The following is a 112,860-nucleotide window of genomic DNA, read 5'->3' on the forward strand; positions in this document are numbered from 1 at the left end:
CGCGAACTCGTGGGCCATGGCCTGGTCGAAGACCGCCCCGGCGGGCGACGGGACGACGAGCGTGGGCCGCCGCGGCGCCGCAGGCGCCTCGGCCAGCACGGCTTCGAGTGCCTGGGCCCAGGGCTCGGCCTTCATCACCATGCCGGCCCCGCCGCCGTAGGGGGTGTCGTCCACCGTCCGGTGCCGGTCGGTGGTGAAGGAGCGGAGGTCGTGGACGCGCACGTCGAGCACGCCGTCCTGCCGCGCCTTGCCGATCAGCGACAGGTCGAGTGCGGCGAGGTACTCCGGGAAGATGGAGACGACGTCGATGCGCACTAGTCGCGGGCCTCGCCGGGGGCGACGTCGTCGCCGTCGTCGGGTGCCTGGTTGGAGCCGGGGGTGTTGAGGTCGAACAGTCCGGCCGGCGGCACGATGGCCACGAAGCCCGCCTCCGGGTCGACCTCCGGCACGATCTCGCCCACGAACGGTACGAGCGCCTCGTGCCCGTCGGCGAGCTCGACCACCAGGAGGTCCTGGACCGCCATCGTCCGCAGGCCCGTCACCTTGCCCACGCTCACGCCGTCCACCCGGGCATCGAGGCCCACGAGCTCGTGCTCGTACCAGGCATCGTCCTCGTCGTGGGCCTCGTCCGTGTCGATGAAGAGCTGGGCACCGCGCAGCGTCTCCGCCTGGTTGCGATCGGCGATCTGCTCGAAGCCGACGATCAGGATGTCCTTGTTCCACCGCGCCCGGACCACGGTCAGCTCGGTGACCGTCGCATCCTCCACGCGGAAGGTCTCGCCGGCCTCGAACCTGTCCTCGGGGGCGTCCGTGAAGAGCTGGACGGTGACCTCGCCCCGGATGCCGTGGGGCTTGCCGATCCGCGCTACGAGTACATCCATGGTGGTGCTCCTGCTGTCTGTCGGTGGTGCTACAGGTGGTACATGAGATCGGCCCCACCACCATGTCCTGGTGATGGGGCCGATCGGGGTCGTGCCGAGCTCTGGGAGGGGTCAGCCCCGGCGGCGGTCGGTGTCGACGACGTCGACGCGCACCGGCTCGCCGTTCGCGAGGGCGGCCACCACGGTGCGCAGCGCGCGGGCGGTACGCCCCTGACGGCCGATCACGCGGCCGAGGTCCTCCTGGTGCACGCGCACCTCGAGCGTCTCGCCGCGGCGGTTGTTCTTCGCGGAGACCCGGACATCGTCCGGGTTGTCGACGATGCCGCGTACGAGGTGCTCCAGAGCTTCGGCCAGCAACCTACTCCGCCTCGGTCGCTTCCGTGGCGGCGTCGTCGTTCTTCTTCGCCTTCGGCGTGATCGCCTCGGGGACGATGACGGAACCCTTCTCGGGCACCACGAACGACTCCTTGGGCGCCTTGGTCCTCAGGGTGCCTTCCTGGCCCTTGAGTCCCTTGAACTTCTGCCAGTCACCCGTGATCTTAAGCAGGACGGAGACCTGCTCGGTCGGCTGGGCGCCGACTCCGAGCCAGTACTGGGCACGCTCGGAGTTGATCTCGATGAACGAGGGCTCCTCGGTGGGGTTGTACTTGCCGATCTCTTCGAGGGCACGGCCGTCACGCTTGGAGCGTGCATCCATGACGACGACACGGTAGAACGGTGCGCGGATCTTGCCCATGCGCTTGAGGCGAATCTTTACGGCCACTTGTGTGGTCACTCCTTGTAAATGAAAAGGGGCGAACCCGTCGTCCTGCTCCCGTGGGGCGGGCCATTCGGAGGGTTCAGAGGACACGATTCGCGCACAGAGAGAGGGGCTGTACGGATCGAGTACGAATCCATTGTGCCAGATGGCCGTACTTTAGGCGATTCCGCCGGCCACGTGCTCGACGGCGACCCGCAGGCGGTTCCGCCAGGGGTCCTCGAAGCGCAGTTCGGCCCCCGTGTGGTGGTTCTCGATGCCCGCGGAGGCGAGCCGGTCCGCGAGGGCGGCGACCTCGTCGGCGGACGGTACGCGGATGAGGACCTCGCCCAGGCCGAGGGTGTCCTTCCGCGGTCCGGCGCCCCTGCTGTTCCAGACGTTCATCGCCATGTGGTGGTGGTACCCGCCGGCCGAGACGAAGAGGGCCTGGTCGTGCCAGCCCGCGGTGCGCTCGAAGCCCAGCACGTCGACGTAGAAGCGCCGGGCCGTGTCCACGTCGCCCACCTGCAGGTGCACGTGCCCCACCGTCGCGCTCCTCGACGCCGCGGAGGACACCGCAGCCTCGGTGAGGTGCCGGCCGATGTACTCGCGCGGCGGCAGGGGCAGGCTGTCCATCGTCACCTCGCGGTTGCCGCGTCCGTCCTCCGTCCAGGCCCAGGACTCGCGCGGGCGGTCGAAGTACAGCTCGATGCCATTGCCCTCGGGGTCGCTGAAGTAGAACGCCTCGCTGACCAGGTGGTCCGCACTGCCCACGTAGGCGCTCCGGGGGTGCCGTGCGGCCGACGCGACGGCAGCGGCGAGATCCGCACGATCGGCGAAGAGGAGGGCGGTGTGGAACAGGCCCGCTTCTCCGCGGGGAGGGAGACGGAGCTGTCCTGCTTCCTCGAGGCGGACCACCGCGCTCCCCCGCCGCCCGAGGACGACCGCGCCCTCTCCGTCGTCGAGCACCTCGAGACCGAGCGCGGTGGCGTAGTAGGTGGACATGAGCGCCAGATCGCCGACCTTCAGCATCAGCGGCCCCATGGCGGTATCGGCGGGTAGGAGATCCTGCGCGGACATGTTGCTCCTCGGAGTGCGGAAGTAGGACATCCGATACAACTTGTTGAAGCTTCAACTTATTCCCGGAGGCCAGAGCCGCGGCGCCGGTCCGGACGCGGTGGAACGCCCCCGCGGGGATGGGCACCCGGCGCGGCGGCCCGACGAGGGGCGGGAACATCCGGGGACGCTCCTGCCCGCGGGCGATCAGGCCGCGACGTCGAGACGGGCTGCCGCCAGGAACGCGCGGATCAGTGCCGCGCCCTCGGTGGTGTCGTGCGGCCGGTGACCGCCCGGCGCGATGCGGTGGATGGCGCCGGTGCCCGCGAGGTACTCGGCCACCTCCTCGTACAGCGGTTCCCACCCACCCGTAAGGACGAGCGTGGGCACGCCGGGCACGATCGTCAGGGGCGCCTCCCAGGGTGGGCTCTGGAGCCGGAGGCGGGCGGCATCACGCCGCGCGTCGTCGGTGGAGGGCACACGCGCCTCGGCATCGAAGGCGCGGCGGACGAAAGCCTGCAGGAAGTCGTCGTCGGACATGTCGGCACGCTCCGCGAACAGGGGCGCCATCACACCGATGTGCGCCGCCGTCGCCGGGAGGTCCGAGGTCAGGGACAGGCAGGCGGGTTCGATCAGCGTGAGCGTGCGCACGAGGTCGGGACGCTCGACGGCGAGCATCATAGCGGAGACGGCTCCCTGGGAGTGGGCGACGACGTGCCCCCCTCGCCCGAGGGCTTCCGCGAGGATGGCCTGGTCGCGGCCGTGGTCCGTCGGGAGCGGCTCGTCCGAGGCGGAGAAGCCGTGCCGGCGCACGTACAGGCAGTCGTAGTCCAGGGACAGGCCGTGCTGGCGGGGCCAGGCGGCAGCGCCGAAGGCCCCGCTGCCGTGGACGAACACCGCGCGCTCGAGGGTCATCGTCTCCTACCCGCGGTCCCGCAGGTCCCGCAGGTCCCGCAGGTCCCGACCGTCATCCGGAGCACCGGAACGCTACTTGCCGAGGAACTTGTCGAAGCCCTTGGGGAGGTTCATCGCCGACGGATCGAAGTCCGCCTGGCCGCCGAAGGCAGCACCGGTGGGAGCTGCCGTGCGGGCGGCCGCGCGACGCGCCTCCGCTTCCTGCAGCTCCTGCGCGGCCTTCGCCGGGTTGCCCGAGCGGGGCTTCTTCTTGCCCTTCGCCGCGACGGCCTTCTTGCGGGGACCGCCGAAACCTCCGGGCCCGGCCATCCCGGGCATCCCCGGGATGCCGCCGCCCGAGGCCATCTTCCTCATCATCTTCTGGGCCTGGCCGAAGCGCTCGAGCAGGCCGTTGACCTCGGAGACGTGCACGCCGGAACCACGGGCGATCCTCGCCCGGCGGGATCCGTTGATGATCTTCGGTGCCAGGCGCTCGTGCGGAGTCATCGAGCGGACGATGGCCTCGACGCGGTCGATCTCCCGCTCGTCGAAGTTCTCCAGCTGCTCGCGCATGTTGGCGGCACCCGGCATCATCATGAGCATCTTCTTCATGGAGCCCATGTTGCGGATCTGCTGCATCTGGGCGAGGAAGTCGTCGAGGGTGAAGTCCTCCTGGTCGGCGAACTTCTTCGCCATCCGGGCTGCCTCGTCCTTGTCCCAGGACTGCTCGGCCTGCTCGATCAGGGTGAGGATGTCGCCCATGTCGAGGATGCGCGAGGCCATCCGGTCGGGGTGGAACAGTTCGAAGTCGTTCAGTCCCTCACCCGTGGAGGCGAACATGACCGGCTTGCCCGTCACGGACGCGACCGAGAGGGCCGCACCGCCCCGGGCGTCGCCGTCAAGCTTGGTGAGGACGACGCCGGTGAAATCGACGCCCTCGTTGAAGGCGAGCGCGGTGTTGACGGCGTCCTGGCCGATCATCGCGTCGATGACGAACAGCACCTCGTCCGGGTTGATCGCGGCGCGGATGTCCGCGGCCTGCTGCATCAGTTCGGCGTCGACGCCCAGGCGGCCGGCGGTGTCCACGATGACGACGTCGTGCAGGCGGGCGCGCGCCTCGGCGATACCCTGGCGGGCGACGGCGACCGGATCGCCGGTCGCGGACTCGAACTCCGAGCTGACGCCGGGGTGCGGGGCGTACACGGGCACTCCCGCGCGTTCGCCGTTGACCTGGAGCTGCCGGACGGCGTTCGGGCGCTGGAGGTCGCAGGCGACGAGCAGCGGGCTGTGGCCCTGGCCCTTGAGCCACTTGGACAGCTTGCCGGCGAGCGTGGTCTTGCCCGCGCCCTGCAGGCCCGCGAGCATGATCACGGTCGGCGGGTTCTTCGCGAGCCGCAGGCGGCGCGTCTCGCCGCCGAGGATCCCGACGAGTTCCTCGTTGACGATCTTGACGACCTGCTGGCCCGGGTTCAGGGCCTGGGAGACCTCGAGGCCGAGGGCGCGTTCCTTGACGGCGGCCGTGAAGGCACGCACCACGGGGACCGCGACGTCGGCGTCGAGCAGGGCGCGCCTGATCTCGCGGACGGTCGCGTCGATGTCCGCCTCGGTGAGGCGGCCCTTGCCGCGGAGATTCTTGAAGGTCGCAGTCAGCCGGTCGGAGAGTGTATTGAACACGTGCCGTGCACTTCTTTCATCGGGAAGTAGAGAGACTCAACTCCCTAGGGTACCAACTGGGGGTGCGGGAAGGTTGACCAGGCGCGCTCCCGCCGGGCGGTAGGGACGACCCCGGCGCAACCGTGCGTGCATCCGCGGGGGCGGGACACCCACGGGGATAAGTGGCAAGGTGAGGAGGTGGATACTTCCTCTCTCGCAGAACACGACACCATTCCCGCCGAGGCCGAGACGCGCGTGAAGACGCTGCTGATCCTGGGCGCCTCGGGCGATCTGACGGGCCGGCTCCTGCTGCCGGGGCTCGCGCGGCTGATCCGCCTCGGCCGGGCCGACGGCCTGCAGCTCGTCGGAGCCGGATCCGACGACTGGTCGGACGAGCAGTGGCGTGAGCGCGTGGACGTGGCCTTCGCGGCCGCGCTGGAGAAGGCGGACGACCGCGGTCGCGCGGCGCTCGAGCAGGTACGCGACACCAGTTCCTACCACTTCATCGACGTCACCCAGAGCGGCCTCGCCGCGCTCGTCGCGACGCTCGAGGGCCCGGTCGCGATCTACTTCGCGCTGCCGCCGGCCGTCAGCCAGAAGGCCTGCAGCGCCCTGGGCCCGGACTCCCTGCCGAAGAGCACACGCCTCGTGATGGAGAAGCCGTTCGGTACGGACCAGGCCAGCGCGCACCGCCTCAACGGGAAGCTCTCCAGGCTGGTCCCCGAGCAGAACATCCACCGGGTGGACCATTTCCTCGGCAAGGCGACGGTCTTCAACATCCTCGGCCTGCGGTTCGCCAACCGCATCCTGGAACCGGTGTGGAACAACCTCCACATCGAGAAGGTGGAGGTCATCTTCGACGAGGACCTCGCGCTCGAGAACCGGGCACGCTACTACGACGGCGCGGGCGCCCTCCGCGACATGATCCAGAGCCACCTGCTCCACGTGATGGCGCTGCTGGCCCTCAATGCGCCCTCTACCCTGCACGAGCGGGACCTGCGCGACCACATCGGGTCCGTCCTCCGGGCGAGCTCCGTGGACCTGGACGCCCCGGGCAGCAGCCGGCGCGCGCGGTACGTAGCGGGCACGATCGGCGAGCGGCAGATCGTCGACTACACCGCCGAGCCCGGCGTCGACAGCGCCAAGGGCACCGAGACGCTCGCAGAGGTCACCGTGTCCATCAACAACGAGCGCTGGTCCGGCGTCCCGTTCGTCCTCCGCTCGGGCAAGGCGCTCGGCGCCAAGCGCAAGGAGGCCGTCATCACGTTCCGGCCTGTCAGCCACCTCCCCGTCGGGTTCACCGGCCAGGACGCGCCGACGAAGCTGCGCATCGGGTTCGGCCCGGACACGCTGCAGCTCGAACTGGACGTGAACGGTCCCGGCGACATCTTCGCGCTCGACCGTGCCACCCTCAGCGCCGACCTCAACGAGTCGGACCTGCTGCCCTACGGCGAGGTGCTCGACGGCGTGCTCGCGGGCGATCCGACCCTGTCCGTCCGCGGCGACACCGCGGAGGACTGCTGGCGGATCGTGGAACCCGTCCTCACGGCGTGGTCGCAGGACCGCGTACCCCTCGAGGAGTACGTGGCGGGATCGGTGGGCCCCGAGGCGTGGCCGTCGTCGCACGGCCGGGCCTGACCCGCCCCCGTACGAAGGAAGGGCCGCCATCCGGCGGCCCTTCCTTGCTGCACCGGGGTGCCGGCGCCCTGCTGTCCGAACCCTAGAGGGCCGCTTCTCCCCGCTCGCCGGTGCGGACGCGGACGGCCTCCTCGACCGGGATGACCCATACCTTGCCGTCGCCCGCGCGGCCGGTGTTGGCGGTGGACACCAGGACATCGACGATGTCGGTGACCCAGGCGTCCGCGACGAGCACCTCGACGCGCGCCTTCTGCAGGAGGTCGACGGTGTACTCCGCGCCGCGGTAGACCTCGGTGTGGCCGCGCTGGCGGCCGTAGCCGCTGGCCTGGCTGACCGTGAGGCCCTGGACGCCGTAGTTCTCCAGGGCTCCCCGGACGCCGTCGAGCTTGTCTGGTCGGACGATCGCTGTCACCAGTTTCATGAATGTATGCCCTCCGTGACGTTCTGCTGGGTGGTCTGTGGCTGTGCGGACTTCTGCTGCCCGAACATCTGGTCGGCGAAGGGGTGGAACGATCCTCCGACCCCGAGCCCGCCGAACTCGTAGGCGGTCTCGGCGTGCTCCGAGAGGTCGACGCCGGACACCTCGTTGTCAGGGCTGATGCGGAAGCCGATGGTCTTGTGGATGGCGAGGCCGATGATCGCGGTCATGACCGCGGACAGGGCGATCGCGATGGCTGCCGCGACGACCTGCGCGACGAGCTGGCTCGGGCCGGCGCCGTAGAACAGTCCGCCGCCCTCACCGTCGACCGGCATCATGATGAACCCGAGGGACAGCGTGCCGATGATCCCCGCGACTAGGTGGACGGCGACGACGTCGAGCGAGTCGTCGAAGCCGAGGCGGTACTTGATGCCGACGGCGAGGGCGCAGAGCGCCCCCGAGACGATGCCGAGTCCCACGGCGCCCACGGGGCTGACATTGGCGCAGGCCGGCGTGATGGCCACGAGGCCGGCCACGATGCCCGACGCGGCGCCGAGCGACGTCGGCCGTCCGTCACGGATGCGTTCCGTCACGAGCCAGCCGACCATCGCGGCAGCGGGTGCGGCCATGGTGTTGATCCAGATGAGGCCGGCCTCCTCGGCCGATCCCGCCGCGCCGCCGTTGAACCCGAACCACCCGAACCACAGGAGGGCGGCCCCGAGCATCACGAACGGGATGTTGTGCGGCCGCTGCGCGGGGTCCTTGCCGAAGCCCTGGCGCTTGCCGAGGATCAGGGCGAGGACGAGCGCTGCGACGCCGGCGCTGATGTGCACGACGGTGCCGCCCGCGAAGTCGATGGCCTCACCGACGGCGCCGCCCACTGCGCCGTCCGCGCTCAGGAGCCCGCCACCCCACACCATGAAGGCGAGCGGGCAGTACACGGCGGTGACCCAGATGGGGACGAAGAGCGTCCAGGCGCCGAACTTGGCGCGGTCGGCGATCGCACCGCTGATCAGCGCCACGGTGATGATCGCGAAGGTGGCGCCGTAGCCGGCCCCGATGAGGTCCTCGGTGCCGATGAGGTTCGTCAGGCCGAAGGAGGTGAACGGGTTGCCGAAGAGCTGCGCGACGCCGTCGCCGCCCGTCATGGAGTAGCCCCAGAGGACCCAGACGATCCCTACGAGGCCGACGGCGATGAAACTCATCATCATCATGTTGAGGGCGGCCTTGGCGCGGGTCATACCGCCGTAGAAGAAGGCTAGGCCGGGGGTCATGAGTAGTACGAGGGCGGCTGAGATCATCACCCAGACGTGACCTGCTGTCAGATCCATCGAACGCGGTCCTTCCGAAGTGGGCGGGAACTTCCCGCTCCTCCAGAATGCGATGGACGTATTTCCGGCTGCTGGGTGTCGCGTTGCGCGCAGGTTACAGAACTCTCACCGGCGTAAAAGGCACGTGACGTCGATGTTTCGCGCAGGTTTCGCTGCCCGGATGCCCGTCGGGCCGGCAGCTGTCAGGCCGTCGTCGGGGCCGTCGTCCGGGTCGGCGGCTCTGCCGGGACGGCGTCGAGGCCGGACCCGCCCGGACCTAGTTGAGCAGGGCGTCGACGAACCCCTCGGCGTCGAACGGGGCGAGATCGTCCGCGCCCTCGCCGAGACCGATCAGCTTCACCGGCACCCCGAGGCTGCGCTGGATGGCCACGACGATGCCGCCCTTCGCCGTCCCGTCCAGCTTGGTGAGCACGATCCCGGTGATGTTCACGACCTCGGCGAACACCCGGGCCTGCGAGAGCCCGTTCTGCCCGGTCGTCGCATCCAGCACCAGGAGGACCTCGTCCACCGTGCCCTGCTTCTCGATCACGCGCTTGACCTTGCCGAGCTCGTCCATGAGCCCCACCTTGTTCTGCAGGCGTCCCGCGGTGTCGATCAGCACGACGTCGACCTCCTGCTCGATGCCGGCCTTCACGGCTTCGAAGGCGACAGACGCGGGGTCGGCGCCGTCGACGTCGGACTTCACCGTCGGCACGCCGACGCGGGCACCCCAGGTGGCCAGCTGCTCGGCGGCGGCAGCACGGAAGGTGTCCGCCGCACCCAGGATGACGTCCTTGTCGTCGGCCACCAGCACGCGGGCGAGCTTGCCGACCGTCGTCGTCTTGCCGACACCGTTGACGCCGACCACCATGACGATGGCCGGACGGTCGGCGTGGCGGTGCGTCGCCAGGGAACGGTCCATCGACGGGTCGACCAGCTTGATGAGTTCGTCCCGGAGCATGTCCTTGACCTCGGCGGGGTTCCGGCTGCCCGCCACCTTCACGCGCTCGCGCAGGGCGTCGACGAGTTCCAGGGTCGGCTCCGTGCCGAGGTCGGCGAGGAGGAGTGTCTCCTCCACCTCGTCCCAGACGTCCTCGTCGATCCTGTCCCGGGACAGCAGGGCGAGCAGCCCCTTGCCGAGGGCGTTGTTGGACCGCACGAGACGGGCGCGGAGGCGGGCGAGCCTGCCCTGCACGGGGTCGACGGTGTCGAGCAGGGGCAGGGCGGGTGCGTCGTCCAGCCCGCTGAGGTCGTCGGGGACGAGCACTGTGGTGGGAAGGCCGTCCGGACGGTCCAGGACGTCGGTGGACGTCGCCCCGTGGGCGCCGCCCGCCCCCTGGTCATCGGGATCCCGCGGTGAGGAGTACAGCCCGGGTGGGGTGCGGCGGCCGCGGACGAGGAGGGCGGCGACCGACCCGATCACGGCGAGCGCGAGGATGACGAAGATGACAGGCAGGAGGATGTCGTTCACCGATCCACCTTCTCATACGGGCCGATTGAGCATCTCGCCCGCCGGGTGACAGAATTCGGGGACCATGGCCGGACTTCCTCGCGCGCGCATCCCCTTCTCCAGGACACCCTCGGGCCGGGCGGAGCGCGAGCGCATCCCCCGCGAGATCAGGGTGCTGATCGCGGCGGCGTTCGTCATCGCCATCGGGTTCGGCCTGGTGGCCCCGATCCTCCCGCAGTTCGCCCGCAGCTTCGACGTGGGGGTGACGGCGGCCTCGGTGATCGTCAGTGCGTTCGCGCTCACCCGCCTGCTGTTCGCGCCGGCGGGCGGATGGCTCGTGGAGAAGCTCGGCGAGCGCCCCGTCTACATCATCGGCCTGCTGATCGTCGCGCTGTCCACCGCGGCCTGCGCCTTCGCCGGCGACTACTGGCAGCTCCTCGTGTTCCGGGGTCTCGGCGGCATCGGCTCCACGATGTTCACGGTGTCGGCCATGGGGCTGATCGTGCGGCTCGCGCCGCCGTCGATCCGCGGCCGCGTCTCCGGTGCGTATGCGACGGCGTTCCTGCTCGGCAGTATCGGCGGGCCCATCCTCGGCGGGCTGCTCGCCGGGCTGGGGCTGCGCGTGCCGTTCCTCGTCTATGCAGGGGCTCTCCTGGTCGCGTCCGCCGTCGTCTTCTTCCAGCTCAAGAACACCTCGCTCGCGGACCGGCAGGCGGCCCGCGAGTCGGTTCCCCTGACCGTCCGCGAGGCGGTGAAGGACTCCGCGTACCGTGCGGCACTCGTGTCGAGCTTCGCCAACGGGTGGTCCTCCTTCGGTATCCGCATGGCCCTCGTGCCGCTCTTCGCCACCGCGGTGCTGGGCGCCGGACCGCAGATCGCCGGCATTTCGCTGGCGTTCTTCGCGGCCGGGACGGCGCTCGCTCTGACGGTCTCCGGGCGCCTCGCCGACACCGTCGGCAGGAGACCCCTCGTGATCACGGGCCTCCTGGTCAACGGGGCGGCGATGGCCGCGCTCGGCTTCTCGGGCAACGTCGCGGTGTTCCTCGCCGTCTGCGTCGTCGGCGGCGTGGGGACCGGGCTGCTGAACCCGGCCCAGCAGGCCGCCGTCGCGGACGTCATCGGCAACGGACGCAGCGGCGGGAAGGTCCTGGCGGGCTTCCAGATGAGCTCCGACCTGGGTGCGATCTTCGGTCCCCTGGTGGCCGGGGTCATCATCGACCGGCTCTGGGTGGGTTCCTACGACCTGGCCTTCGCGGTGACGGGCGCCCTCGCCGTCGCCGCCGCCGCGGTGTGGCTCGGCTCGCGGGAGACCCTGCCCGCGCAGGCCCGGACCACCGCACCCTAGCGGGCGGCCGGCTCCACGTCGGCCGTCAGCCGCTGGCTGATCACGGTGGACACGCCGTCGCCGCGCATCGTGACGCCGTACAGGGCGTCGGCGACCTCCATGGTGCGTTTCTGGTGGGTGATGATGATGAGCTGGCTCGACTCGCGGAGTTCCCGGAAGATCGTGATGAGGCGGCCCAGGTTCGTGTCGTCGAGGGCGGCCTCGACCTCGTCCATGACGTAGAACGGCGAGGGGCGTGCCTTGAAGATCGCCACGAGGAGGGCCACGGCCGTCAGCGACCGCTCCCCTCCGGAGAGCAGCGACAGGCGCTTGATCTTCTTGCCCGCGGGCCGCGCCTCGACCTCGATCCCGGTGGTGAGCATGTCCGAGGGATCGGTCAGGACGAGCCTGCCCTCGCCGCCCGGGAAGAGGGTCGCGAAGACGCGCTCGAACTGCTCGGCGGTGTCGCGGTACGCGGCGGTGAACACCTGCTCCACGCGTTCGTCCACGTCCCGGATGATGTCCAGGAGGTCCTTCCGCGTGGCTTTGAGGTCCGCGAGCTGCGTGCTGAGGAACTGGTGCCGCTCCTCGAGGGCCGCGAACTCCTCGAGCGCCAGCGGGTTCACCCTGCCGAGGGCCGCGAGGTCGCGTTCGGCCCTCCTGAGCCTCTTCTCCTGCTGCTCGCGCACGAACGGAACACCTTGGGGCACGGGGTTGCCGTCGTCGTCGACGGGGGCCCTCAGGGCGGCCCACTTGTCCTCCGATGCCGAGTCGGCGGGTACGGGGAGGTGCGGGCCGAACTCGCCGACGAGGTGGTCCGGCGTCAGGCCCAGTTCCTCGATGGAGCGGTTCTCCAGGGCTTCGATCCGGGCCCCCTGCTGGGCGCGGGCGAGTTCGTCGCGGTGCACGGAATCGGTCAGCCGCGCGAGTTCGACGGCGAGGTCGGCGGTCGACCGTCGCACCGCCTGCAACTCGCTGTCCTGCTCGTCGCGCCTGCGCTCTGCCGCATCGCGGTACTCGGCCGCGGCGGCCATCGAGCCGGCCGCAGCCCGTTCGGCCCGGCGTGCCGCCGTGGCGACGGCCACGGCCTTCCGGGCCTGCGCCGCGCGGATCCTCGCCTTCTCGGCGGCCTGCTCCCGTGCGCGGCGCTCGGCCTGGGCGGCTCGCTCGAGGGATGCCGCCCGGTTCGCGAGCGCGGAGAGCTGTTCCTCCCTGCTGCGGAGCGCCAGCCGCGCCTCGAGTTCGGACTGCCGCGCATCGGCGGCGGCACGCTGCAGGGCGTCCCGCTGTCCGGTGGACGGCTCGGCCTCGATCGGCTGGTCCTGCAGGTCCTTCAGGCGCAGGGCGGCCTCCTGCAGCTTCGACTCCTCCTGCACGAGGTTCGCCTCGGCGGCGCGCTCCAGGGCAGCGAGGCGCTCGGCCTCGCCGGAGGCCGAGCGGAGGCCCGCGTTCAGCCGGCCCAGTCTTTCGGCAACGGCCGCCATCCGGGCATCGGACTCGTGCAGGCGCTCGAGCGCCGCCTCCGTACGCTGCCGGGCGACCTGGAGGCGCGCCTCCGCTGCCGACAGCCGGAACCGGAGGCGCTCGGTCGCGGCGACGGCGGCGGCGAGGTGCGCCTCGGTCTGCTCGGCTGCGGCACGCAGCTCGAGGTATCCCGCCGCACCGGGCGTACCCCCGCGGACGATGTGCCGGGACAGGACGTCACCCTCCCGCGTGACGGCCGCCCCCGCGCTCCCCTGCTCCACCACGGCTGCGGCCTGGTCGAGGTCCGCGACGACGACGATGCCCGCCAGGAGGTCCTCGACGGCGGCGCGCAGGGCGGGCGGTACGGACACCACGGAGAGCGCGGTGACCGGCGCGTCGTCGTGCGCTCCCGGCACCTGCGACCCCGGCGCGGCCGCCCGGTCGGTCTCCTGCGCGCCGGGGGCTACGACGAGGGACACCTGGCCGGCGTCGTCCTGCTTGACGAGCTCCAGCGCCCGCACCGCCGCCGGAACGCTGGGGACGGTCACGGCGTCGGCGGAGTGCGCCAGGGCCGCGGCGACCGCCTTCTCGAAACCGGGCGTCACCTGGAGGAGCTGGGCGAGCGGGAACACGCCGTCGAGCCCTGCCGCGAGGAGCACACCCGAGCCGTCGCGCTGCTGCAGGCCCTCACGCTGCGCCTCGAGGCGGGCGGCGAGGGCCCCACGGGCGCGGTCGGCGCCGCGCTCCTCCTCGGCGAGTGCGGCACGTTCCCCGGTGGCCGCTTCGAGGGCGGCGGAGGCGGCCTCGTACTCGGCGTCGAGTCCCTCCTCCCCCTCCTCGGCTCCCGCGACCTGGCTCTCGAGGGCCGCGAAGTCGCGCTCGGCGGTCCGGCGTCGTTCCTCGGCCGCGGTGATCGACGCACGGAGGCGCCCGAGTTCGGCGACGACGGACTCGACGCGGGACCGCGCGGCTCCGACGGTGCCCGCGAGCCGCGCGTCGCCCTCCCGGCGGTCCGCGGCGGCCCGGAGCAGGCGCGCGAGCCGCGCATCCTCGGCCGCCGAGGCCTCCTCCGCGGCACGGCGGACGGCGAGGGTCTCCTCGAGGGCGTGCGTGAGCGACACGACCTCGTCCTGCAGTCCCGTGACCTCGGCGCGCACGCGCGCGGCCTGCCGGTCGAGGTGGTCGGGATCGCGCCCCGGGTCCGGTCCGGTGCCGCCCTGGCCGAGGAGATGCCCCCGGTCCTCGGCGCGGGCGGCGAGCGCGGCGAGGTTCTCCCGGGCGCTGGACAGCGAGTACCAGGTCTCCCGGGCGCTGTTGAGGGCGGGAACGGACGCCGCTGCGGCCTGCTCGAGCTGCGCCTGGCGTCCCTGGGCCGCGCCGAGCTCCGTCTCGACCTCTTCGCGGCGCGCCTGCAGCGCGGCCTCGGCGGCCGTGTCCCGGTCGAAGCCGGCCCGCAGGGTGACGAGTTCGTCCGCGAGCAGCCGCGACCGCGCGTCCCGGGCCGCGAACTGCACCTGCTGCGCACGGCGTGCCACCTCCGCCTGCTTCCCGAGGGGCGTCAGCTGTCGCCGCAGCTCGGCCGTGAGGTCGGAGAGCCGTGCCAGGTTGGCCTGCATGGCGTCGAGCTTCCGGACCGTCTTCTCCCGGCGGCGCCGGTGCTTCAGGATCCCGGCGGCCTCCTCGATGAACCCCCGGCGGTCCTCGGGCGTGGCGTGCAGCACCTTGTCGAGCTGGCCCTGGCCCACGATGACGTGCATCTCCCGCCCCAGGCCGGAGTCGGAGAGCAGCTCCTGGATGTCGAGGAGCCTGCAGCTCCTGCCGTTGATCGCGTACTCCGAGCCACCCGCCCTGAAGAGGGTGCGGCTGATGGTGACCTCGGTGTACTCGATCGGAAGGGCGCCGTCGCTGTTGTCGATGGTCAGGGACACGTGGGCGCGGCCCAGCGCCGCCCTGCCGGAGGGACCGGTCGTGCCGGCGAAGATGACGTCCTCCATCCTCCCGCCGCGGAGGGTCTTGGCCCCCTGCTCCCCCATCACCCAGGCGAGCGCGTCCACCACGTTCGATTTGCCGGAGCCGTTCGGTCCCACCACGGCGGTGACGCCGGGCTCGAAGTCGAAGGTGGTCGCCGAGGCGAAAGACTTGAACCCTCGCACGGTTAGACTCTTCAGATGCACGGTGTCAGGATCTCCAGGTGGTGTAGGACCTCCCTAATCTACTGGAACCCACCGACTTCGCCGGGTATCGCACCCGCTGCGGGGCCGGCGTCGGAGCGGCGCAGAGCGGCGCATCGGGCGGCAACGCCGCACGCGCCGCTGAATTCGACGTGACCGGCCGCTGCATTACGAAGTAGGCTTACCAAAGATTCAGCAGTTTTCAGAGCGTCCAGGCCGATCCATCCGTGGATCCACCACGGCCATCCACCGGCGCTGACACATGGACGAGGCAGGAAATTTGACCGGTAACGCGACGTTCCGACATGACAACACGGCCTTGCTCGCCGTCACGAGTGTGGAGGCGCCGGTAGTCGTCAGTTCCGCAGAGTTCGACGAACGGCTCGCCCCCAGCCTGAAGAGGCTCCGCCTCTCCAAGCGGCTCCTCGAACGCGTGGCAGGCGTCACGGAGCGGCGCTGGTGGTCCCCCGGGTCCGATTTCGACGACGCCGCCATCGAGGCCGGGGCGAAGGCGATGGCGGAGGCCGGCATCGAGCCGGGCGACGTGGGCCTGCTCATCAACACCTCGGTGACCCGGCGCAACCTCGAGCCGTCCGTCGCCGTGAAGATCCACCACTCGCTGGGACTCCCCTCGTCGGCCATGAACTTCGACCTCGCGAACGCGTGCCTCGGCTTCGTCAACGGCATGACCCTGGCCGCGAACATGATCGATTCCGGGCAGATCAAGTACGCCCTCATCGTGGCCGGCGAGGACGCACAGCGCACGCAGGAGGCCACGTTCCGCCGCCTCAACCGTGAGGACTCGACGCGCGAGGACTTCCTGGCGGAGTTCGCGACCCTGACCCTCGGCTCCGGTGCCGCCGCGGCGGTCATCGGCCCCGCCGACCTGCATCCAGGCTCCCATCGCATCCTCGGCGGGGTGTCCCGCGCCGGGACGCAGCATCACGAACTGTGCGTGGGCGGCATCGACGGCATGTACACGGACACGAAGGGACTGCTCGACGGCGGCCTGGAGCTCGTGGTCACCGCCTGGCACGAGGCGCAGGCCGACGGCTGGGCATGGGACGCGATGGACCGGTACGTCACGCACCAGGTCTCCAACTCCTACACCAACGCCATCATCAAGGCCGTGGATCTCGAGCGCGAACGCGTACCCATCACCTTCCCGCACTGGGGCAACGTGGGGCCGGCGTCCCTGCCGATGACCCTCGCCCAGGAGTCGCAGTCACTGGCCCCCGGGGACCGCGTGCTCTGCCTCGGCGTCGGCTCGGGCCTGAACACCTCGATGATGGAGATTGCGTGGTAGCACTCCCCGGCGTCGATCCCTCGTGGTCGGCGTACATCGACGTGCCCTCGACCAGTGGTGCGGACGCCCCCGGGAGCACGCATCGCTGGCACTACCTGGACAACGGCTCCGACATCGGCCCGGTCGACAGGCCAGGAGGCGGGTCCTACGACACCCCGGGCGGGGAGCCGTCCGTCCGGGGCACGCTGCTCTGCGTCCACGGGAATCCCACCTGGTCGTACCTGTGGCGGAGCTTCCTGGCAGCCGGACGTGAGGCCGGCTGGCGCGTGATCGCCGTGGACCAGCTGGACATGGGCTACTCCGACCGCACCGGCGTGTTCCGCCGCCTGGCCCACCGCATCACCGACCTCGAGGACTTCGTCGCCGCCGTCGGCATCACCGGTCCCGTCGTCACGGTCGGCCACGACTGGGGCGGCGTCGTCAGTCTCGGCTACGCCGACCGCAACCGCGACGACCTGGCCGGGGTCATCCTGACCAACACGGCGATCCACCAGGACCCGGCGCGTCCGATCCCCGCTCCCCTGCGGCTCGCCCTGGCACCGGGAGTGCACGGGCTCGGCACCCGGACCACGAGCGCCTTCCTGGACGTCACGCTCGCCCTCGCCCGGCCCGGACTGGACCGGGACGTCCGCCACGCCTTCCGCGCGCCGCACCGTTCCCCGGCGGACCGCCAGGGCATCGCCAACTTCGTCTCCGACATCCCGGCCGAGCCCTCCCACCCCAGCTACGCGGCCCTCACCGCGACGGCGGAGGGCATCCGCAGCCTCGACGTGCCCGTGCTCATGATGTGGGGACCGCACGACCCGATCTTCTCCGACACCTACCTCGAGGACCTCGCCGTCCGGCTGCCGCACGCCGACATCCACCGCTTCGAATCGGCGGGCCACCTCGTGCAGGAGGACGCCGCCGCGGCGTCGACCGCCATGGACTGGCTCGCCGCCCGTTCCGTCGGCGCAGGTGCACCGGCCGGGAACGGCCCGTCCCGGACAGCAGCTCCCTACGTGCCGCTCGGTCGACGGATCGGCGAGCTCGCGAACGGTCCGGAGGGATCGACGACGGCCGTCGCCGAGATGAGCGCCGCGGGTCCGCCGCGCACGCTGTCCTGGCGGGAACTCGATGACGACGTCGCCGCCGTCGCCGCGGGCCTGACCGCGCTCGGATACGGTCCCGGCAGCCGGGTCAGCCTCCTCGTCCCGCCCGGCGTCGACCTCACCGTCCTCATCTACGCCTGCCTGCGGATCGGCGCGGTGATCGTCGTCGCGGACGCCGGACTCGGTGCCCGCGGCCTGAGCCGTGCGGTCAGGGGATCCGCCCCCGACGTCGTCATCGGCGTCGAACGCGCCCTCCTCGCCGCCCGCGCCTTCGGATGGCCCGGCCGCCGCATCAGCTCCGCGCCCCTGTCGGCGGCGAGACGGAAGGCGCTGCGCGTGGAGGCGTCCCTGAACGACCTCCGCGCCGCCCGGCCGGGGACGGACTCCCCGAATCCCGACGCGGAGTCGGACGCGGCGATCCTGTTCACCTCCGGATCCACGGGGCCCGCCAAGGGCGTGGTGTACACGCACCGGCAGCTCTCCGCGATGCGCGACGCCGTCGAGCGGACCCTGGGACTGGGACCCGGTGCGGCGCTCGTCGCGGGATTCGCCCCCTTCGCCCTGCTCGGGCCCGCACTCGGAGCCACGTCGGTCACGCCGGCCATGGACGTGACGGCACCGCGTACCCTGACGGCGCGGGCCCTGGCCGACGCCGCCGACGCCATCGGCGCGACCGTCGTGTTCGCCTCCCCCGCGGCACTGCGCAACGTCCTGGCGACGTCGTCCGGCCTCGGCAGCACCGGGAAGCGCGCCCTCGCCCGGATCACCCTCATGCTCTCGGCCGGCGCACCCATCCCCGTCCCGCTCCTCGAAGCCGTACAGGACCTGGTCCCGGCCGCCACCCTCCACACGCCCTACGGCATGACGGAGTCCCTCCTCGTCGCGGACATCGACCTCGACGGCATCCGTGCCGCAGCGGCGTCGGGCGCGCAGGGCGCCGGGAACGGCGTCTGCGTCGGCCTGCCCGTGCACGGGACGCACGTGGCGGTGAGCCCGCTCGACGGCACCGGCGCGGCCACCGGCGAACCCGGGACGACGCCCGGCGTCACGGGCGAGATCCTCGTCGACGCCCCGCACGTGAAGGACCGCTACTTCAGGCTGTGGAGGACACAGCAGGACGCAGCGCGCACCCTGCCCTGGCACCGCACGGGGGACGTCGGCCACTTCGACGCCGAGGGCCGACTCTGGGTCGAGGGCAGACTGGGCCACGTCGTCACGTCCGCCGCCGGTGTGCTGACCCCCGTCGGACTCGAGCAGGCCCTGGAGACGGTCGACGGGGTGCGGCTCGCCGCGGTCGTGGGCGTGGGTCCCGCAGGGACGCAGGCCGTCGTCGCGGTGCTCGAGACGGAGGAGGCAGGACGCCGCCCGCGCCTCGCCGGGTCCTCGCTGGCCGCGGCCGCGCGGACCGCCGCACGGGCGCGCGGTGTCGACCTCGCTGCCGTGATCACCGTCCCGACGCTGCCCGTGGATGTCCGGCACAACGCGAAGATCGATCGTGCGCGCGTCGCCGCGTGGAGTGGCCGCTTCCTGTCCGGTGGGCGGACGGGCTCGCTGTGACGGTCCTCGTGACGGGCGCGAGCGGCATGCTCGGGCGCGCCGTCGCGCAGCACCTGGTCGCCGAGGGCCGCGACGTGCGGTGTTTCCAGCGACGCCCGTCCGGCGTCGCCGGGGCGCAGGACGTCCTCGGGTCGGTCGAGGACCAGGCCGCCGTCGCCGCAGCGGTGCGCGGGTGCGCCGCGGTGATCCACCTGGCCGCGAAGGTCTCCTTCACGGGAGCCGCCGCCGAGTTCGACAGCATCAACGTCGGCGGCACGAGGCGCCTCCTCGATGCGGCACAGGAGGCCGGCGTGACCGACGTCGTGCACGTCTCCTCACCATCGGTCGCCCATGACGGGACGTCCCTCGTCGGCGCTCCCGCCGGGCCCGCCGAGCCCGGGCACGCGCGCGGTGACTACGCGCGGACGAAGGCGGCGGCGGAACTGCTGGCGCTCGCCCGCTCGACCCCGGCGTTCCGCGTCGCGGCGGTCCGGCCGCACATCGTGTGGGGGCCGGGTGACACGCAGCTCGTCGAGCGGGTGATGGACCGCGCACGCCGCGGCCGCCTGCCGCTGCTCGACGGCGGGACCGCCCTCATCGACACGACCTACGTCGACAACGCGGCGTCCGCGATCGCGGCCTGCCTGCGCCGCATCGACGCGGCCCAGGGGCAGGCCCTCGTCATCACCAACGGCGAACCGCGGCCCATCGCGGAGCTGCTCGCGGGGATCTGCCGCGCCGGAGGGGTGGAGCCACCCGCGTGGTCGGTGCCGGGTGCCGTCGCACGCGGCGCGGGAGCGCTCATCGAGCGGGCCTGGCTCGCCTCGGGCCGCACCCAGGAACCTCCCATGACGCGCTTCCTCGCCGAGCAGCTCTCGACGGCGCACTGGTTCGACCAGCGGCGCACGCGCACGGTCCTCGACTGGGAGCCGTCCGTCGGTATCGACGAGGGCTTCGAGCGGCTCGCCCGCCATTACTCGCACCGGGCCTAGTCGTCCCCGTGTCCCGCCGGGGTCGCAGGGTCACGCCCGCCGGGCCTGGACCTCGAGGTAGTGAGGATTGTTCATCAGGCCGAGCACGTTGCCGAACGGGTCCACGACAGACGCCGTCCTGAACCCGCCGGTCCCCCGCTCCGTGACGGGCTCGTACACGGTGGCGCCCATGCCGAGCAGCCGGTCCAGCGTGGCGGCCAGATCGTCCACGTGCCAGAACATCACCGCTCCGCCCGGGGTGTTCGACGCACCGGACGGCGCGTACCTCCGGTCGATGAACCCGAGCTCGTCCTCGTCGTCACCCACCCGGAACTCGAGGTAGGCGGGAGGTTCGGGCGGCTGCGGGAAGGCGTAGTACGGTTCAATCCCCAGCAGGTCCGTGTACCAGGCGCGGGCTGCGGCGAGATCGTCCGCGTAGAAGCTGATGGTGGCGAATCCTCGAAACATCGGTGCTCCTTCGGGTAGGCGTGTCCCGCCGGAATGTACACCCGGAGAACGACGCAGAGAAGGGCGGGATGCTCGGCATCCCGCCCTTCTCTACGTTGTTCGTGCGACCTGCGGACAGCCCGGTCGGGCCGACCGTGGCCTACCGCGACTAGCGCGTGTAGTAGCCGTCGACCGCCATGACGTCGACCGAGTGCACCAGCGTGCCCTGCGAGGGGTTCAGGGCGCTGACCATCTGGCCGTCGCCGAGGTAGATACCGACGTGGCTGCCACCGTTCTGGCTCACCAGGTCACCCGGCTGGGGGTTGCTGGTGGGCGTCATGGAGGCGAACTGGGCCCAGGTGGTGCGGGGGATGCTGACGCCCTGCTGGGCGTAGGCCCACTGCACGAAGCCGGAGCAGTCCCAGGCGCCGAAGGCGGTCCCGCCGTAGACGTAGCCCGAGCCGACGCCCTGCATCGCCGTCGCCGCGATACCCGCGACCGGTCCGGAGGGAACCCGCGCGGTCGAGGCCGCGGACTGGGTGCTGATGCCGGTGGAGTTGCCGGCGAAGACGGCGGGAGCCGCGACAGGAGCCGCAGCGGGGGCCGCGACCGGAGCGGCGACGATGGACGCCGACTGCACGGAGTACTGCTGGGGTGCTGCGGAACCGCCGAGCGAGATCGACTGGCCCGGGTAGATGACCGAGCCGTAGCCGAAGCCGTTGGCGCTGAAGACGGCTTCGAGGCTGACACCGTGGGACGAGGCGATGCTGCCGAGCGTGTCGCCGGCCTGCACGGTGTAGGTTCCCGCGGCGGCAGTGCTGACCGCTGCAGACTGGGTGTCGACGCTGATCTCGCCTGCAGCGCTGGCCGGGAGGGCCGCGCCGAACAGGAGGCCGGAAGCGGTGACGACCACCGCGGCGGGCTTACCGGCTACCGACGCACTCGCGGTGACGGCGCGGGAGGCCGTGATGAAGGGGTTGGTGCGCGTGGGGACTGCCCGGTGGCGCGCGTTTGAGCTCTTGGACATGCTGATGCCTTTCCCAATGCCTGCGAAGTTAGCTGTCGGGTTCGGATGGGACATCCGGACACATACCTGTCGACCATCGCCCCCAAGCTGGTCAACGCGTGTCTTTACCCCAAGGACTCACAAGGAGTCCGCTACTGGTTCCCCCGCCCCTGTCGAATGGTTTGTGCGAACGGTCCATCCTCATCGACAGGGTTCGGCAGAAAGAGGATGGGCGCCCCTCCGTGCTGGAACGGACGCGGGTTCAACGGTACGCGGTGGGCCCCCGATTGTCACGTTTCGATCACGAGGCGAAGATCACGTCCCGTTCCGGAGGGTTACGGCCGCGCGTTCCGAGGTCTCGGCTGGCAGTGCGGGCACAGGTAGGAGGACCGGTTCATGAACGATTCCCGGCGGATCAGCGTCTCGCGGCCCTCGGAGGCGCAGCGGCGGCACGGCTGCCCGGCACGCCCGTACGCCTCCAGGTCCCGGGCGAAGTAGCCGGAGGCGCCGTTGACGTTGGCGTACAGGGCGTCGAAGCTCGTACCTCCGGCGGCGAGGGCCCGGGTCATGACGCCCACGGCCGACTCGATGATGCGGGAGGTGTCCGGACGGCGCAGCGTGTCCGTGGGCCGGGCGTAGTGGAGCCTCGCGGCCCACAGGGCTTCGTCCGCGTAGATGTTGCCGATGCCGGAGACGAGCCCCTGGTCGAGCAGGGCACGCTTGAGCCCGGTCCTCCGCGCCCTGATCCGCCGGTGGAAGGCATCGGGGCTGAAGGCGGGGTCGAGGAGGTCCCGTGCGATGTGGGCGGCCTGGTGCGGGATGAGCGGCAGGCCACCCTGCCCCTGCCCGCCCGGATGGCCGTCGGCGGTCGGCTCCAGGTCGGCGACGAACATGCCGCCGAAGATCCGCTGATCCACGAAGCGCAGTTCGGACGGCAACGGCACGCCGTCGCCGTCGAGAGCCGCGGAAAGCGTCAGGCGCACCTTGAGGTGCTTCTCCGTCGGCGCATCGGGCTCCTCGATCAGGAGTTGCCCGCTCATCCCGAGATGTGCCATCAGTGCCACGTGCGGGGGTCCGGCGGCGGCGTCGGGGTCCTCGAGGACCATCCAGAGGAACTTCCCCCGCCGCACCACGTCGGTCACGCGCGAGCCGGTGACGTTCCCCGCGAAGTCCTCGACCCCGTTCAGGTGCCGGCGGACCGACCTGGCGTCGCAGACCTCGACGGCCTCGACGCGACGCCCTGTCACCCAGCGGGCAAGGCCCCGCCGGACGACCTCCACCTCGGGGAGTTCGGGCACTCAGGATCCGTCGACGGTGCCGGAGGCAGGGCTGGACCCGGGGCCCGAGGCGGGGTCGCCGGCCCGCGTCGGGGAAGCGGCCCCGTCGGCGAGCAGCGTCCAGGACACGGCCGCTGCCGCCTGCTCGGCCTCCTTCTTCGACGGTCCGTTCCCGGAGCCGTACTCGATCCCGCCGATCAGCAGGCGTGCCGTGAAGGTGCGGGCGTGGTCGGGGCCGGTCCCCTCGACCTGGTAGTCGATGAGCCCGAGGCGCCGGCCCGCCGCCGTCTCCTGGATGCGGGTCTTCCAGTCGGTGCCCTCGCCGAGGACCGCGGAATCGCGGAGGAGGGGCCCGATGAGCCGCATCACCATGGCGCGCGCCGTCTCGATGCCATGGCTGAGGTACGCCGCGCCGATCACCGCTTCCATGGTGTCCGCGAGGATGGACGCCTTGTCCCGGCCGTTCGTCAGCTTCTCGCCCTGCCCCAGCAGGACGTAGCTGCCGAGGTCGAGCGAGCGCGCCACTCCCGCGAGTGCCTTGGTGCTGACGACGGCGGAACGGCGCTTCGCGAGCTCCCCCTCGGAGAGGCCGGGGTTGTCCCGGTACAGGGCGTCCGTCACGGAGAGGCCGAGCACGGAGTCACCGAGGAACTCGAGGCGCTCGTTGGTGGGGATCCCGCCCTTCTCGTAGGCGTAGGACCGGTGTGTCAGGGCAAGACGAAGCGTCCCGGTGTCGATATCGACACCGAGACGCTCCGTGAGTTCTTCAGTATTCTTCACAACCGCATCAGCTGATCAGCATCGGACGGATACCCGCCCGTGCGTAGCGCGGCGGGAGGGGTCCGATGTCAGACGTCGGCTACCTTGCGGCCCTTGTACTCGAGGAACAGCGGGGTGCCCGCCGAGTCGGTGACGACCTTCGCCTGGTGGGCGAGGCTGTAGGTCACGCGGCCGTTCTCGAGGGTCTTGACCAGCTTGGGGGCGGTTGCCTTCCACTGGGACCGGCGTGCGCGGGTATTCGCGCGGGACATCTTCCGTTTCGGGACAGCCACGGCTAACTCTCTTCTCTCTCGTCTGACTCTGACTTTGGTGCCGCATCGTTCTCAGCGGCGTTGCCCGCCAGCCCGGCGAGGGCTGACCAGCGAGGGTCCAAAATTTCATGGTGGTGGTCCGGATCGTCATTGAGCCGGGCTCCGCATTCGGAGCACAGACCCTTGCAGTCGTCCCGGCACACCGGCTGGAATGGCAGCGACGTAACCACTGCATCCCTCAGCACGGGTTCCAGTGCGACCGAATCGCTCTCCACCCTGTGCAGTTCTTCGTCCTCGCCCGACAGCGACTCCGAGTCGCTGTAGAAGAAGAGCTCCTGGACATCCACTTCGTGTTCGTACCGTAGTGGCTCCAGGCAACGGCCGCACTCGCCGGTTACCTCGACGTTCGCCGTTCCGGACACCAGGATCCCCTCGTGCACCGACTCGAACCGCAGATCGAGTTCCATCTCGGAACCCTCCTGCACACCGATCAGTGCGACGCCGAAATCCTTCGGTGCCGGTACATGTTCTTCGACTGTCCGCATGCTTCCCGGACTGCGTCCGAGATCCTTGACGCCGAACGTCAAGGGCGAACTGAGATCGCTTTTAATGGTGACTCCTGTAGAACATATGACCGACGTATCATCCTACCCTGCCGATCCGGGCAGGCCCAAAACGCGCGCTCCTCGGACGCACCCGGCTCAGCCCTCCGGCCGCAGCCGGGCGTGGACGGCGTCGGGAACGAACGCGCGGATGTCGCCGCCGAGCGCCGCGACCTCCTTGAGCAGTGTCGAGGAGACATGGGCGAAGTCCGTACCGGTGGGCAGGAAGACCGTCTCGATATCGGCGAGGTGCCGGTTCATGGTGGCCATCGGGAGTTCGTAGTCGAAGTCGAGGCTGGAGCGCAGTCCCTTCACGAGCGCCACCGCGCCGTGCTCCCGACAGAACTCCGCCACGAGGCCCGCCTCCATGGGTCGCACCGTGATGCCCGGCAGGTGCGCGAGGCTGTCGGTGCAGAATGCGAGGCGCTCGTCGATCCCGAACCGGTACGTCTTGGCGTAGTTCGTCGAGACCGCGACGATCACCTCGTCGAAGAGGCGGGTGGCGCGACGGATGACTTCGATGTGTCCGTTGTGGATGGGGTCGAAGGACCCGGGGCAGACGGCGCGGCTCATGCCCCCACGGTACCCAGTCGGGCGGGCAGGCGTCGTCCGTGGCGCGGCCGGCGGGAGCCGCGATACTGGTGTCATGACGACACACCCGCAGATCCCCGCCCCGACGAGCACGGCGCCGTGGACGAGGACGGCGCGCGGGGCGAACCTGCTCGGGAGCGACGGCCGGCTCGGGATCACCATCTTCGAGGAGGTGACGGCCCTCGCCCAGCAGCACGCGGCGATCAATCTCGGCCAGGGCTTCCCGGACGAGGACGGCCCGCGGGAGATCCTCGACGCCGCCCGCGCCGCCATCGCGGACGGCGCCAACCAGTACGCTCCCGGTCAGGGACTCGCCGTCCTGCGCCACGCCATCGCGGCCCACCAGGAGCGGTTCTACGGTCTGGCCGTGGATCCGCACACCGAGGTGATCGTCAGCACGGGCGCCACGGAGTCGATCGCCGCCGCCATCCTCGCGTTCGCCGGCCCCGGGGACGAGGTCCTGACCTTCGAGCCGTTCTACGACTCGTACGGCGCCGTGATCGGTCTGTCGGGGGCGACCCACACCACCGCCCCGCTCCGCGCCCCCCACTTCCAGCCGGAGGCCGCGGACCTCGAGGCGGCCTTCAGCGAGCGCACGAGGATCGTCGTCGTCAACAATCCCCACAACCCGACGGGCAGCGTCCTCGGCCGGCCGGCCCTCGAGCTCATCGTCCGGCTGGCGGAGCGCTTCGGCGCGATCATCGTGACGGACGAGGTGTACGAGCACCTGACCTTCGGGGTCCGGCACCTTCCCGTCGCCACCCTCCCGGGGGCCGCGGGACGCACCCTGACGATCTCCTCCGCGGGCAAGACCTTCTCCGTGACCGGCTGGAAGGTGGGGTGGCTCAGCGGCCCGGCGGACCTGGTGGCCCAGGTGCGCACGGTCAAGACCTTCCTGACGTACACCTCGGGCACACCCTTCCAGGGCGCCGTCACCCTGGGGCTCGGGCTGCCGGACGCATTCTTCTCCTCCGCCGCGGCCACCCTCGGGAAGAAGCGGGACCTCCTGGGCGAGGGTCTCCGCGCGGCCGGCTTCGACGTCTTCGAACCCGAGGGCACGTTCTTCACCATGGTCGACGCCGCTCCGCTGGGGATCGACGACGCGACAGACCTCGCGCGGCGACTGCCGGAGCTGATCGGCGTCGCCGCGATCCCCGTCGCCATGTTCTGCCACGAGGAAGGCGCGGAGCGCACGCGCTCGATGCTGCGCTTCGCATTCTGCAAAAAGTTCGACGTCATCGAGGAGGGCGCCCGGCGGCTCGGCACCCTGCGGGGGCGGCTGTGACCACCGCGCCGGACCCGGTGTCCGGAGCGGCCCCCGGGAACGAGGACGACGCCGAGGTCCCCACCCGCTGGCTGCCCGGGACCGGCGCGTACGCGGAGATCGACGAGGACGCCCATATCAAAGGGGCCCTGATCCTCAGCATCGGGGGCGCCCAGCAGTCCCACGTGGACCTGCGCCACCCCGAGCGTGTCTTCTACGAGTACCTGCAGCGCATCGCCCACGTGATCGACCTCGTCGGGGAGCCCGGCGCTCCCCTGCGGGTCCTGCATCTCGGCGCCGGGGCGCTGACCCTCGTGCGCTACGTCCAGGCCACGCGCCCCGGCTCGCCGCAGACCGCCGTCGACCTCGAGCGGAACCTGATCGACTTCGTCCTCGACGCGATGCCGCTACCGGACGGGACCTCCTGCGACATCGTCATCGGGGACGCGGCCGACGCCGTCCTGGAGCAGCCGGACGCCGCCTTCGACGTCGTCGTGCTCGACATCTTCGCCGGGGCCGACGCGCCCGTCCACCTCACCTCCCCCGACTTCGCCGCGCACCTCCTGCGGGTCTGCGCCGAGGACGGGGTGGTCCTGGTGAACGTCGGGGACGATCCGCCGCTCGCCTTCGCCCGAGCGCAGAGCAGACAACTCGCAGCGCTGGCCGCTGCGACCGCAGTGCTCACCGAGGCCGGGATGGTGGGCGGCTCACAGGCCGGGAACGTCGTCATCGCAGCGCGCCGCGTGCCCTGGCCGGGGACCTGGACCCGGGCGCTCCTGACTGCCGGGCCCCACCCGGCCGCCGTCCTCGCCGGCCCGGACCTCGCAGCCTTCCACGGGCCCGCGCCCCGATAGCGGGCGGGAGTCGCCGGATGCGCCGCCGCCGGCCCATCCGGGAGGACGACGCACGCGAAGTACGTGCACGCAGCCGGTCACCGGCGCGGCGGTACTCTGTGAGAGCAGCCCGTCGAGCCGGCGGGCTGCGAAGGCTGCGGGACACGACACGAAGGAGGCACAGGATGGCGACCGCCCTCCCCTGTCTCCGGTCCGTGGTCCTCGCCTCGCTGATCCTCTCGGTCTCGTCCGCGTCCCACGTCCTCGCCGCGGGGCACCTCCCCGCCCCGGGCGTCCTGCTCCTGATCGGTGTCCTGGTCCTGATCCCGCTGAGGCTGCTGACCCGGCATCCGCTCTCGTTCCGCTCAGGCCTCCTGGCGATGGGCGCGGGGCAGTTCCTGCTGCACACGGTGTTCGGGATGACGGCCGTTCCCGCCGTGTGCCGGAGCTCCTCGGCGATGCCCGGGCATCACGCCGCGTTCGAGCTCGCCTGCTCGCCGGCGGTCGAGGAGTCGATGGGCGGGGTGTCCGCCGGTCCGGCCATGCTCCTGCTGCACGCGGTGGCATCGATCCTCCTGGCGGTCGCGGTGTCCCGGAGCGAGCAGGCGCTCGCCCTCCTCCGCGCCTGGCTGCGGCCGCTTCTCACCCTCCCGGCCGTCGCCCTCCCCGCTCCTGCCCGCCGCCCGTCGGTACTGGGCGGGCCCCCGCCGGTCGCGCCGCTGCCCGTGCACGCCTCCGTGCCGAGCCTGCGCGGGCCGCCGATGGCCGCGCTGCCCGCCTGACCCGGACCCCGAAGGGACCCGGGGCATCGGCGGCGCTTCCCCCGACGACCCCACGCATCCCTGCTGCTCCGACACCTCCCGCTAGCGCGGCCCGGAGCGCACCCCCCGAAAGGCAGTCCCATGACCAACCCCTCCAGGCGTACCCTCACCACGAGCGCCGTCGCCCTGACCACCGCCGGGCTCATGGCTCTCGGCCTCGGTGCCGCCAGCGCCCACGTCACGGTCGCCCCCGCCTCCACCACGGAGAACGGGTACTCGCAGCTGACGTTCAGCGTGCCCAACGAGTCCGAGAGCGCCGGCACGAACAAGGTCGAGGTCCAGCTCCCGACCGAGCAGCCGTTCACCTCCGTCCGGGTCAAGCCGGTCGAGGGCTGGACAGCCGAAGTGGTGACCGGCGCGCTGCCCGAGCCCGTCACCACGGACGACGGCGCGACCCTCACCGAGGCGCCGCTGTCCGTCGTCTGGACCGCGGAGGCCGGCGCCGAGATCTCGCAGCAGGAGTACCAGACGTTCTCGATCTCCGTCGGCCGCCTGCCCGAGGCCGGGTCCACCGTGCTGCTCCCCGCCACGCAGTCCTACACCGACGGCGACGTCGTCGCGTGGGACCAGGAGGCCGTCGAGGGCGCCGAGGAGCCGGACAAGCCGGCACCGTCCTTCGTGACGACCGCCTCGGCCGAGGGCGAGGACGCGCACGGTGGCACGCACACGGCCGCCGAGACCGCGGAGGCGATCGACGCCGAGCAGGCGGCCTCCAGCACCGACAGTTCCGACGCGGGCTCGCCCTCGCCCGTCGCGTGGGCCGGACTCGTCGCCGGCCTGCTCGGGCTCGCCGCAGGCGTGGCGGCCCTCGCCAGGACGCGCCGCACGGCATAGCACCCATAGGGGTGCGGTGCAGGCCCGCGGGCCTGCACCGCACCCCGGGGCGGGCGCGAGCAGGTCAGGGGATCGCCGGCTCCAGGAACCAGAGGCGCGTCTCCCCGTACTTCTTGTCCGAGAACCGCTCGAGCCAGGCGGGCCAGGCGGGCTCCGGTGACCGCGCCGAGCGCTCGACGACGACGACCGCCCCCTCGGACAGCCTCGACTCGAGCGCCGCCAGCACGGCGAGCACGCCGTCCTCCCGCACGGTGTAGGGCGGATCCATGAGGACCAGGTCCCACATCACGTCCGGGGCGACACGCTCCAGGTAGGTCTCGACCCTGGTGCGGTGTACGCGCACCGCGGTCCACCCCAGTACGCGGTTCACGAGGTCGGCGTTGCGCTGGGCGACCGCTGCTGCCCGGTCGACCGATTCCACGAGGTCCACCGAGGCGGCGCCGCGGCTCGCGCTCTCGACACCAAGCGACCCGGAGCCCGCGTAGAGGTCGAGCACATGCGCACCCTGCACCACGTTGTAGGACTCGAGGCTCGAGAAGAGGGCCTCCTTCACGCGGTCGGTCGTGGGACGGGTGCCGTTCCCCTCGACGCTGGTGAGGGTCGAGCCGCCCGCGGCTCCGGCGATGATGCGCGTCATGCTCTCGACTCTATCGCCCGGCCGATGCCGCTCCGACCGCCCTCCTACAGCGGGTAGATGCTTGCGTCCTCGTGCCGGAAGCCCACGAACACCCGCATGCCCGGCGTGATGCCGAGAGCGACCACGTCGGCCGGGGACATATCGGCGGCCAGTCCCGCGGCGTGGACGCGGACGAGGTCGCCGCGGTGCTCGACGTCGTCGACCTCGGTCTCGATGCGGCTGGTGCCGGGTGGGGCCTCGGCGCTCCGCGACACGGTCACGCTGCCGGGACGCACCGTGAGGGCGAGCCGGCGGTCCGTCGGGAGCGGCCCCGCGGACGGCACCCGCAGCCCGTTGTCCGCAGCGAATCCCGCCCCCGGGCCTGCAGTCGATCCGGCCCGGGAGTCCGCCGGGCGTTCCGCCGTCGTCGCACGTCCGAGGACGAGGTTGAGGCCCGCGAGCCGGGCACCGAACGCGGTGACGGGCCGTGTGAGGACGTCGGCGGTGGCGCCGGACTCGACGATCCTCCCGCCATCGAGGATGAGGACGCGGTCGGCCAGCAGGAAGGCGTCGAGCGGGTCGTGGGTCACGATGACGGCCGAGCGCTCGACCAGCACGTCCCGGAGGAGCGCGCGGACAGACGGGGCGACGGCGACGTCGAGGGCCGCGAGCGGTTCGTCGAGCAGGAGCAGCGCAGGGTCGGCCGCAAGTGCGCGGGCGATGGCGACGCGCTGGGCCTGGCCGCCCGACAGCTCGGCGGGCCTACGGCGTGCGAGCTCCTCGACGCCGACGCGCCCGAGCCACTGCAGGGCCCTGCTCCGCGCCGCAGCCCGGTGCTCGCCCCGGCTCCGCGGCCCGAAGGCGACGTTCTCCAGGGCCGTGAGATGGGGGAACAGCAGCGCCTCCTGGGCAAGCAGTGACACCCCGCGGCGCCGGGGCTCGGTGAGTACGCGCCGGCCGGCGCCGGCGTCGAAGAGGATGGAACCGTCCAGTTCCGCCCTGCCGGAGGTGGGGGCGAGCAGCCCCGCGATGAGGTTGAGCAGCGTGGACTTCCCGGCCCCGTTGGGTCCGAGCACGGCGAGCGTCTCCCCGGGAGCGAGCTCGAACGAGACGTCAAACCCCCGTTCGGTGAGGGCGGCCGCGAAGGTGAGGCCCATCAGCGGAGCCCTCCGGTGCGGGCCGGGCCGGGCGCAGGTGCTCCGCCGGCGAGGGGCCGCACGCGGTGGGCGACGCCCACGACGGCGACCGCCACGACGACGAGGATGAGCGACAGCGCGACGGCCGCGTCAGGGTCGGTCTCCCGCTGCAGGTAGACCTCGAGCGGGAGGGTCCTCGTGGTGCCTTCGAGGCTCCCCGCGAAGGTGAGCGTCGCTCCGAACTCGCCCAGCGCGCGGGCGAAGGAGAGGACGGCGCCGGAGACGAGGGCGGGCAGGACCAGGGGCAGGGTGATGCGCCGCAGCACCGTCCAGCGACCGGCGCCGAGGGTCGCGCCGACGGCCTCGTACCGGGTCCCGACGGACCTCAGCGCGCCCTCGAGGCTGAGGACGAGGAACGGCAGGGCGACGAAGGCCTGCGACATCACGACCGCTGCCGTCGAGAAGGCGATGTCGATGCCCGCGGCGCTGAGGGTACTCCCGAGCAGGCCGCGCCGCCCGAAGGTGTACAGCAGGGCGATGCCGCCGACCACCGGCGGGAGGACCAGCGGGAGCAGCACGAGCGACCGCACGAGCCGTTGCCCGCGGAACGCCGTCCGGGCCAGGACCAGGGCCATGGGGACACCGAACAGAACGCACAGCGCCGTCGCCGAGAGCGAGGTCCGCAGGCTGAGCAGCAGGGCCGCCCGGGCGCTGTCCGAGGTGACGAGGGGGACGAAGCGCGGCCAGTCGACACGCAGGGCCAGGGCCACCACGGGCAGCACCACGAACAGCCCGCCCGCGACCGCGAGAGCCACCACCCAGCGCGGGAGCACCCCGGCGTTCATCGGCGTCCCGGCTCGGCGCCCGCGGCACGCGGGCCGCCTCCACGGTGACGGAACGGGTCAGGGCGCACCGAAACCCGCTGCCCGGAGCACGGCCTGCCCCTCCGTGCCCGTCACGAAGTCGACGAAGGCCTCGGCGGTCGCGGCATCGGCGCTGTCGGGGAGAGCGGCGATGGGGTAGGTGTTGACCACCCCGGCGGCCTCGGGGACGTCGATGCCGCGCACCGTGCCCGCCGCCGCCCGCACGTCCGTCCGGTAGACCAGCCCGGCGTCCGCCTCGCCCGAGGTGACCTTGCCGAGCACGTCGGCGACCGAGGACTCCTCACTGACCGGTTCCAGGTCCACCCCGGCCGCCTGCTCGACCGCCGCGGCGGCCGCCCCGCACGGGACCTGTCCGGCGCACACGACCGTCTTCACGCCGGGCGCCGCCGCGTCGGGGAGCGAGGTGATCCCGGCGGGGTTGTCCGGGGGGACCGCGAGCTGGAGCGTGTTGGTGGCGAAGTCGACCGGATCCCCCGTGAGCATGCCCGCGTCCCGGACCTTGCCCATGTTCTCCGCGTCCGCGGTGGCCAGGACGTCCGCGGGGGCACCCTCGATGATCTGGATGGCGAGATCCGACGAGCCCGCGAAGTTCAGGGCGACCTCGGCGTCGGGATGGGCCTCCTCGAACCGGGCGGCGAGATCCGTGAAGGACGCCGTGAGGGACGCTGCTGCGAAGACGGTGATGCTGCCGCCGATCGCCTCCCCGGCAGCACCGCCGACGGCGCCGTCTCCGGCGTCCGGCCCGCCGGCCCCGCACGCGCCGGCCAGGAACACGACGGCGGTGGCGAGCGCGAGGGCGGATCCCTGGTTCGACGGCACGGTCAGCCCTTCCCCGCCGGGGTCTCGATGATGACGGTGGTGGCCTTGACGACGGCGATCGCGACGGAGCCCTTCTCGAGGCCGAGGTCGCGGACGGCCTCGCTGCTCATGAGGGACACGATGCGGTGGGGACCGCACTGGAGCTCCACCTGCGCCATGACGGTGTCGACGATGATGTCCGTCACGATGCCCACGAACCGGTTGCGTGCGGACCGGCCGATGTCGGACGGATCGCCGGGCAGGACCGCGTTGCGCCGCGCGAGCTGCGCGAGCTCGAGGGCCTCGACGACGGCCTTCCCCGAGGCGTCACGGGTACTTGCGAGGACGCCGGCGTCGATCCACCGGCGGACGGTGTCATCGCTGACGGCGAGGAAACGCGCTGCATCGCCGATCCGTATCTGCGTCATGAACAGGATGTTATCTCCTCGGACGCGGAAGCGCAGGATCACCCCTTCTCGAGGAAGGCTTCCTTCTCGGGGTTGAGGTAGAGCTCGATGGCGAGCGCGAGCCCCGGGTACTCGGAGAGGTCCGGGTCGCCCGGGACGATGTCCTGCGCGTCGGCGCGTGCCTTCTCGATGACCTTGCCGTGCTGGGTGATCTTGAGGAAGCGCAGCGCCGAGCGGCCGCCGGACTGCGAGGCGCCGAGGATGTTCCCCTCGCGCCGGAGCTCGAGGTCCTTCTGGGACAGCTCGAACCCGTCCGTCGTGGCGGCGACGGCGGACAGCCGCTCGCGGCTCGGGTGCTCTGGCTCGAGCTTCGTCACGAGGAGGCAGGTCCCGGCGTGCCCGCCACGGCCGATGCGCCCGCGCAGCTGGTGGAGCTGGGAGATGCCGAAGCGGTCGGCGTCCATGATGACCATGAGCGTGGCGTTGGGGACGTCGACGCCCACCTCGATGACGGTCGTCGCGATCAGCAGCTGCACGCTGCCGTCGGCGAAGCGCGCCATGACCTCCGCCTTGTCGAGGGCGTCCATCCGCCCGTGCAGCATGCCGCTGGTCACTCCCTCGAGCTGCGGGACGGCCCCGAGCGACTCGAAGAGGCCCACGACGCTCGTCAGCTCCTGCTGTCCCCCGGCCTTCCGGTCCGCCGTCGGCTCACCGTAGAGCGCCTCCGGCGCGTCCTCCTCGGCCTTGCCGTCGTCGCCGATCTTGGGGCACACGACGTACACCTGCCGGCCGGCGTCGATCTCCTCGCGCGCCCGCGACCAGATCCGGTTGATCCACGCGGGGTGCTCGGTGAGGCCCACCTCGTGGGTGGCGATCGGCGACCGCCCGGCGGGCAGTTCGGACAGCGTCGAGGTCTCGAGGTCCCCGAACACGGTCATGGCGACCGTGCGCGGGATCGGCGTGGCCGTCATGACGAGGACGTGCGGAGAGGTGCGGGCCTTGGTGCGCAGGGAGTCGCGCTGCTCCACGCCGAAGCGGTGCTGCTCGTCGACGACGATCAGGCCGAGGTCGAAGAACTCCACGTTGTCGGACAGGAGGGCGTGGGTGCCGATGACGATGCCCGCGTCACCCGACGCCGCGTCGAGCAGCGACTTCTTGCGCTGCGCGGTCGACATGGAGCCGGTCAGCAGTACCACGCGCGTGCCGTCCAGGGCTCCGCCGAGCATCCCCCCCTCGGCCAGCGGACCGAGCGTCCGGGTGATCGACTGCAGGTGCTGGGCGGCGAGCACCTCGGTGGGTGCGAGCAGCGCGGCCTGGCCGCCGGCGTCGATGACCTGCAGCATGGCGCGCAGCGCCACCAGGGTCTTGCCCGAGCCGACCTCTCCCTGCAGCAGGCGGTTCATGGGGTGGTCCCGTGCGAGATCGTCGGCGAGCGTCCGCCCGACGTCGAGCTGTCCCTGCGTGAGCGTGAAAGGCAGCCGCGCGTCGAACTGGGCGAGGAGGCCGCCGTCGCGCGGAGGGCGCGCGGTCGCCTCCTCCCGGGCGGCGAGGGCACGACGGCGGGCGAGGGCCGCCTGCAGCACGAACGCCTCCTGGTAGCGCAGGCGGTGCTGCGCCCGGTACGCGTCCTCGACCTGCTGGGGCCGGTGCACGAGTTCGTAGGCGGTGGCGAGGCTCATGAGCTTGTCGCGCCGGACGATCGAGGCCGGTACCGGGTCGTCGAGGTCGGAGAGCTGCAGGGTGTCGAGGACGATGGCGACCGCCTTCGCGATCTTGTCGCTGTCGAGCTTCTCGACCGCCGGGTAGACCGGGATGGGCCGGTTCACGTCGTCGGGGTCGTCACCCTCGTCGAGCAGGGCGTAGCGCGGGTTCGTCAGCGACAGCTTCCCGCGGTACACGGTCACCTTGCCGGAGAACATCGCACGCACGCCGGGCCTGAGCTCCCGTGCCGCCCCGAAGCCGTTGAAGTAGGTCAGGTTCATCCCGCCGAGGCCGCCGTCGGCGTCGTCGGTGATGGTGACCTCGAGCAGCATCCCCTTGCGCGTGTGCATCTTGCGGGAGTTCGCCGAATGCACGCGGGCGATCAGCGTGACCTCCTCGTCCACGGGGACGTCGGCGATGGGCGTCAGCTCCCCCCGCTTGAGGTAGGTGCGCGGGAAATGGTTGAGCAGCTCGCCGACCGTGGTGATCCCGAAGTACTTGGCGAGGTGCTTGGCCACCGGCCCGAGGCGCTTCTCGAGCGGTGCATCCAGCTCCGAGGCGGTGGCCCGCGCCGTGTCAGGAGTCACCGGCTCGCGTCTCCTACCGGCGGGGCGGCGAGCAGGGTCACCGTGATGTTGACGGGGTCTCCGGCCTCGTGGATGAGGGCGAGCGCGGGCGCCGCGTCCGGCACGTGCACGTGCACACGCCAGCGATAGCCCTCCTCGACCGCGGTGACGGCGCTCATGATGACCGAGTCGCCGATCTCGTCGAGGTGGAGGCGCAGGGTGGCGGCGTCGAGGGGGCTGAGGTTGATGGTGCACATGACCTCCACGCCCTCCGCGTCGCCGCCGTTGTGGATGTGCGGTGCCTGGATGTCGTACCCGTGGAGGCCGTCGATCAGCTCGTCCTGCAGCTCCTCGCCGAGCGCGGCGGCCCTCAGCGCGTCGAGGATCAGGAGGAAGCCCACGCCGCCGGCGTCGACCACCTTCGCCTCCGTGAGCGGGCCGAGCTGGCTCTCGGTCCGGATGACGGCCCGCAGGGACTGCTGCACGGACGCCCGCAGCGTGAGGGCGAGCGCGGAGTTGCTGTCGTCCCCCGCGTGGCCGGAGGCGGCTTCGGCCGCGCCGCGTGCGCTGGCTTCGAGGACGGACAGCATGGTGCCGGGGACGGGATCGCTCAGGGCGGACCAGCTGCGGATCTGGGCCCGGTGGAGCGCCGCTGCGAGGAGCGTGCTGGTGAGGCGCGTGACGCCGTGCAGCGGCTCGGCGAACGCCGCCAGGAAGACGGCGAAGAGCGTTCCCGAGTTGCCCCGCGCGTCCTCCATGGCGGCGCGGCCCGCGATGCTGAGCAGTTCGCCCAGGTCCGATGTCTCGGCCTCGTGCGCTGCACGCGCGGCGGCCCGGGCCGTCTGGTAGAGGTTGGTGCCGGTGTCGCCGTCGGCTACGGGGAAGATGTTGATGGCGTTGAGGCGGTCGCTGTGGTTGCCGAGGGATTCTTCGGCCCTGCTCAGCCAACGCTTCATCGCAACAGCATTGGCGGTGATCTTAGTGTGCAAAGTGATCCCATCCCCTGAGGACTGTCGCCTGGGACGCCAGTGTCACCAACGGCCTGCCCGGCTTCACCGAGCCTACCGCAGCGAACCCGGGTGGGAGCAGGGCGTCGCGCGGGAAGCTCGCGAGCAGCCCGTGGTCCTCGCCGCCGCCGAGCACCCAGTCGAGCGGGTCGACGCCGAGCAGAGCGGCCGTGTCCTCCAATGGCACCGCATACCGCTGCAGCGCGGCGGGGTCGAGGTCGAGGTGCACGCCGCTCGCCGTCGCGATGCGGCCGGCATCCCGCACGAGTCCGTCCGAGATGTCGAGCATCGCGCTCGCGCCGGCGGCGGCGGCGGCGGGGCCCGCGGCCAGCGGCGGACGGGGACGCAGCTGGGCGCTCACGAGGTCCTCCCCCGACGCGCCGAAATCCTCGAGCGGACGGCCGTCCTCGAGGATGGCCAGGCCCGCCGCGGCCCGGCCGAGGGTCCCCGCGACGGCCAGGACGTGCCCCGGTGCCGCGCCGGACCGGAGGACGGGAGCCCGCCCGTCCAGGGTCCCGGTGGCGGCGGCGGTCACGACGATCTGCGCCCCGCCTCCCAGGTCCCCGCCGACCACGGAGCAGCCGCCGGCGCCGAGCCCTCGGATCGCGGAGGCCAGCCCCCGCGCGCAGTCCTCGACCCAGGCGACCGGCGTGTGCGGGGGCAGGGTCAGGCTCACGACCAGCGACGTCGCCGTGCCGCCCATCGCGTTGATGTCGCTGAGATTCTGGGCCGCGGACTTCCAGCCCACGTCGTAGCCGGTGGTCCGGAAGCCGTTCGCGCGGACGAGCCGGAAGTCGTGGTCCTCCACGAGGGTGTCCAGCGAGATCACGACGGAGCCACCCGGCGCCGCGAGCACGGCGGCGTCGTCCCCGGGGCCGACGAGCGCACCCGCCGCGTCGCCGAGCAGCGGGAAGATCCGCGCGAGGAGTTCCCCCTCCGTCATCCCGTCGACGGTCGGTCCCGCCGGTTCCGCCGGTTCCACGGATGCCGTCCGCTCCGCTGATTCGCTCATTCGCCTACCGTAGGGTGCGGTACCGACAAAGCGGGGCCCGGCACCGGATCACGCCGGCAGCGCGGCGACGTACTCGGCGAGGCGCTCCGCCGCAGGCGCAGGCGCGAAACCGGCGGCCCTGAGCTTCCCGAGGTCGAGCGTGCTCTGCAGGGGTCGCGGCGCGGCCTCCTTGCCCGCGAAGTACTCGGCCGTGCTGACGCCCGTGACGTCCGCCCGGTCCCTGCCGCACAGTGCGTAGACCTCCGCCGCGATGTCGGCCCAGCTCTGCGCCTCGCCGTCGTTCGTCACGTTGTACGTGCCGTGCGGGGCCGCCGTCCCGAGCAGGTGCAGGATGGCGGCGGCGATGTCCCCGGTGAAGGTGAGGCGGCCCACCTGGTCGTCCACGACGCTCGGGGAGATGCCGCGGCCCGCGAGGCTCGCCATGGTCCGCACGAAGTTGTTGCCCTCGCCGATCACCCAGCTGGTGCGCAGGATGTAGTGGCGCGGCACCGTGGCCACGATGGCGTCGCCCGCCGCCTTGGTCTGCCCGTACACGCCGAGCGGGCTGAACGGCTCGTCCTCCCCGTGCACGGCGTTCGATCCGTCGAAGACGTAGTCGCTGGAGATGTGCACGAGGGTCAGGCGGTGCGCTGTCGCCACCCGGGCGAGGGCTGCGACGCCGGTGACGTTGACGGCCCACGCGGCGGCGCGGCCCTCCGGCGTCTCCGCGGCGTCGACCGCGGTGTACGCCGCGGCGTTGATCACCGTGTCGTACGCCGACCACGGCCGGGCGCCGTCGAGGTCCCCGGCGAGGAGGTCGAGGTCGGCGCGCGACGCGAACTCGACGGAGGAGCGGCCGGCGAGGGCGCTGCGCAGGGCCCTGCCGAGCTGGCCGTCGGCACCGACGACGAGCGTGCGGCGCGGCGCGAGCGGCGTGACGTCCGCGAGGCGCGGATGGTTGCGGTCCTTCTCGGACAGCTCGGCGTCGGCCAGCGGGATGGGCCAGGCGATGGCGGCGGCCTCGTCGGCGAGGTTGAGGAAGACGTACTGGCCCTGCGCGTCGGCGGACCAGTGGTCGTTGACGAGGTAGGTGTAGGCGGTCCCGTCCTCGAGGGTCTGGAAGGCGTTGCCGACGCCGCGCGGGATGAAGATCGCCGTCGACGGATCGAGTTCCGCGGTGAACACCGCGCCGAAGGAGGGCCCTTCGCGGAGGTCCACCCACGCGCCGAAGACCCGTCCCGTGGCCACGGAGATGAACTTGTCCCACGGCTCGGCGTGGATGCCGCGCGTGGTGCCTGCGGTCTCGTTGAAGGAGATGTTGTTCTGCACGGGACCGAAGTCGTCCAGTCCGGCCGCGGTCATCTTGGCGCGCTGCCAGTTCTCCTTGAACCAGCCGCGGTTGTCACCGTGGACGGGAAGGTCGAACAGCACGACGCCGGGGATCGGCGTCTCGCGGGCGGCGAGGGGCTTCGAGAAGGCGGGGCCCATGCTCCTACTGCCCCAGCTCGGTGTACTTGGACTCGGTGACGGCCTTCTGCGGGCGCCACCAGGCCTCGTTGGCGCGGTACCAGGCGATGGTGTCGCGCAGACCCTGCTCGAAGTGGTGGAACTCGGGGGTCCAGCCGAGCTCCGTGCGCAGCTTCGTGGAGTCGATGGCGTAGCGGAGGTCGTGTCCGGCGCGGTCGATCACGTGGTCGTAGGCGTCGGCGGGCCGGCCCATCTCGCCGAGGATGAGTTCCACGACGTCCTTGTTGTTCCGCTCGCCGTCGGCGCCGACCAGGTAGGTCTGCCCGATCTCGCCCTTCTCGAGGATCGTCCACACCGCGGAGGAGTGGTCGTTGGCGTGGATCCAGTCGCGCACGTTGAGGCCTTCGCCGTAGAGCTTCGGGCGGACGCCGTCGATCACGTTGGTGATCTGGCGCGGGATGAACTTCTCGACGTGCTGGTAGGGCCCGTAGTTGTTGGAGCAGTTGCTGATGGTGGCCCGGACGCCGAAGGAGCGCACCCAGGCGCGCACGAGGAGGTCCGAGCCCGCCTTCGTGGACGAGTAGGGGCTCGACGGGTTGTAGGGCGTGTTCTCGGTGAAGCGCTCGGGGTCGTCGAGCTCGAGGTCGCCGTACACCTCGTCGGTGCTGATGTGGTGGAAGCGCGTCCCGTACCTCCGCGCGGCCTCGAGCAGGGTGTAGGTGCCGATGATGTTGGTGTCGAGGAACGGACGCGGATCGTGCAGGGAGTTGTCGTTGTGCGACTCGGCGGCGAAGTGCACGACGGCGTCCGCCCGCCGGGTCAGCGGGTCGACGACGGCGGCGTCGGCGATGTCACCGACCACCAGTTCGACACGGCTGCTCGGCAGCCCCTCGAGCGAGGCGTGGTTGCCGGCGTACGTCATCTTGTCGAGCACGGTGACGGAGGCGTCCGTGTGCTGCATCAGATAGTGCACGAAATTGGATCCGATAAAGCCGGCGCCGCCGGTGACCAGGAGATTCTTCACGTCCTGCACTTTACCGGCAGGGCCCGGCATCGCCCGGTTCCGCCGGCGGGCGGCCTGTCGCGCGGCCCCTCCCGCAGCGGCGTCGGGGGCCGGCGGCGGGTCAGGGCTGGTGGCGCCCCCGCCGTCGTGCGGCGAGGACGGCGACGACGACGAGCGCGGCCGCCAGGAGGCCGGCGCCGATCCAGGCGACCGGAGCGAGGGAGGACGCGCGCTCCTCCTCGGCAGCCACCGGGGCGCTCGTGGCGGAGGGCGTCGCCGATCGGCTGGCACGCGGTGTCGCCGTTGCGCTGGGGGTAGCCGGGGGTGCGACCGGCGCCGCGGCGGGTACCTCCGGGGGGACGGTTGCGGACGGCGCCGGGGCCGGCGCTCCTGCGGTGGCCCCGGGCGTGGAGGTGGGCGCGGGGGTGGGCGCGGGGGTGGGCGTGGCCGTGGCCGTCGGGACCGGAGCGGACGTCGTGCCTCCGGTGCCGGGGGCCGGGCTCTCACCGGCGCTGTCCAGCACCTCCCCGGCGGCGGCGTCGTACCGGAGGTTGGTGTAGATGAGGGTGTCGGCGAAGAGGAGCTGCCCGGTGCCCGGTTCGATCAGGTACCCCGTGGCGGGGTGCACCAGGAAGCCGGTGCGGGCATTGATCGCGAAGCCGGTGGCAGGGTCGATGCCGGAGGTCGCTGTCGGGTCCGGTACGGCCGGCGCGGGCTCGACGAAGGTCCCCGTCGGCTGCGGCTGCTGCGGTACCACCGGCCCCTGCTCGGCGACGAGGGCGGGGGCCGGCTCGGTCCCGACCGCGTCCACCGCGAGCGCGGGCATCGGCGCGGCGAGCACCGCTCCGGCGAGGAGGACGGCCGCCGCCCCGGAGAGGGTCCTGGTGCTGGTGGTCGTCGGCAGGGTGCGGCGGTGGGGCGCGGTCATTCGTCCTCGGCTCGGGCTCTCGCACCGGCGCATGCGTCGCCGGGTGCGGGTGGGGGGACCGGCAGCTCGGGATTCGGCTGCGGCTCCTGCAGTGTACGGTCGGCCCGTTCTCCCGCCCGGCTCATCAGGGACGGTGTCGCCGCCGTGTCGCCCCCGCCCTCCGCCCACCTACTAGGGTGGGACCATGCCTGCTCTCCCCCGGTCCGCGACCCCCCTGGTGTTCGCCGCGATCCTGGTGGCGCTGTCCGGGTGCGGCTCCGTCGTCGACGTCGATCCCGCGCAGGATGCGGCGAACGCGCGGTGCGCAGACGTGATGATCGCCCTGCCGCCGTCGGTCGCCGAGAACGAACAGCGCGACACGAACAGCCAGGCCACCTCGGCGTGGGGCGATCCCTCCAGGGTGGTCCTGCGGTGCGGCGTGGACGTCCCCGGCCCCACCACCGATCCGTGCGTGACCGTGAACGACGTGGACTGGGTGGTCCGCGAGGGTGATCCGGCCTGGACCGCCACCACCTACGGGCGTGATCCCGCCGTCGAGGTCCTCTTCGACCCGGAGGAGGTCGCCTCGAGCACCGTCCTCGTGGAACTCGGGGACGCCGTCGGGCGCGTGGAGCAGAGCCGCGCGTGCGTCGGCCTCGCCGACGCCACCCCCGCGCCCGGCGGCGGCTGACGCGAGCCCTTCGCCGCCGTCCGACCCCTACCGCCAGGAGGCACCGTGAAAGCCGAGCAAATCTCCGACGTCTGCACCTTCCACGGGGAGGGGCCCTACTGGGACCCGCGCCGCGGGGAGCTGCTGCTGGTGGACATGATGGAGGGCGACGTCCTGGTCCGCCATGACGACGGCAGCTTCGACCGGCACGACGTGCACCCGCGCCTCGCCGGCGTCGTCCGCGGCCGCGCGTCGGGCGGGTACGTCCTCGGCGTCGAGCGCGGGTTCCTGTTCGCCGACGACTCGTTCACGACCCTCGAGCAGGGCCCCGCGGCCTTCAGCGACGGCTCCGTCCGCATGAACGACGGCGGCTGCGACACCGCGGGGCGGTTCCTGTGCGGGTCGATGGGCTGGGAGGGCGGCTTCGGTGCGGGCACCCTGTACGCGCTGGACGGTGACCATGCGGTCTCCACCCTGCTGACCGGCGTCACCGTCTCCAACGGCCTGCACTTCTCCCCCACCGGCGACACCGCGTTCTTCGCCGACACCCCCACCGGTCGCATCGACGCCCTCGGCTACGACGTCGCCTCCGGCCGGTTCACGGACCGCCGCACGTTCGCCGTCGTCGAGCAGGCGCTCGGGATGCCCGACGGGCTCGCCATCGACGCCGAGGGCGGCATCTGGGCCGCGCTGTACGGAGGCGGGGCCGTGGCACGCTACGACGCCTCCGGCAGGCTCACGGACCACGTCACGCTGCCCGTGACGAACGTGACGGCGTGCGCCTTCGGTGGACCGGACCTGACGACGCTGTTCATCACGACGACCCGGGAGAACGTCCCGGAGGGGTCGGAGTCCCAGGCCGGCGCGCTCTTCGCCGTCGAGCCCGGGGTGGTCGGCGCTCCCCTGCCGATGTTCGCGGGCTAGTCAGGCGGACCAGGCGGACCAGGAGGGTCAGGCGGACCAGCCCTCCACGGACGCCTGCTGTCGGACATCCGTGGAGGGAGTGCTCGAGGACGTCCGGCGGTGCGACGGGCGCGCGTCGTCCGTCGCGGCGCCGGACGGCGTCACCGTGCCGTGATCGGCATCAGCATCGGCATCGGCATCGGCATCGGCATCGGCATCACAGGATGGGTTGTCCGCCGGTGACGGCGATGAGCGCCCCCGAGACGTAGCTCGCCTCGTCCGACGCGAGCATCACGTACACCGGGGCGAGCTCCGCGGGCTGGCCCGCCCGCTGCATCGGCACCTGCCGGCCGAAGGTCTCGACCTGCTCGTTCGGCATGGTGGCAGGGATGAGTGGTGTCCAGACGGGTCCGGGGGCCACCGAGTTGGCGCGGATGCCACGCTCGGCGAGGAGCTGCGCCATGGACGCGGTCATGTTGGCGATGCCGGCCTTCGTCGCCGAGTAGGGCATCAGGGTGGGCACCGGGTTGTCCGCGTTGATGGAGCTCGAGCCGATGATCGAGCCCCCCTTGCCCATGTGCGGCAGGACCGCCTTCGTGAGGTGGAAGAAGGCGCTGAGGTTGGTGGCGAGCGTGTGGTTCCACTCCTCGTCCGGGATCTCCTCGATGGTCTCGTGGGTCATCTGGAAGGCGGCGTTGCTGACGAGGATGTCCACACGGCCGAACTCCTCGACGGCCTTGTCGATCACGGCGCGGCACGTCGCCGGGTCGGCGAGGTCCCCGGGGAAGAGGACGGCCTGCCGCCCCGCCTCCTCCACCCAGCGCGCCGTCTCGCGGGCGTCGTCGTCCTCGTTCAGGTAGCTGATGAGGACGTCCGCTCCCTCGCGGGCGTACGCGATCGCGACGGCGCGGCCGATGCCGCTGTCACCGCCCGTGATGACGGCCTTCTTGCCTGTCAGCCGGCCGCTGCCGCGATAGGACTCCTCGCCGTGATCGGGAGTCGGGTCCATGGCCTCGGTGGTTCCGGGCGGGTCCTGCTGCTGCGCCGGCTGGCTCACTGTTTCTCCTCGTGACGGCGGGCGGTCGCGCCCGTGGGTTCCTGGCCCCTTCACCGTAAGCATCCGTCTCGATCGGAGGGAAGCGGACGGGTGGTCCGGAAACCCGTTGCACGAGGAGGACTCCCTGCGTCCCTGCGGTACGCAGCCGCATCCGTCCCGCCGTCGGAGCGGACCGACGCGCTACCCGTCGGTGGCCTGGTCCGCCGTCTGCGGCACCCGCCACCGGGGTGTCAGTGACAGTAAGTAGACTGATGGCTTCAGCCGGCCACCACGAAGGGGAACACACATGGCAGACACACTGGGAAGCCCGAACTCCGAGCCCGAGGGCGGATTCGAGCGTGATCCCTCCGACTGGGTCACCGGCGACGAGCCCATGACCGCCGCGCAGCGCAGTTACCTGGACACGCTCGCACGCGAGGCGGGCGAGGAGATCCCGGCGGACATCAACAAGGCCGAGGCATCGGAGCACATCGACCGGCTGCAGGGCAAGAGCAAGCGACTCGCCGACGACTCCTGACCCGGACGCTTCCTGGATCCCACTGTCCGGCGCCGGAGCGCCCGGGCAGTGGGATTCCTGCGTCCGGCCCGGATCTAGCGCGTCGCCGCGAAGTTGAACTCGGTGCAGATGTCCTGGCCGAACAGGAAGCGCCGGACGGGCGCCGTACGCGCCTCGGCCAGGGCGTCGGATCCCGAGAAGCGGATCCCGGGGATGCCGTCGCCCACGAGCACCGGTGCGGTGGTGAGGTAGAGGCGGTCGAGTGCGCCGGCCTCGAGGAACCGCGAGACGGTCTTCCCGCCCCCTTCGACGAGGACCTTCCCGAGTCCCCGCGCCTGCAGGATGTCCAGGACGCGGCGCGGCGCGAAGTCCTCGACCGGCAGACGCACCACCTCCACCGAGGAGGGCAGCCCGTCGGTCACCGCGGCGTCGTGCGCCACGATCCACAGTGTCGGCACGCCGTCGTCGGCCAGCACCCGGGTGCCGACGCCCACCCTCGCCGCCGCATCCAGCACCACACGCACGGGGCTGCGGCCGGGGACGTCCTCGACGGCGAGGGAGCAGTCCTCGGCCAGGACGGTGGACGCACCCACGACGACGGCGTCCACGAGCGCACGCAGCCGCTGGAGGTGACCGTGGTCGCCGCGGTCCTCGTGGAAGCCCGCGTCCCCCGAGCGTGACGCGATGAACCCGTCGAGGCTCTGGCGCAACTGCCCCACGACGAGCTGCCCCGACGCCTGCGCGAGGTAGCCGTACCGGTGGGTCAGTTCCTCCGCCTCGCCCGGGGCGGGCGCCGCCGGCACCACGCCGTCGAGCAGAGACTCCCACGCATCGGCGCCGGGAGGTGCGTCATGCCGCATGCGGGCGCGCTTGGTCGCCAGGTAGCCCGCGTTCTCCGCGCGGTCGGACACGGGGAGGTTGCGGCGCTCGACGACGGCGATGCCGAGGTCCTCGAGTGCCTCCTCCTTCGCCGGGTTGCCGGACAGCAGGCGGACGGAGCCGATGCCGAGGTCCTGCAGGATCTCGGCGGCCTGGCCGTACCGGCGCGCGTCCACGGGCAGTCCGAGCGCCGTGTTCGCATCCACCGTGTCGATGCCCTGGTCCTGCAGGGCGTAGGCCTTCAGCTTCGCCAGCAGGCCGATGCCGCGGCCCTCATGGCCCCGGACGTAGACCACGACGCCCCGTCCCTCCGCGGAGATGGCGGCGAGGGCGGCATCGAGCTGCTCCCCGCAGTCGCAGCGCCAGGACCCGAAGGCGTCGCCCGTGAGGCACTCGCTGTGCACGCGGACGAGCGGGGCCGGACCCGCGAGTGCGGCGTCGTCGATCCCCTGCATGAGGGCCACGTGCTCGGTGCCCCCGTCGTCGCGGTAGCCGACGAGGCGGAAGGTCCCGTGCCGGGTGGGCAGGACGGTCTCCGCGACCCTCTCGACGGTCGCCGGCACGGCTGCGGCATCAGCGCGCGGGGACTTGATGGACATGGGTCAACCCTACGAGCGGGGCCCCGGGGACGCGAAAACGCGCGTCCCCGGGCGTCGGCAGGGGCAGGACGCCGGCCCCGCACTACCCGGTCCGCCGCTCCTTGCCGGGCGGCCGGCCTTCGCCGCTCCCTGCCGATCGGCCGGCGGCCGGTCTCACCGGCCGGCTACGACGAGGGGGGCCGCCGCACGTCGGACGCGGCGCGTCCGAGGACCTCGCGGACGGCCAGCACGGCGGGCCGCTGCGCACCCGCGCGGCGGGCCGAGGTGAAGATGGAGCGCCGCGGACTCTCCCCGAGGCCGAGGAGCTGCACGGGGACGCTCCGCCCGGTCCAGACGAGGTCGGGCATCAGCGCGACCGCGTTGCCCGATTCGATCAGGCGGATCTGCGCCTGCAGATCCGCGGTCTCGTAACGGACATCGGGTTCGAAGCCGGCCCGCCGGCACGCCTGTTCCGCCCAGTGGCGGGAGGCCGCTCCCCTCGGTTCCATGACCCATGCAGCCGCGGCAGCCTCCGCGACGGTGGTGATGCCCGCATGGTCGCCGGCGAGCGGGACGGCGAGGCGGATCGCATCCTCCGTCAGGGGCACGTGGTCGAGTTCGGGGTGGCGGGGAGCCGCGTGTCCGGGGTACTGCTCGGCGATCACGAGGTCGAAGTCGCGGGCGAACGTCTCGTACAGGGCGGTCTCCGGTTCGCGCTGCACCATCTCGACGCGTACGTCGGGATAGTCGCGCGTCATGGCCGTCAGGGCGCCCGGCATGAGTGCCAGCGCGGCCGACTGGAAGACCGCCACCCGGACGGTGCCGGACACCGTGGTCAGCGACGCCGCGAGGTCCGCCTCGGCGCGCTCCAGCGTCTCGAGCAGCTCGGCGGTGTGGGCGACGAGCACTTCGGCCTGCGCCGTCAGCACCACCCGGCGGCCGGCCTTCCGCAGCAGTTCCACGCCCACCTCCTTCTCCAGCAGGGCGAGCTGCTGCGAGACCGAGGAGGGGCTGTAGTTCAGGGCTTCCGCGACGTCCGCGAGAGTGCCGCGGATCTTCAGTTCACGGAGCAGCCGCAGCCTGCGCAGGTCGAGCACGATGCCTCCGGGTGCCATCTCTTGGATCGGTTGTGCTCACGAGTACCGTTCGGTAATCATCGCTTTTCCTAATCGTACGGCGGTTCGATACTGGGAAGGAAATACCTTCCCGCGGAAGCCGTCCGATCGAAAGCCTGTGCCATGACAACCCAGATCCCGCGCCTCCACGACGCCGCCGCTCCGGCACCCCGGGACGCGTCGGCGCCCGGCACCGCATCCGACGACACGCCCCGCCGGTTCACCGCCGGTCCGGGCGGCACCACCGACATCCCGGCAGCGCTGCCGGAGCAGGCCGTCGCCCTGGTACGCCGGTGGCTCACCGAGGCCTCCAAGGTGCCCGTCGACTCGTCCGCCCAGCAGCTCGCCGGTGTCCTCAAGGACCCGGACGGGCTGGCCTTCACCGTCGGCTTCGTGGACGGCGTCATCCGGCCCGAGGACCTGTCGGTGGCCGCCCGCAACCTCGGTGCGATCGCCCCGAAGGTGCCCGGGTTCCTCCCCTGGTACATGCGCTCCGCCGTCAAGGTGGGCGCCGCCGTCGCGCCCGTCCTGCCGCAGGTCGTCATCCCCATCGCCCGGCGCGTGCTGCGCGAGATGGTGGGACACCTCATCATCGACGCCTCCGATGCCAGGCTCGGCCGCTCGATCGCCAGGATCAGGCGCGAGGGGATCCGCCTGAACGTCAACCTCCTCGGCGAGGCGGTCCTCGGCGACCACGAGGCCGAACGCCGCCTGGCGGGCACCGTCCGGCTCCTCGAGCGCCCCGACGTCGACTACGTGTCGATCAAGGTGTCCTCCACCGTCGCCCCGCACACCGCCTGGGCCTTCGAGGAGGCGGTGCAGCACGTCGCCGAGAAGCTCGCCCCCCTGTACGCGCTCGCCGCCCGGTCCGAGCCGCGCAAGTTCATCAACCTCGACATGGAGGAGTACAAGGACCTCGACCTCACGATCGCGGTCTTCATGGAGATCCTCGACCGGCCCGAGTTCTCGGAGCTCGAAGCGGGCATCGTCCTGCAGGCCTACCTCCCCGACTCGCTCGGAGCCATGGTCCGCCTGCAGGAGTGGGCCGCGGCCCGCCGCGCCGGTGGAGGCGCCGGCATCAAGGTCCGCGTCGTGAAGGGGGCGAACCTGCCGATGGAGCAGGTCGAGGCGTCCCTCCACGACTGGCCGCTGGCCACCTGGGGGTCCAAGCAGGACTCCGACACGCACTACAAGCGCGTGCTCAACTACGCCCTGCAGCCCGGGCGCATCGACAACGTGCGCGTCGGCATCGCCGGGCACAACCTGTTCGACCTCGCCTTCGCCTGGCTGCTCGCCGGTGAGCGCGGCGTCCGTCAGGGCATCGAGTTCGAGATGCTCCTCGGCATGGCACAGGGTCAGGCGGAGGCGGTCCGGCGCGACGTCGGCTCCCTGCTCCTCTACACGCCGGTGGTGCACCCGGGTGAGTTCGACGTCGCCATCGCCTACCTGATCCGGCGTCTCGAAGAGGGGGCGAGCCAGGACAACTTCATGTCCGCCGTCTTCGAGCTCTCCGAGAACGAGGCACTCTTCGACCGCGAGAAGAACCGCTTCCTCGCGTCCCTGGAGGAGCTGGACACCTCGATCCCCGCACCGAACCGCAGGCAGGACCGCACCGCTCCCGTCCGGCCGCACCCGGGCACGGGTTTCACCAACACCCCCGACACGGACCCCTCGCTCCCGGCCAACCGGGCGTGGGGCCGGGCGATCCTCGATCGTGTCCCCGCCTCCCAGCTGGGGAACAGACTCGTCGCAGAGACGACGCTCACGCGCGCCGACGAGCTCGAGGACACCATCGCCGGTGCCGTCTCGGCCGCCGCCTCGTGGGGTGCGCTCAGCGGAGCCGAGCGGGCCGTGATCCTGCACCGCGCGGGCGACGCCCTCGAGGCGCGCCGCGCCGAGCTCATGGAGGTCATGGCCGCCGAGACCGGCAAGACCCTGGACCAGGCCGACCCCGAGATCTCCGAGGCCGGCGACTTCGCCCACTACTACGCGGAGCGCGCCCGCGAGCTCGACGACGTCGACGGCGCCGTGTTCTCCCCCGTCCGGCTCACCGTCGTGACGCCGCCGTGGAACTTCCCGGTCGCGATCCCCGCCGGCTCGACCCTGGCCGCGCTCGCCTCCGGGTCCTCCGTGATCATCAAGCCCGCCTCCCAGGCACGCCGGTCCGGATCCGTCATGATCGACGCGCTGTGGGCCGCGGGCGTGCCACGCGAGGTCCTGCGCCTCGTACAGGTCGAGGAGGGTGACCTCGGGCGCCGGCTCATCTCGGATCCCCGCGTGGACCGGGTCATCCTGACCGGCGGCTACGAGACCGCGGAGCTGTTCCGCTCGTTCCGGACCGATCTGCCGCTGCTCGCCGAGACGTCGGGCAAGAACGCCGTCATCGTCACCCCGAGTGCTGACCTCGACCTCGCCGCGAAGGACGTCGCACAGTCGGCATTCGGCCACGCGGGCCAGAAGTGCTCGGCCGCGTCCCTCGTGATCCTCGTGGGCAGCGCGGCGACATCGCACAGGTTCCGCAACCAGCTGCTGGACGCCGTCGCCTCGCTCTCCGTCGGCTACCCGGACGATCCCACCACGCAGATGGGTCCGGTGATCGAGCCCGCCGCCGGCAAGCTGCTCGCCGGCCTGACGACACTCGGTGAGGGTGAGTCGTGGCTCGTCGAACCGCAGCGGCTCGACGACTCGGGGCGCCTGTGGAGCCCGGGCATCCGGGTCGGCGTGAAGCGTGGTTCCACCTACCACCTGACCGAGTACTTCGGGCCGATCCTCGGGGTGATGACCGCCGCGACCCTCGAGGAGGCGATCGCCCTGCAGAACGACATCGACTACGGCCTCACCTCCGGTATCCACTCGCTCGACAGCCGGGAGATCGCCGCCTGGATCGACGGCGTGCAGGCAGGCAACCTGTACGTCAACCGGGGTATCACGGGGGCGATCGTGCAGCGTCAGCCCTTCGGTGGCTGGAAGAAGTCCGCCGTCGGGGCCGGCACGAAGGCGGGCGGCCCCAACTACCTCGTGGGTCTCGGGACGTGGTCCCCGAGGAAGGCCGAGGCCCAGGGTGCCCCCCTACCCGTCGTCGAGCCCCTGCTGTCGGCGGTGCGGACCGCCGGTCTGCCCGACGCCGATGGCGCCCGCCTCGCCCGGGCCGCCGCGTCGGACGCCGAGGCGTGGAACGAGGAGTTCGGCCGCGTCCGCGACGTGTCCGCCCTCTCGGCCGAGCGGAACCTGTTCCGCTACCTCCCCCACCCGGTGACGATCCGCCTGGCGGAGGGCGCGCCCGTCGCCGACCTCGTGCGTGTCCTGCTGGCGGCGACGGCGGCCGGTGCACCGGTGGCCGTCTCGTCCGCCGTCGACCTCCCCGTGGAGCTGCGCTCCGCGCTCCACGAGCAGGTCGAGAGCATCACGGTCGAGGACGACGCCGCCTGGCTGGCCCGCGCGGCGACACTGCCCCTCCGCCGCGTCCGGCTCATCGGCGGAGGAGCGTCGGCGCTCGCAGCCGTGACGGGCGGGCGGCCCGATCTCGCGATGTACGCGCAGCCCGTCACGGAGTCGGGGCGGATCGAGCTGCTGCCGTTCCTGCAGGAGCAGGCCATCAGCATCACCGCCCACCGCTTCGGCACCCCGAACGACCTGACCGTCGGGTTCCTCTAGCGGCGCGGACCGGCCGGCCCGCTGTCCGGGCCGGCATCGCCGCTGTCCGGGCCGGGCACCCGGCGCGGTCCGGGCCGGGCACCCGGCGCGGCCGCTCATCCCCGGGGCACCTCCCCCACGGGGATGGGCACCCGGCGCGGCGGCCCCTCCCCGGGGCGCCTTGCTGCCATCGTGCTGCCCGCCGTCGTTCCCTCTTTTCTTGCCGGGATACGCGTGTCGGAGTGCGACACGCCGCCGTCCGACCTCGCTCGCGGTGGAAACCGAGGAACGACGGCGGCCACATGTCGCCTCGGCCGTCCGCCCCTGCGGGAAGCAGGGAAGCGGGAGTCAGGCCACGGCGCGCTGCGCGGCGTCCTCGAGCAGCCGCGCTCCCCGCCGTGCACCGTCGGCAGCCCGGAGGCGGTCGCCGATGGCCGAGGCGGCCGCCGCGTAGGTGCCGGTGCCGAGGATGGTCGTCAGGGCGGCTGCGATCTGTGCCTCGGAGGACTTGCGGCTCAGCGTCAGCCCCGCGCCCGCGTCCTGCACGACCTTGCCGATCATGGGTTGGTCGAGCATGGGATGCAGCGGCAGGATGAGCATGGGTAGACCGTGGGCGAGGGCCCGCATCGTCGTCGCGTGTCCGCCGTGCCCGATGACGGCCGAGCACCGGGGCATCACGTCGTTGTGCGGGACGTAGCGGTGGACCACCGTGTTGGGTGAAGCGGAGAGAGCCTGCGGGTCGACCGCGGGGCCCGTCGTCAGTGTCACGTCCACGGGCAGGTCCGCGACCGCACCGAGGATCTTCCGGAGCACCTCGGGCTGTCCCGGATAGGCGATGGTGCTGAGGCTCACCAGGACATGGGGACGGACCGGTGGTTCCGCCGGGGCTGCGACATCCAGTGCCGCTCCCGACCACACGGCCCTCCCCGAGCGGTGGGTGTGACCCGCGGGGTCGAGATCCCGATCCGCGCAGACGAGCACACTCCGTGCCTGCCGCGTCACCTGCCGCGGCCCCAATCCCCTCAGCCGTGCGAGTACCGAGACCGGGTCGCGCCGGAAGGGGCCGTCGAAGTAGGCATAGAAGCTGTGGACCAGCGAGACGTAGGGGACTCCTGCCTTCGCGGCGGCACCGAGGGCTCCCAGGAGGAGGCAGTCGATGACCAGCAGATCCGGCGGATCGCGGTGGACGTCGGACATCAGGTCGCGCGCGATACCCGGGTCGGTGAGCGTGGAGAACCAGTTGAGGGAGTCGCGCAGGGCGGACACCTCGACGGTCGGGGTGGTCGGCGCCTCGGTGCGGTACGCGGTGAAGTCCGCTCCCGACGCCCGGATTGTCTCCGCCTGCGCCTCATGACCGAGGAACCGGACGGCGTGGCCCTGGCCCATCAGCTCGCGGGCGATCAGGAGGGCCGGCGGGACATTGCCGCCGGCGTCGAGCGTGGCGAAGAGGAAGGTGGACATGGCGTCCCTCCGGGGAACTCGCCGAACGATGCTGGGGGATGAGGATACTGCTCCCTCCCCCGTGGAACAATGACGGGAAGCAACCTCCCTGACCAGAGCCGGAAGTGCCCCTGCCATGCCGTCATCGTCCGACCGCCCTGCCCTCCTGCGGCCGCGGACCGGGTCGCTGGTGCCCGGGCTGGCGGTGGTCGCCGCGGGGGTCGCCGTCGCTGTCTGGACAGGGTCGCTGCAGGCCGTTCTCGGTCCCCTGGTGATCGCACTCGTCCTCGGTGTGCTGCTCGCCAACTCCTCCCTCTACGCCCCGGCTCTCCGGCCCGGCGTGAAGGCGGGGACGAAGCGGCTCCTGCGGGCCGGCGTCGTCCTGCTGGGCCTCCAGCTCGCGCTGCCCGACATCGTGGCACTCGGCCTCCCGGTCCTCGGCCTGATCATCGCCTGCGTGGCCCTGAGCTATGTCCTCACGCTGCAGCTGGGCCTGCGGTTGGGACTCTCGCGCGCCGGGGCGACGCTCATGGCCGCGGGCTTCTCGATCTGCGGGGCATCGGCCGTCGCGGGCCTCCAGGGTGTCGTGAACGCCGACGACGACGAGGCCGCCGCCGCGGTCGCGATGGTCACCCTGTACGGGTCACTGATGATCGTCGTCCTGCCCGTGCTCGGGGGGCTGCTCGGCCTGAGCGAGGACCGCTTCGGGATGTGGGCCGGCCTGGCGGTCCACGAGGTGGCGCAGGTGGTGGCCGTCGCCGGCACCGCAGGGGCGACGGCCCTCGCCGTCGCAACGGTCGTCAAGCTCGGCCGGGTCCTCATGCTCGCGCCGGTCGCCGCGCTCGCGTCCGTCGGGGAACGACGGCGCACCGCAGCAATCCCAGCCGCGGATCACCGGGCCGGGAGCCGGGCCGATGATCCGGACACCCCGACGACCACGGGCCCGGCGACCGGGCCCCGCCCACCCGTGGTGCCCCTCTTCGTGCTGGGCTTCCTGGTGATGGTCGGCGTCCGCTCGCTCGGGATCCTGCCCGGTCCGGTGCTCGACGGCGGGCGCACCGTCACCACGGTCCTCCTGGCGGCGGGCATGTTCGGTCTCGGGGCGGGTATCGACGTGCGCCGCCTACTGCGCACCGGAGGCCGCTTCGCCGCCGTCGGCGCCGGCTCGAGCACCCTGCTCGCGGGTGGCTCGCTCGTGGGCGTGCTCCTGCTGGCGTGACCGCCGGCCCCGGCGGGGGCCCGACGACGCCCGCCCTCCGCTCGCGCCCGGGGGCGGGCCGGGGTCAGCGCAGCCCGGTGGGGCGGCTGAGCGCGAGCCCGATCAGTTCGTCGATCAGCTCGGTGTAGCCGAGGCCGGACTTCGCCCACATCTGCGGGTACATGCTGATGGGCGTGAAGCCGGGCATGGTGTTGATCTCGTTGATGACCAGGCGGCCGTCGGGCGTGTAGAAGAAGTCGACCCGGGAGAGGCCCTCCCCGCCGATCGCCTCGAACGCCTGGCCCGCGAGCAGCTGCACGCGGTCGAGGATGTCCGGCGGGAGATCCGCCGGGCAGGACAGCTCGGCCGCGGCGCCGTCGACGTACTTGGCCTCGAAGTCGTACCAGGCATGGTCGCCGGGCTGCATCGCGATCTCCCCCGGCAGCGACGTGCGCGGCGCCTCGAGCCCGCGTCCCTGCAGGACTGCCACCTCGATCTCGCGGCCTTCGATCCCGGCCTCGACGACCACCTTCGGATCGTGGGCGCGGGCCGCCTCCACGGCGTCCCTGATCCCGGCGGCGTCCTCGACGCGGCTGATGCCCATGGAGGAGCCGGCACGGGACGGCTTGACGAAGAGCGGGAACCCGAGGCCCGCGGCCCGCGTCACGCAGGCGTCGGGGTCGCTGCGCCACTGCCGGTCGGTGATGACCTCGTAGGGGCCCACCTCGAGCCCCGCGGCCGAGAAGACCACCTTCATGTAGTGCTTGTCCATGCCGACGGCGGACGCCAGGACGCCGGCCCCCACGTAGCGCATCTCCGCCATCTCGAGCATGCCCTGCAGCGTGCCGTCCTCACCGAACGGACCGTGCAGGAGCGGCAGCACCACGTCGACGCCGCCCAGGCTCTCCGGGACGGACCCCGGCGCGGCGACGAGCAGTTCCTGGCCGACACCCCCGCTGGTGGCCGACCCCATGACCACGGCCTGTTCCGTCGCGACGACCTCGGGCAGGACATCGGAGCGCAGCGACCACGCGGACGGATCCGCCGAGACCAGCGACCACTGCCCCGACCTCGTGATGCCCACGGGCACGACGTCGTAGCGGGTCCGGTCGATCGCCTCGAGGACGCCGGCCGCGGTCACGCAGCTGACGGAGTGCTCGCTCGAGCGGCCGCCGAACAGGACGAGGACACGGGGCTTGCGGGTGGGGAGGGGTGTTTCGGTGGTCACGGGGCGGAATCGCCTTCCGGCTTGAGGTTGCGGGACAGCAGGCGCGGTCCGAGGTCGTTGACGGACAGGCGCCCCTGGAGGACGGCCACCACGCTCTCGGTGATCGGCATGTCGACGCCCAGTTTCGTGGCGGAGTCGAGCACGGCGTGGGCGGACTTGATGCCCTCGGCGGTCTGGTTCATGCGCACCGTCACCTGCTCGAGGGTCAGGCCCTGGCCGAGCAGGTGGCCGGCGGTGTGGTTGCGCGACAGCGCAGAGGAGCACGTGGCGATCAGGTCACCCATGCCGGCGAGACCCGCCAGCGTCTCGGGCTTGCCCCCGAGGGCCACCGCCAGGCGCGTGGTCTCGGCGAGGCCCCGGGTGATGACGGACGCCTTCGTGTTGTCGCCCATGCGACGCCCCTCGCAGATGCCGACGGCGAGGGCGATGACGTTCTTGACGATGCCCCCGATCTCGACGCCGATCACGTCCGTGGAGGTGTAGGGCCTGAAGTAGGAGGCCGTGCAGGCGGCCGCGATCCACGCCGCGGTGTCATGGTCGGGGCATGCGACGACGGACGCGGTCGGCTCCTCGCGGGCGATCTCCATGGCGAGGTTGGGTCCGGACAGCACGGCGATACGTTCCGCCGGCAGCCCGAGCTCCTCGGCGATCACCTCGCTCATGCGCGCGTCCGTGCCGACCTCCAGGCCCTTCATGAGGGAGACGACGACGGCGGTGGCCGGGATGAGGGGGCGCCAGGCCGGGAGCTGCGCCCGGAGCGTCTGGGCGGGTACGGCGATGACCACGAGCTCGCTGTCGGCCAGGACGGCCCCGACGTCCGCGGACGCGGCGACGTTCGACGGCAGTCGGGTGTCCCCGAGGTACCGCGAGTTCCGGTGGTCGGCGGTGATCTCCTCGGCGACCTCGGGGCGGCGCGACCAGAGCATGACGGGGGTCTCGGCGGCGGCGTCGGCGAGGACCTTGGCGAACGTCGTCCCCCAGCTGCCGGAGCCGAGGACCGCGATCTTCGCGGGTGGGGTGGTCCGGGAATCCCCTGCAGCGGTCATGACCGCCCTCCGCGCGGCGACCCGTCGGGGTCGTCCGGGGTCTCGGAGTTCCGGCCCATCCGCTTCTGCTGCTTGTGCGCCGGATCCCAGCGCTCGGCGGGCGGTTCCTCACCCCTCAGCTCGGCGAGGAGCGCCGTGATGGAGTCGACGATGCGCTCGGTCGCGGCATCGAGCGTGGTCTTCGTGAGGGGGGCGCCCCGGAGGTCGGAGAGGTCGACGGGTTCGCCGACGAGCACGCGGGAACGCTTGCGCGGGAAGAGGTGGAAACGCTTGGCGTAGCGGGGGAAGACCTCGTGCGCACCCCAGTGGGCGATGGGCACGACCGGCGCCCCGGTCTGGAGAGCGAGACGTGCGGCTCCCGTGTGCCCCTTCATGGGCCACATGTCGGGGTCCCTCGTGAGCGTGCCCTCGGGGTAGATGATGATGCCGCCGCCGTCGGCGAGCGCTGCGCGGGCCGCCTCGAGCGAGCGGTTGGCACCCGCCGAGCTACGCTCCACCGGGATCTGTCCGACGGTGCGCAGGATGGACCCGATCACCGGCACCTCGAACAGCGATGCCTTGGCGAGGAAGTGCGGCATGACGCCCTGGTTGTACAGGAAGTGCGCCACCACGATCGGATCGATCTCCGTGACGTGGTTCGGGCAGACGATCATGCCCGTCCCGCGGGGCAGTCTCTCCTGCCCGCGCCATTCCTTGGCCATGAGTGCGTTCATCGTCGGCCTCACCCAGGATGCGAGGAACGTGAACATGGCCCGTGAGCCCCGTGACTCCCCCATGTGTCCGGACCGCCTAGGAGAAGACCGCGGCGGGAACCGGCGCGTCCTCCGAGACGTCGAAGTCAGCACCGAGGCCCTCGAGCTTGTCCTGGAAACGCTCGTAGCCGCGGTTGATGAGTTCGATCCCGGTGACGCGCGAGACGCCCTCGGCCGCGAGGGCCGCGATGAGGTGGCTGAAGCCGCCGCGCAGGTCGGGGATGTCGATGTCCGCGCCGCGCAGCTGGGTGGGTCCGGAGATGACGGCGGAGTGGAGGAAGTTGCGCTGCCCGAAGCGGCACGGGACGCTGCCGAGGCATTCGCGGTGCAGCTGGATGTTGGCGCCCATGCGGATCAGCGCCTGCGTGAAGCCGAAGCGCTGCTCGTAGACGGTCTCGTGCACGATCGACACGCCGGACGCCTGCGTCAGGGCCACGACGAGGGGCTGCTGCCAGTCCGTCATGAACCCGGGGTGGACGTCCGTCTCGAGCACCAGCGGCTTCAGCGCACCGCCGGGATGGTAGAAGCGGATGCCCTCGTCGTCGACGTCGAAGGCCCCGCCGATCTTCCGGTAGGTGTTGAGGAACGCGGTGAGGTCGAGCTGGCGTGCGCCCTCCACGTAGATGTCACCCTTGGTGACCAGGGCCGCGGACGCCCAGGACGCCGTCTCGTTGCGGTCCGAGATGGCCTTGTGGTTGTAGCCGGTCAGCTCGGCGACGCCCTCGATGCGGATGACGCGGTCCGTCTGCACGGTGATGATGGCGCCCATCTTCTGCAGCACGGCGATGAGGTCCATGATCTCGGGCTCGACGGCCGCCCCCGAGAGCTCGGTGATGCCCTCGGCGCGGATGGCGGTGAGGAGCACCTGTTCGGTGGCTCCGACACTCGGGTACGGGAGGGTGAGCTTCGCTCCATGGAGGCCCTTGGGCGCGGAGATGGAGATCCCGCCGGGGCGCTTGTCGACGACGGCGCCGAAGTTGCGGAGGACCTCGAGGTGGTAGTCGATCGGCCGGTCGCCGATCTTGCAGCCGCCGAGGTCGGGGATGAAGGCCTCGCCGATGCTGTGCATGAGGGGCCCGCAGAAGAGGATGGGGATGCGCGAGTCGCCGGCGTGGGCGTCGATGTCCTTGGACATCGCCATCTTCGCGTCGATCGGGTCCATCGTGAGGTCGCCCGTGACCGGGTCCTTGGTCACGGTGACGCCGTGCAGCTGCAGGAGGCTCGTGACGACGTCGACGTCCTTGATCTCCGGGACGTTGCGGAGGACGGACGGCGTGTTGCCCAGCAGCGAGGCGACCATGGCCTTCGGAACCAGGTTCTTCGCACCGCGGACGGAGACTTTGCCGGTCAGCGGGATGCCGCCGCGGATGGTCAGAACGCTACCCATGAATACCTATTTCCCTCATACGTTGAACCCCCCGCGGACTCGAAAATGCTCCTACCAAGCATAGGAGAACGGCGCGGCAGACAGAAATACAAGGGTACGTCGTGCACTCCCTGTTCCCCTCTGAAGAACCGGTCCGGGTGCGTCGCCATTCCCTCCCGGGCCGGCAGGGGGCGTGAGAAGCGCTACATCCGGACCTGGTCGACGATACGCGGGGGGTGATCCTCGGGGCGTGTGCTCAGGTGCGCACGGGCAGCGTGGTGGGCTTCCAGGAGGGCCTGCCGGCCTCGAAGGTGGTGATGTGCTCCTCCTGCCGGAGGGTGAGGCCGATGTCGTCCAGGCCCTCCAGCAGGCGCCAGCGCGTGTAGTCGTCGAGCTGGAAGGAAGCGCTGACCGGTCCGCACTGCACACTGCGCGCGGCGAGGTCGACGGTCACCGTGGCGCCCGGTTCGTTCTCGAGGATCTTCCAGATGAGCTCGATGTCGTCCTGCGCCACCTGAGCCGCCACCAGGCCCTGCTTGCCCGAGTTGCCGCGGAAGATGTCCGCGAACCGCGAGGACAGGACGGCCCGAAAGCCGTAGTCCTTCAGTGCCCAGACGGCGTGTTCGCGGGACGACCCGGTGCCGAAGTCGGGGCCGGCGACGAGGACGGTGCCGCGGGAGTAGGGCTCCCGGTTGAGGATGAAGCCCTCCTCCTTGCGCCAGCCGGCGAACAGCGCGTCCTCGAACCCGGTACGCGTGATGCGCTTGAGGTACACGGCAGGGATGATCTGGTCGGTGTCGATGTTGCTCTGGCGCAGCGGGACACCGATGCCGGTGTGCGTGGTGATCTTCTCCATGGCGGGCTCCTAGGCGGCGGGGACGGTGGACTCGGTGGCGGTATCGGCCCCGGAGCCGCCGACGGGCATCGGACCCAGGTCCGACGGCGAGCTGAGGGTGCCGCGCACGGCGGTGGCGGCGGCGACGACGGGTGAGACGAGGTGGGTGCGTCCGCCCTTGCCCTGGCGTCCCTCGAAGTTCCGGTTCGACGTCGAGGCGCACCGCTCCCCCGGTGCCAGCTGGTCCGGGTTCATGCCGAGGCACATGGAGCAGCCGGCGAACCGCCACTCCGCGCCGAAGTCCTTGAACACGCGGTCCAGGCCCTCCGCCTCGGCCTGCAGGCGGACGCGCGCCGATCCGGGGACCACCATCATCCGCACGGCGGGGTCCTTCTGCCGGCCACGGATGATGTCGGCGGCGATGCGGAGGTCCTCGATGCGGCTGTTGGTGCAGGAGCCGAGGAAGACGGTGTCCACGCGGATGTCCTTCATCGGCGTGCCCGGCTCGAGCGCCATGTACTCGAGCGCCCGGTTGCAGGCCGCCTTGTCGTTCTCGTCAGCGAAGTCGTCGGGTGAGGGCACCGCCTGGGAGAGCGAGACGCCCTGGCCGGGATTCGTCCCCCAGGTGACGAAGGGCTCGAGGAGGTTCGCGTCGAGGAACACCTCGGCGTCGAAGACGGCGTCGTCGTCGGTGCGCAGTTCCCGCCAGTCGGCGACGGCGGCGTCCCAGTCCTCGCCCTCGGGCGCGTGCGGGCGGCCCTTCAGGTACTCGAAGGTCGTCTCGTCCGGAGCCACCATGCCGGCGCGTGCCCCGGCCTCGATGGACATGTTGCAGATGGTCATGCGTGCTTCCATCGACAGCGACCGGATCGCGGAGCCGCGGTACTCGAGGACGTAGCCCTGGCCCCCGCCGGTGCCGATCTTGGCGATGACGGCCAGGATGATGTCCTTCGACGTGACGCCGGGCTTGAGGGTCCCCTCGACCGTGATGCCCATGGTCCGGAAGGGCTTCAGCGAGAGCGTCTGCGTGGCCATCACGTGCTCCACCTCGGAGGTCCCGATGCCCATCGCGAGTGCTCCGAACGCACCGTGCGTGGAGGTGTGCGAGTCGCCGCAGACGACGGTCAGCCCGGGCTGGGTGAGGCCGAGCTGCGGTCCCACGACGTGGACGATGCCCTGCTCGGCGTCGCCGAGGGAGTGCAGCCGGACGCCGAACTCCCGGCAGTTCGCGCGCAGGGTCTCGATCTGGGTACGGCTCGTGAGATCGGCGATGGGCTTGTCGATGTCCAGCGTCGGCGTGTTGTGGTCCTCCGTGGCGATCGTGAGATCGGGACGGCGCAGCGGCCGTCCGGCCAGGCGGAGTCCCTCGAAGGCCTGCGGCGAGGTGACCTCGTGGACCAGGTGCAGGTCGATGTAGAGGAGGTCGGGCTGCGCTTCCGCGCCGACGACATCGCCCTTGCGGACCACGTGTGCGTCCCAGACCTTCTCTGCCAGTGTCTTGCCCATGACGATCGTCCTTCTCTGTTCCGGCGAACCGGGCCCGGTAGGGCGACCCGGCAGGACCATTGGTGACATCCACTCAACCAGCGCCCGTCGGCGAGGGCCAGCCGGTCGGCTTGCGTCTCAGATAATGAGACGTCAGTATCATCCTATGGACAATTCTAGTGGTGTCGGCGTGATCGACAAGGCCGCGCTGGTACTGGACGCCCTCGAGGCGGGCCCCACCACGCTCGCCCAGCTCGTCGCGTCGACAGGACTGGCCCGCCCCACCGTGCACCGGCTGGCCCTGGCCCTCGCACACCACCGCCTGGTGGGCCGGGACATCCAGGGGCGCTTCGTGCTCGGCAGCCGACTGGTGGAACTCGCCTCGGCTGCCGGCGAGGACCGCCTCATCGCCGCCGCGGGTCCGGTCCTGCTCGGGCTGCGCGACGCGACGGGCGAGAGCGCGCAGCTGTTCCGCCGGCAGGGGGACTGGCGCGTGTGCGTCGCCTCGGCCGAGCGGCCCGTGGGGCTGCGGGACACCATCCCGGTCGGGACGCAGCTGTCGATGAAAGCCGGGTCGGCGGCCCAGTGCCTGCTCGCATGGGAGGACCACGACCGCCTGCTCATGGGCCTGCAGAACGCGCGCTTCACCCCCACCGTACTCGCCGGCGTCCGGCGCCGTGGATGGGCCCAGAGCCTCGGCGAGCGCGAGGCCGGCGTGGCGTCGGTCTCCGCACCCGTGCGCGGCCCCTCCGGGCGGGTGATCGCCGCCGTGTCGATCTCCGGCCCGATGGAACGCCTCACCCGGCAGCCAGGGCGCATCCACGCCGAGGTCGTGTCGGACGCCGCGCGGCAGCTCACGCTGGCCGTCGGATCGGCGTCCGACTGACATGGCGGCCCACCTGCCGACCGGCACGCCGCCCCCCTCCACCGCCACGCCCGGCCGGCGGTACGCCGTCTTCCTGCGCGGCGTCAACGTAGGTGGCGTGAAGGTGAAGATGGCCGAGCTCCGCGACCTGCTCGCCGGCCTCCCGGTCAGCGATGTCGCGACGGTCCTCGCCAGCGGCAATGTCACCTGTTCCTCCTCCCTGGATCCCCTCGGCCTGAAGAACAGCATCGAGGAGGCCCTGACCGGGCACTTCAGGTACGCGGCCCGGGTGATCGTCGTCGCGCACGCCGACCTCCGGGCGATCGCCGCATCGGTCGCGCAGCCTCCGGCGGACGCGCGCACGGACACCGGCATCGACCCGGCCGTCCACACCTATGTCACGCTGTTCACCGGGCCCGACGACCTCGCGGCCTTCCTCGAGGACGCCGGCGACCTGCACCCCGCGGTCCTCGCGGGCCGCACCGCCATCGCGTGGTCCTCCCCCAAGGGGCAGTCCACGGATGTGCCGATCGCCCGCCTCCTGGCGCGGGCGCGGTATGCGGAGACGTCGACCACCCGGAACATCAACACCGTGGACAAGGTGCTGCGCCTCCTCGCGTGAGCGGGGCCCTGCCGGGTGCCGCACGGCCTTGGTACTGTTCGGACGGACCCGCAGGACCAGCCGAAGGACACCCATGCGCCTCATCGCCGACGATTGCTACCAGCTCGACCAGCAGAAGGGCTCGCACGGCTTCGTCGTGGCGGGCGCCGGCCGCGCCGCTGTCATCGACCCCGGCCTGTCCTCCGGGTTCGACGGCGTGATCGCCGAGCTCCGCGCGGACGAGGCGACGACGGGGCCGATCACCGACATCGTCCTCACCCACTACGACCTCGACCACGCACAGGCGGCGCGACGGCTCCAGGAGGCGCTCGGCGCGACGGTCTGGATCGGTGCCGCCGACGCGGACATCCTCCGCGGCCGCACCCGGCCACGGACCGTGTTCCGGAGGGTGCTGCAGAGACTCGTCCCCGTGGCGCTCCCCGACGGCGCGGAGGAACTGGGCGGATCCGGTGAGGTCTTCCCTGGCCTCGCGTACTTCCCGACGCCCGGCCACACCCCGGGCCACTACGCGTACCAGTGGCGCGGTGTGCTGTTCACCGGGGATGCAGCCAGGGTCTCCGCGGAGGGCGACCTGAGCGACTTCCTGGCGCTCTTCATCGACGACAAGCCCACCGCGGCCGGCACCGTCCGGCTGCTGGCCGAGCGCATCCGTTCGGGCTCCGTGGAGTGGGTCTGCTCGGGCCACGACGCCGTCGCCGGTGTCGCGCCCCGGAGCAGCTGACCCGCACGCTTCCTGCCGGTCCGCAGGAGCGTCAGCCCGCCGAGACGTTCGAGCGGCCCGCGTTCTGCGACGCCCAGTCCAGTGCGTAGTCGGCGACCTCCTCCCAGCCGGGTTCGCCGCAGGTCCAGTGCGACCGGCCCGGGAACTCGTGGAAGTCAGTGAGAGCCGCCGACTTCTGGTAGTGCCGGGCGTTGGACCTGTTGACCGACGGCGGCATGATGTGGTCCTTGCCTCCGGCGATGAACAGCAGGGGCGCGCGGTCGTCCAGCGAGTAGTCCACCCAGGTCTCCTGCCGGCCGGGCCTGAAGTTCGCGAGCAGTCCGTAGGCCCAGACCCAGTTCCCGGGGGCGGGGATGTGGTACCGCTCGTACACGATCGACGACTCCTCCTCGTTCAGGGTGTTCGTGAAGGCGTAGTGGAACTGCTGGGGGGTGTAGGCGAAGGCCTGGCGCAGGTACTTGGGATGGCTGAGGATCGGGAAGAAGGTCCGCAGCTGCGACGGCGGGGTCACGCGCACCCCCTCCGTGGGGGCCGAGTTGATGGCGACCGCGGCAGCTCCGAGCCCGCGTGCGACGAGGAGCTGCGTCAGGGTCCCGCCGAAGGAATGGCCCATGAGGATGGGCGGGGTGTCGAGGGACCGGATCACCGCGGCGAGGTGGTCCACCGTCTCGGGCACCGTGAGGCGGGCGATGACGTCGGGATCCTGGCGGAGTGCCTCGACCTCGATCTCGAAGCCCGGATACGCGGGCGCCAGGACCCGGTACCCCTTGCGTTCGTAGTGGGTGATCCAGTCTTCCCAACTGCGCGGGGTCATCCACAACCCGTGGATGAGGACGATGGTGTCAGGACGTTCTGTGGGCATGATCGATCCAATCGCTCGTGGACTCCGGGTATCCCGTGCGCGTCGGCGCGATCGTCACGGCGTGCGTGGCACGCCGGCGACCGCCGTTCTCCCTGCCCTCCGGCTCGGGCCTCCATTGTCGGCCCGCGCGACACCCCGGGAGCCGGGTGCCGCCTACATTTCGTCCCGGCGGCGAATATGACCGGGCCGGTACGGGCAGCCCGCGAGTGATCTGCTCAGGCGCCCCGACGGGCTGCGAGGACGGCGTCGCGGAACCTGTTGCACCGGTCCACCTCGCCCTCCATGGGGGCCACCACGACACCCTCCGCAGCGCGGGCGCAGGCGTCCAGGAGCCGCCGTCGTACGCGTGCCGCCCGCCGGGCTGCCCCCCACCGCGCGAGCAGCGCCGCGACGACGCCCAGCACGATGCCCGCTCCCGCGCCTCCGAGGATGAGCAGGGTGGGTACGGGGAAGCCCTCGACGCGCGGGACGTCGATGGCGGGCAGCTGGAGGAAGCCGAGCACGGCCAGGACGCCGAGCCAGGCGAGCCCTGCGACGAGTGCCGCGAAGGCGATCCACTGCAGGACGCCGAAGATCCCCCACCAGGCACGCCGTCCGGTTTCGAGGTCCACCCCCGTGACCGCCGAGTCGAGCGCGTCCGTCAGGTCGTCGGCGGTACCTCGGGCGGTGTCGCGGAGGGAGGTGTGCCAGGGCTCGGCGACCCCGCGGGCCGCCTCGTCCCCGAAGACGCGCAGCGCCTGGTCCACTTTCGCCCGCTGGGCCGGTTGGGCGAGGGGAAGCGAGGAGCGGCGCACCTCGGGCACGACGTCCTGGCGCCGCAGGTTCAGTCGCCGCAGCGGATCCGGCCGGAACCTCCCCAGCCACCGGGTGACGGGCCAGCCCATGGCGGCGTGGGCGTCACGGCGGTAGGAGTTCCGCACGGCGTCCACCACGACGGGCACGCCCGCCGCTGATCCCAGGCCACGCGCCAGCGCGGCCCTGGCGTCGTCCGACGGACCGGCGACCTGCTCCGCCGCCACGAAGGGGAGGAGCTCGTCCGCGGCACGCGCGGCGTCGGCCGCGATCCGCCGGGTGGCGGCGACACGGCTCTCCGCGAGGCCCCTGATCGCCTCGGCCAGGTCCTCCACCCCGCGGCCCGTCAGTGCGGACACCGGAACGACGGCGACGTCCTGCAGCCCCTCCCCCGCGAGGATGGAGGTAAGGGACGCGGTGACGGCCCCCAGGTCCTGTGCCTGGAGCCGGTCGGCCTGGTTCAGTGCCACGAGGGTCACCGCGTCGTGGTTCGAGAGGCCGCGCAGGAATCCGTGGTGGAGCGCGGCATCGGCGTACTTCTGCGGATCGACCACCCAGAGCAGCACGTCGACCTGCCCCGTGAGCCGCTCCACGATCTCGCGGTGCGCGAGGGCCGTCGAGTCGAAATCCGGGAGGTCGAGGAGGATCAGCCCGGGACCGGTCGGGGGCTCGACGGCGGCCGACACGGGCGCCGTCGACTCCCGGACCGCGGGCGCGGAGCTGCCGCGCCGCCGCCAGCGCAGCAGCCCGCGCCGGCCCCGCTCGGGAGCGTCGGCCCGGACCTCCACGGAGCGCGCGCCGCCCTCGGTACCGGCTCCGTCCTCCCGCAGGGCGGGCACCGGGGTGTCGGCCCGGGCCCGGTCGCCCGGCTCGGCTCCGGTCGTACCGGCGCCACCGGCGCCACCGGCGCCACCGGCGCCACCGGCCGAGGCTGCCGAGCCTGCGACGAGCGGGGCGCCGTCGGGCAGTTCGACGCGCTGGCTGACGCCCAGCCAGTCGAGGAGTTCATCGCTCCCGAGGCGTCCCCAGACCAGGGCGAGCGGTTCGGAGGTCGTGGGGCGCCGGGCGGCGACCCGCGCCGCGTCGGTGCCGCTGAGTGCGTTCACCAGGGACGATTTCCCGCTGCCGGTGGGTCCGAAGATCCCGACGACCGTGTGGTCCGCCGACAGCGACCGCCGCGTGCCCGCGCGATCCAGCGTGGCGTGCAGGCGGGAGAGGCTGTCCTCGGGCAGCCGGTCCCTCCCGAGCTCGTAGGCCGCCTGCAGGTGATCGAGGGCGTCGGTGAGTGCCTCGGCGAGCGGCGTCTCCGCCGTCGCTTCCCGGTGCCGGCTCATGCGCCGTCCCCGGTCCCGGGGAACCGCCCGGGGGGCAGCGCCGTGCGGAGTCGGCTGGCGAGGACCCGGAGGGTCTCCGCCGGCGTCTGCCGGGCCAGCGGCTCGAGGCTGCGGTCGAAGTGCTCCCGCTCCTGTCGGAAGAGCCCCTCCACGCGCGTGGAGAGGTCCTCACGGGCCGTGGCGGTGAGGCGGCGCACGGCGTCGTCGCCGAAGACCGCTTCGAGGAGTTTCTGCCCGGCGACGGCCGAGGCGCCGGCGATGCCGATCTCGCCGCCCGTCAGTCCGCCGGTCGAGGCGAAGACCACCACCATCAGCGCGACGGCGATCCCGTTGACGCCGAAGGAGAGCATGCGCGCGGTGAAGCGCTTGTCGGCGCCCTCGGCCTGGACGAGCAGCAGCAGGTCCTCCTGCCATGCGCGGATCTCCCGCGCGACGTCCGCCGACACCTCGTCGGCTTGCCAGGGGGCGAGGCCTTCCAGCAGCGACCGGCCCGCCGCGTCGGCCCGCCACCGCCGCCGCGTGGACTCGTCGGCGCGCGCCGCCTGCTCGACGACGACGGTCTGCAGCCCGCTGCCGATGGCGTCCGCGACGGTGGCGGCCGGCGCGGGCCGCCCCGTGAAGAACGCACTGACGCGGTCGCGTGCCCGCCCGATCCTCGACTCGAGCCCCCGCATGAACTCGCCGGTGCCGACGAAGTCCTGCCAGCGTGCCAGCACCTCGCCGCGCAGCAGCCTGCCGTCCTCCGTCGCCGCGAGGACACTCCGCAGTGCCTCGCGGTACGCGCCGTCCGCCGCCGCCCGCAGTTCGTCCCCGATCGCCTGTTCCTGGCTCGCCGCCTCGGCGATCCCGTCCATGCGTCCCGCGAGCGCGCGCATGGCACCCTGGACGGTGCGCCGGGCGATGTCCCGCCGTCCCTCGGCGTCGACGGCGAGGGCGTGCAGCCACCGGGTGATGGGCTCGACGGCGTCCGCCGGCAGCATGCGTGCGGATCCGAGGGGAAGCTCGGGGATCACGAAGATCGGGGCGTGGCCGAGATTCTGGGCGGACAGGAGGGTCATCAGGTCGCTCCTGATCTCCTCCTCGACGCCCGGGGGTACGCGATCGAGCACGATGGCCACCAGCACGTCGCGTCGTCCGGCTTCGGCCAGCAGCTTCCAGGGCACGGCGTCCGCGTAGCGGTTGGCCGTCGTCACGAAGAGCCAAAGGTCCGCCGCCGCGAGGAGCTGGCCGGCGAGGCGGCGGTTCTCGTCGGCGATCGAGTCGACGTCGGGGGCGTCGAGGAGGGCCAGGCCGACCGGCAGCGTCGACGTGGGTCGCAGGAGCAGCGTGTCCTTCCCGGGGTCCGTCGTCGCGTGGTGCTGCACGGGTGCCGGGCTGCTGGTCGGCGGCCCGCCTCCCCCGTCGTCGCCTGCCAGGCGCACGCGGCCGAGGGAGGGCAGGACACGGGCATCGTCGAACCATGCCGCGTCGTCCGGGTGGTGCAGCAGGAGCGGCTGGCGCGTGGTGGGGCGGACGGCGCCCGTGGCGGAGACGGGCCGGCCGACGAGGGCATTGACCAGCGTGGATTTGCCCGCCCCGGTCGAGCCGCCGACGACGGCCACGAGGGGCGCGTCGAGGCTGGCCAGCCGCGGGAGGATGTAGTCGTCGAGCTGGGCGCGTGCGGACTTCGTCGCAGCCCGCGCGTCGGCCGAGGAGGGAAGGGCCAGGGGGAACGCGAGATTCTCGAGCGCTCCGTTCACGTCCCGCAGCAGCGGCGGCAGCGCGCGGGCATCGCCGGCCGGGGAGGGTGCGCTCATGGGTCCATCATGCCAGTCGTCCGCCGTCGCCCGGGACGGTCCGCGGGGAGGGCTCTCCGGGGATGCCGGACCTGGCCGGGAAAGCAGAACGTCCCGGACATCGTGATGTCCGGGACGTTCCAGGTGTGACCCCAGCGGGATTCGAACCCGCGTTACCGCCGTGAGAGGGCAGCGTACTAGGCCGCTATACGATGGGGCCAGTACTTTTCCATATTACTACTACTTCTTTACTGCTCGTGCCTCCCCGTACAGGACGGGACTGCGCTGGGGTACCAGGACTCGAACCTAGAATGTTGGTACCAGAAACCAGTGTGTTGCCAATTACACCATACCCCAAGGGCGCTTTTCGGAGACCCGATCGTGCTGGGCTCCGGCCGCGCAACCGCTCCGCGCCGAGAAACAACTTTACCGGACAGGAGGCAGGAACTGCAAAACGGCCACCAGGTCGCCGATGCGGGGCACCTCGGGAGCGTCCTCGCCCGGGCTCCCCGGAGGGACCGCGCCGGTCCCGGAGTCGACGCCGGAGCCCCGGCCGGTCCCGGTCCGGTCGAGCCAGACGCCGAGCAGACCGGCGTCCCGTGCTCCCACGGCATCCACCAGCCTGTTGTCGCCGACGTACAGGGTGCGCGACGGCGCGGTGCCGATGAGGCGGGCCCCCTCGCGGTAGATGGCGGGGTCCGGTTTGGCGACCCCGACCGTGTCGATACCCACGAGCACCCGGACGCGCCCGAGTCCGGCCCGGTCCAGCTTCGCCCGCTGGTAGTCGTGCACGTTGTTGCTCACCGCCCCGTACGGGATCCTGCGTGCATCGAGTTCGTCCAGCAGCGGCAGGACGTCGTCGTAGGCCCGGAAGTGGTGCGGGAGCATCTGCTCGTACGCGCGCACCCACGCCTCGGCCACGCGTCCCAGGAACGGCTCGGGGGTGAAGACCGCCCGTGCGTGGCGGACGCGGTGCACGCGCTGCTCCTCGAAGGTGAGTTCTCCGGCGAGGAAGCGGTCGTAGTGCCGCTGCGGATCGGTCGTGTACAGCGCCTTGTAGCGGACCCAGTCGTCGTCGCCCAGGTGGCTGAGCGCCGGATCGGGGATGGCCTGCAGGGTGTGGCCCATGGCCTGTTCGAGGTCGACGAGCGTGTCGTCGATGTCGAACAGCACGCCCTCCGGGGCGGAGCCCGCGTCCGGGGTCGGTGATCCCCCGACCGGAGCGTGCACGGCTCAGCCCGCCGTCGCGCGGAGGGCGCGCAGGCGCGCCACCGAGGAGTCGCGGCCGAGGATCACCATGGACTCGAACAGCGGGGGCGAGATCCTGCGGCCGGAGATGGCGGTGCGTGCCGGCCCGAAGGCGAGCCTCGGCTTCAGGCCGAGGCCGTCGACGAGCGCTCCCCGGAGGGCCGCCTGCAGCGACTCCGCGTCCCACGCGTCGACGCCCTGCAGGGCGTCGAGCGTCGCGTCGAGCACCTCGCCGAGGTTCTCCGGCAGACCCTTGCGGGCGTCGTCGGCGATGTCGACGGCGTCGTCGGCCTTGAACAGGAAGCCGAGCATCTCCGGTGCCTCGCCGAGCAGCGTGATGCGCTCCTGGATGAGCGGGGCAGCTGCGGTCACGATGCGCACTTCCTCGTCCGTGGGCGGGTCGCCGATGACCCCGGCGGCGGCGAGATAGGGCAGGAGGCGGCTGCGGAACTCGGCGGGGTCGAGGAGCCGCACGTGCGTGCCGTTGATCGCCTCGGCCTTCTTCAGGTCGAAGCGGGCGGGATTGGCGAGGACGTCGCGGACGTCGAACTTCTCGACGAGCTGCTCCACGGAGAAGATGTCCTCGTCCGCGGACAGGCTCCAACCGAGCAGGGACAGGTAGTTGAGCAGCCCCTCGCGGATGAAGCCGCGTTCCCGGTGGAGGAACAGGTTCGATTCGGGGTCCCGCTTGGACAGCTTCTTGTTGCCCTGGCCCATCACGTAGGGCAGGTGGCCGAACAGCGGCATGTACTGGGCGACGCCGATGTCGATCAGCGCGCGGTAGAGGGCCACCTGGCGTGGCGTGGAGGACAGCAGGTCCTCGCCGCGCAGCACGTGGGTGATCCCCATGAGGGCGTCGTCCACGGGGTTCACGAGCGTGTAGAGGGGCGCGCCGTTGGCTCGGACGACGGCGAAGTCGGGCACGCTGCCGGACCGGAAGGTGATGTCGCCGCGCACGAGGTCGGTGAAGGTGATGTCCTCGTCCGGCATGCGCAGGCGCAGGACGGCGGGACGACCCGCGGACCGGAAGGCCTCCTTCTGCTCCCCGGTCAGCGTGCGGTCGTGGTTGTCGTACCCGAGCTTGGGATCGCGGCCCGCCGCACGGTGCCGCTCCTCCACCTCCTCGGGCGTGGAGAAGGACTCGTAGAGGTGGCCCGCCGCGACCAGCCGCTCGATGACGTCCTGGTAGAGATCGCCGCGCTGCGACTGGCGGTAGGGCGCGTGGGGTCCCCCGACCTCGACACCCTCGTCCCAGTCGATGCCCAGCCAGGTCATCGCGTCGAGGAGCTGCTGGTAGCTCTCCTCGCTGTCACGCGCGGCATCGGTGTCCTCGATGCGGAAGACGAGCTTTCCACCCGTATGGCGCGCGTACGCCCAGTTGAACAGCGCGGTCCGGATCAGCCCCACATGGGGGGTGCCGGTCGGCGACGGACAGAATCGGACCCGGACGGGCGTGACATCGGTGACGGTGGGGAGCTCTGCGGCAATAGTCATGATGTCCCCAGTCTAGGCGGGAGCATCGGGGCCGGCCGCGCGCCGTCGCGCCCCGGACGGACGGTCACGACGGCGGATGCGTCAGCGGCGTGCGGGGTTGGACAGGCGGCCGATGCCCTCGATGTCGACGTCGTAGCGCTGGCCGTCGGTGATCAAGCCGACACCGGCGGGCGTGCCGGTCAGGATGATGTCCCCCGGCAGGAGCGTGAAGGCCTGCGAGACGTAGGCCACGAGCTCGCGGGCCCCCCAGATCATGTCGCTCGTGGAACCGTCCTGGCGGAGGTCGCCGTCGAGCGATCCGCGGATGGTCAGGTTCTCGGGATCGAGGTCGGTCTCGATCCACGGGCCGATCGGGCAGGACGTGTCGAATCCCTTGGCACGGGCCCACTGGTCGTCGGTCTTCTGCACGTCGCGTGCGGTTAGGTCGTTCGCACAGGTGTAACCGAAGACGACGTCGTCGACGCGCTCGAGGGGGACGTCCTTGCAGATCCGGCCGATCACCACGGCCAGTTCGGCCTCGTAGGAGATCTGGTCCGAGAAGGACGGCAGCATGATCGGGTCGCCGGGACCGATGACCGATGTGTTGGGCTTCAGGAACATCAGCGGCGCGGCCGGTGTCGCGCCACCCATCTCCTGGACGTGGTCGGCGTAGTTCAGCCCCACCCCGACGACCTTGCTGCGGGGGATGACGGGAGCAAGCAGCCGGACGTCCTCGAGCGCGTGCCGTGCGCCGGTCAGCTGCACTCCCCCGTAGAAGGGGTCACCATGGATGACGGCGACCTCCTCGCTCCCGGGGGAGCCTTCCACAACGCCGAACAGTGGGTCATCATTTACGACAAAGCGTGCAATTCGCATGCCGCCAAGCCTAGCGTGACCCCTTCCTCCGGGGCGTGGGTCCGCCGCGCGGGACGGAATCGGCTCGACGCGCTGGATGGAATCGGCTTAAAGGGAGATACCGCGGGCACTCCCTCCCCAAAAGAGGGTGCCCGCGGTATCCGTGGCGCGCAGGTACGGCCTCGGGGCGTCCGGAACGGATCGCCGCGTCGACCGGAGGTGCCTAGCCGGGCCAGTTGTTGATGCGGTCCAGCGAGGAGACGGGTGCGACGACGCCGGCCTTGGCGGGAGCGGCGTTCGCGGCTGCCGCGCCACCGGTGACGAGGAGGGTTGCAAGGAGGAATGCGGAGGTGAAACGCTTCATGGTTTTTGTCCTTTGGGCTCGATTGACAGTGTAGTGGAACCCGCCCCCATACCACGAGCGGTTCAGTAATTATCATAAGCCACACCAGTCACTTTGGTAACACTTACCGGGAACTTTTTTCCTCAAGTTTTCCAAAGGATGGCCCAAGGGCCCCGCAACCCGAATAATGGGCGAAGCAGCCAATCGATCCGGAGAGCTGAAGGTGGCGATGACTTACAAGGAAGCTGCGGGCGAACGGCTGTTGCTCGAGCTGCGCGCTCGGGATGCCTGGGACCAACGGGACTACGTCGCCGGCCAACGCCTTGCGGAAGAGCTTGCATCCGCTGCGCGGGATGCCGGAGACGAACTCGGCTGGTGGAATGCCACCTTCCTCATCTCGGAATGCCTGCGCAAACAGGGACTCGTCCATGAGGCGCGCGGCGTCGCGGAGGTACTGGCCGAGCATCACCTCACGGCCCAGTCCAAAGCCCTAGGCGCCAGGGTGTCCACCCTCCTCTCCCTCGCGTTGCAGGGGACCGGCGAGCTGGCACCGGCGGTCGCTGCCGCCAGGCAGGCCGTCGTCGATGCCTCGGGCAACGTGGATGACGTGAAGGTGGAGGTCGGGGCGCGCAACGCGCTCATCGCGGCTCTCGCCGATAGCGACCAATTGGAGCTCGCCTGGCAGGAATGCCTGGCCCTCGATGCGCTCCTGCGTCCCGAACCGAGCAGCCAGACGACCGGGATGGCGTTCTGGGCGATCGGCAATGTCGCCTTCCTGCTGGGGCACATCCCCGAGGGGGTCTCCTACCACGGGCTTGCCGCCAAGAACCTCTCCCCCAGCAACGACCTCGATCTGTGGGCACGTTTCAACAGGGCGTCGGCAGCGCTGAGGCTGAAGGCGGGCGTCGTCGCACCCGAGACACTCGAGTGCATCGAACGCGCGGAACTGGCGAGCTCGATCGTCGGTGGAACGGAACGGGATCGCCTCGAGTTGAAGCTGACCCGCGGACAGTGGTTGGTCCTGACGGGCCAGTACGACGCCGCCATCGAGCAGCTCAAGGGCGTGATCGGGCAGAAGCAGCTGCTCGCGACGCACACGGCAGCGGATGCGCATTTCCTCCTCGGGCAGGCGCTGTCGGCGCGGGGAGATTCCGCCAGGGCCGATGCGAACTTCCGCGTGAGCGAGGGACTGTTCCTCCAGTCGGGGGCCAAGGACAGGGCCTCGGCGGCCCGGGCGCTCGTCCATGGAGCCCAGGACGTGCCGGGCTGAGCAAGAGAGGCTCCTCCCGGATTGTCAAGCGAAATCGCGTGTGGACACGCGGGCGCGGCGGCCGATGACCGTCGCGTAATTTGATCCTCGGGTCCCGATCGGGCTGGGCGTTTTCCCCCATTACTCCCACCCCGGTCGGGGCTTCTTCCCTGCGCCGGCCGTTCGCCGAGGTGCCACCGCGTCGGGTGCGGCACGTCGACCCCGGCAGCGGCTGTGCTCAGTGCTAATCTTTCCCCGTCACGCGGACCAGGGCTGCGCAGAGCCTGCCTGCCCGCCGCGCGACTGACTCACCGGCCCCGGCCGGCGCGTCCTCCACCTCATTTTCTTCGACGCCGGCAGCCTGGGGGCAGCGCATGACGACGGTCTCGGTCCGTACGGACCACACAGCCCTCCGGCGTCCGGGTAGCGGCACCCGGAATGTACGCTGGACCCGATGAGCGCCCACAAGGACCCCAGGCTGGCGATGCTCGTGGAGAGCATCGTCCGACTGTCACGGGGAGAGCTCAGCAGCCGGATCGAGCCCTCGAGCGCGAGGGACGAGGTCGACGCCGTGATCACCGGCGTGAACCTGCTCGCGGAGGAGCTCGAGCAGGTCTACGAGCAGTTCGAGAAGCGCGTGGAGAGCCGCACCGCGATGCTCCGCCAGGCCCACCTCGACATGATGAAGATGGCGATGTCGGATGCCCTCACGGGCCTTGCCAACCGGGTGGCCCTCATGGACGCCATCGAGGAGGCCCTGAACCAGGCGACCCGGGGGACCCCTCCCCCCGCCCTGCTGCTCCTGGACCTCGACAGTTTCAAGAACGTCAACGACCGCTTCGGCCACGACGCGGGTGACAGGGTGCTGCAGGAGGTGGCCGCCCGCCTCAACAGCGTCGTCCGCGAGAGCGACGTCGTGGCCCGTCTCGGCGGCGACGAGTTCGCGATCCTCCTGCCCGGCGCGACCATGGACACCGCGATGCACGTGGCACGCCGGGCCTTGGAGGTCCTCAACGAGCACATCCGTCTCGACTCTCTCTACGTCCACGCGCGCGCGAGCATCGGGGTGCGCCTCGGCACCGCCGACCAGACGGCCGAGGAACTCCTGCTCGACGCCGACACGGCCATGTACGCGGCGAAGCGCGAGGGTCGCAGCATCATCAAGGTCTTCGAACCCGTGATGCTGTACTCACGGCAGCTCCGCAGCCAGATGGCCACCGAACTGCGGGGGGCGATCAATTCGGACGAGCTCGTGCTCCACTACCAGCCGGTGGTGGAGCTCGCCACCAACCGGATCCTCGGCGTCGAGGTCCTGGTGCGGTGGCAGCACCCGCTGCGCGGCCTGATCCCGCCGGACACCTTCATCCCGCTCGCCGAGGAGATCGGGGTCATCCACGACCTCGACCGCTGGGTGATGTCCACATCGCTCCGCCAACTCGCCCAGTGGCGCCGGGACTTCCCCCTCGACGACGATTTCCAGCTGCGGGTGAACCTGTCCGCGGTCGAGCTGAAGCAGCTCGACCTCGTCGACTCCGTCCGGACCCTGCTCCGCGAGCTCGACCTGCCGCCGCGCAACCTGGTGGTCGAGATCACCGAGACGGCGATCGTCACGCGCGGGGAGGTGGAGATGTACTCGCTGCTGAGCCTGCAGCAGCTCGGCGTCGGCATCGAGATCGACGACTTCGGGACGGGGTACTCCTCCATCAGCTACCTGCGGGAGCTGCCCGTGAGCATGGTGAAGGTGGACCGCTCCCTGCTCGTGGAGCTCAACACGAGGCCCGGGCAGCTGGAGTTCGTCGCGGCGATCCTGCAGCTCATCCGGGCCGCCGGCCTCGAGGCCGTCTTCGAGGGCATCGAGACACGCGAGCAGGCGAACCAGCTGAGGGAACTGGGCTGCGCGAGCGGCCAGGGGTACTACTTCAGCCGACCCATGCCCGCCGAGGAGGCAGGGGTGCTCCTCGCCACGACACGCCACCTGCGGGTCGGCGAGGAGATCGACGGCCCGGAGCGGGCAGCCTCCCGCTGATCCATCCCGGACACGGCGACGGCGCCCGCCCCGGAAGGGTCGGGCGCCGTCGGGAGGTCCTCAGACGAGCCGCACCAGCCAGCCGTGTGTGTCCTCCACGGCTCCGGTCTGGATACCGAGGAGCTGGCTCCGGATCGACATGGTGACCTCGCCCGCCGCTCCGTCCGCGGTCCCGATGTACTCGTCGCCGTCGCGCAGGCGTCCGATGGGGGTGATGACGGCGGCCGTGCCGCACGCGAACACCTCCGTGATGTCGCCGGTGGCGACACCGTCGCGCCACTCGTCGAGCGTGATCTTGCGCTCGACGACGTCCAGGCCGCGGTCGCGGCCGAGCTGGATCACCGAGGACCGCGTCACGCCCTCGAGGATGGTGCCCGACAGGGCCGGGGTCACGAGGGATCCGTCGCGGAAGACGAAGAAGACGTTCATGCCCCCGAGTTCCTCGACCGCGTTGTCGTTGAACTGGTCGAGGAACAGCACCTGCTTGCAGCCGTGGGCTTCCGCCTCCAGCTGCGCGGCGAGGGACGAGGCGTAGTTGCCGCCCGCCTTCGCCGCTCCGGTGCCGCCGCGCCCTGCCCGCGCGTAGTTGCGGGACACCCAGATGTCGACAGGCCGAACCTCTCCGCCGAAGTAGTTGCCCGCTGGGGACGCGATCACGCGGTAGGACACCTCGCGCGCCGGGCGGACGCCGAGGAACGCCTCGGTGGCGATCATGAACGGCCGGATGTACAGGCTCTCGCCGTCCCCGGACGGGATCCAGTCCTGGTCCGCGGCGACGAGCTGGCGCAGCGACTCGAGGAACAGCTCCTCGGGCAGCTGGGGCAGGGCGAGGCGGACGGCCGACCGGTTGAGGCGTGCGGCGTTGGCATCGGCCCGGAACGTCCACACCGATCCGTCCGCGTGGCGGTACGCCTTCATGCCCTCGAAGATCTCTTGGCCGTAGTGCAGGACGGCGGCCGCCGGGTCGAGGGCGATGGGTCCGTAGGGCTCGAGGCGCGCACTGTGCCAGCCCCCCACGCCGGACTCGTCGACGCTGAAGTCGACGATGGCGGTGTGGTCGGTGAAGAAGTTGCCGAAGCCCGGGTTCGCCAGCACCGCCTCCCGCTCCTCGACCGGCGTGCGGCGGGTCGACAGGTGCTGGGTGAACTGGGTTTCGGTGGCTGTCATGGTTCCTCCGCGCTCGAACGGACTGCACGCGCGGCGCGGCCGCCGTCGTCCGTCGGTGGTCAGTGCTCCGGCACTGGGTTAATGATGTGTAACCACCTTAGGACACGGCAGCGGCGATGGCATCGCCGACGGCAACCGTGGTGCGTGCTCCCGTTCGGGAGCCGATGTCCGTCTCGACGGCCTGCTCGATCCTGGCCGCGTGGGCCTCGAGCCCGAGGTGGCGGAGCAGGAGGGCCGCGGAGAGGATCGCGGCGGTGGGGTCGGCGATCTGCCGGCCGGCGATGTCGGGCGCCGATCCGTGGACCGGCTCGAACATGGACGGTGCGGTGCGGTCCATGTTGAGGTTCGCGGACGCGGCCAGCCCGATCCCGCCCGAGACCGCTGCCGCGAGGTCCGTCACGATGTCGCCGAACAGGTTGTCGGTGACGATCACGTCGAAGCGGGAGGGGTCGGTGACGAGGAAGATCATTGCGGCGTCGACGTGCAGGTAGTCGTGCTCCACGGCGGGGAACTCGACCGCGACGGCCTCCACGATCCGCTTCCACAGGTGCCCCGCGTAGACGAGGACGTTGTGCTTGTGCACGAGGGTCAGCTTCCCGCGGCGTGCCGCGGCGCGCCGGAACGCGTCCCGGACGACGCGCTCCACGCCGTGCGCCGTGTTGAGGGACACCTCGGTGGCCACCTCGTGGTCGGTACCGCCCCGCAGCGTCCCGCCGTTGCCCGTGTACGGGCCTTCGGTCCCCTCGCGCACGACGACGAAATCGACGACGCCCGGGTCCGCGAGCGGGCTGGGCACCCCCGCGTACAGCCGGGTGGGCCGCAGGTTCACGAAGTGGTCCAGCGAGAAGCGCAGCTTCAGGAGGAACTCGCGCTCGATGAGCCCGGACGGCACGAGGGTGTCACCCGGTGCTGCGCCGACCGCCCCGAACAGGATCGCGTCGTGGCCCCGCAGCCGCTCGAGCGTCGCGTCCGGCAGCGTCTCCCCCGTGGCGAGCCAGTGCTCGGCTCCGAGCTCGTACTCGGTCAGGGCGACGTCCACGTCCTTCCCGACGGCAGCGAGCAGCACCTTCACCGCCTCGGTGGTCACTTCGGGGCCGATCCCGTCTCCCGGGATGACGGCGATGTCGATGCGGTGCGGTGCGTCGGTCATGGTCCCAGCGTAGGAAGGCGCCCGGTCCGGCGACAATCCGTCCGCAGGCTGAGACGGCTCCCCCCACGGTCGGATGTGCGCCGACCGTGCCGCACCTAGAGTTGGTTGCCATGGACATCCACCTGCGGTTCGCGCGCTGGGTACGCACGCACCCGGGGACGCTGGACGTCTGCCTCGCGCTGGTGATCCTCGTCCTCCTGGTCCTGCCCTTCGCCGCCAGCGGCACCGACGGATACGCCGGCGTCGTCGCCACGTCCGCGGCCGTGGTCGTCCCGCTGATCTGGCGACGCTCGCGGCTCCTGCTCTCCGCCGGCATCATCGCCGGCGTCTCGGTCCTGCAGCTCGTCCTCGGCATCCAGCCGGTCCCGGCGCAGTTCGTCGTCCTGATCACCCTGTACACGCTGGCCGCGTACGGTCCGAGGTGGGCGAGCCTGGGAGGCCTCACGCTCGCCCTCGTCGGTTCGGCCGTGGGCCTCGTGCGGTTCGGCGACCTGATCGGCATCGGCGGCACGGCGTCCGTGCTGACCTCCGTGCCGCTGTACCTGATCGTGCTGTTCTTCGTCGAGGCGCTCGTGCTGCTCGCGTGGACGACGGGCGACCTCGCGCGGGCGCGCCGTCGCACCTACCAGGCGCTCGAGGACAGGACGCGGCGGCTCGAGGTGGAGCGGCAGCAGGAGCGCGACCTCGCGGCCGCCGACGAGCGGAGCCATATCGCCCGCGAGATGCACGACATCGTGGCGCACTCCCTCTCGGTCATCATCACGCAGGCCGACGGCGCACGGTACGCGAGCGCACAGGCGCCGGATCTCGCCGTCCAGACGCTCGGCACCATCGCCGAGACCGGCCGGGGTTCGCTGCGCGAGATGCGGAGGCTGCTCGGGGTGCTGCGCGGCGACGAGACGGCCTCCACCCGGCCGCTGCCGACGCTGGACGACGTCGACTCCCTCCTCCAGTCGGTGCGGCGTTCCGGCGTGCGGGTCGCCTGCCGGCGTATCGGCACCCCCCGCAAGCCGCTCCCCCTCGGGGCGGAGCTGACCGCCTACCGCGTGGTGCAGGAGTCCCTCACGAACGTCCTCAAGCATGCCGGGGCGCACACGACCACCGAGGTGACCCTCGAGTTCGGCGCGCGCGGACTGGGCATCACGGTCGACGACGACGGCCGCGGTGCCGCCCCCGATCCCGCCACGGCGGGTACGGGCCAGGGGATCATCGGGATGACGGAGCGTGTCCGCCTCTACGACGGCACCGTGTCGGCGGCGCCGCGCACGGGCGGTGGCTACCGCGTCGAGGCGTTCATCCCCTACACGCAGACCTAGGCTGGGAGCGGCGGGCGGCCACGACGTACGGCGGCCGGCGACGACCGGGCGCCGGAGCACACCGGGGACCAGGAAAGGCTAGGACCACCATGGACAGTACGGCCAGCACCAGCACGACCGGCACGAGCGGCCCGGTCAGCACCGAACGCCCGACCGGTCGGGACGACGGCTCCGTGCCGGCGGACGGCGTGGTCGCCGCGCCGATCCGGGTCGTGATCGTCGACGACCAGCACCTGGTGCGCAGCGGCTTCGCCATGCTCATCGACTCGCAATCGGACCTCCGGGTCGTCGGTGAGGCGGCCAACGGCGAGGAGGCGGTGCGGGCCCTCGCGGCCACCCGTGCCGATGTCGTCCTGATGGACGTCCGCATGCCGGGCATGGACGGCATCGAGGCGACGCGCCGCATCCTCGCCGGTGACGGCTCGGCGACCGGCGGCGCGGAGGGCGGGCCGCGGATCGTGGTGCTGACGACGTTCGACCTCGACGAGTACGCACTGGCCGCGATCCACGCCGGGGCGAGCGGGTTCCTGCTCAAGGACGCACCACCCGAGGAGTTGCTGGAGGCGATCCGGACGGTGCACCGGGGCGACGCCGTCATCGCGCCCTCCACCACGCGGCGCCTGCTGGACCACGTGGCCCCGCTCCTGCGCCGGCCCTCCGCCGCGCAGGATGCGCAGGCCGAGGCAGTGGCCCGGCTGACGCCCCGTGAGCGCGAGGTGTTCGGCCTCATCGCGCAGGGCCTGTCGAACCCGGAGATCGCAGCGCAGCTGTTCCTGTCCGAGGCGACCGTGAAGACACACGTGGGCCACATCCTCGCGAAGCTCGAGGCGCGCGACCGCGTCCAGGCCGTCGTGCTGGCGTACGCGACGGGCGTGGTCCGGCCCTGACGGCCGGACCACCGCCGGCCCCGCCGGTCGTACGCCCGGAGCCTCCGGCTCATCCCCCGGTAGGAGGGCCGCGCCCGTCCATCCCGGTCCGTGCGCCGATCCGCCCGGCGGGCGCGATCCCTAGCGTGGAAGCATGACGACCTCCACGAATCTCCCCGCCGGTGCGCCCGGCGTCCCCACCCACCCGGCCCCGACCGACGGCGCCGTCGCCGCCCGCGGCGTGTCCAAGAGCTACGGCCGCGGCGAGACCGCCGTCCACGCGCTCCGCGACGTCTCCGTCGACTTCGCCCGGGAACACTTCACCGCCATCATGGGTCCGTCCGGGTCCGGCAAGTCCACCCTCATGCACTGCCTGGCGGGGCTCGACAGCATCGACACCGGGCGCCTGTGGATCGGCGGGACCGACATCACGGGTCTTCCCGACGCCGAGCTCACGCGGCTCCGCCGTGAACGCGTCGGCTTCGTGTTCCAGGCCTTCAACCTCGTACCCACCCTGACCGCGGAGCAGAACATCACCCTGCCGGTCGCGCTGGCCGGGGGCACGGTGGACGCCGCGTGGCTGCAGCAGATCACCTCCTCGCTGGGCCTCGCCGACCGGCTGTCCCACCGCCCCCACGAGCTCTCCGGCGGCCAGCAGCAGCGGGTCGCCGTCGCACGCGCCCTGCTCACGCGACCCGATGTCATCTTCGGCGACGAACCCACCGGCAACCTCGACTCCGCGACGGGCGCCGAGGTACTGTCCCTGCTGCGGCGCAGCTGCCGGGAGATGGGTCGGAGCATCATCATGGTCACGCACGATCCCGTGGCGGCCTCCTACGCCGACCGCGTGGTCCTGATGAAGGACGGCGCCCTGGTCGGCGAGCTCGAGCAGTCGACGCCCGACGCCATCCTCCACGCACTCGCGACGCTGGGGGCCTGACGTGCTGCAGCTGGCCCTCGCACAGGTGCGGGTCCATGCCCGCCGCTTCGTCGCCGTCGGCCTCGCCGTGATGCTCGGCGTCGCCTTCCTCTCCGCGACCCTCATGGTGGGCGCGACCACCAACGCCAGCCTCGGCCGGAGCATCGGCGCCGCCTACGCGAAGGCCGACCTCGTCGTCACGGGAGAGGACGGCGCGGACCTCCCCGCCGGCGTCGTCGACCGGTTGGCCGCCGTGCCCGGCGTGGACACCGCGCATGGGCTCGAACGCGCCTACAGCCCGCTCGCGACGGGCTCCCGGACCTCCCTCGCCGCCTTCACGGCCACCGCTCCGGCCGGCCTGGAGACGGCAGAGGTCACGCGCGGCTCGTACCCGCGAAGCCCGGGCGAGGTCGCCCTCGACGAGGAGTCCGCCACCCGGCTCGGTGTCGCGCCCGGCGACACCGTGGCCGTCGGCGACGGGACGGGGACGGCTGCCACGCTGGGCGGCGCCCTGACCGTCACCGGCCTCACCCGGCCGAGTGCCGATCCCACCCTCTCGGGGTCGGTGCAGGTCCTCGCATCGGCCCAGGTCGTCCGAGAGCTCACCGGCGGCGAGCCCGCCGTCCGCAACGTCCAGCTCGCCCTCGCCCCCGACGCCGACACCGGAGCACTTGCTTCCGCCGTCGCCGCGGCCCTCGGGAGCGACCTCCCCGACTCCCCGGGCCTCACTGTCCGCACGGCCGCCGAGCAGACCCTCGCCGACGTCGCACAGCTCTCGAACGGCAACGACGCCCTCACGGGCATCCTCCTCGCCTTCGCCGCCGTCGCCGTCCTCGTCGCCGGGCTCGTCATCTCGAACACGTTCTCCGTCCTGGTGGCACAGCGGACGCGGGAGCTCGCCCTGCTGCGCTGCATCGGGGCCGAGCGACGCCAGATCCGTGCCGCGGTGCTCGTCGAGGCAGCCGTCGTGGGCCTGGCGGGTGCCCTGCTCGGCGTCCTCCTCGCGGTGGGCGTGATGGCCGCCCTCGTGGGCCTCGCACGCGGGACCGACTTCGGCTCGTTCGCCGTCCTGGCCGTCCCACCGTCCGCCGTCGTCACCGGTGTCGCGGTGGGGGTGCTGATGACGCTCCTCGCCGCCCTCGTCCCCGCGCGTGCCGCGACGCGCGTCGCCCCGCTCGCCGCGCTCCGTCCCGCCGACCCGGTCCGCGCCACCGGCCGGAGCGGGAGGGTCCGGCTCGGCCTGGGCGTCGCCGCCCTGCTCCTCGGCGTCGCCCTCCTCCTGGCGGGCGCGTATGCCGCGGCGATCGGACCGGCCGTCCTGGGAGGAGCCGTCTCCTTCCTCGGCGTCGTGCTGCTCGCCCCGTTCTTCATCCCGGCGAGCGTCGCGGCGGTCGGGCGGCTCGCCCGCCCCCTGGGCGTGCCCGGCACGCTGGCGTCGGTGAACGCCGTCCGGAACCCCGCCCGCACCACGGCGTCCTCCGCGGCGCTGCTCGTCGGCGTGACCCTCGTGACGATGATGATGGTCGGGGCGCAGACCGCCCGCACCTCCTTCGACCGCGAGCTCGACGGGAACTACGCGGTCGACCTCGAGGTGAGGGTCCCGGGATCCCTCCCCGCCACGCCCGGACCCGCAAGCGGTGTCCCCGCGCCGTCCCGCATCGACGCGGCCACGCTCCTGCAGGTCGACGGCGTGCAGACCGCCGTCGAGCTCACCCCCGTGCTGCTCACGAGCACCGAGGACGGCGCCCAGCTGGTGTACGCGGCGGACGCCGACGAGGTCGCCGGTGTGCTCCGCGCCGAGGGCGTCAGGCTGGAGGACGGCCTGGTGCTCGCTCCGCAGACGTGGGAGCAGGCCGACGTGACACTCGAGGGCGGGAACGGGCCCGCCACCCTGCCCGTCACGGCGACGGACGCCGCGTTCTTCCAGCCCCTCATCACCCGGGCCACGGCGGACCGGCTCGGCGGCACGCCGCCGGAGGCGCTGGGTACCTACCTGGGCGAACCGGCCGGCGACGGCGCCTCCCCGCCGGCGGATGCCGCCGCCTTCGCCGCCGCCGTGGGTCCCACCTTCTGGCTCAGGCTCGCCGACGGGCTGGACGCGGAGGGCATCACGGAGGTCCAGGCGCAGATCGTCGCCGCGACGGGCGTCACGGAGTACAGCGTCACGGGCCCGGCGATCGAACGCGTCGCATACCACGAGATCATCGACGTCATGCTGCTGATCGTCACCGCCCTGCTCGCCGTGGCCGTCCTCATCGCGCTCATCGGGGTCGCGAACACGCTGTCCCTCTCGGTGCTGGAACGGCGCCGCGAGAACTCGCTGCTGCGCGCCCTCGGCCTCACCCGGGGACAGCTGCGGGGCATGCTCGCCGTCGAGGCGGTGCTCCTCGCCGGCGTCGCGGCCCTGCTCGGCTCCGGGCTCGGCATCCTGTACGGGTGGCTCGGCGCGCAGTCGGCCCTGGGCGGCATCACCCCGGTCAGTCCGGCGGTGCCCGTCGACCAGATCGGTGCCGTCCTCCTGGTGGCCCTCACGGCGGGACTCCTGGCCTCGGTGCTCCCCGCCCGGCGGGCGGCCCGGCTCTCCCCGGTGGCCGGGCTCGCCGCGGACTGACGACCGGCCCGGCGTCCTCCCCTCCCGCGACGCGGCGACCTATACACTGAGCGTCGCAGCGAAAGAGTCGGAGGGACGCCGTGGCGGGGCAAGAAGCAGCAGGGACGCGCGGCGGGGCACTCGCCGTGGTCGCGTCACGATCGGCCGCGGACCGCGACGCCCTGCGGGGCATCCTCGCGGACGGCGGGTACTCCTGCACGGCCGTCCGGACCGGAGAGGCGCTCCTCGAGGAGGTCCTCTCGACGCCACCCGACGTCCTGCTGGTGGACCTGCACACGGCCCTCGACTACGCCGGTTCCCTCGCGGGCGTCGTCGCGGAACATCCCGGGCTGGCCGGCATCCCCGCGATCCTCCTCCTCCCGGAGGGTGGTGCCGAAACCGTCCCCGGCCACCTCGCCGCCTACGTCACGGACGTCGTCTTCCGCCCCGTCGACGCCGGCGAGCTGCTGCACCGCACCGACGCCGTGATCTCCCGACGGCGGCGCACCCTCGCCCAGCGGGCGTCCTCGGCACGCCTGCGCGAGGAGATGCGCCGGATCTCGGCCCGGATCCGGGCCACGAACGATCCGGCGGTGATGGTGGACCAGTTCCTGCCCGCCGCCGGCGGCGCGCTCGGTGCCCGCCACCTCGCCCTGCAGGTGTTCGACGACGATCGCGTGTCCGCCCGCAGCAGCAGCTGGACGCCGGACGCCGGGACCTCGGCACCGTCCGTCGCCCTGCAGGGCATCGACCGGCCTGCAGCGCTCCGGCTCGCGCTCGGGCTGTGGGAGGACTCCACCACCGCCCGGTTCGGCACCGGGGCCGGGACCGGGACAGATGGCGTCGAGATACCCGCCTGGCTCGGCGACGCCCTCGGAGGGCGGACGGCGGAGGGGGTCGTGGCCGCCCTCGGCGAGGGGCACACGCCCTTCGGACTGCTGTGGATCATCCGGGAGGAGTCCCGGCCGGCCTGGTCGGGCGTGGAGGACTCCCTGACCCAGCACGTCCTCGGCAATCTCGCCCACGGCCTGATCCAGGCGCAGCTCATCACGCGTCAGCACGAGGCGGTCCGGAAGCTGCGGGCCCTCAACCAGGCGAAGAGCGATTTCGTCGGTACCGTCAACCACGAGCTGCGGACGCCGCTCGCGTCCATCGCCGGCTACCTCGAGATGATCAACGACGGCGTCGGCGGTGAACTGCCGCCGGAGGCGAGCACCATGCTGCAGGCCGTGGAACGCAACACCGCGAAGCTGAGCCGGCTGATCGACAACATCTCGGCCCTCTCGGCGCCCGAGACGGACGCGTCCGAGCACGGACCGGTCGACATCGTCCACCTCGTGTCGCAGGTCACCGGCCGGGCCGTCCTGGAGGCCGCGGCCGGCGGCATCACGCTGGAGGGCACCCTGCCGGAGCAGCCGCTGACCGTCTCGGGGCACCGGGAGCAGCTCGCGGACGCGCTCACCATCGTGCTGTCCAACGCCCTCAAGTTCACGCAGCGGGGCGGCAGCGTCGCCGTCGGCCTCGCGCACCGGCCCGACGACGGCGAGGTCGTCGTCGCGGTGCGGGACACCGGCATCGGCATACCGCCGGACGACCTGCCACGTCTGTTCGACTCGTTCCATCGCGGGTCCAACGCCAACCAGACGCTGCCGGGCGCCGGCGTCGGGCTGTCCCTCGCGAAGCGGACCCTCGAGGCGCACCGCGGGACTATCACGATCGAATCGTGCCTGGGGGTCGGCACGGCGGTCGTGATCACGCTACCGCTGCTGAGCCACGCTGCCGTAGGGTGACATGCTGGACAATCGACGACAAGGACCGCACATGACGCACGCCTCGGAGGGCATCCCCCTGCGCCAGCTGGACCTGGATACCCTGCTGCCGTATCTCGACCTGCATCTGATGGGCGCCATGAACGGCGTCCGGCTGTTCAAGGCCGCGCGCGTCTCCTGGGCGGGGACACCGTACGAGCAGGACTTCGAGCGCCTGCGGCAGGAGATCAGCGAGGAGCGGACCTTCCTCAAACGCCTGATCAAGTCGCTGGGGCACCGACCGGGCGTCGTCAAGATGGCCGCCGCACGGGCGATGTCCGTCGTGGCGGGGGTCGATCCCCTGAACCCGATGCGCCGCAAGGCCTCGGCGGGCGCCCAGCTGGAGCTCGAGGCCCTGCAGTCGCTGCTCAAGGGCAAGGAGGCGCTGTGGTCCACGCTCCTGGCCCTCTCGCCGGGAGCATCGGCGACGGCGGGGGACGCCGTCCTCAACCACCCGGTCCTCGTCCAGCTGCTCGAGGCGTCCAAGCGTCAGCAGGACACGGTGGCGCGGGTCATGACCGAGACGGCTCCGGCCCGCTTCCTGCGGTACTGATCCCGGGACGGAACACGTCGCCGCGCGCGGGGACGCGGTCCGGGCCACCGACCGCGCCCCGTCCTACGCCCCCGCAGGCTCCTCGTACTTCGGGAAGACCGGCGACGGCGCGGGCAGCACCGTACCGGGTTCGATCCGCCGGGCCAGCGCGCTGAACAGGCGGCGCTCGTCGTCGTCCGCCGTCCCCTGGCCGAGGGCCGTGAGGATCTGCCCGGCGCCGGCCGGCATGACCGGCTGCGCGAGGACGGCCACCACCCGGAGCACCTCGAGGGTCACGTAGAGGACCGTGTTCATGCGCTCGGGGTCCGTCTTCCGGAGGACCCACGGCTGCTGGTCGGCGAAGTACGCGTTGGTGTCGCCGAGGACCGCCCAGACGGCCTCGAGCGCCCGCGAGAACTCCTGCCGGTCGAACGCGGCACGGCTGGCGTCGAGCAGGGCGTGCGCCTGCTCGAGGATCCGCGTGTCGGCCGGGGCGAACTCACCCGGCCGCGGGACCGCGCCGCCGCAGTTCTTGGCGACCATGGACAGCGAACGCTGTGCCAGGTTGCCGAAGTTGTTGGCGAGGTCGGCGTTCATGCGTCCGACGACGGCCTCGTGGCTGTAGGAGCCGTCGGCGCCGAACGGCACCTCCCGGAGGAGGAAGAAGCGCACCTGGTCCAGGCCGTACTGCTCCACCCAGTCGGCCGGTGCCACCGTGTTGCCGAGCGATTTGGACATCTTCACGCCCTTGTTGTGCAGGAAGCCGTGGATCATGACGCGCCTGGGTACCTCGAGCCCCGCGGACAGGAGGAAGGCGGGCCAGTAGATGGCGTGGAAGCGCGAGATGTCCTTGCCGATCACGTGCACGTCCGCGGGCCAGAACTTCCGGAACTGCTCGGACCCCGTGTCGGGGAAACCGACGCCGGTCAGGTAGTTGGTGAGTGCGTCCACCCAGACGTACATGACGTGCCGGGGGTTGCCGGGGACCGGGACGCCCCAGTCGAACGTGGTGCGGCTGACGGAGAGGTCCTCGAGCCCGCGCCGCACGAAGGAGATGACCTCGTTGAAGCGGGGCTGCGGCGCGCCGAACTCCGGCTGCGCCTCGTAGAGGTCCAGCAGCCTCTGCTGGTAGGCCGAGAGACGGAAGAAGTAGCTCTCCTCCTCCGTCCAGGTGACCTCCGTGTCGGTCTCCTTCGCGTACCGGACGCCGTCCTCGCGGACCTCCGTCTCGTCCTCGCCCCAGAACGCCTCGTCGCGCACGGAGTACCAGCCGGCGTACTTGTCGAGGTAGATGTCCCCGTTCGCCTCCATGCGCTTCCAGATCTCGGTCGCCGCCGCATAGTGGTCCTCGTCGGTGGTCCGGATGAAGCGGTCGTAGGAGGTGCCGACGACGTCGTTCATGTCCCGGAAAGCCAGCGCGTTGCGTGTGGCGAGCTCGCGGACCGGGACGCCCTCGCGGTCGGCTGCCTGCTGCATCTTGAGGCCGTGCTCGTCGGTACCCGTGAGGTACATGACGTCGAACCCGTCGAGGCGCTTGAAGCGCGCCATGGCGTCGACGGCGATCGTCTCGTAGGCGTGCCCGATGTGCGGCACGCCGTTCGGGTAGGAGATGGCCGTGGTGATGTAGAACGGGGGCTTTGCGTCTGCGGAGGTCACCCTATGAAATTACCCCGGTCGGTGCGGATTCACCCAAGTGCGAAGGCGCGGAGGCCTTCAGGCCCGCCCCACGGCATCGTGCCCGAGCACGGCGTGGACGCCCCACGTCCGGTTGGCGATCTGCGTGACGCGGAGGTCGACCACCGCGCTGGCGAGGGCCAGCGCGGTCCTGCGCTCCAGGCCGTGCAGCTGCTGGAGCCAGGTGAGCATGGCTCCCAGTGCATCGGCCGTCGCCCGGTTCAGGTCGGCGTCGAAGCCGAAGGTGATGCGCGCGGTGGGCGTGACCGCATGGATGCTCGCCAGCGGCGCGTCCCGGACGACGTCGACGGTGATCGTCGTCGTCATGCCGCACTCGATGGCGGTGCCGCCCACCTCGCCGTCGCCCTGGGCGGCGTGGCCGTCGCCGAGGTGCAGCAGGGCGCCGGGCACCGTGACCGGGAGGAACAGGGTGGATCCGGCCGTCAGCTCGCGGCAGTCGATGTTGCCGCCGCCTGCCGTGCGTGGCGGGGTCGTCGAATGCTGCCCCGGCTCGGTCGGCGGCAGACCGACCACCCCGAGGAAGGGGGCGAGCCGGACGACGTGCCCGTACTGGTCGGTGCCCGTTCCTGCCGCCGCGTCGAGGTCCCACAGCAGCCAGGCGGGATCCGTGCCCTCGAGGCCGAGGCGGCGGGTGAAGTCGTCGTCGTGCCGCGCAGCCGCGGTCCACCCCCAGTCGGCGGTCTCCAGTGCCTCGAAGCGCACCCCCAGTACGTCGCCCGGGACGGCTCCGGCCACCTCGATCGGCCCGGTGAGGGCATGGCCCTGGCGGTCCGGGAACCGGTAGGGCGTCACGGCGCCGGGCGTCCGCTGGCGTTCGAGGTGTCCGCGAGCGTCGAGGGATCCGACGACGACGCGGTCGCCGGCCTCGATGCGCAGGACGGGCGGGGTGTCCCGCGAGAGGACCTGCGTCGCCGTCGCCTGCTCGGCGGGGAGGTGGTGGGTGGTCATGCGTGCCTCGGGTCCGGTGCCGGCCATCAGTCCTGCAGGTCCACCTCGCGGGCCACGGTGGCCCCGATCTCGGCACGGATCGCGTCGAGGACCTCCTGCGGCACGGAGCTGTCCACGGTGAGCAGGGACAGCGCCTCGCCGCCCTCCTTGTTCCGCGCCACCTGCATGCCGGCGATGTTGATGTCCCGTTCCCCGAGGAGCCGGCCGAGCGTCCCGATCACGCCGGGGCGGTCCGTGTAGAGCAGCACCAGGAGGTGGTCGCTGATGGGGATCTCCAGGTCGTAGCCGTTGACGCCCACGAGCTTCTCCACCTGCTTCGGCCCCGTGAGGGTACCCGCGACGGAGATCTGCGTGCCGTCGGACAGCGCCCCGCGGAGCCGCAGCACGTTGCGGTACTCCTCGGACTCCGGGGTGGTGACCAGCCGGGAGGTGATCCCGCGCTGCTGGGCGAGGACCGGCGCGTTGACGTAGGAGACCTGCTCCGAGACGACGTCCGTGAAGACACCCTTGAGCGCGGCGAGTTCCAGCGCCTTCACGTCGAGGGCCGCGATCTCGCCGGCCACCTCGATGTCGATCTGCGTGAGCGAGGCGTGGGTGAGCGCCGTGAAGATCCGGCCGAGCTTCTCCATGAGGGGGATGCCGGGGCGGACGGCGGGGTCGATGACGCCGCCGGCCACGTTGACGGCGTCGGGCACGAGTTCGCCGGCCAGGGCGAGCCGGACCGACTTCGCCACGGAGATGCCCGCCTTCTCCTGGGCCTCGGCCGTGGACGCCCCGAGGTGCGGGGTCACCACGACACTGTCGTGGGCGAAGAACGGGAGGTCGGTGCTCGGTTCGGCCACGAAGACGTCGACACCGGCGCCGGCGATCTGTCCCTGCTCGAGGGCGGTCTGGAGGGCCTGCTCGTCGACCAGGCCGCCGCGCGCCACGTTGACCACGTAGGCGGTGTCCTTCATGAGCGCGAAGGCCTCTGCGCCGAGCATCCCGACGGTCTCGGGTGTCTTCGGCATGTGGATGGTCACGAAGTCCGACTCGCGCAGCAACTCGTCGAGGGAGACGAGCCGCACGTTGAGCTGGGCGGCCCGCGCGGAGGTGACGTAGGGGTCGTACGCGAGGATCTGCGTGCCGAAGCCCTGCAGCCGCGCGGCGACGAGGGCGCCGATACGCCCGAGCCCGATGATGCCGATGTTCTTCTCGTACAGCTCCGTGCCCGAGTACTTCGAGCGTTTCCACTCCCCCGCCTTCAGGGCCGCGCTGGCCTGCGGGATGTTGCGTGCCAGGCTGAGGATGTGGCCGACCGTCAGCTCGGCCGCGGAGATGATGTTCGACGTCGGCGCGTTCACGACCATGACGCCGGCGTGCGTGGCCGCCTTGATGTCGACGTTGTCGAGCCCCACGCCGGCCCGCGCGATGACCTTGAGCCTCGGGGCGGCACGGATGGCCTCCTCGTCCATGCGGGTGGCCGAGCGCACCAGGACGGCGTCGACGTCCGCGAGGGCTGCGAGGAGCTGCGTGCGGTCGGCGCCGTCGGTGCTGCGGATCTCGAAATCGGGCCCGAGGGCGTCGACGGTGGCGGGTGAGAGTTCCTCGGCGAGGAGCACGACGGGCTTGGTGGTCACGGGGATTCCTTCGGAGACGGGAGGGGCGGGATCGGGGGACGGTCCGGGGAGGGCCGGACACACGTCCGGCAGGGCGCTCCGCTCATGCGCTCGTCGTCGAGCGCCGGGCACATGAGGGAGCGCCCTGCCGGGAGGGGTGGTGCTAGCGCGCCACGGAGCCTTCGGTGTAGTCGTCGCTCGTCTTGATCCAGGAGAAGAGCTTGCGGAGTTCGCGGCCCGTGCTCTCGATCGGGTGGTCCTCGCCCTTCTTGCGCAGCGCGGCGAACTCGGGGGCACCGGCGTCCTGGTCGTCGATGAAGCGCTTCGCGAAGGCGCCGCTCTGGATGTCCGCGAGGACGGCCTTCATGTTCTCCTTGACCTCCGGCGTGATGACGCGGGGGCCTGAGACGTAGTCGCCGTACTCGGCGGTGTCGGAGACGCTCCAGCGCTGCTTGGCGATGCCGCCCTCGACCATGAGGTCCACGATGAGCTTGAGCTCGTGCAGCACCTCGAAGTAGGCGACCTCGGGCTTGTAGCCCGCCTCGGTCAGCGTCTCGAAGCCGTACTGGACGAGCTGCGACGCGCCGCCGCACAGGACGGCCTGCTCGCCGAAGAGGTCGGTCTCGGTCTCCTCGGTGAAGGTCGTCTCGATGACGCCGGCCCGGGTGCCGCCGATGGCCTTCGCGTAGGACAGGGCGAGGTCGCGGGCCGAGCCCGAGGCGTCCTGCTCGACGGCGATGAGATCGGGGACGCCGCGCCCGGCCTCGAACTCGCGGCGCACGATGTGCCCGGGTCCCTTGGGTGCGACGAGGGCGACGTCGACGTCGGACGGCGGCTGGATGTAGCCGAAGCGGATGTTGAAGCCGTGGCCGAAGAACAGGGCGTCGCCGGCCTGCAGGTTCGGCGCGATGTCGTCCTTGTAGACGTGCCGCTGCACCTGGTCGGGGGTGAGGACCATGATGAGGTCGGCCTCGGCGGTGGCTTCGGCCACCGAGAGCACCCGGAGGCCCTCGGCCTCCGCCTTGGCGCGCGACGCCGATCCTTCCTTCAGGCCGACGCGCACGTCGACGCCGGAGTCCCGCAGGCTGAGCGCGTGGGCGTGGCCCTGGCTGCCGTAGCCGATGACGGCCACGGTGCGGCCCTGGATGATGGAAAGATCGGCGTCGTCGTCGTAGAACATCTCGGTCACGGGTATTTCTCCTTGGGGTGGATGGTGCTGGAAAGGGTCTGGGTGCGCTCAGGCGCTGCGGAGGGCGCGGTCGCTCATCGACTTCGCGCCGCGTCCGATGGCGAGGGTGCCGGACTGGACGATCTCGCGGATGCCGAACGGCTCGAGGACGGACTGGAGCGCCGAGAGCTTCTCGGGGGTGCCCGTCGCCTCGATGATCAGCGAGTCGATCGCCACGTCCACGACGGACGCGCGGAACAGGTCCGCGGCCTGGGTGACCTGGAGGCGCGTGGCGGCGTCGGCCCGCACCTTGATCAGGACGTGGTCGCGCTGCACCGACTGCTCGGTGGTCAGTTCGACGATCTTGAGGACGTTGATGAGCTTGTTCAGCTGCTTGGTGACCTGCTCGAGAAGATCGCCCTCGGCCTCGACGACGACGGTGATGCGGGACATGCCGGCGATCTCCGTCGGTCCCACCGCCAGCGAGTTGATGTTGAACGCGCGGCGGGCGAAGAGGCTGGCCACGCGCGTCAGCACGCCGGGGACGTCCTCGACGAGCACGGAGAGTGTGTGTCGTGCCATGGTCAGTCCTCCTGCTCCCAGGTCGGGGTCATGTTCCGGGCGATCTGGATGAGGTCGTTGCTGACGCCCGAGGGCACCATCGGCCACACCATGGAGTCCCGGCTCACGACGAAGTCGATGACCACGGGGCGGTCGTTGATGGCCAGCGCCTGCTGGATGGTCGCATCGATGTCCTCGTCGCGCTCGCAGCGCAGGCCCACGCAGCCGTAGGCGTCGGCGAGCTTCACGAAGTCCGGCACGCGGACGGTGTCGTGCCCGGTGTTGAGGTCGGTGTTCGAGTAGCGGCCCTCGTAGAACAGGGTCTGCCACTGCCGCACCATCCCCAGCGACGAGTTGTTGATGACGGCGACCTTGATGGGGATGTTGTTGATCACGCAGGTGGCGAGTTCCTGGTTGGTCATCTGGAAGCAGCCGTCGCCGTCGATCGCCCACACCACGCGGTCGGGGTTGCCGACCTTGGCGCCCATCGCGGCGGGCACCGAGTAGCCCATGGTGCCGAGGCCGCCGGAGTTCAGCCAGGCGTGCGGGCGTTCGTACCGGATGAACTGCGCGGCCCACATCTGGTGCTGCCCCACGCCGGAGACGAAGACGCCCTCGGGGCCCGTGAGCTCGCCGATGCGCTTGATGACCTGCTGCGGCGCGGAGAGGCCGTCGTCGGGCTGGGTGAAGCCCACGGGGTAGGTCTCGCGCAGGTGGTCGATGGTCCTCCACCAGGCCGAGATGTCGGGGCGGGCCTGCGCCTCGAAGGTGTCCCGCACCGCGGTGGTGAGCTCGGGGATGATCTCCTTGACGGAGCCGACGATGGGGACGTCCGCCGTGCGGTTCTTCGAGATCTCGGCGGGGTCGATGTCCGCGTGGATGACCTTGGCGTTGGGCGCGAAGCTGGACAGCACGCCGGTGACGCGGTCGTCGAAGCGGGCGCCGAGCGTGATGAGGAGGTCGGCCTGCTGCAGCGCCGTCACGGCGGACACGGATCCGTGCATGCCGGGCATGCCCACGTGCTGCTGGTGGGAGTCGGGGAAGACGCCGCGGGCCATGAGGGTGGTGACCACGGGGGCCCCGACCAGTTCCGCCAGCTCCTTCAGCTCCGCCGACGCGTGACCCTTGACGACGCCGCCGCCCACGTAGAAGACGGGCCGCTGGGAGGCGCCGATGAGGCGCGCGGCCTCGCGCACCTGCTTGGCGTGCCCCCGCACCACGGGCCGGTAGCCGGGGATGTCGACCTTCGGCGGCCAGGAGAACGTCATGCTGGCCTGCTGGGCGTCCTTGGCGACGTCCACCAGGACCGGGCCGGGGCGTCCCGTGGTCGCGATGTGGAACGCCTCGGCGAGGACGCGCGGGATGTCCTGCGCGTCGGTGACGAGGTAGGAGTGCTTCGTGATCGGCATGGTGATGCCGACGATGTCCGCCTCCTGGAAGGCGTCCGAGCCGATGAACGCGCTGGACACCTGACCGGTGATCGCGACCATGGGCACGGAGTCCATGTGGGCGTCGGCGATGGCGGTCACGAGGTTCGTGGCTCCGGGCCCCGACGTCGCGATGCACACGCCGGGCCGGCCGGTGACCATCGCGTACCCCTGGGCGGCGTGGCCGGCGCCCTGCTCGTGCCGCACGAGGATGTGGCGGAGCTTCGTGGATGCGAGCAGCGGGTCGTAGGTGGGGAGGATCGCCCCGCCGGGGAGCCCGAAGACGTCGTCGACGCCGAGCTCCTCGAGGGACCGGACGATCGCCGCGGACCCGAGCATGCGGGTGGGCGCGACGACGTTGTTGGGGCCACGGACGGCGCTCGCCGGGGTGTCCCGGGCGGGTGCGGTGTCACGAGCGGGTGCTGCGGGAGGTGCTGGCCTTGCTGCCAACAGCGCGGGGCTGATGGGCGATCCCTTGGACATCTGACAACTTCCTTTGGAACGTACGCTGCACTGCTGCAGGTTGAACTGCGGACTTCCCTGCGCTGCTTCCCTGCCGACAGGTCGTGTCAACAAAAAAACCCCTCGGCCTTGTCGGGCTCTGCGAGGGGTTGCGCGTGACTGCAGTCGTCGGGTGGACGGGCTTCAGGCCACGCGCTGTATAAGGACGACGACTACGGGTTCGAGCTGCATACCTGTAGTTTCCACGCCCCCGCGAAAGGGTGTCAACCGCCCCTCGAGCGATCTCACATCGTGGACATGACGTCCAGTTAGTGGACATTAACCCGATGCTCCCCGCGCCGGGACGGGAGGAGCTCCCGTCCCGGCTGATCCTGCCTAGCCCGTGTACGCGCCCATGGACGCGGAGTGCACGAGCTTCGCGTATTTCGCCAGGACGCCCTTCGTGTAGCGGGCCGGGAGAGGCTCCCAGCCGACCCTGCGCTGCTCGAGCTCCGCCTCGTCGACGAGGAGGTCGAAGCTCTTCGCCGCGATGTCGACGCGGATGCGGTCGCCGTCGCGCACGAAGGCGATGGGACCACCGTCGACCGCCTCGGGCGCCACGTGCCCGATGCAAAGCCCCGTGGTGCCGCCGGAGAAACGCCCGTCGGTGAGCAGGAGCACGTCCTTGCCGAGTCCGGCGCCCTTGATGGCTCCGGTGATGGCGAGCATCTCGCGCATGCCGGGGCCGCCCTTGGGGCCTTCGTAGCGGATCACGAGGACGTCGCCGGCCCGGATCTCGCCGGCGTCGAGCGCATCGAGGGCGCCCTGCTCACGCTCGAACACGCGGGCCGTGCCCTCGAAGACGTCGGCGTCGAAGCCGGCGCTCTTCACGACGGCGCCCTCCGGAGCGAGCGAGCCGTGCAGGATGGTGATGCCACCGGTCTTGTGAAGCGGGTTGTCGAGCGCACGGAGGATCTTGCCGTCGAGGTCCGGCGGGTCGATCTCCGCGAGGTTCTCCGCGAGGGTCTTGCCGGTCACCGTGAGGCAGTCACCATGCAGCAGGCCTGCGTCCAGCAGCGCCTTCATGATGACCGGCACGCCGCCCACCTTGTCCACGTCGAACATGACGTAGCGGCCGAAGGGCTTGAGGTCGCCGAGGTGCGGGATCCGGTCGCCGATGCGCGTGAAGTCGTCGAGCGTGAGCTCCACCTCGGCCTCGCGGGCGATGGCTAGGAGGTGGAGGACGGCATTGGTCGAGCCCCCGAACGCCATGGTGACCGCGATGGCGTTCTCGAACGCCTTCTTCGTCATGATGTCGCGGGCCGTGATACCGAGGCGCAGCAGGTTCACGACCGCCTCGCCGGACTTCCGCGCGTACATGTCGCGGCGTCGGTCGACCGAGGGGGGAGCTGCCGAGCCGGGCAGGGACATCCCGAGGGCCTCGCCGATGCACGCCATCGTGTTCGCCGTGTACATGCCGCCGCAGGCACCCTCACCGGGGCAGACGGCGCGTTCGATGCTGTCGAGGTCCTTCAGGCTCATCTTCCCGGCGGCGCAGGCGCCGACCGCCTCGAAGGCGTCGATGAGGGTGACCTCCTTCTCGGTGCCGTCCTCGAGCTTCGCGAACCCCGGCATGATCGTTCCCGCGTACAGGAACACGGAGGCGAGGTCGAGGCGGGCCGCCGCCATGAGCATGCCCGGAAGGGACTTGTCGCAGCCGGCGAGGAGCACGGAACCGTCGATGCGTTCGGCCTGCATCACCGTCTCCACCGAATCCGCGATGACCTCACGGGAGACGAGCGAGAAGTGCATCCCCTCATGGCCCATCGAGATGCCGTCCGACACGGAGATCGTGCCGAACTGCATGGGGAACCCTCCCCCGTCATGCACGCCCTCCTTGGCTCCCTGCGCCAGGCGGTTGAGGGACAGGTTGCAGGGGGTGATCTCGTTCCAGGAGCTCGCGACGCCGATCTGGGGTTTGGCGAAGTCGTCGTCGCCCATGCCGACGGCACGCAACATCCCGCGGGACGGTGCCGCATGGATGCCGTCCGTGACGACGCGGCTTCTGGGCTTGATGTCTGGAGTTGTTTCCACGGTCATGCCTGAAGTCTAGGCCCGGGTAACAGGACGGTTTCGCCATGTGACCCGCCTGTTACAGGCAGGTACGCGCCCGGCCGGCGGGGAGCCGGGGCGTCGGAGCGGTCCTCGTGCGGGAGGGCCGCCCTCCGGTACAGTGTGGGTCTCGCGGGCGATTCCTCAGGCCCGCCGGCGGCGCGCACCGCGGGCGGGAGAACCCCCGGGCACCCGGGCCGACGGCCCCCTACCGCAACGGCGTGATATGACCCCCGATGAGCCGCACGACTCCAGCAGGCCGCTCGACGGCGGCCAGGGGCTGAAGAACGCCCTGCGCCGCGTCTTCGACGCGCAGATCCCGAACTACGGCGACTACAACCTGGTGTTCGCGGCGCGGCACGCACGCGAGGTCCGCGCCGCCGCCCCGGGCACGGCCTACGTGGTGGGCTACCGCTGGAAGCCCGCCGAACTCATGATCGCGCCGGTGGACCTCGCGGGGATCACGGGTGCGGGGGTACCGGTCGAGGTCAACATGACGAACCTCGCGCATGCGCTGCAGTGGGACGAGGACGGCAGCTACGAGGTGGGCACCAGCACCGGGCGGGTCTTCCGCTTCGCGGTCACCGCCGATCCCGTGCTCGACATCGGTCCGGGGACGCCGCTGCGGCTCGGGCAGGAGGAGGACGCCGAGGACTTCACGTCCTTCATGGATGCGTTCATCGCCATGTCCTGACCCCGGACCTGCCGCCCGGACCGGGACCGGTCGTCGGGCCTCGCCGGTCGGGGCCGGGAGCCGCCCGGTGCGCGGCTACGCCCAGGGACCGCGCCGCACGAGGTTGGCGGGCTCCTCGCCGTTGCCCATCCGCTCGATCTGGCGCCGGAGCAGCGCGAGGATCCGGGGCGGGAACGCACCCGTGTTGCCTCCGACGTGCGGCGTGATGAGGACGCCGGGAGCTCCCCAGAGCGGATGGTCCGCGGGCAGCGGCTCCGGATCGACGACGTCGAGCGCCGCCCTCAGCCTCCCTGCCAGGACCTCCCGGGTGAGCGCGTCGGTGTCGACGACGGCCCCGCGGGCCACGTTCACGACGAGCGCGCCGTCGGGCAGCGCGGCGAGCACGTCACGACCGATGAGTCCCCGCGTCGCGTCCGTGAGCGGCGTGATCACGATGACGACGTCGTGGCGTGGCGCGAGCTCCACGAGCTCGCTGCTCCCGTGGATGTGCCCCAGGTCGTCGTCGCGCGCCGAGCTCCCGACCCTCGTCACCTCCGCCTCGAACGTCGCCAGGCGCTTGCGGATCTCCTCCCCGATGCCGCCGACGCCGACGAGCAGCACGCGGCGGTCTGCGAGGCCCGGGTAGCGGGCACTGAGCCAGCGACCCTCGGCCTGCTGCCGGACGGCGTCGTCGATGCCCCGCAGGGACGCCAGCGCGAGGCCGACGGCGAGTTCGGCGGTCGCCGCGGCATGGACGCCCGCGGCGGTGGCGATGGCGACGTCGGGACCCACGAGGTCCGCGACGCCGTCGTAGCCGGTGGACTGGGTCTGCACGAGGCGCAGGTTCGGGGCGGCGTCCAGCGCCCCGCCGAGGTGGGCGCGGCCCGTGTAGGGCAGGACGGCGGCGTCGAGCGTCGCCGGGTCGAAGCCCTCGGGCGGGGTCGCGAAGTCCCAGAGGACCACCTCGACCGCCGGGGAGGCGTCGGCGAGAGCATCGCGCAGGTCGGCGGACGGCACGCTCAGGGTGCGGACGGTCCGGGTGTCGGAGGCTGCGGCGGGATTCGTCATGGCGCCAGCCTAGAGGGACCGGCGCGGCGCCGCCCTCCCGCCCCGGCGCCTTCCCGCTGCACATCGGAAGGGGTGGACACCTCCGGGGCCCCGCCCTAGGGTCGGACCATGGCAGCCGCCCGGCAGCGACCCGCCCGCCTCCTCACCCGAATCCTTCCGGCCGCCGGAATCCTCCTGGGGCTGGCCGGCTGCTCCGTCGCGTCCCCCGAACCCGACCCCCTCTACGCCGGCGCGTCCGCGACTCCCCCGGCATCCCCCGGCTCCGCTGCTCCCCCGGCAGCCCCGGCGGCGCTTCCCGGCCTCGAATATGGAGGCGATGCCGCGACCGGGCTCGGCCTCCCCTGGTCGGTGGTGGTGCTCGACGGCGGTGGCCTCGTCGTCTCCGAGCGCGAGACCGGCGAGATCAAGCGCGTCAGCGGCACCGCCACCGAGGTGATCGGCAGCATCCCGGAGGCGGCGGCCGCGTCGGGCGAGGGCGGCCTGCTCGGCCTCGCCGTGGGTGCGGGACCGGAACCCGATGCGCTCTACGCCTACTACACCTCGGCCACGGACAACCGCGTGGTGCGAATGCCCTGGACCGACGGCCGGCTCGGCGCCCCGGAACCGATCCTGACCGGCATCCCGAAGGCGGACATCCACAACGGCGGGCGGCTCGCCGTCGGGCCGGACGGCCACCTCTACATCGGCACCGGCGACGCCGGCACCCGGGACGATGCGCAGGACCCGGACGGCCTCGGCGGGAAGATCCTGCGGATCACGCCCGACGGCGGGATCCCCGACGACAACCCGACGCCCGGCTCCCCCGTCTACAGCCTCGGACACCGCAACGTGCAGGGGCTCGCCTGGGACTCGGCGGGCAGGCTCTGGGCGTCGGAGTTCGGCCCGGAGGTGGACGACGAACTGAACCTCGTGACACCCGGTGGGAACTACGGCTGGCCGGAGGTCACCGGGGCGCCCGGTGATGCGCGGTACATCGACGCCCAGGTGGTGTGGCCGTCCACGGCGGCATCCTCGCCGAGCGGCATGGCGATCCTGGCCGACGTCGCCTACATCGGCGGTCTGCGGGGGCAGCGCCTGTGGCAGGTCCCGCTCCGCGACGGCACAGCGGGTGAACCGGTCAGCCACTTCGACGGGGAGTACGGGCGGCTGCGGGACGTCACGGCCGGCACGGACGGATCCCTGCTCGTGGCGACCAACGAGTCCGGTGATGCCAGGATCCTGCGCATCGGACTGGACGCGGCCCGTTGAGCGCGCAGCGGGCACGGGTGGCCCGGCGCCGAGGACCGTCCACGAGGACGGGCCCGGAGGCCGGTTTCATGTTTCGGCCGAACTGCTGGTAGAGTTTCATGCTGTTGCGGATGACCGGACCGAGCGAAATCGGGAAGGAAAACGCCACGCACCTCTAGCTCAATTGGCAGAGCAATTGACTCTTAATCAATGGGTTTCGGGTTCAAGTCCCGAGGGGTGCACTTCGGATCCCCGTTCGTCAGGTCTCGCCGCCTGGAGGACGGGGATTCGTTCGTTCCAGGGCCCTGCCGTCGATGCCCGGACCGGCAGACGTCCCCTTCCTCTGACCCACCTCGACCCGCCCGGACGTTCCGCCGCGCCGGGTGCCCATACCCGTGGCACACCCGCACCGGGTCTGGGCCGCCGCGCCGGGTGCAGGCCTCCCGCCGCGTGCAGGCGTCCCGGCGGCCGCCTTCGCCGGGTGCTCCCGCCCGTCCGCCCGGCGGGTTCCCCCGGGCCGGGCCTACGATGGACGCGTGAACGAAATCCTGGCCTTCGCCGGAAGCTACTGGTGGCTCGTCTTCCCGCTCTCCGGTGTGTTCGCGATCTGGGGGAAGTCGTGGTCCGACGCGACCGAGCGACGCCACCGGCGCAAGGTGGAGCTCTACCGCCTGAAGCATCCCGCCACCCTGCACGGGGCCCACGCCCAGCCCGAACAGCTGCAGTCCCGCGGACGCGGACGCGACGTCGAACACGTCGAGCGCATGCACGACGAGGTCGACCGGAAGTGGCTGTCCTATGAGCTCGACGCGGCGAAGCTGATCGACTACCCCACCATGACGGACGTCCGGGAGCCGCTCACCGTCGCCTTCCTGCGGGCCAAGCGTGTCGCCGACTCCCTGCGGCCCGAGGACCGCACGGGCGTGTCCGCCGAGGACCTCGCGGAGTACCGGTCCGCCGTCACCTCCTACGACGTCGCGTTCCAGGTGGCGGAGACCGAGGCACGGCGGGTCCGTGCGAGCGGCTTCACCGCGGCCGAACGCCAGCGGCTGGAGACGGCCCGCAAACTCGTCACGGTAGCCGTCGACGACGCCGCCACGGCCGCGGAACGGCAGACCGCGTACCGGCGTGCGCGCCGCGAACTCGACGGGCTGATCGTCCTGCCCGATGCCACGATCAGCGACCTCGAGGAGAGGATCGCGGGCGCGATCGACCAGCGCCGCCCCTGACCTTCCCAGCACGCCGTCCCTGGACGATAATCGCTCCTGTCATCACGGAGGCGTGGCGCAGGCCACCCGGCAGGAAGCGGACACCATGGCAGCGACGATCAACACCTACCTCAGCTTCAGGGACACCGCGGCGGAGGCGATGGAGTTCTACCAGTCCGTGTTCGGCGGGGACCTGCAGCGCAGCACCTTCGGCGAGTTCCAGATGAGCGAGGATCCCGCCGAGCAGGACAAGATCATGCACTCGATGCTGACGACCCCCTCGGGCCAGGTGATCATGGCGTCGGACACACCCAACGGCATGGAGTACACGCCTCCGGCAGGCCACTCGATCTCCATCAGCGGCGACGACGAGGCCGAGCTCCGCGGCTACTGGGATGCCCTGGCCGGCAGCGGCACCGCGGTCCTCCCCCTGTCCGAGTCGCCCTGGGGCGACAGCTTCGGCATGTGCGTCGATCGCTTCGGCGTCTCCTGGATGGTGAACATCGCAGGGACCGCGGCCGGCGGGCCTGCCGAGGACGACGCCCGTGCGGAGGGGATGGGCGAGACCAGCGCCGTCTGACGTCACGCCCCCGGGACGACGGGCCGGGACCTGCGGGGCGAGGTCGAGCGTCGGCTCGTCCGGCGTGGACAGGGTGAGCACCCCCTCCTCGATGCGCTCGTGGTCCTCGATGTCGCGCTCCACGGCGCGGAGGGCGACGGCGACCTCCTGCTCCCGGCGGTCCCCCACCCGGTCCACCGCCGCGACGAGGTACGGGCGCTCCGGCCCCAGGTACTCGAGGTGCAGGTACGTCACGCGGTCGATCCCCGCGTGCGCGCCCAGGCGCCGGGCCGCCGACGCGAGCAGGTCAGGTGACACGGCCTGGCCCACGATGAAGCGCCGGGTGCGGTCGATCAGGATCACGGCGATCACCCCGAGGAGCACGCCAACGAGGAGGGACCCGACGGCGTCCGGGACGGGCGATCCCGTGAGCTGGTGCAGCAGGATGCCGAGGAACGCGATGAGGAGGCCGAGCAGCGCGGCCGCGTCCTCGGCAAAGACCGGCCGTCCCTCCGGAGGGGCCGGCGGGCCGGGGCGCGCCGACGGCACGCCCCGGCCCGCCCACCGACTACTTGGACGCTTCCTTGTTCACATCGGTCGGCGAGTCGAACTCGCGGTCCGGGAGGTTCCCCAGGGTTTCGAGGACGGCGTCGTCGGCGCCCTTGTCCTTGGCGTGCTGGACGATCTCCTCCTTGGACGCGGGGTACTCCATGCCGCCCAGTGCCTTCTGGATGTCGATCGGACTCGGATCTGCCATGTGGTGCTCCTTCGTGTCGGTTCGTACCCTGTGGCGCTCCCGGGGCGGGAGCACCGTCACTGGCCCAGGATCACCCGGGCAGCGTCTGTGTCCCGGTCCGTGACCGTGGTCGGCGCCTCGAGGTGCACGGCACCGGACGGGATGATGCCCGCGCCGCCGTACCGCTCCATGACACGCCACTGCGCCGCGATGTCCTCCCCGGCGTGTCCGGGCGGCAGCCGGTCCCAGAAGTCGAAGCCGCCGCAGTCCACGAGGGCCTCCCGGTCGAAGAGGACGCAGCCGCCCACCCAGGCGACGCGGTAGAGCCTCCAGTCCCCGGCGGGGAGCGCGAGGTCGGCGGCGGCGTGGGCCAGGTTCGCGGCGTTGTGCAGCGGCCAGCGGGCGAAGCCCTCGGTGCCGGGGCGGATCCGCTCCGGCACCACCTCGTCTCCGGGCCAGAACGTCAGTTCGGTGCGCTCCTGCGGCCGGCGGTCGCCGAGGTAGGACAGGCCCTGGACCGCTGAGCCCACGAACCCGCATCCGGCGGCCCGCAGCGCCCGGACCATGCGGTCCAGCGACCCGGGTTCGAGCCAGACGTCGTTGTCGAGGAAGAGGACGAGGGGGGCGCTCGCGAGTCCGAGGAGGTAGTGCCGGTGCTCGGCCAGGCCCCTGCGCGGCAGGTGCCGCTCGAGCCGGACCGGCCGGCCCTGCGCCTCGAGGACCCGCACCATCGCGCGGACCGCGGGCTGGACCCAGGACGCCGCCTCGCCGTCGGTCTGGTCGCTCACGACGACGCGGAAGGCGACGCCCTCCTGCGCCGCGAGGCCCGCGAGCGTCACGGCGAGTTCCGCCGGTCGTCCGTAGGACGGGATCAGCACGTCGAGGACGGCTTCGTCCGCGGGCGCGTCCACCGCCCATGCGCCCGACCAGCGGGGCGTCACGGCACGTCACCCTGCAGGGGCGCCGACTGGATCCTGCGCACGACCGCCGCGGTCGAGCGTTCCGGGACGTAGTCGAGGATGGCGACCCGTCCGCCGCCGGCTTCGACGGCAGGGGTCTCCTCGAGCATCTGCGCGGTGTAGTCGCCGCCCTTCGCGTACACGTCGGGCCTGAGCAGTTCGATCAGCGGCACGAGGGTGTCGGTGGAGAAGACGGTCACGTAGTCGACGCAGCTCAGGGACGCGATGATGCCGGCGCGGTCCGCGATCGGGTTGATGGGCCGGTCGGGGCCCTTGAGGCGGCGCACCCCGGCGTCGTCGTTCAGGGCGACCACCAGCACGTCGCCGAGCTGCTTGGCCTGGTCGAGGGAGCGCGTGTGGCCGCGGTGCAGCACGTCGAAGCACCCGTTGGTCAGGACGATGCGCCTGCCCGCCGCGCGGTCCTCCTCCACCCTCCGCAGGAGCTCGGCCGTGGACAGCGCGGTGTCGGCGACCTGCTGCAGGTGGCTCGTGAGGTCCGCCGTCGTGCAGACGGAGGTGCCCGGGCGGTGCACGACGACGTCCGCGGCGGCCTGAGCGAGGTCGAGGCTCGTGGTGAGCGGCAGGCCCGCGGCCCGCGCGGCCGTGAGGCTCGCGACGAAGGTGTCCCCGGCGCCGGAGGCCTGCCTCTCGGTGGCGGGCCGGGCCCACGTCCGGTGTTCCTCGCCGTCCCGGCCGAGCAGCACGGTGCCGTCCCGGTCCAGGGTGACGACGACCGCGGCGGCGTTCGTGGCGGCGAGGAGCTCGCCCCTCCGACCGGCGACCGTCGCGGCCCGGTCCGAGCGCGGGTCGAGGCGGACGGCGAGGACCTGCGCGGCCTCCTGCGCGTTCGGCGTCACGATGTCCGGGCCGAGCGACGCCCACGCCGCGGTGTCGTGGGCGTCGACGACGACGAGCGTGCCCTCCTCGATGCCCGACGGGTGCCCGAGCGCGGCGCGGACCTCCTCGTCGAGCGTGCCCGAGCCGTAGTCGCAGACGACCACGGCGTCGGCGCCGGCGACGGCGGCGGGGACCGTCGCGGCGAGAGCGGCGACGGCCGACGCGGGGAGCCCGTCGTGCGTGTCGTCGAGGCGCAGCATGACCTGGTCCCCGCTGATGATCCGGTACTTCGTGGTGGTGCCGACCCGGGGGTCCTGCAGCAGGTGGGTGGTGTCCACGCCCGCGTCCTCGAGGATGCCGCGCAGCCGCCGACCGGCGTCGTCGGCGCCGATCAGCCCGCACATGCGCACCGTCGCGCCGAGCGCGGCGAGGTTCATCGCGGTGTTCGCCGCTCCGCCGGCCGCGTAGTCACGCCGGGTGATGTCCACGACCGGCGCGGGAGCCTCCCGGCAGAAACGCTCGCTGGTGCCGCTCCACCAGCCGTCCAGGATGGCGTCGCCGATCACGGTGACGCCGGGGGCGCGGTCCGCGATGGCCGCGGGCACCCAGGCGGCGAGACCGCGGACGTCCGAGAGGTCGTCCGTGCCGCCGTGCCGCCGGAGTGCCTCGCTCCGGGAGGAGTCCTGCCGCGCGTCGTCCATCAGGCACCGGCCTGCGGCGGGGCGCTGATGTGCACGACCTTCACGAGGGCGAACTCGTCGAGCAGCTCGGGCCCGTAGCCGAAGCCCGCACCGCTGATGCCGCGGGGCTGGGCCGATCCGCCGGGTGCGCCGCCGAAGACGGCGTTGACCTTGACGGTCCCGACGGACAACCCGGCGATCGCCTGCTGTGCGTGGGCGATGGCACCCGTCAGCACGCTCGCGGCGAGCCCGTACGGACCGGCGGCGGCGAGGCGCAGGCCGTCCTCGAAGCTGTCCACGACGGTCACCGGTGCGACCGGACCGAAGGTCTCCTCGGTCATGACGGTCATCGCCTCGGTGCAGTGCGTGAGCACCGTCGCCGGGTAGTGGGCGCCCGGTCCGTCCGGCACGTGCCCGCCCTCCAGGCACCGTGCGCCGAGTCCGATCGCCTCCGCGACCTGCCCGTCCACGATGTCCCGCATCCGGCGGTCCACGAGCGGGGCGAAATCGCCGCTCGTGTTGCGGCTCCGTGCCTCGTCGGTGAGGGCGGCGAGGAAGGGCTCGGCGATGGCCCTGTGTACGTAGATGCGTTCCACGGACGTGCAGATCTGGCCGCTGTTCGCGAAGGCGCCCAGCGCCGCCTGGCCGGCGGCCCAGACCGGGTCGACGTCGGCGTCGACGATCAGCGGGTCGTTGCCGCCGTTCTCCCGGATGACGTGGGCGCCGGTGAGCGACGCCGCCCGGGCGATGCGGGCCCCGGTGGCGCTGGAGCCGACGTGGGCGAAGACGTCCACGCCCGTCTCCATCGTGATCATCTGCCCCACCCCGGCGCCGCCCGTCAGGGTCGTCAGGACCCCGGCGGGGAACGCCGGCTGCAGCAGGCGTCCGAGCAGCTCCCCCACGTGGGGGCACCGCTCGCTCGGCTTGTGGATGACGGCGTTGCCCGTGACGAGCGCGGCGCCGATGAGCCCGGCGGCCACGGCCACGGGATCGTTCCACGGCGTCAGGAGCGCGGCGACCCCGCGCGGCTCGGCGACGGTGTAGTCCGTGGCGGTGACGGCACCGCGCAGGCTGAGCCCGCGGTGCACGGGGCCGAGTTCCGCGTACTGCTCGAGCGTGGCGATCGCGGCCTCCACCCCGCCGAGGGCGTCGGCGGGCGGCTTGCCGGTCTCCCGCGTGTTCAGTTCCGCCAGTTCACGGGCACCGGCCCGCAGCGCCGCGGCGGCCCGCCGCAGGGCGGCACCGCGGTCCGCGGGGCTCGTGGCCGCCCACTCGGGCTGCACGGCGCGTGCCAGCGAGACGGCCAGGGCCACCTGGTCCCGGTTGGCGGAGGGCAGCGTGCCCACCTCGCTCCCGTCGCGGGGATCGGAGATGGTGATGGACTCGTCGTCCTCCACGTCGAGCAGGGTGTGTGCCTGGGAGTTGATGGACATTGCGCTCCTCGGTGTCGTGTGGTGCCGCGGCGTGGTCCCGCGGCACGGCTAGTGGTCCCGTACCCGCCTCCCGTGCTTTCACACAGGGCGCACGCCGGTTTCTGCACCCCGAGCGGTCCTCAGCACGCTTAGCCTATGGTGGCGGGAGGAGGAGCAGCGGGTCTCCTGCGCCCGGCGAAGGCGTTGACAGCGCGGGATCCCGCCTGCCGGTCGCAGGCCGGGAGGCCGGCGGGGCCCGCGCGCACGATGTCGAGCAGCGACAGGAACGGGGAGAACGTGACACGGCAAGGGAACACGACGGCCGATTTCGGCGGTCGGCAGGACGCGGCGAGGTCGGTCGGGCCCGTGCTCGCGCCGTTCGAGGACATCCGGCGGATCGCCGTCCTGCGCGGCGGCGGCCTCGGCGACCTCATGTTCGCCCTGCCGGCCATCGCCGCACTGAAGGACCGCTACCCCGCGGCGCGGATCACCCTGCTCGGCATGCCCGGACACGCAGCGCTGCTCGACGGCAGGCCCGGTCCGGTCTCCGAGGTCCTGGAGCTGCCCGTCTCCCCCGGTGTCCGCCCCGGCGAGGAGGACGCGCGGGCCGTCGACCGCTTCTTCGCCTCCGTCAGCGGCTCCTTCGACCTCGCCGTACAGCTCCACGGCGGCGGGCGCAATTCCAACCCCTTCCTCCTGCGGCTCGGCGCCCGCCACAGCATCGGGACGCGTACCCCCGACGCCGTGGGGCTCGAGCGGAGCATCCCGTACGTCTACTACCAGCACGAGGTGTTCCGTGCCCTCGAGGTGGTGGGGCTGGCCGGCGCTGTGGCGCAGGACCTCGAGCCGCGCGTCGAGGTGCTGCCCGAGGAGGCGGTGCGCGCGGCGCAGCTGACCGGGCCCGGGCCGGTGGTCGCGCTGCACCCCGGCGCCACGGACCCGCGCCGACGGTGGCCGTCGTCGTCGTTCGCCGAGGTCGCCGTGCGGGCCGCCGCGGACGGCTGCGAGGTGGTGGTCGTCGGCGACGCGACCGACGTGCCGACGGCTGAGGAGATCGTCCGCCTGGCCCTGCGGACTGACCCGACGGCGGACGTCCGCTCGCTCGCGGGGCAGCTCACCCTCGGGGAGCTGACGGGGGTGCTGGACCGCAGCGCCGTGATGGTCGGCAACGACAGCGGGCCCCGCCACCTCGCGCAGGCGGTCGGGACCCCGACGGTCGGCGTGTACTGGATCGGCAACGTCATCAACGCGGGGGCGATGGGACGGAGCCTCCACCGCGTGCATTTCTCCTGGGTCGCCCGGTGCCCCGTGTGCGGGGTGGACGTCAGGCAGGTGGGCTGGACCGCCGAACGCTGCGAGCACGACGACTCGTTCGTTGCGGCGGTCCCACCCGACGCCGTCTACGCGGACGTCGCGGAACTCAGGGCCACGAGCCTTCTTCTGCGTGGGCGATGACCATCTCGCGGATCTCGCAGCTCTTGGGCTGCGAGAGCGCGAAGAGGATCGCCTCGGCCACGCGCTCGGGGTCGTTCAGGCGTGAATCGTCCTGCGGCTTGTACTGCTCGTCGCGGTCGTCGAAGAACCGGGTCTTCATGCCGCCCGGGATGATCGTCGTGACGCCGATCTGCCCGGCCGTCTCCGCGGCGAGGGCCTGCGAGAAGCCCATGACCCCGAACTTCGAGGCGCAGTAGGCCGTCGCGTCGCCCACGGCCTTGATGCCCAGCGTCGAGGCGATCGTGACCACACGGCCGTGCGTCTGCTTCAGGTAGGGCAGGGCGGCGCGGGCGGTGGACGCGGTGCCCATGAGGTTCACGCCGATCACCTTCTCCCACTGGTCCGCGGGAACGGTGTCGAGCGCGCCGCACCGGTCGATGCCGGCCGCGGTGACGACGGCGTCCAGGCCGTCCATCGTCTCGGCGGCCTCCCGGACCGCCGCCTCGACGGCCTCGCGGTCGGAGACGTCGACCTCGAAGGCCTTGACGCCGGTGACCCGGCTGATGTCGCGGTCGAGCACCACCGGGGTGCCTCCCGCCGCGAGCACTCCCTGCACGATGGCCGCGCCGAGGCCGGAGCCCCCGCCGGTCACCAGGACGCGTCCGGGGTTGAAGCCACTGCCCGCCGTGGTCGCTGCCGTGCTTGCCGTGCTTGCTGTCGTGTTCTCGGTCATGCCGTTCCTTTCGTTGCGTGGCTCCCGGCCGGTCGGATCGGTTCGGGTGCGGATCTGCAGCGCGTCAGCCGACTCGGGCGAGCGCGGCTGCAAGTTTCGTGGTGGAGCGGGCCGGGATGTACGGGACGGTGACCGTCCTGCCGCCCCAGCTGCTCACGAGGGCGGCTTCGGGCAGGTCCTCGGCCGCGTAGTCCCCGCCCTTGACCCAGATGTCGGGCTGCAGGCGCGAGATGGCATTCTCCGGCGTCGACTCGCCGAAGACGAGGACGGCGTCCACGCACTCGAGGGCCGAGAGCAGTTCGGCGCGGTCCTCCTGCTTGATGATGGGCCGGCTCTCGCCCTTGAGCCCGCGCACCGACTCGTCGGAGTTCAGGAGGACGATCAGGCAGTCGCCGAGCTGCCGTGCGGCAGCGAGGGTGCGGGCGTGGCCCGCGTGGAGGAGATCGAAGCACCCACCCGTCGCGACGACGGTCCCGCCCGCCTCCCGCGTGCGGCGGGCGACGTCGAGGGCGTCGAGGCCGTCGACCGGCAGCTGCTGCGGCGGGTCCTCCCGGCGGCCCATGGCGCTCACGCCGCCGGAGCCGAGGAACCGCGCCGCGGCTGCCGTGGCCTGCTGGGCGGCCGCGTCGATCGGGTCGCCCTGGGCGAGGCCGACGGCGAGCGCGGAGGCGAACCGGTCGCCCGCGCCGCAGGGGTCGGCGGCGCCGACGCGCGGAGCGGGGACGACCTGCGGCAGGAGGCCCGCCGCGGCGACGAGCGCCCCGTGCTCGCCCATGGTGACGAGGACGGCCCGGCTGCGCCAGGTGGCCAGCAGGACGTCGGCGGCGGCCGCGGCGGCCCGGGTACCGGAACCCTGCACCTCGGCGAACCGCAGCGCCTCACCGATGTTGGGGGTCACCGCGGCGACACCGGGCACGGGCCGGGCGCCGGAGGGGTGGGGATCCCAGACCACCGGGATGGACGCGGCGAGGGCCTCGAGGCGCGCGCGCAGTGCCTCGTTGGCGAGCAGTCCCCGCCCGTAGTCCGCCGCGATGACGGCGTCGGCCCCGTCGAGCGCGGCGAGCATGTCCTCGGTGCAGTCCGGGACGGGCGGCGTGGCGCAGCCCTCGTCGAAGCGCACGACGGGCTGGCCGGACGCCCGTACCCGGGTCTTCACGGGCGTCGGGGCGCCGGAAGGACCGGCGACGACGGTGATGCCCTCGAGTTCGGCGCGGAGCAGCCCGGCGGCGCCGTCCTCGCCGAGGACCGTGACGAGCACGGCCTCGTGACCGTCGGACTCCAGCATGCGGGCCACCAGGCCCGCCCCGCCGGCGCGGCGGCGGACGGCGTCCACGTCGACGACGGGCACGGGGGCGTCGGGCGACAGGCGACCGGCGTCGCCCGAGAGGTCGGTGTCGAGCAGGACGTCCCCCACCACCACGATCCTCATCGCTGCTCCTCCTGCCGGCGGCGGTGCACCTCGGCGTCGAAGGCCCTGCAGATCGCATGGAGGGCGATCAGGTGGCCCTCCTGCGCGTTGGCCGACTGCGCGTCGATCGCCACGAAGTCGTCCACGCACTCGGTCAGCGGGTTCGGGCCCGCCGCGGTCAGTGCCCACGTGGTGACACCGGCCGCCCGGGCCGCGTCCACCGCGTGCAGCAGGTTGGGGCTCTTCCCGCTCGTGCTCAGGAGCAGGAGGATGTCGCCCCGGCGCCCGTGGGCGGTCACCTGGCGGGCGAACATGCGGTCGAAGCCGTAGTCGTTGGCGATCGCCGTGACGGCCGAACTCTCGGCATGGAGGGAGATCGCCGAGAACGGCTCGCGGTCGCCGTCGAACCGGCCCACGAGCTCGGCGGTGAGGTGCTGCGCCTCGGCGGCGGAACCGCCGTTGCCGGCCGCGAGCAGGCGCTGCCCGGCCATCAGCCGCTCCGCCATCTCCACACCCCAGCCGGCGAGCGTGCCGACGTTCTGCAGGAGGGACTCGATGGCCGGGGCGACGGCCCGCAGGTGGTCCGTCACGAGCCGCCGGGAGTCCGCCTCGTGGCGGGACGGGCCGGCCGTCGCGGCGCCCGGCTCGTGCGGGCGTGGACCGCGGACCGGTGCCGTGGGATCGGCGGTCCTGTCCGTGGTGACGTCGGTGATGTGAGTGGTCACAGTGCCCTGCCTCCCGTGCTTTCGAGTCGACGCGCGGCGCTCCGCCGCGCTGTGGCCTGCTGGGCGGGCGCCGCCGCGGCCAGGGCCGTCTGGTAGGCCTTCTCCGTGTCGGCGGCGATCCGGCTCCATGAGTAGCGGGCCTTGACGCGGCGGTAGCCGTTGCCGCCGAGCTCGGTGGCCCATGCGGGGTCGGACACCATCTCCGCGATGGCCGCCGCGACGGCCCCCGGATCCCGGGGCGGGACGTGGAGGCCGGTCTTGCCGTCCACCACGGTGTCCACCAGTCCCCCGACCGCTGCCGCGATCACGGGGACGCCGCACGCCATCGCCTCGAGCGGCACGATGCCGAACGGTTCGTACCACGGCGCGCAGACCACGGCATCGGCGCTCCGCAGGACCGCGGGCATCTCGGCGCGGGACACCTGGCCCCGCAGCACCACGCGGTCGCCGACGCCCAGCTCGGCCGCCAGCGTCCGGAGCCGCTGGGCTTCGGGGTCGTCCTCGAGGGCCGAGGTGCCGGAGCCGCCCACGATGACGAGTTCGACGTCGTCCCGTCCCAGGGCGGCGAGGTCGCGCATCGCCCGGATGGCGATGTCCATCCCTTTGCGCGGTACGAGCCTGCCCACGCTGACGATCCGGTGGGCACGCCCGCGCTCCTCGACCGGTCCCCTCGGGGAGAACAGCTCGAGGTCGACGCCGCAGGGGGCGATCGACACGCGGCTGCCGGGCACGCCCATGGCCTTCAGCTCGAACACCTCGTCGGAGCAGGTCGCGACGATGCGGTCGGCGCTGCGGCCCACCATCGCCTCCAGCATGAGCCGCTCGGACGGGCTGGTGTCCTCCACCCCCTGGTGGCGGCGCTTGACCGTGCCGAGCGCGTGGAAGGTCTGCACGACCTGCACGGGGCGGCCGGCGCTGCGCGACTGGCGGGCGGCGTCGAGCGCGGCGAGGCCCGACATCCAGAAGTGGCCGTGAACGATGTCCGGCGCGTCCTCGCCCCAGTCCTCGACGATGCCCTCGGCCAGCTCGCCCATGTAGGGCAGCAGCATGTCCTTGGGGACGGTGCCGACCGGTCCGGCGGTGACGTGCACGACCTCCAGCCGGGGGTGGGTGCGGACCCGGTCGGGCAGCGCGGCGTCGTCGCGGCGGGTGTACACCGTGACGTCGTGCCCGCGGCGGGCGAGTGCGAGGGACAGTTCGGCCACGTGGACGTTCTGTCCGCCCGCGTCGACGCCCCCCAGTGCCGCGAGGGGGCTGGCGTGCTCGGACACCATCGATATCCTCACTGCGCTTTCCTTTCTGTTGCCGCCAGGACCCGGTGCCGCACGGGCGCGCCCTCCAGGACGTCGTCCCAGTCGGCGAGGAACCGGGCGAGCCCGTACCGTGCGAGGGCCGCTTCCCGTGCGACGAGCCCTCGGGCCCGGGCCTCGTCCGGGTCGTCGATGAGGCGTGCCGCCATCCGCACGAGGTCGTCGATGCTCGTCGAGATCGCACCGGCCTCCGGCGGGACCGCACGCGCGGCCTCCGTCGTGGCGAGCGCCAGCACGGGGAGTCCCACGTGCATCGCCTCCAGGAGCGAGAGCCCGAGCGAGGTCCATCGCAGCGGGTGCACGTAGGCCCGTGAGCGCCCCAGTCGGGCGTGCAGTTCCGCCATGGGGAGGTCCCCACCGATCCGCAGCTCCCCGGGGGCGAGGTCCAGTGCGTCGGCGAGCCGGTCCGTGCCCATGCCGAAGACCTCGAGGGGTGCGACGCCGGCGAACCGCGGGAGCAGGTCCGTGCCGGTGATGCGTCCGCGACGCACCGGTTCGTTGATGACGGCGGCCAGCTGCTCGAGCTCCCCCGTGTAGAGATAGCCCGGGTCGACGATGCCGTGCTCGATCACCGTGGTCCTCGCGATGCCGCTGTCCCAGAAGAGGTCGTTGAAGTAGGTCACGTGCACCACGGGGATGTCCGTCTGCTCCGCCAGGGGATGCACCGTGCCGACGATGTCGCGGCGCGGTGTGTTGTGCTCGAGGAAGACGGCCGGCAGGTCCCGCCCGGGCGTGCGGCCCAGCAGCCGCTCGCACTCCGCGATCTCCTCCATGCGCTGCAGGACGACGACGTCGATGCCGGCGTCCGCGAGGTCCGAGGGCGCCACCTCGACGACGGAGGCGGGCCAGTCGCGGCCCGCCCGTCCGAGTCCCCAGGGACCGCCGTCGGGCGTGGTGGGCAGCACGTAGGTGTGGCTCCCCCGCACGAAGGCGTCGGTCCACCCGCCGTGGACATGCCATAACAGGATCCTCATCGGTTTCCCCTCGTTGTTCTGCGGCCGTCGGTGCGGCCGATGCTACGGCGCGAGCCGAGTGACGATACTCCGGAACCGAGCCGGAGGACGGCATCGACGACGTCCTCGGGGGACACGGTGGACAGGCAGGGGTGGCCCTGCACGGGGCAGATGCGGGCCCGGCTGAGGGCGCAGGCGGCGTCCTGGTCACCGAGCAGTTCGACGGGGATCCGGTAGGGCGCCCAGCGGATCGCGGGCACCACGGGCGAGAACAGGCAGACCACGGGCGTGCCGACGGCGGCCGCGAGGTGAGCGGGCCCCGTGTTCCCCGTGATCACCACCGAGGCCCCGGCGAGGACGGAGCCCAGCGCGGCGAGGTCCGTCCGGCCCCCGAGGTCGAGTGCCTCGGGTCCGGCGACGGTGGAGGTCAGGTCGGTCTCGCCGGGCCCGCCGGTGACGACGACGCGGAAGCCGGCCGCGGTGAGGAGCTCGACGGCGGCCGCGTGGTGAAGCGGCGGCCAGGCCCGGGCGGGTACCGACGCGCCCGGATGCACGACGACGTAGGGACCCTTGCCCACGAGCTCGGAGGCGTCGGTGAGGCCCGTGACCTGGAGCCGGCCGTCGTCGCCGGGCGGCAGCGCGTAGCCCGCGGCCTCGGCGATGCCGAGTGCGCGTTCCGCCTCGGGCTGGTCCTCCGGGAAGTCCTCCCCCGGCTTGAGCCGGACGTCGAGGAGGGACCCCGCGTAGTCCACGGAGGCGCCCGCGATCCGCCGGACCCCGGCGAGCCGGAGCAGGAGGGCGAGGGGCAGCGGCGACTGGTGGAAGGAGGTCAGCAGGACCGCCTCGTCGACGCCGAGGCCCACGACGGCGTCGTGCAGTTCGGCGATCAGGTCCGGCGTGGGTTCGGGTGCCGGGTCGACGATCCAGGGCGCGGACCACGTGACGACGTCGACGACGCCGGGCAGGAGGCGGGCCGCGGCGGCGCCCTGCGGCCCGCAGAGCATGACGACGTCGTTCGGCGAGTCGCCGTGGTCCCCGGCGGCGACGGCGCGGACGGCGGGTCCGGCGAGCAGGACGTCGCCGGCGCTGTCGAGGCGGGCGACGAGGACGCGCCGCCTCACGGGGTGTCCGCCCACAGGGCCTCGACGGCCTCGGCGAGGTCGCGTGCGACGGCGGGGGCGTCCCGGATCTCCTCGTCGAGCGTGATGTCGGTCGGCACGAGGACGCCACGGGCACCGGCGGCCGCGGCAGCGCCCATGTCGGCCCCGATGTCGCCGATCACGGCGACGTCGGTCGGGTCGAGGCCCAGCCGCGCACTCGCGGCGAGGACCATGCCGGGCCCGGGCTTGCGGCACGAGCAGCCGTCGTCCGTCCCGTGCGGGCAGACCTCCCAGACCGCGAACGGACCGAGCAGGTCCTCCACGCGGGCGTTGACGGCGTCGACCTGCTCCCGCGTCACGTAGCCCCGCGCGATGCCCGACTGGTTGGTGACCACGCCCACCGGGATACCGCGCGAGCGCAGGCCGTCGAGGACCTCGCGGGCGCCCGGCACGGGCTGCACGAGCGAGGGGTCGCCGTTGTACGGGACGTCCACGACGATGGTCCCGTCGCGGTCGAACAGGACGGCCCGGGGCGCCGTCCGCGGGAGTTCGGCCGAAGTATGCATACAGGCTTAGTTCCCGAGAAGAAGCAGTACTAAACACTTCGCACCGAACTTCTTCTCCGCCTGCCCGTCCCGCGGCGGCCGCGGGGTGGCCCCGCAACCTCTGGCAGGATGATCCGCATGACTTCCCAGGGCACCACCACCGCGGGCACCCGGTCCGCCCCCGGCTCCGCGCCGATCCCCGCCTCCACCCCCGCACCGGACGGACGTCCGGAGATCCTGGCCCTCCGCGCCCTGAAGCTCGGCGACCTGCTCGTCGCCGTGCCTGCCCTCAAGGGACTGCGCCGGGCCTTCCCGGAACATCGCATCCTCTACGCGGCGCAGGAATGGCTGCGGCCGGTCGTCGGACTCACCGATGCCATCGACGATCTGCTGCCGACGCACGGGCTGGACGATCCGCTGCCCATCGAGCACGGACGGATCGACCTCGCCGTGAACCTGCACGGCAGCGGTGGCGAGAGCAGGGCGCGCCTGCAGGAGATCGGCGCGAAGCGGCGCATGGGGCACCGCTCCCCCGGCTGGGACGGCCCCGAGTGGCGCGACGGCATCCTCGAACGCGAGCGCTGGGCGTCGCTCGTCTCCTGGCACGGCATCCCCGCCGATCCGCTCGACTGCCGCCTGCGGGTGCCGGACGGAGGGAGCCCGGCACCGGACGCCGTCGTCGTCCACGTGGGAGCCGCGTACGGCAGCCGCCTCTGGCCGGTGGAACGGTTCGCTGAGGTGGCGCGCACCCTCGCCGCGGCCGGTCACCGGGTCCTGTTCACGGGCAGCGCCAAGGAGCGGCCGCGGGCGCTCGCCGTCGCCGACGCCGCCGGGCTGCCCGAGGAGACCGTGGCGGCGGGTCACCTGCCCCTGGACCGCTTCGCCGCCCTGATCGCCGGCGCCTCGCTCGTCGTCTCGGCCGACACGGGGGCCGCGCACCTGGCATCGGCCTACGCGCGGCCGTCCGTGGTGCTCTTCGGCCCGGCGCCGCCGTCCGAATGGGGTCCGCCGCCCGGTCCGCACACAGTGCTCACCGACGCATCGCTCCGCGTCGGCGAGACGTTCTCGCCCACCCCCGATCCGGCCCTCATGGCCGTGACCGTCGAGCAGGTGCTGGCGGCCGCCGCCGACCACGGCATCTCGTAGCGCGGCTCCGGGAGCGGCTCCGCGGGCGGCCCCTGGTGCGGGCGGCTCCGACGGCCTCAGGCGATGCTGGGCCGCGCGGTGCGCCTGCCGGGCTCGGCCGGTGCGCCGAGGAGTCGCTTCTGCAGCTTCACGAGGATGCGCGCGAGCGTCCTCGAGACCTGCATCTGCGACATCCCGAGCTCGTCGCCGATGCACTGCTGGGTCTGCTCCATGAAGTACCGGCGGTAGAGCAGCTCCTTCTCGCCGGCGTCGAGCTCGTTGACGGCACCGCGCAGCGAGATCATGTCGTCGCTGCGCTCCATCCCGGTGGAGTCGGCCGCGAGCGTGTCGGCCCAGCTGCGCCCCTCGAAGGGTGCGTCGAGCGAATCGGGCCGCAGGCTCGACGACGACGCCTGCGCTTCGAGGATCTTGCCCTCCGGCCAGCCGAGTTCCAGTCCCAGCTCGCGCGCCGTCGCCTCGCGGCCGAGCCGCTGCGCCATGGCGGGAGCCGCACGGGCTATCTCGGTCCTGAGATCCTGGACGTCGCGGGGCGGGCGTACGACCCAGCACGAATCCCTGAGGTAGCGCTTGATCTCACCGGTGATGGTCGGCACCGCGAAGGAGGCGAACGGGACGCCGCGCCCCGGGTTGAAGCGCTGCACCGCCTTGATGAGACCGAGATACGCGACCTGCCGGATGTCCGGGGCCTCGGGCCCCGACGACGCGAAGGAGCGGGCCACCGACTCGGCGATGTCCATGTGTCGCAGGGCGATGTCGTCCTGCAGCGCCGCCTTCAGGGGACGCTCCGAATAGGCCCGGTCCGCCCCGGACCCGTCGGCCGCGAACCGGTCGGCCGCGGCCTCGACGACGGGCTCGACGACGGCGGCTGCGGCAGCGCACGCGGCAGGAGTGCCCGAGGGCGTTGCGGGATCGGCG

General features: G+C 71.9%; 100 protein-coding genes, 3 tRNA genes and 1 riboswitch (2 of these 104 cut by a window edge). Of the genes, 33 read left to right on the forward strand and 70 right to left on the reverse strand.

Features of this window, described 5'->3' with window-relative positions; translation table 11 throughout:
• The 7 genes from trmD to ffh form a co-directional block, all read right to left on the reverse strand.
• Nucleotides 1–315 carry the 5' portion of a tRNA (guanosine(37)-N1)-methyltransferase TrmD gene (gene trmD, locus CXQ97_RS00310; protein ID WP_104178871.1) on the reverse strand. 477 nt of this gene lie to the left of the window's left edge, so only the first 315 of its 792 coding nucleotides appear in the window; it begins with the start codon at nucleotides 313–315; its stop codon lies off the left edge, out of view.
• The gene (gene rimM, locus CXQ97_RS00315; protein WP_104178872.1) at nucleotides 315–881 is read right to left on the reverse strand and encodes a ribosome maturation factor RimM; all 567 of its coding nucleotides are present in this window, start codon (nucleotides 879–881) and stop codon (nucleotides 315–317) included. The genes trmD and rimM overlap by 1 nt, the downstream gene beginning before the upstream one ends.
• A gap of 111 nt (nucleotides 882–992) precedes the next feature.
• Complete coding sequence (locus tag CXQ97_RS00320) at nucleotides 993–1,238, reverse strand: RNA-binding protein (protein ID WP_104050540.1); 246 nt, start codon at nucleotides 1,236–1,238, stop codon at nucleotides 993–995.
• A 1-nt stretch (nucleotide 1,239) separates the two neighbouring features.
• Nucleotides 1,240–1,644 (reverse strand): 30S ribosomal protein S16, encoded by a 405-nt coding sequence (gene rpsP / locus CXQ97_RS00325; RefSeq protein ID WP_104178873.1) that lies wholly within the window; start codon nucleotides 1,642–1,644, stop codon nucleotides 1,240–1,242.
• A gap of 153 nt (nucleotides 1,645–1,797) precedes the next feature.
• On the reverse strand, nucleotides 1,798–2,697 hold the full coding sequence (locus CXQ97_RS00330) for a VOC family protein (protein WP_104178874.1): 900 nt from the start codon (nucleotides 2,695–2,697) through the stop codon (nucleotides 1,798–1,800).
• A 183-nt stretch (nucleotides 2,698–2,880) separates the two neighbouring features.
• Nucleotides 2,881–3,588, reverse strand: a complete 708-nt coding sequence (locus CXQ97_RS00335) for an alpha/beta fold hydrolase (RefSeq protein ID WP_104178875.1) — start codon at nucleotides 3,586–3,588, stop codon at nucleotides 2,881–2,883.
• Between the two features lie 72 nt (nucleotides 3,589–3,660).
• Nucleotides 3,661–5,241, reverse strand: coding sequence for a signal recognition particle protein (ffh, locus tag CXQ97_RS00340; protein ID WP_104178876.1), 1,581 nt, complete (start codon nucleotides 5,239–5,241; stop codon nucleotides 3,661–3,663).
• Between the two features lie 177 nt (nucleotides 5,242–5,418).
• Here ffh and CXQ97_RS00345 point away from each other — a divergent pair, with 177 nt between their 5' ends.
• Nucleotides 5,419–6,858 carry a glucose-6-phosphate dehydrogenase gene (locus CXQ97_RS00345; protein WP_258062104.1) on the forward strand — a complete coding sequence of 480 codons (1,440 nt, stop codon included), beginning with the start codon at nucleotides 5,419–5,421 and terminating at the stop codon, nucleotides 6,856–6,858.
• Nucleotides 6,859–6,940: 82 nt separating this feature from the next.
• Here the strand turns inward: CXQ97_RS00345 and CXQ97_RS00350 are convergent, their stop codons facing one another.
• The 3 genes from CXQ97_RS00350 to ftsY all read right to left on the reverse strand — a co-directional run bounded on the left by CXQ97_RS00350 (nucleotide 6,941) and on the right by ftsY (nucleotide 10,057).
• The gene (locus CXQ97_RS00350) at nucleotides 6,941–7,279 is read right to left on the reverse strand and encodes a P-II family nitrogen regulator (protein ID WP_043445797.1); all 339 of its coding nucleotides are present in this window, start codon (nucleotides 7,277–7,279) and stop codon (nucleotides 6,941–6,943) included.
• Nucleotides 7,276–8,607, reverse strand: coding sequence for an ammonium transporter (locus CXQ97_RS00355; protein WP_104178877.1), 1,332 nt, complete (start codon nucleotides 8,605–8,607; stop codon nucleotides 7,276–7,278). The genes CXQ97_RS00350 and CXQ97_RS00355 overlap by 4 nt, the downstream gene beginning before the upstream one ends.
• 256 nt (nucleotides 8,608–8,863) lie before the next feature.
• A complete protein-coding gene (ftsY, locus tag CXQ97_RS00360) occupies nucleotides 8,864–10,057 on the reverse strand; it encodes a signal recognition particle-docking protein FtsY (protein ID WP_104178878.1) in 1,194 nt (397 codons plus the stop codon).
• Nucleotides 10,058–10,121: 64 nt separating this feature from the next.
• Here ftsY and CXQ97_RS00365 point away from each other — a divergent pair, with 64 nt between their 5' ends.
• On the forward strand, nucleotides 10,122–11,381 hold the full coding sequence (locus CXQ97_RS00365) for an MFS transporter (protein ID WP_104178879.1): 1,260 nt from the start codon (nucleotides 10,122–10,124) through the stop codon (nucleotides 11,379–11,381).
• Here the strand turns inward: CXQ97_RS00365 and smc are convergent.
• Nucleotides 11,378–14,998 carry a chromosome segregation protein SMC gene (smc, locus tag CXQ97_RS00370; RefSeq protein ID WP_104178880.1) on the reverse strand — a complete coding sequence of 1,207 codons (3,621 nt, stop codon included), beginning with the start codon at nucleotides 14,996–14,998 and terminating at the stop codon, nucleotides 11,378–11,380. The two genes, CXQ97_RS00365 and smc, sit on opposite strands and share 4 nt — an antisense overlap.
• 277 nt (nucleotides 14,999–15,275) lie before the next feature.
• Between smc and CXQ97_RS00375 the strand changes: the two genes are divergently transcribed.
• From CXQ97_RS00375 to CXQ97_RS00385, 3 genes are read left to right on the forward strand one after another with little or no spacing between them, the layout of a single operon-like run.
• Nucleotides 15,276–16,301, forward strand: a complete 1,026-nt coding sequence (locus CXQ97_RS00375) for a 3-oxoacyl-ACP synthase III (protein WP_181034927.1) — start codon at nucleotides 15,276–15,278, stop codon at nucleotides 16,299–16,301.
• Complete coding sequence (locus CXQ97_RS00380) at nucleotides 16,295–18,949, forward strand: alpha/beta fold hydrolase (RefSeq protein ID WP_104178882.1); 2,655 nt, start codon at nucleotides 16,295–16,297, stop codon at nucleotides 18,947–18,949. The genes CXQ97_RS00375 and CXQ97_RS00380 overlap by 7 nt, the downstream gene beginning before the upstream one ends.
• Complete coding sequence (locus tag CXQ97_RS00385; protein ID WP_104178883.1) at nucleotides 18,946–19,920, forward strand: NAD(P)-dependent oxidoreductase; 975 nt, start codon at nucleotides 18,946–18,948, stop codon at nucleotides 19,918–19,920. Before CXQ97_RS00380 ends, CXQ97_RS00385 begins: the two co-directional genes overlap by 4 nt.
• A gap of 30 nt (nucleotides 19,921–19,950) precedes the next feature.
• Here the strand turns inward: CXQ97_RS00385 and CXQ97_RS00390 are convergent, their stop codons facing one another.
• The 7 genes from CXQ97_RS00390 to coaD all read right to left on the reverse strand — a co-directional run bounded on the left by CXQ97_RS00390 (nucleotide 19,951) and on the right by coaD (nucleotide 24,835).
• A complete protein-coding gene (locus tag CXQ97_RS00390; RefSeq protein WP_104178884.1) occupies nucleotides 19,951–20,367 on the reverse strand; it encodes a VOC family protein in 417 nt (138 codons plus the stop codon).
• Between the two features lie 148 nt (nucleotides 20,368–20,515).
• Entirely contained in the window at nucleotides 20,516–21,373 is an 858-nt protein-coding gene (locus CXQ97_RS00395; RefSeq protein WP_104178885.1) for a C40 family peptidase, read from the reverse strand.
• A gap of 2 nt (nucleotides 21,374–21,375) precedes the next feature.
• A riboswitch (cyclic di-AMP (ydaO/yuaA leader) is annotated at nucleotides 21,376–21,582 on the reverse strand.
• A 105-nt stretch (nucleotides 21,583–21,687) separates the two neighbouring features.
• Complete coding sequence (mutM, locus tag CXQ97_RS00400) at nucleotides 21,688–22,650, reverse strand: bifunctional DNA-formamidopyrimidine glycosylase/DNA-(apurinic or apyrimidinic site) lyase (RefSeq protein WP_104178886.1); 963 nt, start codon at nucleotides 22,648–22,650, stop codon at nucleotides 21,688–21,690.
• A complete protein-coding gene (rnc, locus tag CXQ97_RS00405; RefSeq protein ID WP_104178887.1) occupies nucleotides 22,651–23,409 on the reverse strand; it encodes a ribonuclease III in 759 nt (252 codons plus the stop codon).
• A 68-nt stretch (nucleotides 23,410–23,477) separates the two neighbouring features.
• A complete protein-coding gene (gene rpmF, locus CXQ97_RS00410) occupies nucleotides 23,478–23,681 on the reverse strand; it encodes a 50S ribosomal protein L32 (RefSeq protein ID WP_043445822.1) in 204 nt (67 codons plus the stop codon).
• 2 nt (nucleotides 23,682–23,683) lie between these two features.
• Entirely contained in the window at nucleotides 23,684–24,247 is a 564-nt protein-coding gene (locus CXQ97_RS00415) for a DUF177 domain-containing protein (RefSeq protein ID WP_104178888.1), read from the reverse strand.
• 114 nt (nucleotides 24,248–24,361) lie between these two features.
• Nucleotides 24,362–24,835, reverse strand: coding sequence for a pantetheine-phosphate adenylyltransferase (gene coaD / locus CXQ97_RS00420; RefSeq protein WP_104178889.1), 474 nt, complete (start codon nucleotides 24,833–24,835; stop codon nucleotides 24,362–24,364).
• A 73-nt stretch (nucleotides 24,836–24,908) separates the two neighbouring features.
• Between coaD and CXQ97_RS00425 the strand changes: the two genes are divergently transcribed.
• The 4 genes from CXQ97_RS00425 (at nucleotide 24,909) to CXQ97_RS00440 (ending at nucleotide 28,605) form a co-directional block, all read left to right on the forward strand.
• The gene (locus CXQ97_RS00425; RefSeq protein WP_104178890.1) at nucleotides 24,909–26,138 is read left to right on the forward strand and encodes an aminotransferase class I/II-fold pyridoxal phosphate-dependent enzyme; all 1,230 of its coding nucleotides are present in this window, start codon (nucleotides 24,909–24,911) and stop codon (nucleotides 26,136–26,138) included.
• A complete protein-coding gene (locus CXQ97_RS19705; RefSeq protein WP_258062105.1) occupies nucleotides 26,135–26,971 on the forward strand; it encodes a spermidine synthase in 837 nt (278 codons plus the stop codon). The genes CXQ97_RS00425 and CXQ97_RS19705 overlap by 4 nt, the downstream gene beginning before the upstream one ends.
• Nucleotides 26,972–27,135: 164 nt before the next feature.
• Nucleotides 27,136–27,732: a hypothetical protein gene (locus tag CXQ97_RS00435; RefSeq protein ID WP_104178891.1), complete on the forward strand. Its 597-nt coding sequence runs from the start codon at nucleotides 27,136–27,138 to the stop codon at nucleotides 27,730–27,732.
• A 120-nt stretch (nucleotides 27,733–27,852) separates the two neighbouring features.
• A complete protein-coding gene (locus tag CXQ97_RS00440) occupies nucleotides 27,853–28,605 on the forward strand; it encodes a YcnI family protein (RefSeq protein ID WP_104178892.1) in 753 nt (250 codons plus the stop codon).
• Between the two features lie 64 nt (nucleotides 28,606–28,669).
• On the opposite strand, the gene rsmD is transcribed toward CXQ97_RS00440, so the two are convergent.
• The 11 genes from rsmD to CXQ97_RS00495 form a co-directional block, all read right to left on the reverse strand.
• Nucleotides 28,670–29,242, reverse strand: a complete 573-nt coding sequence (gene rsmD / locus CXQ97_RS00445; RefSeq protein ID WP_104178893.1) for a 16S rRNA (guanine(966)-N(2))-methyltransferase RsmD — start codon at nucleotides 29,240–29,242, stop codon at nucleotides 28,670–28,672.
• 44 nt (nucleotides 29,243–29,286) lie between these two features.
• Nucleotides 29,287–30,378 (reverse strand): sulfate/molybdate ABC transporter ATP-binding protein, encoded by a 1,092-nt coding sequence (locus CXQ97_RS00450; protein ID WP_104178894.1) that lies wholly within the window; start codon nucleotides 30,376–30,378, stop codon nucleotides 29,287–29,289.
• Nucleotides 30,378–31,202, reverse strand: coding sequence for an ABC transporter permease (locus tag CXQ97_RS00455; RefSeq protein ID WP_104178895.1), 825 nt, complete (start codon nucleotides 31,200–31,202; stop codon nucleotides 30,378–30,380). The genes CXQ97_RS00450 and CXQ97_RS00455 overlap by 1 nt, the downstream gene beginning before the upstream one ends.
• 57 nt (nucleotides 31,203–31,259) lie before the next feature.
• Nucleotides 31,260–32,060 (reverse strand): molybdate ABC transporter substrate-binding protein, encoded by an 801-nt coding sequence (modA, locus tag CXQ97_RS00460; RefSeq protein WP_258062106.1) that lies wholly within the window; start codon nucleotides 32,058–32,060, stop codon nucleotides 31,260–31,262.
• 2 nt (nucleotides 32,061–32,062) lie between these two features.
• On the reverse strand, nucleotides 32,063–32,467 hold the full coding sequence (locus CXQ97_RS00465) for a molybdopterin-binding protein (RefSeq protein ID WP_104179328.1): 405 nt from the start codon (nucleotides 32,465–32,467) through the stop codon (nucleotides 32,063–32,065).
• 38 nt (nucleotides 32,468–32,505) lie between these two features.
• The gene (locus CXQ97_RS00470; RefSeq protein WP_104178896.1) at nucleotides 32,506–34,734 is read right to left on the reverse strand and encodes an ATP-dependent DNA helicase RecG; all 2,229 of its coding nucleotides are present in this window, start codon (nucleotides 34,732–34,734) and stop codon (nucleotides 32,506–32,508) included.
• Complete coding sequence (locus CXQ97_RS00475; RefSeq protein WP_104178897.1) at nucleotides 34,731–35,669, reverse strand: DAK2 domain-containing protein; 939 nt, start codon at nucleotides 35,667–35,669, stop codon at nucleotides 34,731–34,733. Before CXQ97_RS00475 ends, CXQ97_RS00470 begins: the two co-directional genes overlap by 4 nt.
• Before the next feature lie 22 nt (nucleotides 35,670–35,691).
• Nucleotides 35,692–36,732: a thiamine-phosphate kinase gene (gene thiL, locus CXQ97_RS00480; RefSeq protein WP_104178898.1), complete on the reverse strand. Its 1,041-nt coding sequence runs from the start codon at nucleotides 36,730–36,732 to the stop codon at nucleotides 35,692–35,694.
• Nucleotides 36,733–36,780: 48 nt separating this feature from the next.
• Nucleotides 36,781–38,199 (reverse strand): bifunctional dTDP-4-dehydrorhamnose 3,5-epimerase family protein/NAD(P)-dependent oxidoreductase, encoded by a 1,419-nt coding sequence (locus tag CXQ97_RS00485; protein ID WP_104178899.1) that lies wholly within the window; start codon nucleotides 38,197–38,199, stop codon nucleotides 36,781–36,783.
• Nucleotides 38,200–38,203: 4 nt separating this feature from the next.
• Nucleotides 38,204–39,202 carry a dTDP-glucose 4,6-dehydratase gene (gene rfbB / locus CXQ97_RS00490; protein WP_104179329.1) on the reverse strand — a complete coding sequence of 333 codons (999 nt, stop codon included), beginning with the start codon at nucleotides 39,200–39,202 and terminating at the stop codon, nucleotides 38,204–38,206.
• Between the two features lie 100 nt (nucleotides 39,203–39,302).
• Nucleotides 39,303–40,109 carry a hypothetical protein gene (locus CXQ97_RS00495; protein WP_104178900.1) on the reverse strand — a complete coding sequence of 269 codons (807 nt, stop codon included), beginning with the start codon at nucleotides 40,107–40,109 and terminating at the stop codon, nucleotides 39,303–39,305.
• 184 nt (nucleotides 40,110–40,293) lie between these two features.
• On the opposite strand from CXQ97_RS00495, the gene CXQ97_RS00500 reads away from it, so the two are divergent.
• On the forward strand, nucleotides 40,294–40,779 hold the full coding sequence (locus tag CXQ97_RS00500; protein WP_104178901.1) for a DUF3515 domain-containing protein: 486 nt from the start codon (nucleotides 40,294–40,296) through the stop codon (nucleotides 40,777–40,779).
• A gap of 45 nt (nucleotides 40,780–40,824) precedes the next feature.
• Complete coding sequence (locus CXQ97_RS00505; RefSeq protein ID WP_104178902.1) at nucleotides 40,825–41,682, forward strand: SMP-30/gluconolactonase/LRE family protein; 858 nt, start codon at nucleotides 40,825–40,827, stop codon at nucleotides 41,680–41,682.
• A 196-nt stretch (nucleotides 41,683–41,878) separates the two neighbouring features.
• Here the strand turns inward: CXQ97_RS00505 and CXQ97_RS00510 are convergent, their stop codons facing one another.
• Entirely contained in the window at nucleotides 41,879–42,718 is an 840-nt protein-coding gene (locus CXQ97_RS00510; RefSeq protein ID WP_181034928.1) for an SDR family oxidoreductase, read from the reverse strand.
• 286 nt (nucleotides 42,719–43,004) lie between these two features.
• Between CXQ97_RS00510 and CXQ97_RS00515 the strand changes: the two genes are divergently transcribed.
• The gene (locus CXQ97_RS00515; RefSeq protein ID WP_104178904.1) at nucleotides 43,005–43,235 is read left to right on the forward strand and encodes a DUF3072 domain-containing protein; all 231 of its coding nucleotides are present in this window, start codon (nucleotides 43,005–43,007) and stop codon (nucleotides 43,233–43,235) included.
• Nucleotides 43,236–43,309: 74 nt separating this feature from the next.
• On the opposite strand, the gene ribA is transcribed toward CXQ97_RS00515, so the two are convergent.
• The gene (gene ribA / locus CXQ97_RS00520) at nucleotides 43,310–44,692 is read right to left on the reverse strand and encodes a GTP cyclohydrolase II (RefSeq protein ID WP_104178905.1); all 1,383 of its coding nucleotides are present in this window, start codon (nucleotides 44,690–44,692) and stop codon (nucleotides 43,310–43,312) included.
• A gap of 164 nt (nucleotides 44,693–44,856) precedes the next feature.
• Nucleotides 44,857–45,768, reverse strand: a complete 912-nt coding sequence (locus CXQ97_RS00525; RefSeq protein ID WP_104179330.1) for a LysR substrate-binding domain-containing protein — start codon at nucleotides 45,766–45,768, stop codon at nucleotides 44,857–44,859.
• 141 nt (nucleotides 45,769–45,909) lie between these two features.
• Here CXQ97_RS00525 and CXQ97_RS00530 point away from each other — a divergent pair, with 141 nt between their 5' ends.
• Nucleotides 45,910–49,440: a bifunctional proline dehydrogenase/L-glutamate gamma-semialdehyde dehydrogenase gene (locus tag CXQ97_RS00530; RefSeq protein ID WP_104178906.1), complete on the forward strand. Its 3,531-nt coding sequence runs from the start codon at nucleotides 45,910–45,912 to the stop codon at nucleotides 49,438–49,440.
• 327 nt (nucleotides 49,441–49,767) lie between these two features.
• Here the strand turns inward: CXQ97_RS00530 and CXQ97_RS00535 are convergent, their stop codons facing one another.
• Entirely contained in the window at nucleotides 49,768–50,880 is a 1,113-nt protein-coding gene (locus CXQ97_RS00535) for a glycosyltransferase (RefSeq protein WP_181034929.1), read from the reverse strand.
• Between the two features lie 115 nt (nucleotides 50,881–50,995).
• On the opposite strand from CXQ97_RS00535, the gene CXQ97_RS00540 reads away from it, so the two are divergent.
• On the forward strand, nucleotides 50,996–52,078 hold the full coding sequence (locus CXQ97_RS00540) for a YeiH family protein (protein ID WP_104178908.1): 1,083 nt from the start codon (nucleotides 50,996–50,998) through the stop codon (nucleotides 52,076–52,078).
• 64 nt (nucleotides 52,079–52,142) lie between these two features.
• Here CXQ97_RS00540 and CXQ97_RS00545 read toward each other — a convergent pair whose 3' ends face one another.
• The 6 genes from CXQ97_RS00545 to leuC form a co-directional block, all read right to left on the reverse strand.
• Nucleotides 52,143–53,285, reverse strand: a complete 1,143-nt coding sequence (locus CXQ97_RS00545) for a D-alanine--D-alanine ligase family protein (protein ID WP_104178909.1) — start codon at nucleotides 53,283–53,285, stop codon at nucleotides 52,143–52,145.
• The gene (locus CXQ97_RS00550) at nucleotides 53,282–54,331 is read right to left on the reverse strand and encodes an NAD(P)H-dependent glycerol-3-phosphate dehydrogenase (protein ID WP_104178910.1); all 1,050 of its coding nucleotides are present in this window, start codon (nucleotides 54,329–54,331) and stop codon (nucleotides 53,282–53,284) included. Before CXQ97_RS00550 ends, CXQ97_RS00545 begins: the two co-directional genes overlap by 4 nt.
• Nucleotides 54,328–55,107: a 1-acyl-sn-glycerol-3-phosphate acyltransferase gene (locus CXQ97_RS00555; RefSeq protein ID WP_104178911.1), complete on the reverse strand. Its 780-nt coding sequence runs from the start codon at nucleotides 55,105–55,107 to the stop codon at nucleotides 54,328–54,330. Before CXQ97_RS00555 ends, CXQ97_RS00550 begins: the two co-directional genes overlap by 4 nt.
• A 13-nt stretch (nucleotides 55,108–55,120) precedes the next feature.
• The gene (gene murA / locus CXQ97_RS00560) at nucleotides 55,121–56,470 is read right to left on the reverse strand and encodes a UDP-N-acetylglucosamine 1-carboxyvinyltransferase (protein WP_104178912.1); all 1,350 of its coding nucleotides are present in this window, start codon (nucleotides 56,468–56,470) and stop codon (nucleotides 55,121–55,123) included.
• Nucleotides 56,471–56,705: 235 nt separating this feature from the next.
• Entirely contained in the window at nucleotides 56,706–57,305 is a 600-nt protein-coding gene (gene leuD, locus CXQ97_RS00565; protein WP_104178913.1) for a 3-isopropylmalate dehydratase small subunit, read from the reverse strand.
• A gap of 9 nt (nucleotides 57,306–57,314) precedes the next feature.
• Nucleotides 57,315–58,790, reverse strand: coding sequence for a 3-isopropylmalate dehydratase large subunit (gene leuC, locus CXQ97_RS00570; RefSeq protein ID WP_104178914.1), 1,476 nt, complete (start codon nucleotides 58,788–58,790; stop codon nucleotides 57,315–57,317).
• Between the two features lie 145 nt (nucleotides 58,791–58,935).
• Between leuC and CXQ97_RS00575 the strand changes: the two genes are divergently transcribed.
• The 3 genes from CXQ97_RS00575 to CXQ97_RS00585 all read left to right on the forward strand — a co-directional run bounded on the left by CXQ97_RS00575 (nucleotide 58,936) and on the right by CXQ97_RS00585 (nucleotide 60,977).
• Nucleotides 58,936–59,655: an IclR family transcriptional regulator gene (locus tag CXQ97_RS00575; RefSeq protein ID WP_104178915.1), complete on the forward strand. Its 720-nt coding sequence runs from the start codon at nucleotides 58,936–58,938 to the stop codon at nucleotides 59,653–59,655.
• Between the two features lies 1 nt (nucleotide 59,656).
• Entirely contained in the window at nucleotides 59,657–60,256 is a 600-nt protein-coding gene (locus CXQ97_RS00580) for a DUF1697 domain-containing protein (protein WP_104178916.1), read from the forward strand.
• A 73-nt stretch (nucleotides 60,257–60,329) separates the two neighbouring features.
• Nucleotides 60,330–60,977, forward strand: coding sequence for an MBL fold metallo-hydrolase (locus CXQ97_RS00585; protein ID WP_181034930.1), 648 nt, complete (start codon nucleotides 60,330–60,332; stop codon nucleotides 60,975–60,977).
• A 31-nt stretch (nucleotides 60,978–61,008) separates the two neighbouring features.
• On the opposite strand, the gene CXQ97_RS00590 is transcribed toward CXQ97_RS00585, so the two are convergent.
• The 9 genes from CXQ97_RS00590 to CXQ97_RS19710 form a co-directional block, all read right to left on the reverse strand.
• Nucleotides 61,009–61,839: an alpha/beta hydrolase gene (locus tag CXQ97_RS00590; RefSeq protein WP_104178918.1), complete on the reverse strand. Its 831-nt coding sequence runs from the start codon at nucleotides 61,837–61,839 to the stop codon at nucleotides 61,009–61,011.
• Between the two features lie 215 nt (nucleotides 61,840–62,054).
• The gene (locus CXQ97_RS20035; protein ID WP_219815371.1) at nucleotides 62,055–63,965 is read right to left on the reverse strand and encodes a GTPase; all 1,911 of its coding nucleotides are present in this window, start codon (nucleotides 63,963–63,965) and stop codon (nucleotides 62,055–62,057) included.
• Nucleotides 63,962–65,761, reverse strand: a complete 1,800-nt coding sequence (locus CXQ97_RS00600; protein ID WP_104178919.1) for a dynamin family protein — start codon at nucleotides 65,759–65,761, stop codon at nucleotides 63,962–63,964. The genes CXQ97_RS20035 and CXQ97_RS00600 overlap by 4 nt, the downstream gene beginning before the upstream one ends.
• A 126-nt stretch (nucleotides 65,762–65,887) precedes the next feature.
• A tRNA-Glu gene (locus CXQ97_RS00605) sits at nucleotides 65,888–65,960 on the reverse strand.
• Between the two features lie 65 nt (nucleotides 65,961–66,025).
• A tRNA-Gln gene (locus CXQ97_RS00610) sits at nucleotides 66,026–66,097 on the reverse strand.
• 69 nt (nucleotides 66,098–66,166) lie between these two features.
• Nucleotides 66,167–66,970: an HAD family hydrolase gene (locus CXQ97_RS00615; protein WP_258062107.1), complete on the reverse strand. Its 804-nt coding sequence runs from the start codon at nucleotides 66,968–66,970 to the stop codon at nucleotides 66,167–66,169.
• A 3-nt stretch (nucleotides 66,971–66,973) separates the two neighbouring features.
• A complete protein-coding gene (gltX, locus tag CXQ97_RS00620; RefSeq protein WP_104178920.1) occupies nucleotides 66,974–68,482 on the reverse strand; it encodes a glutamate--tRNA ligase in 1,509 nt (502 codons plus the stop codon).
• Nucleotides 68,483–68,563: 81 nt separating this feature from the next.
• Complete coding sequence (locus tag CXQ97_RS00625) at nucleotides 68,564–69,337, reverse strand: fumarylacetoacetate hydrolase family protein (RefSeq protein WP_104178921.1); 774 nt, start codon at nucleotides 69,335–69,337, stop codon at nucleotides 68,564–68,566.
• Nucleotides 69,338–69,539: 202 nt separating this feature from the next.
• Entirely contained in the window at nucleotides 69,540–69,680 is a 141-nt protein-coding gene (locus CXQ97_RS19710) for a hypothetical protein (RefSeq protein ID WP_181034931.1), read from the reverse strand.
• A gap of 208 nt (nucleotides 69,681–69,888) precedes the next feature.
• Here CXQ97_RS19710 and CXQ97_RS00630 point away from each other — a divergent pair, with 208 nt between their 5' ends.
• Both CXQ97_RS00630 and CXQ97_RS00635 read left to right on the forward strand, forming a co-directional pair.
• The gene (locus CXQ97_RS00630) at nucleotides 69,889–70,929 is read left to right on the forward strand and encodes a hypothetical protein (RefSeq protein WP_146069544.1); all 1,041 of its coding nucleotides are present in this window, start codon (nucleotides 69,889–69,891) and stop codon (nucleotides 70,927–70,929) included.
• A 433-nt stretch (nucleotides 70,930–71,362) separates the two neighbouring features.
• A complete protein-coding gene (locus CXQ97_RS00635; RefSeq protein WP_104178923.1) occupies nucleotides 71,363–72,934 on the forward strand; it encodes a bifunctional diguanylate cyclase/phosphodiesterase in 1,572 nt (523 codons plus the stop codon).
• Between the two features lie 60 nt (nucleotides 72,935–72,994).
• Here CXQ97_RS00635 and CXQ97_RS00640 read toward each other — a convergent pair whose 3' ends face one another.
• Together CXQ97_RS00640 and CXQ97_RS00645 are read right to left on the reverse strand one after the other, a co-directional pair.
• A complete protein-coding gene (locus tag CXQ97_RS00640; protein WP_104178924.1) occupies nucleotides 72,995–74,101 on the reverse strand; it encodes a branched-chain amino acid aminotransferase in 1,107 nt (368 codons plus the stop codon).
• A 97-nt stretch (nucleotides 74,102–74,198) separates the two neighbouring features.
• Nucleotides 74,199–75,251 (reverse strand): 3-isopropylmalate dehydrogenase, encoded by a 1,053-nt coding sequence (locus CXQ97_RS00645; RefSeq protein ID WP_104178925.1) that lies wholly within the window; start codon nucleotides 75,249–75,251, stop codon nucleotides 74,199–74,201.
• 110 nt (nucleotides 75,252–75,361) lie between these two features.
• On the opposite strand from CXQ97_RS00645, the gene CXQ97_RS00650 reads away from it, so the two are divergent.
• The 6 genes from CXQ97_RS00650 to CXQ97_RS00675 all read left to right on the forward strand — a co-directional run bounded on the left by CXQ97_RS00650 (nucleotide 75,362) and on the right by CXQ97_RS00675 (nucleotide 83,303).
• Nucleotides 75,362–76,567 (forward strand): sensor histidine kinase, encoded by a 1,206-nt coding sequence (locus CXQ97_RS00650; RefSeq protein ID WP_104178926.1) that lies wholly within the window; start codon nucleotides 75,362–75,364, stop codon nucleotides 76,565–76,567.
• An 89-nt stretch (nucleotides 76,568–76,656) separates the two neighbouring features.
• The gene (locus CXQ97_RS00655; protein ID WP_104178927.1) at nucleotides 76,657–77,454 is read left to right on the forward strand and encodes a response regulator transcription factor; all 798 of its coding nucleotides are present in this window, start codon (nucleotides 76,657–76,659) and stop codon (nucleotides 77,452–77,454) included.
• 133 nt (nucleotides 77,455–77,587) lie between these two features.
• Nucleotides 77,588–78,373 carry an ABC transporter ATP-binding protein gene (locus tag CXQ97_RS00660; protein WP_104178928.1) on the forward strand — a complete coding sequence of 262 codons (786 nt, stop codon included), beginning with the start codon at nucleotides 77,588–77,590 and terminating at the stop codon, nucleotides 78,371–78,373.
• 1 nt (nucleotide 78,374) lies between these two features.
• The gene (locus tag CXQ97_RS00665) at nucleotides 78,375–80,963 is read left to right on the forward strand and encodes an FtsX-like permease family protein (protein ID WP_104178929.1); all 2,589 of its coding nucleotides are present in this window, start codon (nucleotides 78,375–78,377) and stop codon (nucleotides 80,961–80,963) included.
• Between the two features lie 80 nt (nucleotides 80,964–81,043).
• Nucleotides 81,044–82,732 (forward strand): ATP-binding protein, encoded by a 1,689-nt coding sequence (locus tag CXQ97_RS00670; RefSeq protein WP_146069545.1) that lies wholly within the window; start codon nucleotides 81,044–81,046, stop codon nucleotides 82,730–82,732.
• Between the two features lie 31 nt (nucleotides 82,733–82,763).
• Nucleotides 82,764–83,303 (forward strand): hypothetical protein, encoded by a 540-nt coding sequence (locus tag CXQ97_RS00675; RefSeq protein ID WP_104178931.1) that lies wholly within the window; start codon nucleotides 82,764–82,766, stop codon nucleotides 83,301–83,303.
• A 63-nt stretch (nucleotides 83,304–83,366) separates the two neighbouring features.
• On the opposite strand, the gene metG is transcribed toward CXQ97_RS00675, so the two are convergent.
• The 7 genes from metG to ilvD all read right to left on the reverse strand — a co-directional run bounded on the left by metG (nucleotide 83,367) and on the right by ilvD (nucleotide 93,220).
• Entirely contained in the window at nucleotides 83,367–84,938 is a 1,572-nt protein-coding gene (metG, locus tag CXQ97_RS00680; RefSeq protein ID WP_104178932.1) for a methionine--tRNA ligase, read from the reverse strand.
• A gap of 57 nt (nucleotides 84,939–84,995) precedes the next feature.
• The gene (locus tag CXQ97_RS00685; protein WP_258062108.1) at nucleotides 84,996–85,952 is read right to left on the reverse strand and encodes an acetamidase/formamidase family protein; all 957 of its coding nucleotides are present in this window, start codon (nucleotides 85,950–85,952) and stop codon (nucleotides 84,996–84,998) included.
• Nucleotides 85,952–87,544: a phosphoglycerate dehydrogenase gene (gene serA, locus CXQ97_RS00690; protein ID WP_104178933.1), complete on the reverse strand. Its 1,593-nt coding sequence runs from the start codon at nucleotides 87,542–87,544 to the stop codon at nucleotides 85,952–85,954. Before serA ends, CXQ97_RS00685 begins: the two co-directional genes overlap by 1 nt.
• A 142-nt stretch (nucleotides 87,545–87,686) precedes the next feature.
• Complete coding sequence (gene ilvC, locus CXQ97_RS00695; protein ID WP_104178934.1) at nucleotides 87,687–88,712, reverse strand: ketol-acid reductoisomerase; 1,026 nt, start codon at nucleotides 88,710–88,712, stop codon at nucleotides 87,687–87,689.
• A gap of 48 nt (nucleotides 88,713–88,760) precedes the next feature.
• Nucleotides 88,761–89,273, reverse strand: coding sequence for an acetolactate synthase small subunit (gene ilvN, locus CXQ97_RS00700; protein ID WP_104178935.1), 513 nt, complete (start codon nucleotides 89,271–89,273; stop codon nucleotides 88,761–88,763).
• Between the two features lie 2 nt (nucleotides 89,274–89,275).
• Complete coding sequence (locus CXQ97_RS00705) at nucleotides 89,276–91,162, reverse strand: acetolactate synthase large subunit (RefSeq protein ID WP_104178936.1); 1,887 nt, start codon at nucleotides 91,160–91,162, stop codon at nucleotides 89,276–89,278.
• A 354-nt stretch (nucleotides 91,163–91,516) separates the two neighbouring features.
• On the reverse strand, nucleotides 91,517–93,220 hold the full coding sequence (ilvD, locus tag CXQ97_RS00710) for a dihydroxy-acid dehydratase (protein ID WP_104178937.1): 1,704 nt from the start codon (nucleotides 93,218–93,220) through the stop codon (nucleotides 91,517–91,519).
• A gap of 238 nt (nucleotides 93,221–93,458) precedes the next feature.
• On the opposite strand from ilvD, the gene CXQ97_RS00715 reads away from it, so the two are divergent.
• Nucleotides 93,459–93,926: a hypothetical protein gene (locus tag CXQ97_RS00715; RefSeq protein ID WP_104178938.1), complete on the forward strand. Its 468-nt coding sequence runs from the start codon at nucleotides 93,459–93,461 to the stop codon at nucleotides 93,924–93,926.
• 75 nt (nucleotides 93,927–94,001) lie between these two features.
• Here CXQ97_RS00715 and CXQ97_RS00720 read toward each other — a convergent pair whose 3' ends face one another.
• Nucleotides 94,002–94,973 carry a 2-hydroxyacid dehydrogenase gene (locus tag CXQ97_RS00720; protein ID WP_104178939.1) on the reverse strand — a complete coding sequence of 324 codons (972 nt, stop codon included), beginning with the start codon at nucleotides 94,971–94,973 and terminating at the stop codon, nucleotides 94,002–94,004.
• Nucleotides 94,974–95,081: 108 nt separating this feature from the next.
• Here CXQ97_RS00720 and CXQ97_RS00725 point away from each other — a divergent pair, with 108 nt between their 5' ends.
• The 5 genes from CXQ97_RS00725 (at nucleotide 95,082) to CXQ97_RS00745 (ending at nucleotide 98,282) form a co-directional block, all read left to right on the forward strand.
• Nucleotides 95,082–96,221: a sorbosone dehydrogenase family protein gene (locus CXQ97_RS00725; RefSeq protein ID WP_104178940.1), complete on the forward strand. Its 1,140-nt coding sequence runs from the start codon at nucleotides 95,082–95,084 to the stop codon at nucleotides 96,219–96,221.
• Between the two features lie 148 nt (nucleotides 96,222–96,369).
• Nucleotides 96,370–96,442 (forward strand) — tRNA-Lys (locus tag CXQ97_RS00730).
• 294 nt (nucleotides 96,443–96,736) lie between these two features.
• Nucleotides 96,737–97,429 (forward strand): hypothetical protein, encoded by a 693-nt coding sequence (locus CXQ97_RS00735; protein WP_104178941.1) that lies wholly within the window; start codon nucleotides 96,737–96,739, stop codon nucleotides 97,427–97,429.
• A gap of 85 nt (nucleotides 97,430–97,514) precedes the next feature.
• Nucleotides 97,515–97,988: a VOC family protein gene (locus tag CXQ97_RS00740; RefSeq protein WP_104179333.1), complete on the forward strand. Its 474-nt coding sequence runs from the start codon at nucleotides 97,515–97,517 to the stop codon at nucleotides 97,986–97,988.
• A 99-nt stretch (nucleotides 97,989–98,087) separates the two neighbouring features.
• On the forward strand, nucleotides 98,088–98,282 hold the full coding sequence (locus CXQ97_RS00745; protein ID WP_104178942.1) for a hypothetical protein: 195 nt from the start codon (nucleotides 98,088–98,090) through the stop codon (nucleotides 98,280–98,282).
• A 253-nt stretch (nucleotides 98,283–98,535) separates the two neighbouring features.
• Here the strand turns inward: CXQ97_RS00745 and CXQ97_RS00750 are convergent, their stop codons facing one another.
• Genes CXQ97_RS00750 through CXQ97_RS00765 form a run of 4 tightly spaced genes read right to left on the reverse strand, consistent with a single transcriptional unit; the run spans nucleotide 98,536 to nucleotide 102,612 of the window.
• Nucleotides 98,536–98,724, reverse strand: coding sequence for a DUF2795 domain-containing protein (locus CXQ97_RS00750; RefSeq protein ID WP_104178943.1), 189 nt, complete (start codon nucleotides 98,722–98,724; stop codon nucleotides 98,536–98,538).
• 56 nt (nucleotides 98,725–98,780) lie between these two features.
• A complete protein-coding gene (locus tag CXQ97_RS00755; RefSeq protein WP_104178944.1) occupies nucleotides 98,781–99,644 on the reverse strand; it encodes a glycosyltransferase family 2 protein in 864 nt (287 codons plus the stop codon).
• On the reverse strand, nucleotides 99,641–101,200 hold the full coding sequence (locus tag CXQ97_RS00760) for a PfkB family carbohydrate kinase (RefSeq protein WP_104178945.1): 1,560 nt from the start codon (nucleotides 101,198–101,200) through the stop codon (nucleotides 99,641–99,643). The genes CXQ97_RS00755 and CXQ97_RS00760 overlap by 4 nt, the downstream gene beginning before the upstream one ends.
• The gene (locus CXQ97_RS00765; RefSeq protein WP_104178946.1) at nucleotides 101,200–102,612 is read right to left on the reverse strand and encodes an aldehyde dehydrogenase; all 1,413 of its coding nucleotides are present in this window, start codon (nucleotides 102,610–102,612) and stop codon (nucleotides 101,200–101,202) included. The genes CXQ97_RS00760 and CXQ97_RS00765 overlap by 1 nt, the downstream gene beginning before the upstream one ends.
• A 276-nt stretch (nucleotides 102,613–102,888) precedes the next feature.
• On the opposite strand from CXQ97_RS00765, the gene CXQ97_RS00770 reads away from it, so the two are divergent.
• The gene (locus CXQ97_RS00770) at nucleotides 102,889–104,046 is read left to right on the forward strand and encodes a glycosyltransferase family 9 protein (RefSeq protein ID WP_258062109.1); all 1,158 of its coding nucleotides are present in this window, start codon (nucleotides 102,889–102,891) and stop codon (nucleotides 104,044–104,046) included.
• Here the strand turns inward: CXQ97_RS00770 and CXQ97_RS00775 are convergent.
• The 7 genes from CXQ97_RS00775 to CXQ97_RS00805 all read right to left on the reverse strand — a co-directional run bounded on the left by CXQ97_RS00775 (nucleotide 104,012) and on the right by CXQ97_RS00805 (nucleotide 110,820).
• A complete protein-coding gene (locus CXQ97_RS00775; RefSeq protein ID WP_104178948.1) occupies nucleotides 104,012–104,758 on the reverse strand; it encodes an SDR family oxidoreductase in 747 nt (248 codons plus the stop codon). The two genes, CXQ97_RS00770 and CXQ97_RS00775, sit on opposite strands and share 35 nt — an antisense overlap.
• Before the next feature lie 64 nt (nucleotides 104,759–104,822).
• Nucleotides 104,823–106,187 carry a PfkB family carbohydrate kinase gene (locus tag CXQ97_RS00780; protein ID WP_104178949.1) on the reverse strand — a complete coding sequence of 455 codons (1,365 nt, stop codon included), beginning with the start codon at nucleotides 106,185–106,187 and terminating at the stop codon, nucleotides 104,823–104,825.
• A complete protein-coding gene (locus CXQ97_RS00785) occupies nucleotides 106,184–106,756 on the reverse strand; it encodes an SIS domain-containing protein (RefSeq protein WP_258062169.1) in 573 nt (190 codons plus the stop codon). The genes CXQ97_RS00780 and CXQ97_RS00785 overlap by 4 nt, the downstream gene beginning before the upstream one ends.
• A gap of 131 nt (nucleotides 106,757–106,887) precedes the next feature.
• Entirely contained in the window at nucleotides 106,888–108,177 is a 1,290-nt protein-coding gene (locus tag CXQ97_RS00790) for a glycosyltransferase (protein ID WP_104178950.1), read from the reverse strand.
• Nucleotides 108,174–109,175 carry a glycosyltransferase gene (locus CXQ97_RS00795; RefSeq protein WP_104178951.1) on the reverse strand — a complete coding sequence of 334 codons (1,002 nt, stop codon included), beginning with the start codon at nucleotides 109,173–109,175 and terminating at the stop codon, nucleotides 108,174–108,176. Before CXQ97_RS00795 ends, CXQ97_RS00790 begins: the two co-directional genes overlap by 4 nt.
• Nucleotides 109,172–110,275, reverse strand: a complete 1,104-nt coding sequence (locus CXQ97_RS00800; RefSeq protein ID WP_104179335.1) for a glycosyltransferase family 9 protein — start codon at nucleotides 110,273–110,275, stop codon at nucleotides 109,172–109,174. Before CXQ97_RS00800 ends, CXQ97_RS00795 begins: the two co-directional genes overlap by 4 nt.
• Entirely contained in the window at nucleotides 110,272–110,820 is a 549-nt protein-coding gene (locus tag CXQ97_RS00805; RefSeq protein ID WP_104178952.1) for an HAD-IIIA family hydrolase, read from the reverse strand. Before CXQ97_RS00805 ends, CXQ97_RS00800 begins: the two co-directional genes overlap by 4 nt.
• A 117-nt stretch (nucleotides 110,821–110,937) precedes the next feature.
• Between CXQ97_RS00805 and CXQ97_RS00810 the strand changes: the two genes are divergently transcribed.
• On the forward strand, nucleotides 110,938–111,945 hold the full coding sequence (locus CXQ97_RS00810) for a glycosyltransferase family 9 protein (protein ID WP_104178953.1): 1,008 nt from the start codon (nucleotides 110,938–110,940) through the stop codon (nucleotides 111,943–111,945).
• Nucleotides 111,946–112,001: 56 nt separating this feature from the next.
• On the opposite strand, the gene CXQ97_RS00815 is transcribed toward CXQ97_RS00810, so the two are convergent.
• Nucleotides 112,002–112,860 carry the 3' portion of a sigma-70 family RNA polymerase sigma factor gene (locus tag CXQ97_RS00815; protein ID WP_104178954.1) on the reverse strand. Its footprint extends 11 nt past the window's final position, so only the last 859 of its 870 coding nucleotides appear in the window; its start codon lies beyond the right edge, outside the window — the gene reads right to left on this strand; its stop codon occupies nucleotides 112,002–112,004.

The sequence above is a fragment of the Arthrobacter sp. B0490 genome, assembly GCF_002929355.1.
In the GTDB taxonomy this organism is placed as follows: domain Bacteria; phylum Actinomycetota; class Actinomycetes; order Actinomycetales; family Micrococcaceae; genus Arthrobacter_D.

What these genes read in the sequence shown, in the direction of transcription:
- rimM (WP_104178872.1), bottom strand. Translation starts at nt 881, where the DNA reads ATGGATGTACTCGTAGCGCGGATCGGCAAGCCCCACGGCATCCGGGGC.
- CXQ97_RS00330 (WP_104178874.1), bottom strand. Translation starts at nt 2,697, where the DNA reads ATGTCCGCGCAGGATCTCCTACCCGCCGATACCGCCATGGGGCCGCTG.
- CXQ97_RS00335 (WP_104178875.1), bottom strand. Translation starts at nt 3,588, where the DNA reads ATGACCCTCGAGCGCGCGGTGTTCGTCCACGGCAGCGGGGCCTTCGGC.
- CXQ97_RS00350 (WP_043445797.1), bottom strand. Translation starts at nt 7,279, where the DNA reads ATGAAACTGGTGACAGCGATCGTCCGACCAGACAAGCTCGACGGCGTC.
- CXQ97_RS00355 (WP_104178877.1), bottom strand. Translation starts at nt 8,607, where the DNA reads ATGGATCTGACAGCAGGTCACGTCTGGGTGATGATCTCAGCCGCCCTC.
- CXQ97_RS00365 (WP_104178879.1), top strand. Translation starts at nt 10,122, where the DNA reads ATGGCCGGACTTCCTCGCGCGCGCATCCCCTTCTCCAGGACACCCTCG.
- CXQ97_RS00390 (WP_104178884.1), bottom strand. Translation starts at nt 20,367, where the DNA reads ATGTTTCGAGGATTCGCCACCATCAGCTTCTACGCGGACGATCTCGCC.
- CXQ97_RS00395 (WP_104178885.1), bottom strand. Translation starts at nt 21,373, where the DNA reads ATGTCCAAGAGCTCAAACGCGCGCCACCGGGCAGTCCCCACGCGCACC.
- coaD (WP_104178889.1), bottom strand. Translation starts at nt 24,835, where the DNA reads ATGAGCCGCGCCGTCTGCCCCGGGTCCTTCGACCCCATCCACAACGGA.
- CXQ97_RS00425 (WP_104178890.1), top strand. Translation starts at nt 24,909, where the DNA reads ATGACGACACACCCGCAGATCCCCGCCCCGACGAGCACGGCGCCGTGG.
- CXQ97_RS00435 (WP_104178891.1), top strand. Translation starts at nt 27,136, where the DNA reads ATGGCGACCGCCCTCCCCTGTCTCCGGTCCGTGGTCCTCGCCTCGCTG.
- CXQ97_RS00440 (WP_104178892.1), top strand. Translation starts at nt 27,853, where the DNA reads ATGACCAACCCCTCCAGGCGTACCCTCACCACGAGCGCCGTCGCCCTG.
- rsmD (WP_104178893.1), bottom strand. Translation starts at nt 29,242, where the DNA reads ATGACGCGCATCATCGCCGGAGCCGCGGGCGGCTCGACCCTCACCAGC.
- CXQ97_RS00450 (WP_104178894.1), bottom strand. Translation starts at nt 30,378, where the DNA reads ATGGGCCTCACCTTCGCGGCCGCCCTCACCGAACGGGGGTTTGACGTC.
- CXQ97_RS00455 (WP_104178895.1), bottom strand. Translation starts at nt 31,202, where the DNA reads ATGAACGCCGGGGTGCTCCCGCGCTGGGTGGTGGCTCTCGCGGTCGCG.
- CXQ97_RS00465 (WP_104179328.1), bottom strand. Translation starts at nt 32,467, where the DNA reads ATGACGCAGATACGGATCGGCGATGCAGCGCGTTTCCTCGCCGTCAGC.
- CXQ97_RS00475 (WP_104178897.1), bottom strand. Translation starts at nt 35,669, where the DNA reads ATGAAGCGTTGGCTGAGCAGGGCCGAAGAATCCCTCGGCAACCACAGC.
- thiL (WP_104178898.1), bottom strand. Translation starts at nt 36,732, where the DNA reads ATGAGCGAATCAGCGGAGCGGACGGCATCCGTGGAACCGGCGGAACCG.
- CXQ97_RS00485 (WP_104178899.1), bottom strand. Translation starts at nt 38,199, where the DNA reads ATGGGCCCCGCCTTCTCGAAGCCCCTCGCCGCCCGCGAGACGCCGATC.
- CXQ97_RS00495 (WP_104178900.1), bottom strand. Translation starts at nt 40,109, where the DNA reads ATGACCGCGCCCCACCGCCGCACCCTGCCGACGACCACCAGCACCAGG.
- CXQ97_RS00500 (WP_104178901.1), top strand. Translation starts at nt 40,294, where the DNA reads ATGCCTGCTCTCCCCCGGTCCGCGACCCCCCTGGTGTTCGCCGCGATC.
- CXQ97_RS00515 (WP_104178904.1), top strand. Translation starts at nt 43,005, where the DNA reads ATGGCAGACACACTGGGAAGCCCGAACTCCGAGCCCGAGGGCGGATTC.
- ribA (WP_104178905.1), bottom strand. Translation starts at nt 44,692, where the DNA reads ATGTCCATCAAGTCCCCGCGCGCTGATGCCGCAGCCGTGCCGGCGACC.
- CXQ97_RS00530 (WP_104178906.1), top strand. Translation starts at nt 45,910, where the DNA reads ATGACAACCCAGATCCCGCGCCTCCACGACGCCGCCGCTCCGGCACCC.
- CXQ97_RS00535 (WP_181034929.1), bottom strand. Translation starts at nt 50,880, where the DNA reads ATGTCCACCTTCCTCTTCGCCACGCTCGACGCCGGCGGCAATGTCCCG.
- CXQ97_RS00540 (WP_104178908.1), top strand. Translation starts at nt 50,996, where the DNA reads ATGCCGTCATCGTCCGACCGCCCTGCCCTCCTGCGGCCGCGGACCGGG.
- CXQ97_RS00550 (WP_104178910.1), bottom strand. Translation starts at nt 54,331, where the DNA reads ATGACCGCTGCAGGGGATTCCCGGACCACCCCACCCGCGAAGATCGCG.
- CXQ97_RS00555 (WP_104178911.1), bottom strand. Translation starts at nt 55,107, where the DNA reads ATGGGGGAGTCACGGGGCTCACGGGCCATGTTCACGTTCCTCGCATCC.
- murA (WP_104178912.1), bottom strand. Translation starts at nt 56,470, where the DNA reads ATGGGTAGCGTTCTGACCATCCGCGGCGGCATCCCGCTGACCGGCAAA.
- leuD (WP_104178913.1), bottom strand. Translation starts at nt 57,305, where the DNA reads ATGGAGAAGATCACCACGCACACCGGCATCGGTGTCCCGCTGCGCCAG.
- leuC (WP_104178914.1), bottom strand. Translation starts at nt 58,790, where the DNA reads ATGGGCAAGACACTGGCAGAGAAGGTCTGGGACGCACACGTGGTCCGC.
- CXQ97_RS00575 (WP_104178915.1), top strand. Translation starts at nt 58,936, where the DNA reads ATGGACAATTCTAGTGGTGTCGGCGTGATCGACAAGGCCGCGCTGGTA.
- CXQ97_RS00580 (WP_104178916.1), top strand. Translation starts at nt 59,657, where the DNA reads ATGGCGGCCCACCTGCCGACCGGCACGCCGCCCCCCTCCACCGCCACG.
- CXQ97_RS00585 (WP_181034930.1), top strand. Translation starts at nt 60,330, where the DNA reads ATGCGCCTCATCGCCGACGATTGCTACCAGCTCGACCAGCAGAAGGGC.
- CXQ97_RS00590 (WP_104178918.1), bottom strand. Translation starts at nt 61,839, where the DNA reads ATGCCCACAGAACGTCCTGACACCATCGTCCTCATCCACGGGTTGTGG.
- CXQ97_RS20035 (WP_219815371.1), bottom strand. Translation starts at nt 63,965, where the DNA reads ATGAGCCGGCACCGGGAAGCGACGGCGGAGACGCCGCTCGCCGAGGCA.
- CXQ97_RS00600 (WP_104178919.1), bottom strand. Translation starts at nt 65,761, where the DNA reads ATGAGCGCACCCTCCCCGGCCGGCGATGCCCGCGCGCTGCCGCCGCTG.
- gltX (WP_104178920.1), bottom strand. Translation starts at nt 68,482, where the DNA reads ATGACTATTGCCGCAGAGCTCCCCACCGTCACCGATGTCACGCCCGTC.
- CXQ97_RS00625 (WP_104178921.1), bottom strand. Translation starts at nt 69,337, where the DNA reads ATGCGAATTGCACGCTTTGTCGTAAATGATGACCCACTGTTCGGCGTT.
- CXQ97_RS19710 (WP_181034931.1), bottom strand. Translation starts at nt 69,680, where the DNA reads ATGAAGCGTTTCACCTCCGCATTCCTCCTTGCAACCCTCCTCGTCACC.
- CXQ97_RS00630 (WP_146069544.1), top strand. Translation starts at nt 69,889, where the DNA reads ATGACTTACAAGGAAGCTGCGGGCGAACGGCTGTTGCTCGAGCTGCGC.
- CXQ97_RS00635 (WP_104178923.1), top strand. Translation starts at nt 71,363, where the DNA reads ATGAGCGCCCACAAGGACCCCAGGCTGGCGATGCTCGTGGAGAGCATC.
- CXQ97_RS00640 (WP_104178924.1), bottom strand. Translation starts at nt 74,101, where the DNA reads ATGACAGCCACCGAAACCCAGTTCACCCAGCACCTGTCGACCCGCCGC.
- CXQ97_RS00645 (WP_104178925.1), bottom strand. Translation starts at nt 75,251, where the DNA reads ATGACCGACGCACCGCACCGCATCGACATCGCCGTCATCCCGGGAGAC.
- CXQ97_RS00650 (WP_104178926.1), top strand. Translation starts at nt 75,362, where the DNA reads ATGGACATCCACCTGCGGTTCGCGCGCTGGGTACGCACGCACCCGGGG.
- CXQ97_RS00655 (WP_104178927.1), top strand. Translation starts at nt 76,657, where the DNA reads ATGGACAGTACGGCCAGCACCAGCACGACCGGCACGAGCGGCCCGGTC.
- CXQ97_RS00660 (WP_104178928.1), top strand. Translation starts at nt 77,588, where the DNA reads ATGACGACCTCCACGAATCTCCCCGCCGGTGCGCCCGGCGTCCCCACC.
- CXQ97_RS00675 (WP_104178931.1), top strand. Translation starts at nt 82,764, where the DNA reads ATGACGCACGCCTCGGAGGGCATCCCCCTGCGCCAGCTGGACCTGGAT.
- CXQ97_RS00685 (WP_258062108.1), bottom strand. Translation starts at nt 85,952, where the DNA reads ATGGCCGGCACCGGACCCGAGGCACGCATGACCACCCACCACCTCCCC.
- ilvN (WP_104178935.1), bottom strand. Translation starts at nt 89,273, where the DNA reads ATGGCACGACACACACTCTCCGTGCTCGTCGAGGACGTCCCCGGCGTG.
- CXQ97_RS00705 (WP_104178936.1), bottom strand. Translation starts at nt 91,162, where the DNA reads ATGTCCAAGGGATCGCCCATCAGCCCCGCGCTGTTGGCAGCAAGGCCA.
- ilvD (WP_104178937.1), bottom strand. Translation starts at nt 93,220, where the DNA reads ATGACCGTGGAAACAACTCCAGACATCAAGCCCAGAAGCCGCGTCGTC.
- CXQ97_RS00715 (WP_104178938.1), top strand. Translation starts at nt 93,459, where the DNA reads ATGACCCCCGATGAGCCGCACGACTCCAGCAGGCCGCTCGACGGCGGC.
- CXQ97_RS00720 (WP_104178939.1), bottom strand. Translation starts at nt 94,973, where the DNA reads ATGACGAATCCCGCCGCAGCCTCCGACACCCGGACCGTCCGCACCCTG.
- CXQ97_RS00725 (WP_104178940.1), top strand. Translation starts at nt 95,082, where the DNA reads ATGGCAGCCGCCCGGCAGCGACCCGCCCGCCTCCTCACCCGAATCCTT.
- CXQ97_RS00740 (WP_104179333.1), top strand. Translation starts at nt 97,515, where the DNA reads ATGGCAGCGACGATCAACACCTACCTCAGCTTCAGGGACACCGCGGCG.
- CXQ97_RS00750 (WP_104178943.1), bottom strand. Translation starts at nt 98,724, where the DNA reads ATGGCAGATCCGAGTCCGATCGACATCCAGAAGGCACTGGGCGGCATG.
- CXQ97_RS00760 (WP_104178945.1), bottom strand. Translation starts at nt 101,200, where the DNA reads ATGGACGACGCGCGGCAGGACTCCTCCCGGAGCGAGGCACTCCGGCGG.
- CXQ97_RS00765 (WP_104178946.1), bottom strand. Translation starts at nt 102,612, where the DNA reads ATGTCCATCAACTCCCAGGCACACACCCTGCTCGACGTGGAGGACGAC.
- CXQ97_RS00775 (WP_104178948.1), bottom strand. Translation starts at nt 104,758, where the DNA reads ATGACCGAGAACACGACAGCAAGCACGGCAAGCACGGCAGCGACCACG.
- CXQ97_RS00780 (WP_104178949.1), bottom strand. Translation starts at nt 106,187, where the DNA reads ATGAGGATCGTGGTGGTGGGGGACGTCCTGCTCGACACCGACCTCTCG.
- CXQ97_RS00795 (WP_104178951.1), bottom strand. Translation starts at nt 109,175, where the DNA reads ATGAGGATCCTGTTATGGCATGTCCACGGCGGGTGGACCGACGCCTTC.
- CXQ97_RS00805 (WP_104178952.1), bottom strand. Translation starts at nt 110,820, where the DNA reads ATGCATACTTCGGCCGAACTCCCGCGGACGGCGCCCCGGGCCGTCCTG.
- CXQ97_RS00810 (WP_104178953.1), top strand. Translation starts at nt 110,938, where the DNA reads ATGACTTCCCAGGGCACCACCACCGCGGGCACCCGGTCCGCCCCCGGC.